This window comes from Trinickia symbiotica, assembly GCF_002934455.1.
Classification (GTDB): Bacteria; Pseudomonadota; Gammaproteobacteria; order Burkholderiales; family Burkholderiaceae; genus Trinickia; species Trinickia symbiotica.
The window spans coordinates 1-113,957 of the sequence record NZ_PTIR01000019.1 but is presented as its reverse complement, the minus strand read 5'-3'; the positions used below and the strand labels follow the sequence as shown (position 1 = coordinate 113,957).

100 protein-coding genes and 5 pseudogenes (1 of these 105 running past the window's edge) are annotated in these 113,957 nt (G+C 63.2%); 52 read left to right on the top strand and 53 right to left on the bottom strand.

Translation table 11 applies throughout. The features are described from left to right. A protein-coding gene (locus tag B0G57_RS23745) for an Lrp/AsnC family transcriptional regulator (protein ID WP_018442016.1) crosses the window boundary here: on the top strand, window positions 1–83 show its end. 439 nt of this gene lie to the left of the window's left edge; 83 of the gene's 522 nt are visible here — the last part of the coding sequence; the start codon falls outside the window, past its left edge; the stop codon is at window positions 81–83. 57 nt (window positions 84–140) lie between these two features. Next, window positions 141–350 carry a hypothetical protein gene (locus B0G57_RS23740; RefSeq protein ID WP_026229913.1) on the top strand — a complete coding sequence of 70 codons (210 nt, stop codon included), beginning with the start codon at window positions 141–143 and terminating at the stop codon, window positions 348–350. 5 nt (window positions 351–355) lie between these two features. On the opposite strand, the gene B0G57_RS23735 is transcribed toward B0G57_RS23740, so the two are convergent. Then, window positions 356–1,597 carry an NAD(P)/FAD-dependent oxidoreductase gene (locus B0G57_RS23735; protein WP_018442014.1) on the bottom strand — a complete coding sequence of 414 codons (1,242 nt, stop codon included), beginning with the start codon at window positions 1,595–1,597 and terminating at the stop codon, window positions 356–358. A gap of 30 nt (window positions 1,598–1,627) precedes the next feature. After that, complete coding sequence (locus B0G57_RS23730) at window positions 1,628–2,410, bottom strand: ABC transporter substrate-binding protein (protein WP_018442013.1); 783 nt, start codon at window positions 2,408–2,410, stop codon at window positions 1,628–1,630. Between the two features lie 372 nt (window positions 2,411–2,782). Between B0G57_RS23730 and B0G57_RS23725 the strand changes: the two genes are divergently transcribed. Both B0G57_RS23725 and B0G57_RS23720 read left to right on the top strand, forming a co-directional pair. After that, window positions 2,783–3,772 (top strand): ornithine cyclodeaminase family protein, encoded by a 990-nt coding sequence (locus B0G57_RS23725; protein ID WP_018442012.1) that lies wholly within the window; start codon window positions 2,783–2,785, stop codon window positions 3,770–3,772. Beyond that, a complete protein-coding gene (locus B0G57_RS23720) occupies window positions 3,745–4,389 on the top strand; it encodes a helix-turn-helix transcriptional regulator (protein WP_018442011.1) in 645 nt (214 codons plus the stop codon). The genes B0G57_RS23725 and B0G57_RS23720 overlap by 28 nt, the downstream gene beginning before the upstream one ends. 94 nt (window positions 4,390–4,483) lie before the next feature. On the opposite strand, the gene petA is transcribed toward B0G57_RS23720, so the two are convergent. From petA to B0G57_RS23695, 5 genes are all read right to left on the bottom strand, one after another. Continuing rightward, window positions 4,484–5,086, bottom strand: a complete 603-nt coding sequence (gene petA / locus B0G57_RS23715; RefSeq protein ID WP_018442010.1) for a ubiquinol-cytochrome c reductase iron-sulfur subunit — start codon at window positions 5,084–5,086, stop codon at window positions 4,484–4,486. Between the two features lie 119 nt (window positions 5,087–5,205). Next, a complete protein-coding gene (locus tag B0G57_RS23710) occupies window positions 5,206–5,508 on the bottom strand; it encodes a hypothetical protein (protein ID WP_018442009.1) in 303 nt (100 codons plus the stop codon). 169 nt (window positions 5,509–5,677) lie between these two features. Continuing rightward, window positions 5,678–6,106: a peptidase associated/transthyretin-like domain-containing protein gene (locus B0G57_RS23705; RefSeq protein ID WP_018442007.1), complete on the bottom strand. Its 429-nt coding sequence runs from the start codon at window positions 6,104–6,106 to the stop codon at window positions 5,678–5,680. A 179-nt stretch (window positions 6,107–6,285) separates the two neighbouring features. Continuing rightward, the gene (locus B0G57_RS23700; protein WP_018442006.1) at window positions 6,286–7,305 is read right to left on the bottom strand and encodes a DUF2891 domain-containing protein; all 1,020 of its coding nucleotides are present in this window, start codon (window positions 7,303–7,305) and stop codon (window positions 6,286–6,288) included. Between the two features lie 84 nt (window positions 7,306–7,389). Beyond that, a complete protein-coding gene (locus B0G57_RS23695) occupies window positions 7,390–8,127 on the bottom strand; it encodes a TetR/AcrR family transcriptional regulator (protein WP_018442005.1) in 738 nt (245 codons plus the stop codon). Between the two features lie 229 nt (window positions 8,128–8,356). Between B0G57_RS23695 and B0G57_RS23690 the strand changes: the two genes are divergently transcribed. The 5 genes from B0G57_RS23690 (at window position 8,357) to B0G57_RS23670 (ending at window position 14,655) form a co-directional block, all read left to right on the top strand. Beyond that, window positions 8,357–9,538, top strand: coding sequence for an isovaleryl-CoA dehydrogenase (locus tag B0G57_RS23690; protein ID WP_018442004.1), 1,182 nt, complete (start codon window positions 8,357–8,359; stop codon window positions 9,536–9,538). A 90-nt stretch (window positions 9,539–9,628) separates the two neighbouring features. Beyond that, window positions 9,629–11,236 carry a carboxyl transferase domain-containing protein gene (locus tag B0G57_RS23685; RefSeq protein ID WP_018442003.1) on the top strand — a complete coding sequence of 536 codons (1,608 nt, stop codon included), beginning with the start codon at window positions 9,629–9,631 and terminating at the stop codon, window positions 11,234–11,236. A gap of 91 nt (window positions 11,237–11,327) precedes the next feature. Continuing rightward, the gene (locus tag B0G57_RS23680; protein WP_026229911.1) at window positions 11,328–12,113 is read left to right on the top strand and encodes an enoyl-CoA hydratase/isomerase family protein; all 786 of its coding nucleotides are present in this window, start codon (window positions 11,328–11,330) and stop codon (window positions 12,111–12,113) included. Window positions 12,114–12,126: 13 nt separating this feature from the next. Beyond that, window positions 12,127–14,142 carry an acetyl/propionyl/methylcrotonyl-CoA carboxylase subunit alpha gene (locus tag B0G57_RS23675; RefSeq protein WP_018442001.1) on the top strand — a complete coding sequence of 672 codons (2,016 nt, stop codon included), beginning with the start codon at window positions 12,127–12,129 and terminating at the stop codon, window positions 14,140–14,142. 123 nt (window positions 14,143–14,265) lie between these two features. After that, on the top strand, window positions 14,266–14,655 hold the full coding sequence (locus B0G57_RS23670) for a hypothetical protein (protein WP_018442000.1): 390 nt from the start codon (window positions 14,266–14,268) through the stop codon (window positions 14,653–14,655). A gap of 74 nt (window positions 14,656–14,729) precedes the next feature. On the opposite strand, the gene hmpA is transcribed toward B0G57_RS23670, so the two are convergent. Next, on the bottom strand, window positions 14,730–15,941 hold the full coding sequence (gene hmpA, locus B0G57_RS23665; protein ID WP_018441999.1) for an NO-inducible flavohemoprotein: 1,212 nt from the start codon (window positions 15,939–15,941) through the stop codon (window positions 14,730–14,732). Between the two features lie 88 nt (window positions 15,942–16,029). Here hmpA and B0G57_RS31165 point away from each other — a divergent pair, with 88 nt between their 5' ends. The 4 genes from B0G57_RS31165 to B0G57_RS23650 all read left to right on the top strand — a co-directional run bounded on the left by B0G57_RS31165 (window position 16,030) and on the right by B0G57_RS23650 (window position 17,943). Further along, a complete protein-coding gene (locus B0G57_RS31165) occupies window positions 16,030–16,167 on the top strand; it encodes a hypothetical protein (protein WP_018441998.1) in 138 nt (45 codons plus the stop codon). Between the two features lie 58 nt (window positions 16,168–16,225). Continuing rightward, complete coding sequence (locus B0G57_RS23660) at window positions 16,226–17,200, top strand: cysteine synthase A (protein WP_018441997.1); 975 nt, start codon at window positions 16,226–16,228, stop codon at window positions 17,198–17,200. A gap of 177 nt (window positions 17,201–17,377) precedes the next feature. Further along, window positions 17,378–17,671 carry a nucleotidyltransferase family protein gene (locus tag B0G57_RS23655; protein WP_018441996.1) on the top strand — a complete coding sequence of 98 codons (294 nt, stop codon included), beginning with the start codon at window positions 17,378–17,380 and terminating at the stop codon, window positions 17,669–17,671. Continuing rightward, window positions 17,668–17,943, top strand: a complete 276-nt coding sequence (locus tag B0G57_RS23650) for a hypothetical protein (RefSeq protein WP_018441995.1) — start codon at window positions 17,668–17,670, stop codon at window positions 17,941–17,943. The genes B0G57_RS23655 and B0G57_RS23650 overlap by 4 nt, the downstream gene beginning before the upstream one ends. Window positions 17,944–17,953: 10 nt before the next feature. Here the strand turns inward: B0G57_RS23650 and B0G57_RS32185 are convergent, their stop codons facing one another. Then, the gene (locus tag B0G57_RS32185; protein WP_018441994.1) at window positions 17,954–18,088 is read right to left on the bottom strand and encodes a hypothetical protein; all 135 of its coding nucleotides are present in this window, start codon (window positions 18,086–18,088) and stop codon (window positions 17,954–17,956) included. A 529-nt stretch (window positions 18,089–18,617) separates the two neighbouring features. Between B0G57_RS32185 and B0G57_RS23645 the strand changes: the two genes are divergently transcribed. Further along, window positions 18,618–19,781, top strand: coding sequence for an AAA family ATPase (locus tag B0G57_RS23645; RefSeq protein ID WP_018441993.1), 1,164 nt, complete (start codon window positions 18,618–18,620; stop codon window positions 19,779–19,781). Between the two features lie 19 nt (window positions 19,782–19,800). On the opposite strand, the gene B0G57_RS23640 is transcribed toward B0G57_RS23645, so the two are convergent. Continuing rightward, complete coding sequence (locus B0G57_RS23640; RefSeq protein ID WP_018441992.1) at window positions 19,801–20,583, bottom strand: CDP-diacylglycerol diphosphatase; 783 nt, start codon at window positions 20,581–20,583, stop codon at window positions 19,801–19,803. 1 nt (window position 20,584) lies between these two features. Then, window positions 20,585–21,484: a hypothetical protein gene (locus B0G57_RS23635; protein ID WP_018441991.1), complete on the bottom strand. Its 900-nt coding sequence runs from the start codon at window positions 21,482–21,484 to the stop codon at window positions 20,585–20,587. A 250-nt stretch (window positions 21,485–21,734) separates the two neighbouring features. Between B0G57_RS23635 and B0G57_RS23625 the strand changes: the two are divergent. From B0G57_RS23625 to B0G57_RS23615, 3 genes and pseudogenes are all read left to right on the top strand, one after another. Continuing rightward, window positions 21,735–23,030, top strand: a pseudogene (locus tag B0G57_RS23625) (quaternary amine ABC transporter ATP-binding protein); the annotation flags it as partial. Continuing rightward, complete coding sequence (gene choW, locus B0G57_RS23620) at window positions 23,023–23,928, top strand: choline ABC transporter permease subunit (protein WP_018441988.1); 906 nt, start codon at window positions 23,023–23,025, stop codon at window positions 23,926–23,928. The pseudogene B0G57_RS23625 and the gene choW, both read left to right, overlap by 8 nt. A gap of 23 nt (window positions 23,929–23,951) precedes the next feature. Further along, entirely contained in the window at window positions 23,952–24,968 is a 1,017-nt protein-coding gene (locus B0G57_RS23615) for a GlxA family transcriptional regulator (RefSeq protein WP_020566339.1), read from the top strand. A gap of 69 nt (window positions 24,969–25,037) precedes the next feature. Here the strand turns inward: B0G57_RS23615 and B0G57_RS23610 are convergent, their stop codons facing one another. Continuing rightward, entirely contained in the window at window positions 25,038–26,126 is a 1,089-nt protein-coding gene (locus tag B0G57_RS23610; protein ID WP_018441986.1) for a GlxA family transcriptional regulator, read from the bottom strand. Window positions 26,127–26,444: 318 nt separating this feature from the next. On the opposite strand from B0G57_RS23610, the gene B0G57_RS23605 reads away from it, so the two are divergent. From B0G57_RS23605 to B0G57_RS23580, 6 genes are all read left to right on the top strand, one after another. Further along, window positions 26,445–27,830, top strand: coding sequence for an L-serine ammonia-lyase (locus B0G57_RS23605; RefSeq protein WP_018441985.1), 1,386 nt, complete (start codon window positions 26,445–26,447; stop codon window positions 27,828–27,830). An 87-nt stretch (window positions 27,831–27,917) separates the two neighbouring features. After that, window positions 27,918–29,162: a sarcosine oxidase subunit beta family protein gene (locus B0G57_RS23600; RefSeq protein ID WP_018441984.1), complete on the top strand. Its 1,245-nt coding sequence runs from the start codon at window positions 27,918–27,920 to the stop codon at window positions 29,160–29,162. Between the two features lie 17 nt (window positions 29,163–29,179). Continuing rightward, a complete protein-coding gene (locus tag B0G57_RS23595; RefSeq protein WP_018441983.1) occupies window positions 29,180–29,479 on the top strand; it encodes a sarcosine oxidase subunit delta in 300 nt (99 codons plus the stop codon). Next, window positions 29,476–32,499, top strand: a complete 3,024-nt coding sequence (locus B0G57_RS23590; RefSeq protein ID WP_018441982.1) for a sarcosine oxidase subunit alpha family protein — start codon at window positions 29,476–29,478, stop codon at window positions 32,497–32,499. Before B0G57_RS23595 ends, B0G57_RS23590 begins: the two co-directional genes overlap by 4 nt. Beyond that, window positions 32,489–33,112 (top strand): sarcosine oxidase subunit gamma, encoded by a 624-nt coding sequence (locus B0G57_RS23585; RefSeq protein ID WP_018441981.1) that lies wholly within the window; start codon window positions 32,489–32,491, stop codon window positions 33,110–33,112. Before B0G57_RS23590 ends, B0G57_RS23585 begins: the two co-directional genes overlap by 11 nt. Before the next feature lie 109 nt (window positions 33,113–33,221). Continuing rightward, window positions 33,222–34,211, top strand: coding sequence for an aldo/keto reductase (locus B0G57_RS23580; RefSeq protein ID WP_018441980.1), 990 nt, complete (start codon window positions 33,222–33,224; stop codon window positions 34,209–34,211). A 58-nt stretch (window positions 34,212–34,269) separates the two neighbouring features. On the opposite strand, the gene B0G57_RS23575 is transcribed toward B0G57_RS23580, so the two are convergent. Further along, the gene (locus tag B0G57_RS23575; RefSeq protein ID WP_018441979.1) at window positions 34,270–35,241 is read right to left on the bottom strand and encodes an AraC family transcriptional regulator; all 972 of its coding nucleotides are present in this window, start codon (window positions 35,239–35,241) and stop codon (window positions 34,270–34,272) included. 176 nt (window positions 35,242–35,417) lie between these two features. Between B0G57_RS23575 and B0G57_RS23570 the strand changes: the two genes are divergently transcribed. The 5 genes from B0G57_RS23570 to B0G57_RS23550 all read left to right on the top strand — a co-directional run bounded on the left by B0G57_RS23570 (window position 35,418) and on the right by B0G57_RS23550 (window position 40,029). Next, window positions 35,418–36,470 carry an NAD(P)-dependent alcohol dehydrogenase gene (locus tag B0G57_RS23570; protein ID WP_018441978.1) on the top strand — a complete coding sequence of 351 codons (1,053 nt, stop codon included), beginning with the start codon at window positions 35,418–35,420 and terminating at the stop codon, window positions 36,468–36,470. Window positions 36,471–36,484: 14 nt separating this feature from the next. Then, window positions 36,485–36,943, top strand: coding sequence for a (2Fe-2S)-binding protein (locus B0G57_RS23565; protein ID WP_018441977.1), 459 nt, complete (start codon window positions 36,485–36,487; stop codon window positions 36,941–36,943). Window position 36,944: 1 nt separating this feature from the next. Then, a complete protein-coding gene (locus tag B0G57_RS23560) occupies window positions 36,945–39,236 on the top strand; it encodes a xanthine dehydrogenase family protein molybdopterin-binding subunit (protein ID WP_018441976.1) in 2,292 nt (763 codons plus the stop codon). A 153-nt stretch (window positions 39,237–39,389) separates the two neighbouring features. Continuing rightward, window positions 39,390–39,623, top strand: coding sequence for a FitA-like ribbon-helix-helix domain-containing protein (locus B0G57_RS23555; protein ID WP_026229908.1), 234 nt, complete (start codon window positions 39,390–39,392; stop codon window positions 39,621–39,623). Further along, window positions 39,610–40,029, top strand: coding sequence for a type II toxin-antitoxin system VapC family toxin (locus B0G57_RS23550; protein WP_020566337.1), 420 nt, complete (start codon window positions 39,610–39,612; stop codon window positions 40,027–40,029). Before B0G57_RS23555 ends, B0G57_RS23550 begins: the two co-directional genes overlap by 14 nt. A gap of 113 nt (window positions 40,030–40,142) precedes the next feature. On the opposite strand, the gene B0G57_RS23545 is transcribed toward B0G57_RS23550, so the two are convergent. The 3 genes from B0G57_RS23545 to B0G57_RS23535 all read right to left on the bottom strand — a co-directional run bounded on the left by B0G57_RS23545 (window position 40,143) and on the right by B0G57_RS23535 (window position 43,576). Next, window positions 40,143–41,612 carry an outer membrane protein assembly factor BamB family protein gene (locus tag B0G57_RS23545; protein ID WP_159067960.1) on the bottom strand — a complete coding sequence of 490 codons (1,470 nt, stop codon included), beginning with the start codon at window positions 41,610–41,612 and terminating at the stop codon, window positions 40,143–40,145. Between the two features lie 303 nt (window positions 41,613–41,915). After that, window positions 41,916–42,557 carry a DsbA family oxidoreductase gene (locus B0G57_RS23540; protein ID WP_018441972.1) on the bottom strand — a complete coding sequence of 214 codons (642 nt, stop codon included), beginning with the start codon at window positions 42,555–42,557 and terminating at the stop codon, window positions 41,916–41,918. 17 nt (window positions 42,558–42,574) lie between these two features. Beyond that, window positions 42,575–43,576, bottom strand: coding sequence for an LLM class flavin-dependent oxidoreductase (locus tag B0G57_RS23535; RefSeq protein WP_018441971.1), 1,002 nt, complete (start codon window positions 43,574–43,576; stop codon window positions 42,575–42,577). Between the two features lie 64 nt (window positions 43,577–43,640). Here B0G57_RS23535 and B0G57_RS31160 point away from each other — a divergent pair, with 64 nt between their 5' ends. Beyond that, window positions 43,641–43,793: a hypothetical protein gene (locus tag B0G57_RS31160; protein WP_018441970.1), complete on the top strand. Its 153-nt coding sequence runs from the start codon at window positions 43,641–43,643 to the stop codon at window positions 43,791–43,793. A gap of 59 nt (window positions 43,794–43,852) precedes the next feature. Here the strand turns inward: B0G57_RS31160 and B0G57_RS23530 are convergent. Then, window positions 43,853–44,431 (bottom strand): annotated as a pseudogene (locus tag B0G57_RS23530) (GlxA family transcriptional regulator); the annotation flags it as partial. Between the two features lie 87 nt (window positions 44,432–44,518). Between B0G57_RS23530 and B0G57_RS31900 the strand changes: the two are divergent. Then, on the top strand, window positions 44,519–44,776 hold the full coding sequence (locus B0G57_RS31900) for a hypothetical protein (protein ID WP_223258718.1): 258 nt from the start codon (window positions 44,519–44,521) through the stop codon (window positions 44,774–44,776). Window positions 44,777–44,807: 31 nt separating this feature from the next. Beyond that, window positions 44,808–45,083 carry a hypothetical protein gene (locus B0G57_RS31895; protein ID WP_026229906.1) on the top strand — a complete coding sequence of 92 codons (276 nt, stop codon included), beginning with the start codon at window positions 44,808–44,810 and terminating at the stop codon, window positions 45,081–45,083. Between the two features lie 418 nt (window positions 45,084–45,501). On the opposite strand, the gene B0G57_RS23520 is transcribed toward B0G57_RS31895, so the two are convergent. Continuing rightward, window positions 45,502–46,530 carry an AraC family transcriptional regulator gene (locus B0G57_RS23520; RefSeq protein WP_018441969.1) on the bottom strand — a complete coding sequence of 343 codons (1,029 nt, stop codon included), beginning with the start codon at window positions 46,528–46,530 and terminating at the stop codon, window positions 45,502–45,504. A gap of 319 nt (window positions 46,531–46,849) precedes the next feature. On the opposite strand from B0G57_RS23520, the gene B0G57_RS23515 reads away from it, so the two are divergent. The 3 genes from B0G57_RS23515 (at window position 46,850) to B0G57_RS23505 (ending at window position 53,162) form a co-directional block, all read left to right on the top strand. Beyond that, on the top strand, window positions 46,850–48,460 hold the full coding sequence (locus B0G57_RS23515) for a ShlB/FhaC/HecB family hemolysin secretion/activation protein (RefSeq protein WP_018441968.1): 1,611 nt from the start codon (window positions 46,850–46,852) through the stop codon (window positions 48,458–48,460). An 18-nt stretch (window positions 48,461–48,478) separates the two neighbouring features. Continuing rightward, window positions 48,479–52,879: a two-partner secretion domain-containing protein gene (locus B0G57_RS23510; protein ID WP_104489600.1), complete on the top strand. Its 4,401-nt coding sequence runs from the start codon at window positions 48,479–48,481 to the stop codon at window positions 52,877–52,879. A gap of 115 nt (window positions 52,880–52,994) precedes the next feature. Then, window positions 52,995–53,162 carry a helix-turn-helix domain-containing protein gene (locus B0G57_RS23505; RefSeq protein ID WP_083925711.1) on the top strand — a complete coding sequence of 56 codons (168 nt, stop codon included), beginning with the start codon at window positions 52,995–52,997 and terminating at the stop codon, window positions 53,160–53,162. A gap of 56 nt (window positions 53,163–53,218) precedes the next feature. On the opposite strand, the gene B0G57_RS23500 is transcribed toward B0G57_RS23505, so the two are convergent. Further along, window positions 53,219–54,592, bottom strand: coding sequence for an MFS transporter (locus B0G57_RS23500; RefSeq protein ID WP_223258719.1), 1,374 nt, complete (start codon window positions 54,590–54,592; stop codon window positions 53,219–53,221). Between the two features lie 691 nt (window positions 54,593–55,283). Next, the gene (locus tag B0G57_RS23490) at window positions 55,284–56,729 is read right to left on the bottom strand and encodes an IS1182 family transposase (RefSeq protein WP_018442240.1); all 1,446 of its coding nucleotides are present in this window, start codon (window positions 56,727–56,729) and stop codon (window positions 55,284–55,286) included. A gap of 503 nt (window positions 56,730–57,232) precedes the next feature. Between B0G57_RS23490 and B0G57_RS23480 the strand changes: the two are divergent. After that, window positions 57,233–57,488, top strand: a pseudogene (locus B0G57_RS23480) (helix-turn-helix domain-containing protein); the annotation flags it as partial. 167 nt (window positions 57,489–57,655) lie between these two features. Here B0G57_RS23480 and B0G57_RS23475 read toward each other — a convergent pair. The 3 genes from B0G57_RS23475 to B0G57_RS23465 form a co-directional block, all read right to left on the bottom strand. Beyond that, complete coding sequence (locus B0G57_RS23475; RefSeq protein ID WP_018442238.1) at window positions 57,656–59,026, bottom strand: MFS transporter; 1,371 nt, start codon at window positions 59,024–59,026, stop codon at window positions 57,656–57,658. A 225-nt stretch (window positions 59,027–59,251) separates the two neighbouring features. Then, the gene (locus B0G57_RS23470) at window positions 59,252–59,560 is read right to left on the bottom strand and encodes a non-heme iron oxygenase ferredoxin subunit (RefSeq protein ID WP_018442237.1); all 309 of its coding nucleotides are present in this window, start codon (window positions 59,558–59,560) and stop codon (window positions 59,252–59,254) included. 45 nt (window positions 59,561–59,605) lie between these two features. Continuing rightward, window positions 59,606–60,700 (bottom strand): fatty acid desaturase family protein, encoded by a 1,095-nt coding sequence (locus B0G57_RS23465; RefSeq protein WP_035469095.1) that lies wholly within the window; start codon window positions 60,698–60,700, stop codon window positions 59,606–59,608. 163 nt (window positions 60,701–60,863) lie between these two features. Between B0G57_RS23465 and B0G57_RS23460 the strand changes: the two genes are divergently transcribed. After that, window positions 60,864–61,925 (top strand): LacI family DNA-binding transcriptional regulator, encoded by a 1,062-nt coding sequence (locus B0G57_RS23460; protein WP_026229962.1) that lies wholly within the window; start codon window positions 60,864–60,866, stop codon window positions 61,923–61,925. Between the two features lie 27 nt (window positions 61,926–61,952). Here the strand turns inward: B0G57_RS23460 and fghA are convergent, their stop codons facing one another. From fghA to senB, 3 genes are all read right to left on the bottom strand, one after another. Next, window positions 61,953–62,798 carry an S-formylglutathione hydrolase gene (gene fghA / locus B0G57_RS23455; protein ID WP_018442234.1) on the bottom strand — a complete coding sequence of 282 codons (846 nt, stop codon included), beginning with the start codon at window positions 62,796–62,798 and terminating at the stop codon, window positions 61,953–61,955. Window positions 62,799–62,819: 21 nt separating this feature from the next. Further along, window positions 62,820–63,926 carry an S-(hydroxymethyl)glutathione dehydrogenase/class III alcohol dehydrogenase gene (locus tag B0G57_RS23450; RefSeq protein ID WP_018442233.1) on the bottom strand — a complete coding sequence of 369 codons (1,107 nt, stop codon included), beginning with the start codon at window positions 63,924–63,926 and terminating at the stop codon, window positions 62,820–62,822. 86 nt (window positions 63,927–64,012) lie between these two features. Continuing rightward, window positions 64,013–65,029 (bottom strand): selenoneine biosynthesis selenosugar synthase SenB, encoded by a 1,017-nt coding sequence (senB, locus tag B0G57_RS23445; protein WP_018442232.1) that lies wholly within the window; start codon window positions 65,027–65,029, stop codon window positions 64,013–64,015. Between senB and senA the strand changes: the two genes are divergently transcribed. Then, on the top strand, window positions 65,028–66,239 hold the full coding sequence (gene senA / locus B0G57_RS23440) for a selenoneine synthase SenA (RefSeq protein WP_018442231.1): 1,212 nt from the start codon (window positions 65,028–65,030) through the stop codon (window positions 66,237–66,239). The two genes, senB and senA, sit on opposite strands and share 2 nt — an antisense overlap. Before the next feature lie 78 nt (window positions 66,240–66,317). Here senA and B0G57_RS23435 read toward each other — a convergent pair whose 3' ends face one another. The 5 genes from B0G57_RS23435 to B0G57_RS23415 all read right to left on the bottom strand — a co-directional run bounded on the left by B0G57_RS23435 (window position 66,318) and on the right by B0G57_RS23415 (window position 72,072). Then, the gene (locus B0G57_RS23435) at window positions 66,318–67,208 is read right to left on the bottom strand and encodes a hypothetical protein (RefSeq protein ID WP_018442230.1); all 891 of its coding nucleotides are present in this window, start codon (window positions 67,206–67,208) and stop codon (window positions 66,318–66,320) included. A 656-nt stretch (window positions 67,209–67,864) separates the two neighbouring features. Continuing rightward, complete coding sequence (locus B0G57_RS23430; protein ID WP_018442229.1) at window positions 67,865–69,217, bottom strand: F390 synthetase-related protein; 1,353 nt, start codon at window positions 69,215–69,217, stop codon at window positions 67,865–67,867. Further along, window positions 69,204–70,052, bottom strand: a complete 849-nt coding sequence (locus tag B0G57_RS23425; RefSeq protein WP_018442228.1) for an MBL fold metallo-hydrolase — start codon at window positions 70,050–70,052, stop codon at window positions 69,204–69,206. The genes B0G57_RS23430 and B0G57_RS23425 overlap by 14 nt, the downstream gene beginning before the upstream one ends. Continuing rightward, the gene (locus B0G57_RS23420) at window positions 70,049–71,065 is read right to left on the bottom strand and encodes an NAD-dependent epimerase/dehydratase family protein (RefSeq protein ID WP_018442227.1); all 1,017 of its coding nucleotides are present in this window, start codon (window positions 71,063–71,065) and stop codon (window positions 70,049–70,051) included. Before B0G57_RS23420 ends, B0G57_RS23425 begins: the two co-directional genes overlap by 4 nt. Window positions 71,066–71,067: 2 nt before the next feature. Beyond that, complete coding sequence (locus tag B0G57_RS23415) at window positions 71,068–72,072, bottom strand: 3-oxoacyl-ACP synthase (RefSeq protein WP_018442226.1); 1,005 nt, start codon at window positions 72,070–72,072, stop codon at window positions 71,068–71,070. A 189-nt stretch (window positions 72,073–72,261) separates the two neighbouring features. Here B0G57_RS23415 and B0G57_RS23410 point away from each other — a divergent pair, with 189 nt between their 5' ends. Then, window positions 72,262–72,483: a dodecin family protein gene (locus B0G57_RS23410; RefSeq protein ID WP_018442225.1), complete on the top strand. Its 222-nt coding sequence runs from the start codon at window positions 72,262–72,264 to the stop codon at window positions 72,481–72,483. Between the two features lie 100 nt (window positions 72,484–72,583). Here B0G57_RS23410 and B0G57_RS23405 read toward each other — a convergent pair whose 3' ends face one another. From B0G57_RS23405 to B0G57_RS23370, 8 genes are all read right to left on the bottom strand, one after another. Further along, window positions 72,584–72,781, bottom strand: coding sequence for a CsbD family protein (locus B0G57_RS23405; RefSeq protein WP_018442224.1), 198 nt, complete (start codon window positions 72,779–72,781; stop codon window positions 72,584–72,586). A gap of 64 nt (window positions 72,782–72,845) precedes the next feature. Beyond that, window positions 72,846–74,099 (bottom strand): MFS transporter, encoded by a 1,254-nt coding sequence (locus tag B0G57_RS23400; RefSeq protein ID WP_018442223.1) that lies wholly within the window; start codon window positions 74,097–74,099, stop codon window positions 72,846–72,848. Then, window positions 74,096–76,021, bottom strand: a complete 1,926-nt coding sequence (locus B0G57_RS23395; RefSeq protein WP_020566369.1) for an IucA/IucC family protein — start codon at window positions 76,019–76,021, stop codon at window positions 74,096–74,098. Before B0G57_RS23395 ends, B0G57_RS23400 begins: the two co-directional genes overlap by 4 nt. Window positions 76,022–76,041: 20 nt before the next feature. After that, a complete protein-coding gene (locus tag B0G57_RS23390; RefSeq protein ID WP_018442221.1) occupies window positions 76,042–77,214 on the bottom strand; it encodes an NAD/NADP-dependent octopine/nopaline dehydrogenase family protein in 1,173 nt (390 codons plus the stop codon). Beyond that, window positions 77,211–78,251: a PLP-dependent cysteine synthase family protein gene (locus B0G57_RS23385; protein ID WP_018442220.1), complete on the bottom strand. Its 1,041-nt coding sequence runs from the start codon at window positions 78,249–78,251 to the stop codon at window positions 77,211–77,213. Before B0G57_RS23385 ends, B0G57_RS23390 begins: the two co-directional genes overlap by 4 nt. Next, a complete protein-coding gene (locus B0G57_RS23380; protein WP_018442219.1) occupies window positions 78,248–79,705 on the bottom strand; it encodes a Y4yA family PLP-dependent enzyme in 1,458 nt (485 codons plus the stop codon). Before B0G57_RS23380 ends, B0G57_RS23385 begins: the two co-directional genes overlap by 4 nt. 14 nt (window positions 79,706–79,719) lie before the next feature. Continuing rightward, the gene (locus tag B0G57_RS23375) at window positions 79,720–81,978 is read right to left on the bottom strand and encodes a TonB-dependent receptor (RefSeq protein ID WP_018442218.1); all 2,259 of its coding nucleotides are present in this window, start codon (window positions 81,976–81,978) and stop codon (window positions 79,720–79,722) included. Window positions 81,979–82,341: 363 nt separating this feature from the next. Then, window positions 82,342–83,361 (bottom strand): GlxA family transcriptional regulator, encoded by a 1,020-nt coding sequence (locus B0G57_RS23370; RefSeq protein ID WP_018442217.1) that lies wholly within the window; start codon window positions 83,359–83,361, stop codon window positions 82,342–82,344. 367 nt (window positions 83,362–83,728) lie between these two features. On the opposite strand from B0G57_RS23370, the gene B0G57_RS23360 reads away from it, so the two are divergent. The 11 genes from B0G57_RS23360 to B0G57_RS23310 all read left to right on the top strand — a co-directional run bounded on the left by B0G57_RS23360 (window position 83,729) and on the right by B0G57_RS23310 (window position 97,131). Continuing rightward, window positions 83,729–85,015, top strand: a complete 1,287-nt coding sequence (locus tag B0G57_RS23360) for a serine hydroxymethyltransferase (RefSeq protein WP_018442216.1) — start codon at window positions 83,729–83,731, stop codon at window positions 85,013–85,015. A gap of 15 nt (window positions 85,016–85,030) precedes the next feature. Continuing rightward, entirely contained in the window at window positions 85,031–86,002 is a 972-nt protein-coding gene (locus tag B0G57_RS23355; protein ID WP_018442215.1) for a dipeptidase, read from the top strand. Between the two features lie 47 nt (window positions 86,003–86,049). Continuing rightward, complete coding sequence (locus tag B0G57_RS23350; protein WP_026229959.1) at window positions 86,050–86,577, top strand: DUF5943 domain-containing protein; 528 nt, start codon at window positions 86,050–86,052, stop codon at window positions 86,575–86,577. A gap of 90 nt (window positions 86,578–86,667) precedes the next feature. After that, window positions 86,668–88,731: an NADH:flavin oxidoreductase gene (locus tag B0G57_RS23345; protein WP_018442213.1), complete on the top strand. Its 2,064-nt coding sequence runs from the start codon at window positions 86,668–86,670 to the stop codon at window positions 88,729–88,731. 2 nt (window positions 88,732–88,733) lie between these two features. Beyond that, window positions 88,734–90,644, top strand: coding sequence for a (Fe-S)-binding protein (locus B0G57_RS23340; protein WP_018442212.1), 1,911 nt, complete (start codon window positions 88,734–88,736; stop codon window positions 90,642–90,644). A gap of 5 nt (window positions 90,645–90,649) precedes the next feature. Further along, the gene (locus B0G57_RS23335) at window positions 90,650–91,846 is read left to right on the top strand and encodes an electron transfer flavoprotein subunit alpha/FixB family protein (RefSeq protein ID WP_018442211.1); all 1,197 of its coding nucleotides are present in this window, start codon (window positions 90,650–90,652) and stop codon (window positions 91,844–91,846) included. Further along, a complete protein-coding gene (locus B0G57_RS23330; RefSeq protein ID WP_018442210.1) occupies window positions 91,843–92,628 on the top strand; it encodes a hypothetical protein in 786 nt (261 codons plus the stop codon). The genes B0G57_RS23335 and B0G57_RS23330 overlap by 4 nt, the downstream gene beginning before the upstream one ends. A gap of 71 nt (window positions 92,629–92,699) precedes the next feature. Next, complete coding sequence (locus tag B0G57_RS23325; RefSeq protein ID WP_026229958.1) at window positions 92,700–93,941, top strand: aromatic ring-hydroxylating oxygenase subunit alpha; 1,242 nt, start codon at window positions 92,700–92,702, stop codon at window positions 93,939–93,941. A 47-nt stretch (window positions 93,942–93,988) separates the two neighbouring features. Then, window positions 93,989–95,155, top strand: a complete 1,167-nt coding sequence (locus B0G57_RS23320; protein ID WP_026229957.1) for a hybrid-cluster NAD(P)-dependent oxidoreductase — start codon at window positions 93,989–93,991, stop codon at window positions 95,153–95,155. Between the two features lie 158 nt (window positions 95,156–95,313). Next, window positions 95,314–96,168, top strand: a complete 855-nt coding sequence (locus B0G57_RS23315) for a glycine betaine ABC transporter substrate-binding protein (RefSeq protein ID WP_399278531.1) — start codon at window positions 95,314–95,316, stop codon at window positions 96,166–96,168. Between the two features lie 159 nt (window positions 96,169–96,327). Then, window positions 96,328–97,131: a COG4705 family protein gene (locus B0G57_RS23310; protein ID WP_018442206.1), complete on the top strand. Its 804-nt coding sequence runs from the start codon at window positions 96,328–96,330 to the stop codon at window positions 97,129–97,131. 6 nt (window positions 97,132–97,137) lie between these two features. On the opposite strand, the gene B0G57_RS23305 is transcribed toward B0G57_RS23310, so the two are convergent. From B0G57_RS23305 to B0G57_RS23290, 4 genes are all read right to left on the bottom strand, one after another. Continuing rightward, on the bottom strand, window positions 97,138–97,338 hold the full coding sequence (locus B0G57_RS23305) for a hypothetical protein (protein ID WP_018442205.1): 201 nt from the start codon (window positions 97,336–97,338) through the stop codon (window positions 97,138–97,140). Window positions 97,339–97,806: 468 nt separating this feature from the next. Beyond that, complete coding sequence (locus B0G57_RS23300) at window positions 97,807–98,139, bottom strand: DUF4148 domain-containing protein (protein WP_051090081.1); 333 nt, start codon at window positions 98,137–98,139, stop codon at window positions 97,807–97,809. A 228-nt stretch (window positions 98,140–98,367) separates the two neighbouring features. After that, the gene (locus B0G57_RS23295; protein WP_035469080.1) at window positions 98,368–98,652 is read right to left on the bottom strand and encodes a DUF3331 domain-containing protein; all 285 of its coding nucleotides are present in this window, start codon (window positions 98,650–98,652) and stop codon (window positions 98,368–98,370) included. Window positions 98,653–98,958: 306 nt separating this feature from the next. Then, entirely contained in the window at window positions 98,959–99,579 is a 621-nt protein-coding gene (locus tag B0G57_RS23290; RefSeq protein WP_018442203.1) for a LysE family translocator, read from the bottom strand. A 410-nt stretch (window positions 99,580–99,989) separates the two neighbouring features. Here B0G57_RS23290 and B0G57_RS23285 point away from each other — a divergent pair, with 410 nt between their 5' ends. Next, window positions 99,990–102,200 (top strand): glycoside hydrolase family 3 C-terminal domain-containing protein, encoded by a 2,211-nt coding sequence (locus B0G57_RS23285; protein WP_018442202.1) that lies wholly within the window; start codon window positions 99,990–99,992, stop codon window positions 102,198–102,200. A 190-nt stretch (window positions 102,201–102,390) separates the two neighbouring features. On the opposite strand, the gene B0G57_RS23280 is transcribed toward B0G57_RS23285, so the two are convergent. Then, window positions 102,391–103,878: a DHA2 family efflux MFS transporter permease subunit gene (locus tag B0G57_RS23280; RefSeq protein WP_018442201.1), complete on the bottom strand. Its 1,488-nt coding sequence runs from the start codon at window positions 103,876–103,878 to the stop codon at window positions 102,391–102,393. Between the two features lie 222 nt (window positions 103,879–104,100). Here B0G57_RS23280 and B0G57_RS23275 point away from each other — a divergent pair, with 222 nt between their 5' ends. Then, window positions 104,101–104,550 carry a MarR family winged helix-turn-helix transcriptional regulator gene (locus tag B0G57_RS23275; RefSeq protein WP_018442200.1) on the top strand — a complete coding sequence of 150 codons (450 nt, stop codon included), beginning with the start codon at window positions 104,101–104,103 and terminating at the stop codon, window positions 104,548–104,550. A gap of 370 nt (window positions 104,551–104,920) precedes the next feature. Here the strand turns inward: B0G57_RS23275 and nadC are convergent, their stop codons facing one another. From nadC to B0G57_RS23255, 4 genes and pseudogenes are all read right to left on the bottom strand, one after another. Further along, on the bottom strand, window positions 104,921–105,760 hold the full coding sequence (gene nadC / locus B0G57_RS23270) for a carboxylating nicotinate-nucleotide diphosphorylase (protein ID WP_035469078.1): 840 nt from the start codon (window positions 105,758–105,760) through the stop codon (window positions 104,921–104,923). A 118-nt stretch (window positions 105,761–105,878) separates the two neighbouring features. After that, window positions 105,879–106,469, bottom strand: a complete 591-nt coding sequence (locus B0G57_RS23265; protein WP_026229954.1) for a MarR family winged helix-turn-helix transcriptional regulator — start codon at window positions 106,467–106,469, stop codon at window positions 105,879–105,881. A gap of 62 nt (window positions 106,470–106,531) precedes the next feature. Continuing rightward, window positions 106,532–106,670, bottom strand: a pseudogene (locus B0G57_RS23260) (MFS transporter); the annotation flags it as partial. Between the two features lie 210 nt (window positions 106,671–106,880). Next, window positions 106,881–107,180, bottom strand: coding sequence for a 2Fe-2S iron-sulfur cluster-binding protein (locus B0G57_RS23255; RefSeq protein WP_026229953.1), 300 nt, complete (start codon window positions 107,178–107,180; stop codon window positions 106,881–106,883). A 300-nt stretch (window positions 107,181–107,480) separates the two neighbouring features. On the opposite strand from B0G57_RS23255, the gene B0G57_RS23250 reads away from it, so the two are divergent. Further along, window positions 107,481–107,771 carry a DUF1488 family protein gene (locus tag B0G57_RS23250; RefSeq protein ID WP_026229952.1) on the top strand — a complete coding sequence of 97 codons (291 nt, stop codon included), beginning with the start codon at window positions 107,481–107,483 and terminating at the stop codon, window positions 107,769–107,771. A gap of 106 nt (window positions 107,772–107,877) precedes the next feature. On the opposite strand, the gene B0G57_RS23245 is transcribed toward B0G57_RS23250, so the two are convergent. From B0G57_RS23245 to B0G57_RS23225, 5 genes and pseudogenes are all read right to left on the bottom strand, one after another. Beyond that, window positions 107,878–109,206: an NCS2 family permease gene (locus tag B0G57_RS23245; protein WP_018442195.1), complete on the bottom strand. Its 1,329-nt coding sequence runs from the start codon at window positions 109,204–109,206 to the stop codon at window positions 107,878–107,880. Window positions 109,207–109,386: 180 nt separating this feature from the next. Then, window positions 109,387–110,142: a slipin family protein gene (locus B0G57_RS23240; RefSeq protein WP_018442194.1), complete on the bottom strand. Its 756-nt coding sequence runs from the start codon at window positions 110,140–110,142 to the stop codon at window positions 109,387–109,389. Then, window positions 110,139–111,605 carry an NfeD family protein gene (locus B0G57_RS23235; RefSeq protein WP_020566365.1) on the bottom strand — a complete coding sequence of 489 codons (1,467 nt, stop codon included), beginning with the start codon at window positions 111,603–111,605 and terminating at the stop codon, window positions 110,139–110,141. The genes B0G57_RS23240 and B0G57_RS23235 overlap by 4 nt, the downstream gene beginning before the upstream one ends. A gap of 127 nt (window positions 111,606–111,732) precedes the next feature. Further along, window positions 111,733–112,671, bottom strand: a complete 939-nt coding sequence (locus tag B0G57_RS23230; protein WP_018442192.1) for a cation diffusion facilitator family transporter — start codon at window positions 112,669–112,671, stop codon at window positions 111,733–111,735. Between the two features lie 82 nt (window positions 112,672–112,753). After that, a pseudogene (locus tag B0G57_RS23225) lies at window positions 112,754–113,636 on the bottom strand (glutaminase). Between the last annotated feature and the right edge of the window lie 321 nt (window positions 113,637–113,957).

The following is a 113,957-nucleotide window of genomic DNA, read 5'->3' as shown; positions in this document are numbered from 1 at the left end:
AGCAGGTTCGCTATCGGACTGCGCTGCCGTTGCCGGCGGGAGGCCTGACGCTCAGCGAGGAAGACGATGAGGCGCGCCAGTGAGCAAGGGGAACGCGCATTGCTACGTCTCCTGAGTCGTTGAACTTAGGAGAGGCAAACATGAAACCCATGTATCGCCCCGGTCAGCGAGTGGAGCAGTCGGGTATTTATCGCGTCGTCTACGACGACGGGTCGGGCGAATATTTCGAGGTGACGAGCGTCCAAGGAGAGCGCTTTCCGCCCACCCGCAACGGGATAGGCGCGCGCTACGAACTCGTGCGTGCCGCGGCGCATGCGACGGAGCACGAGAAGCTTCAACCGTGCCAGTGACGCGGCTACCCGAATCGCTCCGCGCGGTATGGCCGCACATCGGTAAAGGTGTGAGCGCCCGTCATCATTTCAGCGAGTAGCCGGCCCGTGACCGGGCCGAGCGTGAGCCCATGATGCGCATGCCCGAATGCGAACCACATCCCGCGATGACGCGGCGCCGGCGCGATGACGGGCCGCATGTCGGGCGTGCACGGGCGCATGCCGAGCCACGGCGCTGGATCGAGCCGCTCGCCGAGGCCAAACAACGGTTTGGCGAAACGCTCGGCGCGCTCGAGTTGCACGCCGGTGGGCGGTGTGTCGCGCGTGGCGATTTCCACGCCGGTGGTGAGCCTGAGGCCTGCCTGCATCGGGGCCACCACATAGCCCTTTTCGATATCGACGACGGGCACCGATAGCGGCGTGCGCTGCGCGCGATAGTGCATGTGATAGCCGCGCTTCGCCCGCAGCGGGATCCGATAGCCGAGCGGTGCGAAGACTGTGTCGGACCAGGGACCTAGCGCAACGACCACCTCCTTCGCGCTGATCGAACCTTGCGCCGTCTCGACGGCCCACGCGTCGTGCAGCTTGCGCACGGTGGCGGCGTCGCCTCTGAGCAGCGTGCCGCCTTCGGCTTCGAAAAGCCGCGCGTAACCCTTCGTCAATGCCCCGGGATTCACGACGCTTTTCGGATCGAGCCAGTGCAGCGCGCCGCAAAAGCCGTCGCCGATGCCCGGTTCCCGCGCGCGCAGCGCGGCCGCGTCGAGCGGTGCGAGCCGCAGCCCATGCTCGCGCGCGATAACCCGGGCCGTGGCCGCTTCGCGCTCGAACGCCTCCGGCGTGCGATAGCCTTCGATCCATCCGCCTTCCTTGACGAGATCGCCCACGCCCGCGCGCGCGATCAATGCATCGTGCTCGCTCACGCAGCGCTCGACGAGCGGCAGCATGTCGCGCGATGCCGCCGCAAGCCGCGCCGGCGCGGATTCCCACCAGAACCGCGCGAGCCAGCCGGCATAGGACGGCAATGCCTTGTATTGCCAGTACAAGTCGGTCGAGCGATTGCACGCGTAGCGCATGAGCGCACCGAGCTCGCGCGGGAACGCGTAGGGCATGACCGCCGAGCGCTCGATCAGCCCCGCGTTCCCGAAGCTGGTTTCCTCGCCGGGACCGCGACGGTCGACCAGTGCGACGCGCCGTCCGCGATCCTGCAGATGGAGCGCCGAGCAAACGCCGACGATGCCGGCTCCGAGAACGATGACGTCGAAATCCATAGGCGCGGGGCGAACAAGTTGCGAAGCAGGTTACTTCGCGATGATGTCGCGTTTGAAGTATTTGAGCGAAAGTGCGCTCAGCGTACCATCCTTCTTCAGCTCGGAGAGTGCGGCATCCACCTTCTCCGCGAGGGCCTTGTCGCCCTTGCGCATGCCGAAGCCCGTGCCTTCGCCGAGTGTGGCCGTATCCTTGAGCGGCTCGCCGACGAAGGTGAAGCCGTGCCCTGCAGGCTTGTCGAGGAAGCCGTCCTGCGCCGTCTGCGCTTCCTGGACGGCGGCATCGAGCCGCGCCGCCACCAGATCGGCCCATACCTGGTCCTGATCCTGGTACGAGACGACCTCGACGCCCGCGTTTGCCCAGTGCGCCTTCAGGAAGTCTTCCTGCGACGATCCCTGCAGCACGCCCACGCGCTTGCCGTGCAGGCTCTTGACGTCGGGCAGGAGCCCCGAGTCGCGCTTGGCCACCATCACGATCGGCACGATATAGATCGGCGGCGTGAAGTCGATGCTTTGCTTGCGCTTCGCCGTGATGTTCATGGCCGAGTTGATCACGTCGAACTTGCGGGCCTGCAGCGCTGGAATCAGTCCGTCGAAGGCGTTTTCGACCCACACGCATTTCACTTTCATCTTTGCGCAGACGGCATTGCCGACGTCGATGTCGAAGCCTTGCAATTGACCCGCGGGAGTCTTGCTTTCGAACGGAGGGTAGGACGCTTCGATGCCGAAACGAAGCGTGCCCGACGACTGGGCATGCGCCGCGCCGGCCAGGGCCGTCATGGCAGCGGCAATACAGAGGGAGAGCTTGAGATTCATGTGGCGATCCTGTGCAGGTGGAAATGGCCCGGGTGAGGCGGGTTCGTTGCGCAGGTGGAATATAGACGAGATGTCTATCTCGTAATATGGGGTTAATACTGATCCGTCGGCGGCGTATCGACCTGACGAATCAAATCGAAAACGCTCTCACCGGTTGAGCTGTATCAGGAAACGCCCCATACAGCAAGGGTTTCATGGCCTATGAGCATCGCGCTGATTGTGAGCGCGTGATGTCGTCGCGGAGATTTTCTGCAAGTTCCCGTCGCATTGGGTGAAGTTCAAAGTAGACTAGAAATCTACGTTGGACTCCATCCTCGCACCTCTTCCGCTGGCGCTTGGTTTTCCATGACAACGTCCCTGGAGATACCCCTGATGACTTCGCTCACTACGACCCCGCCGCTGATCGTCGACGAAGAAGGCGTGCGCGCCGCGCTTGCTTCGCTGGACGTGAAGGGCGCGCTTGCCCGAATGTTTGGCTTTCTCGCGGACGGTCGGGCGGTGCAACCGCCACAGACGGTCACGCTCTTCCCCGATAACGCCGGCGATTTCATCACGTACCTCGGCGCCATGGCCGATGCCGGAGTCTTCGGCGCCAAACTGTCGCCGTACATCGTCACGGATGGACGACCGATCGTGACCGCCTGGACGGCTCTAATGTCAATGGAAACCGGCAAGCCGCTCTTGTGGTGTGACGCCGGGCTGCTCACGGTGGAGCGGACCGCCGGCACGACGGCGCTGGCGGTCGAGCATCTCGCGCGCGCCGACGCGCGCCGTCTTGCGCTGATCGGCGCAGGGCCCGTGGCGCGCGCGCATTTGCGGCACGTCCTGCCGTTGCGCGACTGGGGTTCGGTGCGCGTGTTTTCGCCGGGGCTCGCCGACAGTCCGGCGAGGCAGGCCGCGATCGCCGAGATCGATGCACGCGCAACGATCTGCGAGACCGTCGACGATTGCGCGCGCGGTGCCGATGTCGTCATGTTGTGCACATCATCCGGCGCACCGGTGTTGCCCGAAGGCGTGCTCACGCAACCGGCGCTCGTTACTTCGATCAGCACGAACGCGCCCAATGCGCACGAGATCGATCCAGCATGGCTGCCGCGGATGGACGTCTATTGCGACTACCGGCGCACCACGCCGTCAAGCGCGGGCGAAATGAAGCTCGCCGCGCAGCATCACGGCTGGTCGCCTGACGCGGTGGTCGGCGATCTCGCCGAGCTCGTCGCGGGCCGGTGCCGCGAGCCTGCTTACGATCGGCACGTGTTCTTTCGTTCCATCGGACTCGGGCTCGAAGACGTGGCGATTGCCTCGGAGCTCCATTCGTATCTGCGTTCAATGCCATGCGAAAGAAAAACGTCTCGCTCGTGAAGGACTTGCTGCTCACGCGCTACGCGCCCATTGCGGACGGTATCGCGACACTGTTCTTTCCGTACGCCGAAGTCGTGATTCACGATCTGCACGATCAGAAGGTGCTGTATCTCGCGAACAATCTGTCGAAGCGCGAGATCGGCGACGACTCGGCGCTCGAGGAGATCGAGCACTCCGCGCGCGAACGCGTGATCGGCCCGTACGAGAAGCTCAACTGGGACGGGCGCAAGATGCGCTGCGTCAGCAATGTTCTGTTCGACGACCGCGGGCAGCCGGCGGGCATGATGTGCATCAATTTCAACATCGCCGCGTTCGAGGACGTGCGCTCCGCGCTGGACCTCTTCATCAAGGGCGCAGGGGTGGTGGCCCAGCCCGACGAGCTCTTTCGCGACGACTGGCAAGAGCGCATCAATACCTTTCTGCATGGCTGGTTGCGCGAGCGGCAGGTCGCGCTCAATGCGCTCACGCGCGATCACCGTCGCGAACTTGTCGAGGCGCTGTACGCGGAAGGCGCGTTTCGCGGCAAGAGCTCGGCCAACTACGTCGCCAAAGTGCTCGGCATGGGCCGTGCCACGGTCTACAAGCACCTCAAGCAGTTGAAGGAGGGGGCCAGCTGAGGTGCCGCCGCTGTAGGTCCGGCCAGGCGATGCCGAAAAAGGCGCACAGCGCTTGCCCGGATTCGCAAACGTTGCCGATCGCCCGCGCTCAGGTTCAGGTCGCTTCCCCGTTTTCGTCCGCGCCGATCACGAGTTGCGTGGGCGAGGACTCGAACATGAACGGAGGCACGTCGAGATTTTGCGGCGCGGGCTTGTCCTTGAATACGCGGCCCGCGAGATCGTAGGTCGAGCCGTGACACGGGCAAAGAAAGCCGCCGGGCCAGTCGCTCGGCAGATTCGGCTGAGGCCCCGGTTGGAAACGCTGCGTCGGCGTGCAGCCCAGATGCGTGCAGACGGCGACCACCACGAGCAGGCCCGGGTTCTCCTTTCGCGAGCGATAGGCGTTCTGGCAATACTTCGGTAGCGGCATCGAGAACGGATGTTTCGTGTCGGGGTCCGCGACCATCGGCGTCGCTTTGTCGACCTCCTTCAGCATTTGCGGCGTGCGATTGACGAGGAACACGGGCTTGCCTCGCCAGGCGACCGTCATCATCGTGCCGGGGTCGAGCTTCGACACGTCCGCGCGCACGGGCGCGCCGGCCGCTCTTGCGCTTGCGGGCGGATTGAGCGAATCGATGAAAGGCACGACCGTTGCTATGGCGCCGAGCCCGCCGATCGTCGAAGTGGCGATCAGCCACGTTCGGCGCTCCCGGTCCATCGGCTTTGGCAGCGATTCCGGAGCGGGCCCCGGTATGTTGGTTGCGTTGTCCACGCTTCCCTTCCTTTCGGAGTCAGTCCGCTCCGATATCAAGCAGTCTTCACCATCCACCGTTCGATTCAGCGGAACCGAAAGCGTTCGCCCTCGAGGCGCGGCGTCGAGAAATCGTTCAAGAGGTCTTTCGCTTTCCAATTCGGTATGGCGTTCGGCCCGAAGAGAGCGGGTGAGATCTTCGAGCCGCCGTCACGCGCGATGAGGCCCGATTTCACCCGCAACATCGAATAGCCGTCGTGCCCGGACTGCGACGAGGCGGCAAGTGGATCGGGCATCGCGAGCGATCCGTCGTCCGCCGCCTGAGCCGCGAGCGGAAGCGCGCACGCGACGCAAGCGACGGTCATGACGCCGATCAAGGTATGAGTCATAGCAGCACCTCACTGTCCTGAAGCGCCGGTGCCTTCCCGCGTTCACAACAACCGAACGAGCAGGCCGAAAATGCCGAGCGTTATCACCAGCACGGCCACCGTAACGGGCAGCACCAGCGCGATCGTGATGACGGGGCGCAACCATGTGGGCGCCCGGTTCTTTGTTCCTTTACATCGTCCAGAGGAACATTTCATGAGCGTGCGTACCGCTGCCGATATCGACGGTCCGGCGCTCGGTCTTGCCGTCGTGGCTGGCTGTTACAACATAGCGGCCCTTCGGTAGCGAAAGCAGCATGAAAGGTCCTTGCGCGTCGGTGCTCAACATCGTCTCGCCGTGCGTGCCGATTACCTTGACTGGGACGTCGGCCAGATACTCGTTGCCATTGCTCTTCGTCTTGCCGACGAATTCGAGCGCGAGCGGGTAGTCGTGCATCGCCTGCTTGATCGCTGCCGCCTGGTCGCTGCCTACACCGCCGGACAAGTAAGTGATGTCGCCCTGGTGGCGGGCCGGTGGGAGCGCGGTCGTGGCCGCCGTCGCGGATTGCCAGATGCCGGCGGCAAAGAGTGCCGCCATTGCCGATAACGCAAGTCGTTTCATTGCAGTCTCTCCGTCGAATGAAAGAAACCCAGATGGGAGACCAACGCGCCTGCCGCCGGATGTTACGTCCTCTCGGCCGGCAGCGCATTGAGTGCAAATCAACAGTACGAACGCCAGCTTAAAAATCGCTTAAAAGCGGGCATGATCGGCGTTCCGCCAGCCCGCGGGCGATACACACTCTACGCCTCGAGCGCGAGTAGAGCAAAAGTCGCGAGCCAGTGCTCGCCCATGTAGTCGCCGGCCACGTGCGCAAGCGCCGTCCGCAGGTGCAGCTCGGCTGAATCGGCGAGCGGCGCGTGGCGCGCGTCGTGCGCGGGCAGCGCTCGCGCAAGCGAACGCTGGCACCAGGCCCGGCTCAAGTTGAGGCCGTCGAGATGAGCGATTTTGCCGTCGGTGCGATCGGTGACCGTCGCGGGGACGAACAGCGTCGCGGGTTCTCGCCGCGCAATCCGCGGAAGAAATCGGTCGAGCCAGGCGGCGAACTCGGCCGCCGAAAGCACGCGCCGCATCAGCTCCGCTTCCATCAGCGACGGCGACAGGAACTCGTCGCCCGACGGTTCCCATGCTTGGCAGTCCTGATCGTCGAGATACCAGCGGCGAGCGGTGGCGGCAATCAGATCGGCGAGGCCGGTGCGCGCTGTCGCGCGCGCGAATTCGAGCGCGAGCGACAGCGCGAACGCCGTGTTGAAATGCGTGCCGACGCGCAACGGGTAGGTCGCCTTGGGCAGGAATTCCTCGAACCGCTCGACGAAGAGCTCGGTCAACGGCGCGATTGCCTGCTCCCAGCGCGCTGCATTTGCCACATCGGCGGCCGCCATCGCGTGAAGCTGATCAGCGAGCGCAAGGAACCATGCCCAACCGTACGGACGTTCGAAATTGCGGTTGTGGGGCAGGTTCAGATACGCGAGCTCGCCTTCGACGTTCGAGTCCGTGAGATGCTCGTCGACGACCGCTACGATCCGCGCCGCTTCGGGCAGCTCGGGATAACGCTCGAGAAGGCGCAGCACGAGCCAGTAGCCGTGGACACATGAATGCCAGTCGTAGCTGCCGTAGAAGATCGGGTGCAGTTCTCGCGGAGAACGCACGTCCCCGGGGCCTGCGAGCGCATGGGTCAGCTTGTTCGGATACTCGCGCGTCAGATGCGAAAGGGCGAGCGCGGCGAACTTCGACGCGAGCGCGGGTGTCAGTCGGGTCGTCATGGTCAAACTAGCCTCGGTTTTAAACCGCGCCCTTCAGGGCGGCGAGCCGGGCCCCCGGCCTGAAGGCCTGTTCTGGGCAGTTGCTCAGATTGGTATAGCACTTTTCTTCGCTTGCGCCGCGGCCTCATAGCGCCGCATCGCCTCGCTCATGTCGTCCCTCAACCGTGCCAGCGCCGCGACGTCAGGCGCCGGCGGTTGCAACGCCGCCCAAAGCAACTCGACGAGCCGCTCCGCCGTGACCTCGATATCGGTGCTGCGATGCGCGAGCGTCGCTTCCCAGAGCACGTGCTCCATCGGCCCGAATACCATCGAGCGCATCAGCCGCAGCGGCACGTCGGTACGGACTTGCCCCGTCTGCTGGCCGTGCGCGAGAACACGCATCAGCGGTGCCGTGTAGCGCCGCTGCAGGGCCGTCAGTTCGTCGCCGAGCGCGTGCTGCTTCGTGCGGCCCTCCGATAGCACGAGCGAGCAAAGCCCCGTGCCGTGGATGAGCATCAATCGCAAATGCATCCGAACGATGAAAGCGAACTGTTGGCGAACGCTGCCGTCGCGCGGCAGGCCGTCTTCGATCGCGGCGATGATTTCGTCGTACCACTCGCTGATGACGCGCGCGCATAGCTCGCGCTTGCCGCGAAAGTAGCTGAAGACGGTGGCTTCCGAGACGCCGACGCGCTGCGCGATTTCGGCCGTGGTGGCGCGTTCGTAGCCTTTTTCGGCGAACACGTCGCGGCCGGCCTGAAGGATGTCCCTCACGCGCTGCTGGGACTTCGGGCCCGCGGGATGGCGACGCGTTCCGTTCGCTTCCGCCTTGAGTTCGTCCATTTCCTGAGTGACGTTCAAGTTCTGCCTGGATGTCGGGTATCACTACCGATATTAGCACCGTGCGGCGGGAATTGTGCGCGAGACAAAAGTTGAGCGATACTCAAAAAAACCTATTGACGCATACGTAAATGTGGCGTGAAATGCGCGGTGACCGAACAATGCGGCGTCGCGCGCCTGACCGAGGCGCGGCGGCGGGCCGCCTTCCGAATTCGAGGACGTGGAGACATTCATGAGCAACGTGCCCGGACTGCAGTTTGCGCTCGGCGAAGATATCGACATGCTGCGCGATACGCTGGCCAACTTTGCGTCGAAGGAGATCGCGCCGCGTGCGGCCGAAATCGACCGCACCGATCAGTTTCCGATGGACCTCTGGCGCAAGTTCGGCGAGCTCGGCGTGCTCGGCATGACCGTCGCCGAGGAGTACGGCGGCGCGGACATGGGTTACACGGCACATATGGTCGCGATGGAGGAGATTTCGCGCGCGTCGGCTTCCGTCGGTCTCTCGTACGGCGCGCATTCGAATCTCTGCGTCAACCAGATTCATCGCAACGGCACCGAGGCGCAGAAGCGCAAATATCTTCCGAAGCTCGTCTCCGGCGAGCACGTCGGCGCCTTGGCGATGAGCGAGCCCAACGCCGGCTCGGACGTCGTCAGCATGAGGCTGCGCGCCGACAAGCGCGGCGACCGTTACGTGCTGAACGGCACGAAGATGTGGATCACGAACGGGCCCGATTGCGACACGCTCGTCGTCTATGCGAAGACCGACCCCGAGGCCGGCCCGCGCGGCATGACGGCATTCATCGTCGAAAAGGGGATGAAGGGCTTTTCCGTCGCGCAAAAGCTCGACAAGCTCGGCATGCGCGGCTCGCATACGGGCGAGCTCGTCTTCGAGGATGTCGAAGTGCCGGAAGAAAATATCCTCGGCAAGCTGAACGGCGGAGTGAACGTGTTGATGAGCGGGCTCGATTACGAGCGCGCCGTGCTCGCGGGCGGCCCGACAGGCATCATGCTCGCTTGCATGGACGCCGTCGTTCCGTATATCCACGATCGCAAGCAGTTCGGCCAGTCGATCGGCGAATTTCAGCTTATCCAGGGCAAGGTGGCGGACATGTACACGACGCTGCAGGCTTGCCGCGCCTATCTCTATGCGGTGGGCCGCCAGCTCGATACGCTCGGCAGGGAGCATGTGCGCCAGGTGCGCAAGGACTGCGCGGGCGTCATTCTCTATACCGCCGAAAAGGCGACCTGGATGGCCGGCGAGGCAATTCAGATTCTCGGCGGCAATGGCTATATCAACGAATTCCCTGTCGGCCGCCTGTGGCGCGACGCGAAGCTCTACGAAATCGGCGCCGGCACGAGCGAAATCCGCCGCATGCTGATCGGCCGGGAGCTGTTCTCGGAAACGGCGTGAGCCGGTGCGTCGTCCCGCACCGATTTACTCAGTACAACGAACGTTCGGCCGTGGCTTCTGTGACGGCCGCAAGCGGAAGCAGTCGATCTTATGCTGATCATCGAAAGCAAGCTCAATCCGCGCTCGGATGAATTCCGGGCCAATGCGGGCGCGCTCGAGGCGCTCGTCGCCGACCTGCGCACGAAAGTCGCGCATCTCGCGTTGGGCGGCGGGCAAGCGGCGCGCGACAAGCACGTCTCGCGCGGCAAGCTGCTGCCGCGCGATCGCATCGCGCAACTGCTCGACCCGGGCACGCCGTTTCTCGAGCTTTCGCAATTGGCGGCCTTCGGCATGTACCACGACGCCGCGCCCGGGGCCGGCATCATCACCGGCATCGGCCGTATCGCCGGGCAGGAGTGCGTGATCGTATGCAACGACGCGACGGTCAAGGGCGGCACCTACTATCCGGTGACGGTGAAAAAGCACGTGCGCGCGCAAGAGATCGCCGCGGAGAACCGGCTGCCGTGCGTCTATCTCGTCGATTCGGGCGGAGCCAATCTGCCCAATCAGGACGACGTGTTCCCCGATCGGGACCACTTCGGGCGGATCTTCTATAACCAGGCGAACTTGTCCGCGGCCGGCATCGCGCAGATTGCCGTCGTCATGGGCTCGTGCACGGCCGGCGGCGCCTATGTGCCCGCGATGAGCGACGAATCGATCATCGTCAAGAACCAGGGCACGATTTTTCTTGGCGGTCCGCCGCTCGTCAAGGCGGCGACAGGCGAAGAGGTCAGTGCCGAGGATCTCGGCGGAGGGGATGTGCATACGCGGCTCTCCGGCGTCGCCGACCATCTCGCGCAGAACGACGCGCATGCGCTCGCGATCGCGCGCAGCATCGTCTCGAAGCTCAACCGCGTCAAGCAACTGCCCATGGCGGTCCGGGAGCCGAAACCGCCGCGTTACGACGCGCAAAGCCTTTACGGCGTGATTCCCGTCGATACACGCAAGCCGTTCGACGTCCGCGAAGTCATTGCTCGTCTCGTCGACGACTCGGAATTCGACGAATTCAAGGCGCGCTACGGCACCACGCTCGTGACGGGCTTCGCGCACATCTGGGGCTATCCCGTCGGCATTGTCGCGAACAACGGCATTCTGTTCTCGGAATCGGCCGTCAAGGGCGCGCATTTCATCGAGCTCTGCTGTCAGCGCAAGATTCCGCTCGTCTTTTTGCAGAACATCACCGGCTTCATGGTGGGCCGCAAGTACGAGAACGAAGGCATCGCGCGCCACGGCGCGAAGATGGTCACGGCGGTCGCGACGGCGAAGGTGCCGAAGTTCACGGTCATCATCGGCGGCTCGTTCGGCGCCGGCAATTACGGCATGTGCGGCCGTGCATACTCGCCGCGGTTTCTCTGGATGTGGCCGAACGCGCGCATTTCGGTGATGGGCGGAGAGCAGGCCGCATCGGTGCTCGCGACCGTCAAGCGCGACGGCATCGAGGCGAAAGGCGGCACGTGGAGCGCCGAGGAGGAGGAAGCGTTCAAGAAGCCGATCCGCGACCAATACGAGCACCAGGGACACCCTTATTACGCGAGTGCGCGGCTCTGGGACGATGGGGTCATCGATCCGGCGCACACGCGCGATGTGCTCGGACTCGGTTTATCGGCCGCGATGAATGCGCCGATCGAGGAGACGCGCTTCGGCGTATTCAGAATGTGATGCCGACGGCGCCTGGACAGTGCAGATGCAGTGAAGACGGCATTTGAACCACAGGACGTCAACGGCTGACGAATTCGGCAGGAGACAATCGATGCAGTACGCCATGCTGGAAGTCGCGCTTTCCGAGCGCGTAGCGACGGTAACGCTCAACCGCCCCGACGTGCGCAACGCTTTCAACGAGGCGATGATTGCGGAACTGACGGACGCATTCAGGCAACTCGACGCGCGCGACGACGTGCGAGCCATCGTGCTGGCGGCAAACGGCGCGGCCTTTTGCGCGGGCGCCGATCTCAACTGGATGAAGAAGATGGCGACATTCTCCGATGAGGAGAATCGCGCGGACGCGAGGCGGCTCGCCGACATGCTCGCTGTCATCTATCGCTCGTCGAAGCCGGTGATTGCGCGGGTATCGGGGGACGCGTATGCAGGCGGCGTTGGCCTCATTGCCGCGAGCGACATCGTCGTTGCCGTCGATAGCGCACGGTTTTGCCTTTCCGAGGCAAGGCTCGGTCTCATTGCTGCGACGATTGCGCCCTACGTCGTTCGCGCGCTCGGTGAGCGCGCATCGCGGCGCTATTTCACGACGGCGGAGCAATTCGATTGCGCGACGGCGCTTCGCTTGGGCCTCGTTCACGAAGCAGCCACGACGGAGACGCTCGATGCAACGGTGCGGAAAATTGCCGCGACGCTTTGCGCGAACGGCCCACAGGCGGTGCGCGAATCGAAGCGGCTCGTGCAGGACATCGCGGGTCATGCGCTCGACGAAGCGCTGATCGACGATACGGCCGGACGCATCGCTCGCATCCGTGCGAGCGCCGAGGGGCGGGAAGGCGTGGCCTCGTTTTTGGAAAAACGCGCGCCTTCTTGGCGCGATTGATCCGAGACATTTCATGTTCAACAAAATCCTGATCGCGAACCGCGGGGAAATCGCGTGCCGCGTTGCCGCAACCTGCAAGCGGCTCGGTATCGCGAGCGTCGCCGTCTATTCCGACGCCGATGCGAATGCCAAGCATGTCGCCGCCTGCGATGAAGCGGTCCACATCGGCGGCTCGGCGGCCGCGGACAGCTATTTGCGCATCGAACGCATCATCGAGGCCGCGTTGCGGACCGGCGCGCAAGCCGTCCATCCCGGCTACGGCTTTCTTTCGGAGAACGAAGATTTCGCGCATGCGTGTGAAAAGGCGGGACTCGTCTTCATCGGGCCGCCCGTTTCGGCGATTGCCGCGATGGGGTCGAAGGCCGCGGCGAAGGCCTTGATGCATGCGGCGGCGGTACCGCTCGTGCCGGGCTACCACGGCGACGATCAGGACGCCGAACTATTGCGGGGCGAGGCCGACGAGATCGGCTATCCGGTGCTGCTGAAAGCGAGCGCGGGCGGCGGGGGAAAGGGGATGCGCGTCGTCGAGCGCGGTGAGGATTTCGCGGCGGCACTGGCTTCATGCAAGCGCGAAGCGGCGAGCAGTTTCGGCAACGACCGTGTGCTCATCGAAAAGTATCTGACGCGACCGCGCCATATCGAGGTGCAGGTATTCGCCGACACGCAGGGCGGCGCCGTGTACTTGTTCGACCGCGACTGTTCGGTGCAGCGTCGCCATCAGAAAGTGCTCGAGGAGGCGCCGGCGCCGGGCTTGTCGGACGAGCTGCGCCGCGCGATGGGCGAGGCCGCGGTCGCGGCGGCGCGCGCCGTCGAGTACGTGGGAGCGGGCACCGTCGAATTCATCATGGCGGACGGCCAGTTCTACTTCATGGAGATGAATACTCGCCTGCAGGTCGAGCATCCGGTCACCGAGATGATCACCGGGCAGGACCTCGTCGAGTGGCAGTTGCGCGTTGCGGCAGGCGAGCCGCTGCCGTTGAGCCAGGACGAGCTCCGGGTCCGAGGCCATGCGATCGAGGCGCGCATCTACGCGGAGAATCCATCGCGCGGCTTTTTGCCGTCCACGGGCACGCTCAAGTATCTGCGCATGCCGGAAGCCGTCGAGTTCACGATCGGCACGCCGACGCGAGCACCGGTGCGGGTCGACAGCGGCGTACGCGAAGGCGACGCGATCACGCCGTTCTACGATCCGATGATCGCCAAGCTCATCGTGCATGGCGCGGACCGGGACGAAGCGCTGGCGCGTCTTGCGCATGCGCTCAAGGATTGCGAGGCGGTCGGTCCGCAGACGAACGTCGAGTTCTTGCGGCGCGTCGTGGCAAGCGAACCGTTCGCCTGCGCGGACCTCGACACGGGCCTCATCGAGCGGCATCGCGACGCGCTTTTCGCCCCCGCGTCGAGGCCGTTCAAGGAGGCGCTCGCGCTGGCGTGCGCCGCGTTGTTGACGCGCGAGGGCGGTCTGGCTCATGGCGCATCGCCGTGGGATGCGTTGTCGCATTGGCGGCTCAATGGTCCGTACCGACAATCGATCGACTGGCGCGATGTTGAGCGAGACGAGGCGTTTCGCGTGGTCTACTTGCGCGACGGCGATGCTCGGTCGCTCGAGCATGCGCAATGGACCGAGCCGTTCGATTGGTGGCGCGGCAGCGAGCCGCATGCGCTCGGCGCGCATATTGGCGATAGCCGCGTGACGGGGCGCGTATTCGTCGACGATGACGTGTTTCATGTGTTTTGCCAGGGCACGTCGCTCGCGTTCGAATGGACGAACCTGCTCGCGCATGCGGCCGATGCGGAGCACGGCGAGGGGCGCCTGACCGCTCCGATGCCGGGCAAGGTGATCGCGGTGCTCGTCGAACCCGGCGCTGTGGTGGAGAAGGGCGCGCCGCTCATCGTCATGGAAGCGATGAAGATGGAGCATACGATCGGCGCGCCGACCGCCGGCAAGATCGCGGAAGTGCTCTTCGCGGTGGGCGATCAGGTTGCCGACGGCGCGCAGTTGCTGGTCATGGAGATGGGCGAGCAATCGTGAATTTTTGTCAGGCGAGAGCCTGATGGCTGTGCTTACGCATGCGCGGCTGGTAGCATACTTGCGCTTGTCCGCTGCCCCAACACGGACACTGCCCTGAAGCCGAACTCAAAAGGAGAGCGATCCATGGACGCACAGCAACTGATTTCCGAGTTTCTTTCTTCCGAGCACGGAAGCCAGGCGACCCAGGCGCTGACGGCGCAGGGTATCAACGCCGACGATGCGCAGCAAATGCTCAGTCAAGCGGCGGAAACGGCGCACGCTCACGTCGAAGAGCAAAGCGGCGGATTGATGGGCGAGCATGCGGGCAAGAGCTTTTTCGCGGCCTTTGCGGCGGGCCTCGTCCGCGGCGACGGCGTCTTCAAATCGCTGATGGAAGGCGGAGAAGGTGTCCTCACCGGGCGTGTCGCCGAGTCCCTGGCCGAGAGAATGGGGATAGACCCGTCCACCGCTTCGACGGTAGCGGCAGCCGCGACGCCGTACCTGGTCGCGTTCCTGAAGGAAAGGCTCGGCTGAGCGTCGCAGGACCGGCCGGCGAGCTCGAGTGTCGGCATGAACTGCTGGTCCGCCCAATCGCTGAAAGTTTCGTTCTACTCGGCGAAGAGATCCGGCCCGAAGACTTCGTAGTGGATGCGAGCCTCCGGGACGTTCAATCCCTTCAGCGCATCGTGCTGCATCCGCATGAACGGGATCGGGCCGCAAATGTAGTAGTCCGCATCGGGCAGCAGGATCGCGTTCTTGATCGAATCGACGTTCACGAGCCCCGGCCAGTCGTAATCTTTTCCCTGGACGTCCTGCGGCAATGGATCGTCATAGAACACGATCAAGCTGAAGTTGCTGTAGGTCCTCGCTGTCTCCCGCAGCCGGTCGCGCATCGCGTGGACACCGCTGTTCCGCGCGCCGTGCACGAAGACGACCTGGCGATGAGGATCCTGTATTGCCCTCTTTAGCATGCTGATCATCGGGGTCAATCCGACGCCGCCGCTGATCAGCACGATGGGCGTTTTCGCGTCGACATCGATATGGAAATTGCCATACGGCGCTGCCAGCTTGATTTTGTGGCCGACGCTGACATGATCGTGCAACAAATTTGACACGTAGCCCGGCGGCTTCGAGCCGCCGCTTTCCCGCTTCACGGAAATGCGATAGGTGTGGCCGTTGGGCATATCCGAAAGGCTGTACTGACGTATCTGCTGGAGCCCCAAGGAAGGAACGTCGACGGCCACGCTGATGTACTGCCCAGGCTCAAAATTGGTCACCGGGCCGCCATCGGAAGGCTCGAGCACGAACGATGTAATCACAGTGCTTTCCGGGCGCTTCTCGCGCACGACGAATGTGCGCCAGCCGGTCCAGCCGCCAACTTGCGTTCCGGAGCGCTCGTAGAGCTCCGCTTCCATGCCCATCAGGATGTCGGCGAGATTGCCGTACGCCTGCGCCCACGCCGAAATGATTTCGTCCGTTGCGGCATTCGCCAAGACGTCCTTGATCGCCCCGAGCAGATGCTCGCCGACGATCGGGTAGTGCTCGGGCCGCACCCCGAGGCTTGCGTGCTTGTTTGCAATGTTTTTCAGCACGGCGGTAAGACTGCTCGCGTCCTCGATATTTTCGGCGTAGGCATACACGGCGCGAGCGAGCGCCTGCTGTTGCTGCCCTTGTTCCTGATGCGCCATGTTGAAGACGTTCTTCAGTTCGGGATGGGCCTCGAACAGACGCTCGTAGAATCGCTGGATGATCGGATAGCCATGCTCGGCAAGCACCGGTGCAGTGGCCTTGACGATATCTTTCGTCTTCTGTGTCAGCATAGTGGGGGCTCCTCTAATGGGGCGATGGGACATATGAGGTTTTTGCCTAGCAGGTAGCGCACCCACCCGTCCGTAATCGGAGGCTATCGTGAGGATTCCCGTCACTGTAAAAGCGATTCGCAGGCACGCCGCGCCGTTCATCGCGGGCCGGCTGAACACGCCGGTCATCATCGTGATTCTCGCTGTGCTGGCGGCGTTGGGCGTGCTTTTGCAGCATTACAAATGACGCCGGTGCCGGCCTATTCTGGAAGGGTCCTCATTGGTTTCAAGGAAGGAGAGCGCACATGCCAGTACTCGATGGGTTTGTTGGCGCTGTCGGCAATACGCCGCTGATCCGCCTCGCGAAATTGAGCGCCGAAACAGGCTGCGAGATCCTCGGCAAGGCCGAATTCATCAACCCGGGCGGCTCGGTCAAGGATCGCGCGGCGCGCTACATCATCGAAGATGCCGAGCGTCGCGGCGCGCTGAAGCCGGGCGGCACCGTGATCGAGGGGACTGCCGGCAACACCGGTATCGGCCTCGCTCACATCTGCGCGGCACGTGGCTATCGGTGCATCATCGTCATTCCCGAAACGCAATCGCAAGAGAAGATGGACCTGCTGCGCGTGCTTGGTGCTGAAGTGCGTCCCGTGCCCGCGGTGCCCTATAAAGATCCGAACAACTACCAGAAGATTGCGGGCCGCTTGGCGGAGGAAACGGAAAACGCGATTTGGGCCAATCAATTCGATAACGTGGTCAACCGTCAGGCGCACTACGAAACGACGGGGCCGGAGATATGGCGCGACACGGGCGGAAACATAGACGCCTTCGTTTGCGCAACGGGGACCGGCGGCACGCTCGCGGGCGTCGCGCGTTTCCTCAAGGAGCAAAACACGGCAATCAGGACGGTGCTCGCCGATCCGCACGGCAGCGGGCTCTATAGCTTCGTCAAGACCGGCGAGATCAAAGTGGAGGGCAACTCGATCACGGAGGGCATCGGCTCCAGTCGAATCACGGCGAACCTCGAGGGCACGCCGATCGACGATGCAATTCGCGTGGACGATCAAACCTGCGTGACGATGGTCTATCGCCTCCTGCGCGAAGAAGGGTTGTACATGGGGGGATCCACGGGCATCAACATCGCCGCGGCGGTCGAGCTTGCCCGCGAAATGGGCCCCGGGCATACGATCGTCACTTTGCTGTGCGACCGAGGGAGCCTTTACTTTGCGCGGTTGTTCAATCGCGAATGGCTGGAAAAGCGCGGGCTGGTGGCGGGGTGAGCGATTGCGGCGCCGCGGCCCGTAGCTTATGTCGGCACTGGCGCGGCTTATGCCAGTTGATATGGCGCGTGTTGCGACACTGAATTATCATCGTACGCGGTGAGTATTGTGAGTCCACCGGAGACTGCCGTGAACCCTGCTGTCGATCCCGAAACCGCGCGCGCGGCAAAGGCATTTATGGAGCGCATCGCCGGCCGCTATCAAGTCAGCCGCGCGCTCCTTTTTGGCAGTCGGGCCCGCGAAACCCACAGCCAAGAAAGCGATGCGGATATCGCGGTGATTTTGCCGGGGCAGCATGGCAGGCGTACGCCGATTGCGTTGGAGATGGCTGGGATCGCTTTCGACGTATTGCTGGAGACCGGCGTGCTCGTCGAAGCGCTGCCGCTTTGGGAGGACGAGATGGATCACCCCGAACTGTTCAGCAACCCGGCTCTCATCAAGAACATCCTTCGGGAAGGTATTCCCGTATGAGCATGACCGCAGCGTTGTTGTTCGAAGGGATCACGCTCCCTGACGCTTCGCCGAAAACACATCGTAGTCTGATATCGTCGTTTGGTCTTCACCTCGTGAAGTCGGGCACGATTGAACCGGAGCTTGGGAGCGCACTCAACAAGGTTGAGCGCTTACGTCGCCTCGCGGATTACACCGGCGAGACGGTAGCCGACGACGAAGCCCGCTGGGCTGTTGAGCAAGCGGATGTGTTCGTCGAGGCGATTCGTCGGCGGATGCTGGCCAGCGATTAATTCCGGTCGCTCAAGAAGCGGCGTCCAACAGCGCTCGCACGACGCGAACCACTCCGTCCACGACCTGCTGGGCGTCGAGCCCCAGTTGATGGCCGACCACGACTACTGGAGTGATCAATATCAAAGCGACGAGGAACTCTTTCATCGCTGCGCTCCGGTTTAGCGCGTACGCCCGCCTGAAAAACGGGTGGTGCGCTAATGAGAAAAAACAGCTTTACCCATCGTGAGATCGAGTGAATCCCGCGAATCCGAAATTCAAGTGACGTGTGAGAATGGCGTTTCAGCCGATGTCGCTACGCACGACCGCGATCGATTCTTTCGATCAGGACTCCTTAAAGCCTGGCCGTAAAGACCGCATGAACCGTGCCATCGGCCCGGGATCGAGGCGCGGTCGACATTGGTCGCGGTCTTGCCGCACGGCTGCAAGCGCTGCGCATCGAAGACGCTTCTGTTTTGAAACGTACAGAGCGGTGCTTTGAGTCAAGAGCCTTAATTGGCTTGCCGCAGCGTGCTCCGGCAGGAGCATCAGAGCGGCGATGCGAGCAAAACGTATCGAACCTGTAACGACCATGCTTGGCCGTTTTTTAAATAGATGCGCGCCATATTCAGCCTACGGTATAAATTATCGGTTTTACGACCAGCGCCACTCACGAAGGTTTTGATCAGAAAATGTCATGCTGACCACGCTCGCTATTTCCAACTACCGTTCGCTGCGCGAATTGATCGTGCCGCTCGGCGCACTCAATGTCATCACTGGGCCGAACGGCAGCGGAAAATCGAACGTCTACCGGGCACTGCGTCTTCTGGCGCTGACGGCCAAAGGCGGACTCATCCCGTCACTCGCGCGCGAGGGCGGACTGCCGTCGACACTGTGGGCCGGCCCCGAGCGCTTTTCACGCGCCATGCTCGCCGGCGAACAGCCGGTGCACGGGACGCGCCGCAAGGACGCCGTCAGTTTGCGCCTGGGATTCGCGGGGGCTTCGTTCGGCTACGCAGTCGATCTCGGCTTGCCGATCCCCAGCGGTTCTCAGTTCTCGCTGGACCCCGTCATCAAACGGGAGTGCATCTGGAGCGGACCGATCTTACGCCCGTCGGCTTTGCTCGTGGACAGGCAAGGCGCGACGATCCGTACACGCGATCAAAGCGGAGAATGGTTCACGGTTCCTCAGCCAGTCGCCAGCTTCGACAGCATGATGACCGAGTTCATGGACCCGAAAACCGCGCCGGAGATGATTGCCGTGCGTGAGCAGATCCGGTCGTGGCGCTTTTACGATCACTTCCGTACCGACGAGCAAGCGCCTACGCGGTTGCCTCAGATTGGCACCCATACCCCCGTACTTGGCGACGACGGCTCCGACCTCGCGGCCGCACTGCAGACGATTCGCGAAATCGGCGATGGCGCCGCGCTCGATGCATCCATCGACGATGCGTTCCCGGGCGCGCGCGTCGGGGTGGCCAACCACGACGGCCGCTTCGAAATAACGATGCATCAGCATGGGCTTTTGCGCGAGCTGAGAGGCGCTGAGCTTTCGGACGGCACGCTGCGCTATTTGCTGCTCGTCGCCGCGTTGCTGACGCCCCGGCCGCCGACGCTGCTCGTGTTGAACGAACCGGAAACGAGCCTCCACCCCGATCTCCTTCCGGCGTTGGCGCGCCTTATCGCTCAGGCGTCGGTACGGTCTCAGGTGCTGGTCGTTTCGCACGCCACGCGGCTTGTAGCCGCGCTCGAGCGCGAGAGCGGGTGCAGCTCGATCGTGCTCGAGAAAGAGCTCGGCGCTACGCGCATCGTCGATGTCGACGCGTTCGACTTGCCGCCATGGAAGTGGCCGTCGCGATAAACGGCGCGAACTGCGCGCGTTATGGCCTGTTCTCGGCCACCTTGCACTGATGATCGAGCAGCACTTCGGCGGAGCCCGTGCCACCGTCGACATCGGTGCCGCTATTCACGATCAGCCATCCGTCGTGCTGCGCCGACGGCCCGGCGCCCGTGACGAGAATGGTCTGCGCGGCCATCGCATCGGGCGCTTGCTTGTCGCGCGCGACGATGTCGAACGGGTTGACGTCGAACGTCGGGCCGCTGACTCGCATGATGCGATAGCGCGCACCGTCGATCGTGTCCCAGTCCCATCGATTCGGCGCATCGTTGCGATGACGCTGCAACGCCTCGACCGCGCTCGCACGCATGCAATCGATGTGAATGTGTAACTGTTCCTGCGTGCGCCGATAAGCGGAATTGATTTCGAGGCCGAGTCGATCGTCCGCGAGCGTTTCGCGATGAGCCGCTGTCAGCGAGGCTTCGACGAAGCCGCGGGAGTTCCATGCGTCGGCCCAGTAGTTCGGCGCGTCCGGCGCGAGCACGAGCGGACTTTCCACGCCGGATATGCGATCGGTCGGTATCAGCAAATGCTGCGCGAGGCCGTTCCGGTCCTTGAGGATCGCATAGCGATGGCTGATATCGACGCTCGAGCAGACGCCGGTCTTGTCCGTGGTTCGCGCGGCCGGCGCGCAATCGAAATGAACGATCTGCCAAAGCGCGTTGGGGTCCGCCGCGGCAAGCGTCTCGCAGCCCGCAATCAGCAACGTAGCGCATATCGCCAAGCGGCCGGCGCATGCGCGCACCCGTTCGTGCAAGCCGCGCATGCTATTTCCTCAGGAACCGCAGCGCGAACTTCGCGAGCCGTGGCACGAAGGTCGGGCGAAGCAGGCGCGCGTCATAGCCGCTCATGCGTCGTTCGTTTTCTTCGAGGCAGAGCTCGACGAGCTTGCGGGGAGTGATTGCTTCGCCCACCGCGGCGGCGCCCCTTGCCGCAAAATTGGCGTCGTGCGCCACACCTTCGGCGTCGATGCCTTTCGCGATGGCCACGCGCTCCCAGACGAGCAGAAACCAGACGCCGACGACGCAGGCAAAGAACCAGGGCCGCTTCCACCACGGTAGGTTGCGTCGATGCCAGGCAACCCAGTTCACGAAGAAGAGGATATGCCGCGCCTCTTCCTGAATGACGGGCTCGAACGTCTCGACGAGCGCATCGGGGAAAAAACCGGAAAGCTGGGCGGACCGGAACAGTCCGAATGCGAAAAAGCTGTCGATGCATTCGCTGAATCCTGTGACCATCCAGGCCCACTCCGCATCGCGCGGTGCGGGGTATTCGGGTTCCGGGGCGAGCTCGATGCCGTAAGCGCCGACGAGCTTCGACAACACGACTTTGTGACGCGCCTCTTCGGCGCCGCCGAGTTGAAGCGCCTCGCGCAAAAGCGGATCGCGCACGCTTGCCGCGTAGGTGGCAACCCGGACAGAGGCGCGGCCCTCGGTTTGGACCGCGATGTCCCAGATCGGCAGCGACGTGACGCGCGCCAGCGCGTCGGGCGGGAGTTCAGGCCAGGCGATGACGGCGGGCTTGTAAGGATTGTGCGTCTCGAGCAGCATGCGGCAAAACATCCGCTTGTGGGCCTGTGAGCCCAGCTTAATCGGTACCTTGTCGCCGACGCTCCAATGGCGCATCGCATAGTCGGCTGCTTCTTGTTCTTCGAGCGTGTCAGACATGGTTTTCGCGGAATGACAAGTGGCAAAAACGCGGCCATTTTGTCATAGAACGACTGTCGACGCCGATCAGGCGGGCACCAGCACTGGCACCGGTGGGAGCCGCCGGAAGGCACGCGGCGCCTGCCGCCGCGCGGAACGGACGCGAATCTGTCGAATCGCGACATAGACGAGCCAGGCGCCAAATGTCGCAATTCGCGAGTAAAGCCGCAAAGCCTTGCCAGGCGGCGCTCCCAGCCATTCGACGACGACCACGCTTGTCCGGACGTGTCGCATTTTCGCAAGCGTGCGTCGGAATTCGTCGGCTAAGTGGGGATTTTTCTAGCAACTATGTATGCACACTTTGCAGGTTCGCGCCTGCCGCAAGGAGACGGTAAAGATGAGTTCACCCAAGGTGCTGGTCGAAGGCCTCTTCAAGGTGTTCGGCAACAACCCGGGAGCCGCCCTGGACATGCTCAGCCAAGGTGCGACGAAGGATGAAATCTTCGCGCGCACGGGTCAGGTCGTCGGCGTTCACAACGTGTCGTTCGAGGTTCAGGAGGGCGAGATCTTCGTCCTGATGGGCTTGTCCGGTTCCGGCAAATCGACGCTGATTCGCCTGATCAATCGGCTCGTCGATACCACGGCCGGAAAGATCGTCATCGACGGGCGCAATATCGCGACCGTGCGACGTTCCGAACTCACTGCGCTGCGCCGCAGGGATATGAGCATGGTGTTCCAGTCCTTCGCGCTGATGCCGCAGCGCACCGTGCTCTCCAACGCCGCGTTCGGGCTCGAGGTGGCCGGCGTCGGGCGCAAGGAGCGCGAGGCGAAGGCAATGGTGGTGCTCGAGCAAGTTGGTCTTGCCCCGTTCGCGCACAAGCTGCCGGCCGAGCTGTCGGGCGGCATGCAGCAGCGTGTCGGCCTTGCTCGCGCGCTCGCCGTCAACCCATCGCTGATGATCATGGACGAAGCATTCTCGGCGCTCGATCCGTTGAAGCGCAAGGAGATGCAGAACGTCCTGCTGCAACTGCAGAAGGACCAGCGCCGCACCATCATGTTCGTCTCGCACGATCTCGAAGAGGCGTTCAGGATCGGCAACCGCATCGCGATCATGGAGGGCGGCAGGCTCGTGCAGCTCGGAACGCCCCAGGAAATCGTCAGCAGTCCTGCCGATGACTACGTCCGCGCGTTCTTCGAGGGCGTCGATACGAGCCGCTACCTGACGGCGGGCGACCTGATGCAGACCGACGCCGTGCCGCTCGTGCGGCAGCTCGATACGGCCAGCGTTGCTGCATCGATGAACGGCAGCGCCGACTATGCGTTCGTGCTCGATGGCGAACGCAAGATTCGCGGCTTCGTGACGCGCGACGCGCTCGCCACGGCCGCGCCGAGCCTCGCGCAGATCGAAAGCATACCGCGCGCCGCATCGCTCGAGCAGGTCGTCTCGCGCGTCATGGCGTATCCGCGCGCGCTGCCCGTCGTCGACGACGACGGTTGTTATTGCGGCTCGGTCGATCGTGCCGTCGTTCTTCAAGCGCTGACGCGCATGCGAGGTTCCCATGTCTGAACTGATTCCGCTCGGCAGCTGGGTCGATCAGTCTGTCCACTATCTGCTCGATCATGACAGCCGCGTCTTCGACGCGGTCGGCCGCGGCATCGACGGCCTCGCGGCGCTCGTCGAGCATGGCTTGCAGGCGATTCCGATGCCGGCGCTGATGGCCATTTTCATCGCTGTGGCGCTATGGCGCGTGGGCTGGCGCTTCGCGATCTTCACGACGCTTTCGCTGTTGCTGATATTTGCGACGGGCTTTTGGGATCAAACTGTCGTGACGCTCGGGCTGACGCTTTCGTCGACCATCATCAGTCTCGTGCTCGGTATTCCACTCGGAATCTGGACGGCGAAGAGCAAGCATGTCGCGCTCATCGTGCGGCCGATCCTCGACCTCATGCAGACGATGCCGGCTTTCGTCTACCTGATTCCGGCCGCGATGCTGTTCGGGCTCGGCCGCGTGCCCGGCATCATTTCGACGGTGGTGTTCGCGATGCCGCCGGCCGTGCGCCTCACGAGCCTCGGCATCAGGCATGTGAACCGCGAGATCGTCGAGGCGGGGCAGGCCTTCGGCTGCACGCCGTGGCAGCTGCTCTACAAGGTCCAGGTTCCCAATGCGTTGCCGTCGATCATGCAGGGCGTCAACCAGACGATCATGATGGCGCTCTCGATGGTCATCATCGCATCGATGGTCGGCGCGGGCGGGCTCGGCAACGACGTGCTCGCGAGCATTCAGCGGCTTGACATCGGTCTCGGCTTCGAAAGCGGCTTGTCGGTGGTGCTGCTCGCGATCATTCTCGACCGTATTACCGAGAGCTTCGGCCGCACGCCCGGCACGGCGCCCGCGCCTCGCTTCAAGGGATTGCGCAGCGTGATGCGCCTGCGCCCCGCGCAATCGCAACAGCCCGCGGCTTGAGCCCGAGCACGGACGGAGCCAGCATGACGCCGGAGAACCTCATCGCGGACGAAGCCGAAGCGCGAGCCGAAGCCCAAGCCCAGGCGGCGAAGCCGGCCACCGTGCATTTCGGTTTTCTGACGCTGCCGAGCTTCTCGATGATCGCTTTTACGAGCGCCGTCGAAGTGCTTAGGATGACTAACTATGTCAGCCGGCGGACGCACTACCGCTGGTCCGTCATCTCGCCCGACGGCGTGCCCGTCTCCGCGAGCAACGGGGTGACGGTGACGCCGACGCAGACGCTCGAGCAAGCGGGCGTTCCCGACGTGCTGATCGTATGCGGCGGCACGCAGATCCGGCAGTCGGTGGATCAGCGCGTGCGCAGCCTGCTCGCGTATCTTGCGGCGCGCGAGGTTCCGCTCGGCGCGATCTGTACCGGTGCCTACGCGCTGCTGAGCGCCGGATTGCTCGACGGCTATCGCTGCACCGTTCATTGGGAGGACATGTCGGCGCTGCACGCCGAGTTTCCGAACGTGAAGTTCAGCGACGAGCTGTTCGTGATCGACCGCGATCGCTTGACCTGCACGGGCGGCACGGCGCCGCTCGACCTCATGCTCCATCTGGTCGGACAGCGGCTCGGCCAGAATCTCGCCGCGCAAGTCTCGGCCCAATTCATCCTCGAGCGAATTCGCAGCGCGTCCGATCATCAGCCGATTCCGGTCGATGCGCGCATCGGCTTCTCTCGCGCGGAGCTGATCGAAGTCGTGCGGCTGATGGAGGCGAACATCGAAGAGCCTCTGTCGCTCGAGGAACTCGCGCGCCTCGTACAGCTTTCGCAGCGTCATCTGCAGCGGATGTTCAAGCTCTATCTCGACGTCTCACCGACGCATTACTACCTGTCGCTGCGGCTGCGTCGCGCGCGCGATCTGTTGCGTACGACGGATGCGTCGATCGCCGAGGTCACGAGCGTCTGTGGTTTTCAATCGGCGTGCCATTTCAGCAAGGCCTACCGCGCCCAGTTCGGCCATGCGCCGAGCCGCGAGCGTCGGCAGGAGCATTGAGTTTGGATGGCCGCTGCGACGCGTCGGATAGGATGACGAGGGAGAGGACGAAGACGAGGACGAGGACGGCTATTGCGGGATCGCGTCGGCTGCGGCGTCGTCCAATCCCGCTTCGGTGAAGCCTTCAGCATCGCCAACCGCGACGCCCGCCCGCTGCTCGCGATACATCACGGGCGGCAGCCCGAACTGCTTGCGGAATTCGCGTCCGAGGTGAGAGGCGTCGGAGAAACCGCAACTCGACGCGATGTCGGCCACCGTCCTGTCCGAGCTCGTCAATAGCCAGGCTGCCGTCCGCAGCCGGACGTGCTTGGCAAACGTCTGAGGACTCTTTCCCGTTTCCGCCTTGAAAAGACGCTCGAGCTGTCGCGGCGAAAGGTCGAGCTTGGATGCCAGCTCGTCTAGCGGCAGCGCGCGCCCGACATACTGTTCCATGAGCAGGATCGCGCGCTTGACCTTGGGGTGCGTGGCAGGCGCGATGCCGGGCGGGTGAGGCTGCGGCGCATTGCCCTTTTGCATCTCGCCGACGAGCAGAATGCGCAGCGCCTTTTGCACAGTGGCGTGATCCATGTGCCGCAGCAGGATCGCGGCCGCGACGTCGATCGACGCGCGCCCGCCCGAGCAGGTGATCCGCCGCCGATCGATCACGAAGAGCCGATCGGCGACGAGCGCATCGGCATCGGCGTTCGGGAAGCGCTCGATGAAATCCCAGTAGTGGAACCAGCTCACGCAGACTCGGTGACCGTCGAGCACGCCGGCCCGCATGAGCGCAAAGACGCCGGTGCAGATGCCGACGATCGTCGTATTGCCGCGCGCGGCGCGACGGATGAATTCGAGCGTTTCGTCGTCGGCTTGCGGAACCGAATGCAGGAGGCCACCCACGACGACGACGTAATCGAACGGCTCCGCTTCGTCGTACGTTTCCCACGGCGTCACCTGGATCCCGCAGCTCGCGCGCACGGGCGCAAGCGTCTTGCCGACCACGCTCCAGGCGCAGCGAACGGGCTTGCTGAAGTCGCTGTCGTCGGCGGACAGCCGCAGCATGTCGACGAAACCCGAAAACGCCGTCAATGTGAAATTCGGCATCAAGACGATGCCGAAGCGAATGCGCGCCTTCGGGACAGCGGAGGAAATCGTCGGTGACGGATCGACAGCGTTCATGTGATGCAAAAAATTCGGGCGGTAAGTGTGCCGTGGAGATCAGCGTCGCCGATCGCGCTGCCCCGGATTTGCGGTTTTCCGTCGCGGATCATAGCGAAAGCGGCCGCGATCCGCCATTGGCGGCGCTCTTGGCGACGGCATCCCACGGCGATGCCGTTTTTGTTCTATCTGCCCATTCTACGCTTTGGTGTACTTGAGTCCATCGGTGATGGCGATGGCGGACGAGGCGGAAGAAGACTCTTCGATCGTCCGAGCCGGCAGCCGCAGTCACCCCCTTCAAGGACCGTGCGTCAAGTACGTCAAGAGAGGCAGTCCCCCATGAACGTCAGCGTTTTCGACCTCTTCAAGATCGGCATCGGGCCGTCGAGCTCGCATACGGTCGGGCCGATGATCGCCGCCTGCCGCTTCGTCTCGCACGTCGAGGATGCGAATCTGCTCGGATATGTGCGCCGCGTCAAGGCGGAGCTCTATGGATCGCTGGGCGCCACCGGCAAAGGCCACGGTACGGACAAGGCCGTCCTGCTCGGGCTCGAAGGCCATTTGCCCGATGCGATCGATCCGGACCTGATCGAGCCGCGCCTCGCCGAAATTCGTCGGACGAAGTCGCTTCGCCTGCTGAACCGCGCGGATATCCGTTTCGACGAGAAGGAGGACGTCGCGTTTTACCGGCGCCTGCTGGGCGGCACGAACGTCGTTCACTCGAATGGCATGCGGTTTCAGGCATTCGATGAGCACGGTCAACTGCTTGTCGAGAAAGAGTATTACTCGATCGGCGGCGGCTTCGTCGTCAATCGGGACGGCGATCGCGTCAATGGGGTGCGCGCCGCGGCGGAGTCGCCCTACCCGTTCCGGACCGGCGACGATCTGATGCGCGCCTGCCGCGAAAGCGGATTGTCGATCGCGCAGGTCACGCTGCGCAACGAGTGCGCGACGCGCACGCCGGCTGAAGTCCGCGAAGGCTTGCTGACGATCTGGCGCACGATGGCGCGCTGCGTCGAGCGCGGTTGCCAGATCGAGGGCGAGTTGCCGGGGCCTATGCGCGTCAAGCGCCGCGCGGCCGAGCTCTCGAAGCATCTGCGCGCGCGCACCGAGGAATCGCTGCGCGATCCGCTGTCGATGCTCGACTGGGTCAACCTCTACGCAATGGCCGTCAACGAGGAAAACGCCGCGGGCGGGCGCGTCGTCACGGCGCCGACCAACGGGGCGGCAGGTGTCATTCCGGCGGTCTTGCACTACTACGTGAAGTTCGTGCCGGGCGCCAACGAGGACGGTATCGTCGAGTTCCTGCTGACGGCCGCGGCGATCGGGATCATCTACAAGGAGACGGCCTCGATATCGGGTGCCGAAGTCGGCTGCCAGGGCGAAGTCGGCGTGGCCTGTTCGATGGCCGCGGCGGCGCTCGCGGCCGTCATGGGCGGCACGCCGCAGCAGGTCGAGAATGCCGCTGAAATCGGCATGGAGCACAACCTCGGCATGACCTGCGATCCCGTCGGCGGCCTCGTGCAGATTCCCTGCATCGAGCGCAATGCGATGGGGGCGATCAAGGCGCTCAACGCATCGCGGATGGCGTTGAAGGGCGACGGCCATCACTATGTCTCGCTCGATTCCGTCATCAAGACGATGCGCGAGACGGGAGCCGATATGAAAACCAAATACAAAGAGACGTCGCGCGGCGGGCTCGCCGTCAACGTCATCGAATGCTGAGCAGTGCGTAGGACCTGAGAGAGACGAATCACACACGCAACGACGAAACGTCGCTGTATCGACACAAGGACGAACGGAACCATCGCCATGAGCCGCTTTTCGATTTTCAGCCTGGTGCGCAACGGCTTGTCATACCACGAGAACTGGGATCGCCAATGGCGCAGCCCGGAGCCGAAGCGCGAATACGACGTGGTGATCGTCGGCGGCGGCGGGCATGGGCTCGCGACCGCCTACTACCTCGCCAAGGAGCATGGTCTGCGCAACGTCGCCGTCCTCGAGAAAGGGTGGCTCGGCGGCGGCAATACGGCTCGCAATACCACGATCATCCGCTCGAACTACCTGTGGGACGAATCGGCCGCGCTCTACGAAAAGGCGATGAAGCTCTGGGAAGGCCTCTCCCAGGATCTCAACTACAACGTGATGTTCAGCCAGCGCGGCGTGATGAACCTCGCGCATACGCTGCAGGACGTGCGCGATACGCAACGGCGCATCAACGCGAACCGGCTCAACGGCGTCGACGCGGAGTGGCTCACGCCCGCGCAGATCAAGGAAATCGAGCCGACGATCAACCTGAATAGCCGCTATCCGGTGCTCGGCGCATCGTTCCAGCGGCGCGGCGGCGTCGCGCGTCACGATGCGGTGGCATGGGGCTTCGCGCGCGGCGCCGATGCGCGCGGCGTCGACATCATTCAGAACTGCCAGGTCACGGGCATTCGACGCGAAGGCGGCGCGGTCGTCGGCGTCGATACGGTCAAGGGCTTCATCAAGGCGAAGAAGGTCGCCGTGGTGGCGGCCGGCAACACGACGACGCTCGCCGACATGGCCGGCATTCGCCTGCCGATCGAAAGTCATCCGCTGCAGGCGCTCGTGTCGGAGCCGATCAAGCCCGTCGTCAATACCGTCGTGATGTCGAACGCGGTGCATGCGTACATCAGCCAATCCGACAAGGGCGATCTCGTCATCGGTGCCGGCATCGACCAATACACGGGCTTCGGCCAGCGCGGCAGCTTCCACATCATCGAAGGCACGTTGCAGGCCATCGTCGAGATGTTCCCCGTCTTCTCTCGCGTGCGGATGAACCGGCAGTGGGGCGGCATCGTCGATGTCTCGCCCGATGCCTGCCCGATCATCAGCAAGACGGACGTGAAGGGGCTCTATTTCAACTGCGGATGGGGAACGGGCGGCTTCAAGGCGACGCCGGGCTCGGGCTGGGCCTTCGCCCACACGATCGCGAACGATGCGCCGCATCCGCTCAATGCACCGTTCGCGCTGGACCGGTTCTACACGGGCCACCTTATCGACGAGCACGGCGCAGCCGCCGTCGCTCACTGATGCACTAGGAGACCGCAATGTTGCTGATCGAATGTCCGTGGTGCGGTCCTCGTGCCGAATCCGAGTTCTCGTGCGGCGGTGAAGCCGATATTGTGCGTCCGGCCGAGCCCGACAAGCTCTCCGATCGCGAGTGGGGCGATTACCTGTTCATGCGCAAGAATCCGCGCGGCGTGCACCGCGAGCAATGGATGCACGCGCAAGGATGTCGCCGCTGGTTCATGGCCACGCGCGATACGGTCACCTACGCGTTCCAGGGATATGAGACGTTCGGCGGCGCGAGCGCCGGGCACGCCGCAAAAGAGGGCAAGCAATCATGAGCAGTCAGAAAGACCGCCTCGGCGCCGGCGGCCGGATCAATCGCGCCATCCCGCTGACCTTCACGTTCAACGGCCGCACTTACCAGGGTTATCAGGGCGACACGCTCGCGTCGGCGTTGCTCGCGAACGGCGTTCACTTCGTCGCGCGGAGCTGGAAGTATCACCGGCCGCGCGGCATCGTGACGGCCGGGGTCGAAGAGCCGAATGCCATCGTGCAGCTCGAGCGCGGTGCCTATACGGTACCGAACGCACGCGCGACGGAGGTCGAGCTCTATCAAGGGCTCGTGGCCACGACGGTCAATGCGGAGCCCTCGCTCGAGAACGACCGCATGGCGGTCAATCAGAAGTTCGCGCGATTCATTCCCGCGGGCTTCTACTACAAGACCTTCATGTGGCCGCGCAAATGGTGGCCGAAGTACGAGGAAAAGATCCGCGCCGCGGCAGGTCTCGGCAAAGCGCCTGACACGCTCGACGCCGATCGCTACGACAAGTGCTTCGCGCATTGCGACGTGCTCGTCGTGGGCGGCGGGCCGACGGGCCTCGCGGCGGCGCACGCGGCGGGTCTTTCCGGCGCGCGCGTCATTCTCGTCGACGACCAGCGCGAGCTCGGCGCAAGCCTGCTGTCGTGCCGCGCGCAGATCGACGGCAAGCCGGCGACGCAATGGGTCGAGAAAATCGAGGCCGCGCTCGCGCAGATGCCCGACGTGAAGGTGCTTTCGCGCGCCACGGCGTTCGGCTACCAGGACCACAACCTCGTGACGGTCGTGCAGCGCTTGACCGACCATCTGCCCGTATCGATGCGCAAGGGCACGCGCGAGTTGGTCTGGAAGATTCGGGCCAAGCGCGTGATTCTCGCCACGGGCGCCCATGAGCGTCCGCTCGTTTTCGGCAACAACGACTTGCCCGGCATCATGCTGGCCTCGGCCGTGTCGACCTATATCCATCGATATGGCGTGTTGCCGGGGCGCGAAGCCGTCGTCTTCACGAACAACGACGACGGCTATCAAAGCGCGCTCGACCTGGCGGCCGGCGGGGCGAAGGTGACGGTCGTCGATCCTCGCGCGAAAACCGACGGCTCGCTGCCGGCGACGGCACGGCGTCACGGCCTGAAGGTCATGAGCGGAGCCGTCGTCGTTGCGGCGCATGGGAATCGGCGCGTGGCATCGGTCGATGTCGCTTCGTTTGCCAACGGCACCGTCGGCGCCCAGGTGGCCACGCTCGCATGCGATCTCGTCGCGGTGTCGGGCGGATGGAGCCCGGTGCTTCACCTTTTCGCGCAATCGGGCGGCAAGGCTCACTGGAACGACGACAAGGCGTGCTTCGTGCCGGGACGCGGCGTTCAAGCCCAGGTCAGCGTCGGCGCCGCGGCCGGCGAGTTCAGTCTCGCACGCGGTCTGCGCTTCGCGATCGATGCGGGCATCGAAGCGGTGCAATCGCTCGGATTCAAGAGCGCGCGCCCCACGGCGCCGCAGATCGCGGAGATCAAGGAGACGCCGATATTGCCGCTCTGGCTCGTCGGCAATCGCGAGCAAGCGACGCGCGGCCCGAAGCAGTTCGTCGATTTCCAGAACGACGTATCGGCGGCCGACATTCTGCTCGCCGTGCGTGAGGGCTTCGAATCGGTCGAGCACGTGAAGCGCTATACGGCGATGGGCTTCGGCACCGACCAGGGCAAGCTCGGCAACATCAACGGCATGGCGATCCTCGCGAGCGCGCTCGGAAAGACGATTCCGGAGACGGGCACGACGACGTTCCGCCCGAACTACACGCCCGTCACTTTCGGCGCGATCGCGGGCCGCGAGATCGGCGACTTCATCGATCCGATCCGCAAGACCTGCATTCACGAATGGCACGTCGAGCATGGCGCGGCATTCGAGGACGTCGGCAACTGGAAGCGGCCCTGGTATTACCCGCAGGCCGGCGAAGACCTGCACGCGGCCGTGGCGCGCGAATGCCTTGCTGTGCGTAACGGCGTCGGCATCCTCGACGCGTCGACGCTCGGCAAGATCGACATCCAGGGGCCGGACGCGGCGAAGCTGCTGAACTGGGTCTATACGAATCCGTGGTCGAAGCTGGAAGTCGGCAAGTGCCGCTATGGCCTCATGCTCGACGAAAACGGCATGGTGTTCGACGACGGCGTGACGGTGCGCCTCGGCGAGCAGCATTACATGATGACGACGACAACGGGCGGCGCCGCGCGCGTGCTGACGTGGCTCGAGCGCTGGCTCCAGACGGAATGGCCCGACATGAAGGTGCGGCTGGCATCGGTGACCGATCATTGGGCGACCTTCGCCGTCGTCGGGCCCAAGAGCCGCAAGGTGCTGAAGAAGGTCTGTCAGGACATCGACTTCGCGAACGAGGCGTTTCCGTTCATGAGCTACCGCGACGGCACGGTTGCGGGCGTCAAGGCGCGCGTGATGCGCATCAGCTTCTCGGGCGAGCTCGCCTACGAAGTGAACGTGCCGGCCAACGCGGGCCGTGGCGTGTGGGAAGCGTTGATGAGCGCGGGTGAGGAGTTCGGCATCACGCCTTACGGCACTGAGACGATGCACGTGTTGCGCGCCGAGAAGGGGTACATCATCGTCGGCCAGGATACGGACGGCTCGATCACGCCATTCGATCTCGGCATGGGCGGGCTCGTCGCGAAGTCGAAGGACTGTCTCGGCAAGCGCTCGCTCACGCGTTCCGATACCGTCCGCGAAGATCGGAAGCAACTCGTAGGACTCCTGACCGATGACGCTTCGTGCGTGCTGCCCGAAGGCGGCCAGATCGTGGCGGCGGGTGTGAGGACGCCGCCGGCGGGACAGGTGGCGCATGAGCCGGTGCCGATGCTCGGTCACGTCACGTCGAGTTACCACAGCCCGATCCTCAAGCGTTCGATTGCGCTCGCGGTCGTGAAGGGAGGGCTGGGCAAAATAGGGCAGAAGGTGTCGATCGATCTGAACGGCAAGACCGTCGAGGCGACGATTTCGAGCCCCGTGTTTTACGACACCGAAGGAGTGCGTCAGCATGTGGAATGAGAACAGGAACGATGCGGTCGCGCTCGAAGGGCGCACGCGGCTCGAGTCGCCGCTCGTGAGCGCACAGGATCTGCTCGCCGCGCATCAGGCGTTGACATCGAAAGCGTTTCGTCTGCGCGAGCGGCCGTTTCTCGAGCTCGTGAACGTGCGCGGCGACGCGGGCGACCCCGCGTTCGTGAGCGCCTTCGAGAAGGTGATCGGCACGCGCTTGCCGGTGAAGTCTAATACGGTGGCGCAGGCGAGCGACTACGACGTCCTCTGGCTCGGCCCAGACGAATGGCTCGTGCGCTCGAGCGAGCCGCGCGCGTCCGATCTCGAGGCCAGGCTCGAGGCCGCGTTCGTCGGTACATTCGCGACGGCCGTCGACGTCGGCAGCGGCTATACGGTCCTCGAAGCGAGCGGCGAGCGCGTGCGCGACGTCATTTCGCGCGGATGCCCGCTCGATCTGCACCCGCGTGTGCTCGCGCGCGGCCAGTGCGCGCAGAGTCACTACTTCAAGGCGTCGATCGTGCTCGTGCCGACGGCTGATAACACGTTCGAGATCGTCGTGCGCCGCAGCTTCGCCGATTACTTCTGCCGCATCGTGCTCGACGCCGCGCAGCCGCTGCTTTGATCGAGACGGTGCAACCCGTGCATCGTTGCGTACTCCGAAGCACGCTCGCGAGATGACGATTATCCTTTGAGATTCAGCCCGACGAGGGCTGCATCTCGGAGGAGTCGTCATGGAATATTGCAAGCTCGGCCGCACTGGCCTGACTGTTTCGCGCCTGTGTCTCGGCACGATGACGTTCGGCTTTCAGGTCGAAGAAGAGATGGCCGGCCGAATCATGCAGACGGCCGCCGACGCGGGCGTGACATTCTTCGACACGGCCGATGTCTATCCGCTCGGCGGCGGCGAGTCGCGCGTCGGCGCGACCGAACAGGTCGTCGGGCGCTGGCTGAAAGGAAAGCGTCATCGCTTCATCCTGGCCACGAAAGCGGTCGGCGCAATGGGGCCATCCCCTTGGAACAAAGGTGCGTCGCGCAAGCATCTGCTCGATGCGATCGATGCATCCTTGCAGCGGCTCGGCACCGATTACGTCGATCTCTACCAACTCCATTCCGACGATCGCGAAACGCCGCTCGACGAGACGCTCGAAGCGCTCGATACGATCGTGCGCTCGGGCCGCGCCCGCTATATCGGCGTATCGAACTTTCTGGCGTACCGGCTCGCATTGGCGCTCGGACGCGCGGACACGCTGCGGCTCGCTCGCTTCGTCTCGGTGCAGCCGCGCTATAACCTGCTCTTTCGCCAGATCGAGCGCGAACTGCTGCCGCTCGCCGAGGAGGAAGGGCTCGGCGTCATTCCTTACAACCCGCTTGCGGGTGGCTTGCTGACGGGCAAGCACAAGCGCGAGGGGGCACCGCCCGAAGGAAGGTTTACGCTCGGCAGCGCTGGAAAGATGTATCAAGAGCGTTACTGGCACGAGCGCGAGTTCGCGACGGTCGAGGCTTTTCAGCAGGCGGCGCGGGAGGCGAACGTTTCTCCGGTAACAGCCGCCGTGTCCTGGGTTCTCTCGAACCCCGCGATCACTTCGGCCATCATCGGAGCGAGCCGGCCCGAACAATTGGGCGATTCGCTCGCGGCGGCCGATCATAAACTCGATCCGGCGTTCAAGGAGAAGCTCGACGAGCTTTCGCACGAGTATCGGTTTGGCGACGCATCGCGTTGAACGCGTCGCGTGCCGATGGGTGAGCGGCGCGGCGTAGGCGCCGCGCTCGTTCGCTCACTCACTCAGCGGTTACATACTGCTGTCTGCGTTCGGTCGAATCGGGCCGCGGTGTTTCAGCCGCCACCGACCGCATGCGCCGCGCCTCATCGATCGGGCTCAAGCCGAAGAAGCGCTTGAACTCGCGGCTGAACTGCGAGGCGCTTTCATATCCCACGTGCGCCGCCGCGGTACTGACATTGAGACCATCTTGCGCCATCAGAAGGCGCGCGTGGTGGAGCCGGGTCGTCTTCAGATACTGCATCGGCGAGGTCGCCGTCACGGCCTTGAACTGCGCATGAAAGACGGCAAGACTCATCCCGGCTTCGCGCGCCAGCGTCTCGACGTCGAGATCGTTGCGGTAATCCGAATGAATGCGCCGCAACGCTTTCGCGATGCGACCAAAATGGTTCTGCTGCGTAAGCGCGATCCGAATCACGTCGCCTTGCGGGCCCGTCAACACGCGATAACAAATCTCGCGCAGGATCGAGGGGCCGAGAATACGCCCATCCGACGGTGAAGCGAGCGCTTCGAGCAATCGGAGGACGGCATCGCCGAGCGGCGGGTCGATCGGCGTGGCGTAGAAGGCGCGCGGCTCGCCGTGCAGCGGACCGCGCATATCGTTGAGCGCGATCAGCAATTCCGCGACGACGGTCAGATCGATCTTGATCGAGATTCCGAGCAGCGGCTCCGCTTCGCTTGCCTCCGTTTCGCATTCGAATGGCAGCGGCACCGCCATGACGAGGTAATGCCGCGCGTCGTACACGAACGTCTGCTCGCCAACGAATCCGCGTTTTCGGCCCTGGCAGATGATGACGATGCACGGGTCGTACATCACGGGGTTGCGCGCAAGCGGATGATTCACGCGCATGAACCTGACGCCGTCGAGGTCCGATTGCGTGAAGCCCTCGGCCGGCGCGAGCTTGCCGAGCAGTTCGATTACGCGGGGTTGAGCCATATCGACGAGAGCCGTGGCAGAAGAGGAACGGTCCATGTCCGGCAGCCTGCCTTACAAGAGGATCAGGCTCGAAATCTAGCACCAAACGCGCGGCTCTGCAGAGCTGGCAGAGAAACAGGCAAGCCTTCGATAGGTTCGGGTATTCCCGAGCCGGGGTCGACTTGCCTAGCATGGGAGTCCATTTGCTGAACCCTTCATTCCGAGGACTGATCATGTACAAGACCTATGGATACGCCGCCAGCGACGCCCGCTCGCCGCTCGCTCCGTTCGAATTCGAGCGCCGCGCGCTGCGCGAATACGATGTGCAGATCGACGTGATGTATTGCGGCGTTTGCCACTCCGATCTCCATCAGGCGCGCAACGAATGGAGCAATTCCATTTATCCGGTCGTGCCAGGCCATGAGATCGTCGGCCGCGTGAAGGAGGTCGGCCCCGGCGTCACGCGCTACAAGGTCGGCGACCTCGTCGGCGTAGGTTGTCTCGTCGACTCGTGCCGCACCTGCGCGAGCTGTGCCGAAGGATTGGAGCAGTATTGCGAGAACGGTTGGGTGGGCACTTACAACGGGGCCGACCGCGTCACGGGCGAAATCACGTACGGCGGCTACTCCACGAAGATCGTCGTCGATGAAGCTTTCGTGCTGCGCATCCCCGACAATCTCGACCCGGCCGCTGCCGCACCACTCCTGTGCGCGGGCATCACCACGTACTCACCGCTGCGCACCTGGGGCGCCGGGCCAGGCAAGAAGGTAGGCGTGATCGGCCTCGGCGGGCTTGGTCATATGGGCGTGAAGCTTGCCAGCGCGATGGGCGCGCACGTGGTACTGTTCACGACGTCGCCGTCGAAGATCGAGGATGCGAAGCGTCTCGGCGCGCATGAAGTGGTGATCTCGAAGGATCCCGAGCAAATGCGCGCGCATCTGAACAGCTTCGATTTCCTGCTGAATACGGTCGCCGCGCAGCACGATCTGAATCCGTTCATCGAGCTGCTCAAACGCGACGGCACCATGACGCTCGTCGGCGCGCCGGAGCACGATCATCCGTCGCCGCAGGTGTTCGGCCTCATCATGAAGCGCCGGCGGATCGCGGGCTCGTTGATCGGCGGCATCGCCGAGACGCAGGAAATGCTCGATTTTTGTGGCAAGCACGGAATCACTTCGGACATCGAAACGATTCCTATGCAGAAGATCAACGAGGCGTACAGCCGCATGTTGAAGAGTGACGTCAAGTATCGCTTCGTGATCGACCTTGATTCGTTACGACAATAAGGCGGGAAAAGCGCATGGCGACATTGAACATCAACGGCCAGGTTCACAAGCTCGAGGTGCCGGACGACATGCCGCTGCTGTGGGTGCTCCGGGACGTCGTCGGGCTCACCGGCACGAAGTTCGGCTGCGGCATCGCCCAGTGCGGCGCGTGCACCGTTCATCTCGACGGCACCGCGGTGCGCTCTTGTGTGTTGCCCGTATCGGCCGTCGCGGGCAAGAAGGTCACGACGATCGAAGCCGTCGGCGCGACGCCCGCGGGCCGGAAGATCCAGGCGGCCTGGCGTGAACTCGATGTCGTTCAATGCGGTTATTGTCAGTCGGGGCAAGTGATGTCGGCTGCATCGCTGCTGGCGCAAAATCCGAAGCCGAGCGATGCGGATATCGACACGGCCATGTCAGGCAACATCTGCCGCTGCGGTACGTACCCTCGGATTCGTGCCGCCATCAAGCATGCGGCGCAGGAGGAGGTCTGACATGTCTCGAGGATTGCTCGAAGCGTTCAATTCGAACATTGCTAGTCCGGAGGCAGGTCAGGAAGGCGAGGGGGCAGTGTCGCATCGACAGACGGGCATCTCGCGCCGTTCGTTTCTGAAGTTCGGCATGACGATAAGCGCAGCCGCAGGCGGCGGGATGTTGCTGGGTTTCAGCATTCCTGCGGTCGCGGCCGAAGCGAACGCGGGCTGGGCAAGGAAGTCGGTGATCGGCGGCGACGCGTCCGACGAGCCGAAGGGCGGCGTGTTCGCGCCCAATGCGTTCATTCGCATCGACCGCAACGGGATGGTGACGCTCGTCATGCCGAAGGTCGATATGGGGCAGGGCGTCTATACCTCCATACCGATGCTGCTCGCCGAAGAGCTCGAGGTACCGCTTTCGAGCGTGACGCTCGACCATGCGCCGCCCGACGACAAGCTCTACGGCGACCCGCTGCTCGGCGGCGGGCAGATCACGGGCGGCTCGACGTCGATACGCTATGCATGGCAGCCGATGAGGCAGGCCGGGGCGACAGCGCGCGTCCTGCTGGTCGCGGCCGCGGCCGAACGTTGGCGTCTCGATCCCGCGTCGTGCCACGCGCAGGCCGGCGAGGTCGTGCATACGGCGACGGGCCGCCGCATCGGCTACGGCAAGCTCGTGGATGCGGCGGCGAAGCTGCCGCCGCCGCACGACGTGCCGCTCAAGAAGCCCGAAGCGTTCACGCTGGTCGGTAAGCCGACCGACCGGCTCGATTCGGCCGAGAAGGCAGACGGTATCGCGCGATTCGGTTTCGACACGCGCTTGCCCGGCATGCGATACGCGGTGATCGTCAACAGCCCCGTGCTTGGCGGTACGCTCGAAAGCGTCGACGACGCACGCGCGAGGAAGGTCCCGGGCGTGCAAGACGTCGTGAAGATCGAAAACGCTGTCGCCGTCGTCGGCGCGCATACGTGGGCCGGCAAACAAGGCGCGGCGGCGCTCGACATCAAGTGGAACGACGGGCCGGCCGCCAAGCTCTCGACGCAGCAGATCGCGAGCGATCTTGCCGAAGCGGCGAAGCGCGATGGCGCCGTGGCCCGCAAGGAAGGCGACGTCGGCAAGACGTTCGGGGCGGCGGCGACGCGCGTCGATGCCGTCTACGAGCAACCCCTTCTCGCGCATGCGACGATGGAGCCGATCAACTGCACGGTTCATGTGCGGCCCGACGGCTGCGACGTCTGGGTCGGCACGCAGGTGCCGACGATCGCGCGTGCCGCGGCGGCCAAGGTCACGGGACTGCCGCCGGAGAAAATCGCGATTCACAATCACTTCCTCGGCGGCGGATTCGGCCGCCGGCTCGAAGTCGATGCGATCGTTCAAGCGCTCAAGATCGGCAAGCAGGTGGACGCGCCGGTGAAAGTCATCTGGACGCGCGAGGAAGACATTCAGCACGACATGTATCGGCCGTGCTACTACGACAAGATTTCAGCCGCGCTCGACGCGAACGGCAAGCCGATTGCATGGCAGCATCGAATCGTCGGCTCGTCGATCCTCTCGCGCTTCGCGCCTGCCGTGATGAAGAACGGCGTCGACCCGGACGCGGTCGAAGTGGCGGCTGACTTGCCGTATGACCTGCCGAACCAACTCGTCGATTATGTGCGGCAGGAGCCGGGCACCGTGCCGACGGCATTCTGGCGTGGTGTTGGCGCGACGCGCGGGACCTTCGTGGTCGAGAGTTTCATCGACGAGTTGGCGGCGCATGCGAAGACTGATCCCGTCGAATATCGGCGCGCGTTGCTGACCCATTCCCCGCGCGCGGCAAATGTGCTCGACGTCGCAACGCGTGCGGCGGGATGGGGGAACCCACTGCCGCCGGGGCAGGGCCGCGGAGTATCGGTGATGCATGCCTTCGGCAGTTACTTGAGCATGGTGGCGGAGGTCACCGTCAACAAGGACGGTGAGGTCACGGTCAATCGCGTCGTTTGCGCCGTCGATTGCGGGATGGCCGTGAACCCGAAAACGATCGAAGCGCAAATGGAGGGCGGCGTGGTATTCGGCATCACGGGCGTGCTCTGGGGTGAGATCACGATCAAGGATGGCCGCGTCCAGCAGAACAATTTCACGGACTACCGGATGCTGCGCATCAACGAGACGCCGAAGATCGAAGTGCATCTCGTGCAAAGCACGGAGGCGCCTGGCGGTATCGGCGAAACGGGCACCGCCGTGTTGTTCCCGGCAATTACGAATGCGATTTTTGCCGCGACCGGCAAGCGTGTACGTAAGCTCCCGGTCGGCACGCAATTGAAGACTGCGTGAGCGCGGATCGAGGGAAGTGCATGGCTGGACTCCGTGACGCGACTTTCCGGCGCGCGCCAGCACTTGACGGCGTGCCGTCCTGGTTTGCTATCAATGCTTGCATTCTACGCACCGTGTGCTATCATTGATAGCATCTAGAGCGTGGAGTAGATGATGGCAAATCTTCTAGTGAGAAACGTGGACGACGGACTTGTCCAAAGCTTGCGCGAGCGCGCAGCAGCACACGGTCGCAGCGCGGAAGCGGAACATCGCGAAATTCTGGCAAAGGCATTGCGTGCGCCGCGGCGCAAGACCTTCGCCGAGGTGTTGATGAGCATCCCGAATGTCGGCGCCGATGCCGATTTTGCACGTGTGGATGATGGAGACGCGGCGAATGTATTTGGTTGACACCAACGTCATCAGCGAAGTTCGGAAGCGAGAGCGAGCGGACAAGGGCGTAATGGCCTTCTTCCGCGAGGCGGCAAAGGATGACGTCGATCTCTATCTCTCTGTGGTGACGATTGGTGAACTGCGCAGAGGAGTGGAGATCATTCGGCACCGCGGCGACAAGGCGCAGGCAACGCGGCTCGAAAATTGGCTCGATGGCGTGCTTCGTGAGTTTGACCAGAACATTCTGACTGTGGACGAGGAAATCGGGCAGCTGTGGGGTCGCTTGCGTGTCCCTCACCCGCAGCACGCGCTGGACAAGTTGATCGCCGCAACTTCCTTGATTCACGACTTGACCGTGGTGACGCGGAACGTCGATGATTTCGCTGGCACGGGTGCCCGAGTCCTGAATCCGTTCACAGCGTAGAACTGATTCGGAGCGGGCGCGAGCATCTCGGACATGAATGAACCGTTTGCACGGCCGTTCACGCAGCTGTACGCAGGCCAGCGCGGACGCGCTTTCTTCGCTCTTCGAGTCGTCTACCGTCCGGCGACGAATGCGTAGACCCTGCCGTCTCCGGCAATGTAGAGCCGCCCATCTCCGGCGATAGGCGTCGCGAAGTGCCGTACGTTCGGGATGCGGTCCTGCGGACCGCCGCCCGTAAAGACCGGCTGCCCGTTGTCCCCGCGGAAACCGTGTAGCTGGTCATCGCCATCCGCGCCCGCGATCCATACGATTCGATCGGCTTTGCCATCGCTCGTCGTGCTGATCGGGCTGCCGGCGCCGTTCAGTAATGCGCACCAGGCGATACTCATCCCGCCGCGAGAGGCATTGGCGACTCGTAGCGCGATTAGGCCGGTTCCCCGCCGGTCGCGGGGGCAAACCGCGCCATTGCCGTGAAACGCAAGATAGACGCCATCCGGCTCGGTATACGAGGTAGGCGCGTTGAGAATCAACTCTTTCGATACTTTCAGCACCTCGAGCGCACCACCAACGCCGCCGAGATTCTCGCGATCGAGCAGATAGGCTTTGCCGTCCTTGCCGAGCGCGACGATCAAATGCTTTCCGCCAACCTCGATCGGCATGGGATTGACGCCGCCGAGGTCGAGATCTTCGTCATCAAGTTGCTGCCAGTCCGCAGGCGCGAACGAATCGCGCGGACTCGTCGAGCGCTTCAGATCGGGCGCGAGACGGATGATCGCCTCGCCGTCGGCCCAACTCCGACTGCCCTCCGTATTGCCGGTCGCGACGAAGAGCGCCCCGTCCGCGGTTGCAATGCCGCCCGGCGTCCAGATACCGCCTTTGCTTCCGCGCGTTTCCCAGGCAGCGAATACGCCGGGCTTGTCCAACTGCAGCCCGACGACCATGCCGTGGTAGTCGCCGCAGTCGCCAAAATAACCGCCGTACGGCACGAACAGGTGGCCATCGAGAAGGACCAGTGCGCCTCGCTCGCCCTGAAAGCGCGAGTTGAATGCCATGCCTCGATCGCGCAAGCTCGCGGCGATATCGACGGGCCAGCCCGGCAGCACCGCGCCATCGCGCAGCGAAAGCCCATACACGAGATGCCGCGGCTCGCCATTGCGCGTCACCATGGCGTCGAGGTAGAGCGCGCCTGCCGCCGGATCGATCACCGGCGTGCCCGTGATGCCGACCGGATCGATATTGCCGCATTGCAGCGCTGAGCGTGAGACCGGTGCGCCGAGCGCGGCGCGCCAGACTGGGTGACCGGTCGTTGCGTCGAGCGCATAGACGGAGTTGGATTCGGTCGCCACGATGACCAGACCGTGTGCGGCGCCGGGCGGATGCCAGAAGAGCGGCTGCGCATAGACGTGTCCGTCGACACGGCCGTCGAAGCCGGCGTCGCGATGCAAGTGCTGGGCCCTTTGCCAGGTTAGTCCCGGAACGACGTACTGCCCGCTTCGGTTGTCGGCGTGGTGGTAGCCGAGAACATTGTCCGCCTGCTGCGACCATGCCGCGCCGCAGTAGGCGTACCCTGTGAACAGCATCATCAGAAGGCGCAAGGCCAGCGTAACGTGCCTTACTTGGCGGTATGCTTTCGATCGACAGAGCGTCATCAAGGACTCCTCCGTATCAATGCTTACCTCACCGCGACGCCTCTGATAATACTGCGCTATGTCTGCATCCCCTCAAGGGCGCAAATTGTGCCAGCAGGATGAGATGCACCAAGGCATCGACTTTTTGAAGATTCGCTTGCCCCTGAAGCGATCGATGCTCGAAGACGGGACTGTCCGCCTATCGATGGCTGGGGCGAACGACTTCAGAAAATGATCGAAATGTCGATCCATCCCGCGCTAGCCCTCGGCCAGTATCTGTCGAATAGCTTGCTCGAACGCGTCCGCCGGTTGCCCGCCCGTCAAGAGATAGCGACGATTGAAGATGATCGACGGCACCGACTGAATACCCATTGCTCGAAACTCTTCCTCTTCGGCGCGGACTTCATCGGCATAGTCCCCGCCTTCGAGTACGTCGCGCGCCTTCGTCGCGTCGAGCCCCACGGCTTGCGCCGCTTCGACGAGGACATTGTGGTCGCTCGGGTCCTTGCCGTCGCCGTGATAGGCCTGCAATAGGGCTTGTTTCAACGGCAATTGCTTGCCTTCGATGCCAGCCCAATAGAGGAGACGATGCCCGTCGAACGTGTTGTAGACGCGATTGCGCTCGCCGAACTTGAAGCCGACGCTCGCGCCGCGCTCGCGGATCATCGCTTGCGTCTCCGCTATCTGTTGGGGCGTGCGTCCGTATTTCTTGCCGAGATAATCGACGATGGCTTCGCCGCCCGGTCCCATATCAGGATTCAACTCGAACGGATGCATGACGATCTCGGCATCGACGGCGTCGCCGAGACGCGAGAGCGCGAGCCGAAGCGATGACAGGCCGATCGCGCACCACGGGCACGCGATGTCGGAGACGAAGTCGATTCTGAGCGGTTCGTTCATTCGATTCCCCTAGCGATTCAATCAGCGGCAGCCGCGGCCATCGCGTCGCGGACCGCTGCGCCGATTTCGAAAGAGTGTAACCGCGCGGCGTGATCGTAGATTTGTGCGGTGAGGATCAGCTCGTCGGCCTGCGTTTGCGCGATGATCGATTCGAGTCTGGCGCGGACGGTATCGGGGCTCCCGATCGCCGCACAGGACAGCGAGTGCTTGACGCCGGCAAGTTCGAGCTCCGAGGCTTCGAGCCGATCGACGGGCGGCGGCAACTGCCCGGGCGTACCCCTTCGCAGCGCGACGAATTGCTGCTGCAACGAGGTGAAGAGCCGTGCCGCCTCGGCGTCGGTATCGGCGGCGAACAGGTTCACGCCGACTATTGCGTAGGGCTTGGCGAGCGCCGCCGAAGGACGAAACTGAGAGCGGTAGACCTCGAGTGCGGTAAGCAGATAGTCGGGCGCGAAATGCGACGCAAACGCGAACGGCACGCCGAGTGCCGCGGCGAGCTGAGCGGAAAAGAGCGACGACCCCAGCAACCAAATCGGCACGTTGAGCCCGGCGCCGGGTACCGCGCGCACGCGCTGCCCCGCGACGGGCTCGGCAAAATACCGCTGCAGTTCGACGACGTCGTCGGGGAACCGCTCGGCGCTGCCGTGCAGATCGCGACGCAGCGCGTGAGCGGTCGTCTGGTCCGTGCCCGGGGCGCGGCCGAGGCCCAGATCGATACGATCCGGATAGAGCGAGGCGAGTGTGCCGAACTGCTCCGCGACGACGAGCGGCGCGTGGTTCGGCAGCATGATGCCGCCCGAGCCGACGCGGATCGTCTTCGTGCCGCCCGCGACGTGGCCGATCACGACCGCGGTCGCCGCGCTCGCAATGCCAGGCATGTTGTGATGCTCGGCCAGCCAAAAGCGACGATAGCCCCAGCGCTCGACATGCTGGGCGAGATCGAGCGTCTGGCGAAAGGCGTCGGCCGGGGTTTTGCCGACGGGCACGGGGGAAAGGTCGAGTACCGAGAACGGGATCATCGTTGTTGGGCGCGTCACGGACGGTCCATGCAAAGTGAGCAGCGATGGAAAATCGTGGCGGGCGATGGAAAGACGAAAGAAGGTATTGTGCCAAGGCACCCGCGCGGCCGCTGGCGGCGAAAAAGAAGCCCTGAAAATCGCAGGGGCTTTCAGAACAGCTCTGCTTAAACGCTACCCCGAGCTCGACAAGCCGGAACTGTGGGCGCTCGCCGCGTGACAAGCACCTGCAATGAGCGAATTTGCGTTTGCCTTGGCTGTTCTTCCTCAGCACAGACTTCAACCTATGACGGTCGCATCAGACGCAGGCGCACGGGCACTTCGCCGGAAAGACTGGGGAGGCCGCCCAAACACGCGAACAAACGCCTCGCGCATTCTCCGAAGATCGGAGAAGCCGCTTGCAACGGCAATTTGATCGATTGTGTGCCGGCTCTCTTCCAGCATGAGCCGTGCTGCCTCAAGACGCAGTCGCTCCACTGCCTTTGCTGGCGTTTGGCCCGTCTCCTGGCGAAACGCGCGGGTAAACTGCCTTGGGCTCAGCCGCGCGACCTCTGCCAAACGCTCGATTGAAAGCGGCTCCGAGAGATTTTGCCTGGCGTAGGTCAGCACGGCCTGAATGCGATCGGATTTTGGTTCGAGTTCGAGCAACGCCGAGTGCTGCGACTGTCCGCCTGTGCGTCGATGATAAACAACAAGGTTGCGCGCAACCGCTCGCGCGACGTCGGCGCCGAGATCATTTTCCACCAGTGCCAGTGCGAGATCGATCCCCGCGGTCATTCCGGCCGAGGTCCAGATCGGTCCATCAGCGATAAAAATCCGGTCGTCATCTACCGTGATGGAAGGAAAACGCGTCCGCAGATCGTGATGGGATTCGAGCGCGCCGAGAATGAGAAGCAGCAGAAGCTCTCGTGGCGCTGGCAAACTCGCACCGAGCACGGAGCGCTGATGGTGCTGGAACTGCTGGCTGATGCGCCGGAGATCGCCGGCGGCAAGGTACAGCCCCTGCCGACCGAAGGGACCATCTCGGCCATCAACATTCCGCACTCGTCCATGGTGTTTGACCTGCATGAGGTCGCCGAAATCGAGGCGGAGCTGTTGGGCGGGGAGGGGATCGCGATCGAAAAGATCAAGCACGCCAATCTGGTACGCCAATCTGGTCAGCTTCACTTGCCTGAATGCATTCGCGTTCGACCAACGTTTTGAGCGCAAGGATGCGCATGACCTGGTCTATTGTTTGGAGCACGTTGCTGACGGTGCGAACGCCGCAGCCGAGGCATTTCGCGAGGCGCTTGAAGGCAAGCACTGTGATGTGGTGAAAAATGCGCTGGACATACTATGGGCCCGCTTGACGAAAACTGGTGAAACCGAGGGTTATCGGAAGGACGGCCCGGTGGCCGTGGCGAAGTTTGAATTGGGCGAAGGCGACGCGCCGGAGCAACGAGAGGCGAGGACACTACGTCAGCGCGAAACCAGCTACATAATCGAAAGTCTCCTGGCACGGATTCGATAGGAGCTGCGCCGCATGCCGACTTGAGCCGACGTGTTGCATGGGGCAGAAATCGGCCAGTTTGAGCCGCTCACCCGGAACCCATGAATGTCCGGTCCCGAGCAGGCAGAAGACGGCGGGTGATGACAATCTGCTCTCACTGGCGAAAAGCCGGCCCTGCGCACTCAGTCGGAGCACTGTGCCGGCACGTCGCTCAATTCAAGCCAGTCCAGCGTGGGGTAATCGTGCGAAGCGTGCAAAATCTGGCAATGGCTGTTCGCGGAGCCCCATCAGTAAGGCTCTGCGACTTCGAGGCTTTCGCGAATCAGGCGGTTTCGCAAGTCTTTGAATCGAAATCGATTTCCCCTCAAAGCCGCCATTTTTTGCACAAAAGTTACGACAACCCAGCAAGCGCGCGCGGGCATCCAGACACCGCTCGGGCCTATACGCCCGAGTCCCAATCAGGCGTGGCGCGAATATCCATCGCCCGAACATCTTGCGGCGCCATGCCATACGCGCGGCGAAATGCCCGGGTGAAATCCGGCCCGCTCTTGAAACCGAGCCCGTAGGCGATGTCCTTCACGCGAAGATCTGGATAGCGAACCAGTTCGTCCGCCGCCTGCCGCAGGCGCAGATGGCGGATATAGGCGCCGAGCCCACCCTCGTGCTGAAACAGCCGATACAGGGTCGCGCGAGCCAGTCCGAGCGCATCCAGCACGTGCTCCGGTGACAGTTCCGGGTTCACGAGATTGGCCCGCACGTAGCGGCGCACCCGGTCGAACATCGCGGCGCGCGCCGCCGCACGCGCATCGCCGGCGAGACCCGCCTCCCGCCCGAAGGCCGAGGCAAGCAGCAGCACAACATCAACGAGGCTGCGCCGCGCTTGGTCCACCGTCATATGGCGCATCTTCTCGGCAAGTGCCGAGATGTGATCGATGATGAACTGCACCATCGGCTGTTCTCGCCCGAGCACGCGCCCGTGGATCGCGGCCGGATCGGCAAAGACCTCCTGTAACAGCGCGACGGGCGCGAAGAGTGCCACGACACAGCCCGCATGCCGCAGCATCCGAATCGGCTGATCCATATCGAGCGCCAGAATTCCCCCGCAGAACGCGCCGCGTCGCGTAGCCGAATGGACAGCAAGCGGCTCGACACCGCCCGAGAGGAACACCTGGAAAACGAAGCTGCGAACGCTATCTCGCGAAATACGGGCGATCGTGCGCTCGAGCAGCAGTTCGTCCGTGTAGCAATCCGTGAAGACGATGTCACCGACATCGTACCGATCGATCGCCCCGCGAAACGGCCGCCCGATCTGCTCGCGCGAGGGCACGATGTCGACGACGTGGCCGACGCGCTCGCGCCAGGCCAGCAGTTGTCGAAGGACCGGCTCACGTTGGACATCGAAATGACTATGAACGATTCCGTTAGTGAGCATCGAGGCGCTGCCGCGCCATATCGGACGATGAGACATGGGCAAGCGCTGACCCGCAGTTCCTGATGATGAACCCGGCACGCTAGACCATTCAGAAACATTGCGCAACACCATGCAATAACATTGTCCCGGATTTCGGCACGAAGGCAGAGAACAAACGTTTGCGTCAGTAAAGGCCTACCACACTTGAGACGCATGGGTAACGCCGCTGGCCAAAGCCCCTTACGCTACGCCCCAATTTACTTACAAATCGCAACAATTAAACGCCACCAGCGAAGGATCAAGCGTGTCAGCACCTTTTGCGAAACATCTCCGCAGGGCTCGTCTGCGAGCAGCCCTGTCACTGCCCACATTTGCCTTGGTCGCCGGCTCCGCTTGGGCCGCCTCGCCCCCCAACGCCGGGACGCTGCTCAACAACGTCGGGCCCGCGCCCGAGCAGCCGCTCCGGTCCACCGAGGCGCTGCCTGAGGCGCCGCCGCGCCCGGCCCTCAAGCTGGACACGCTGACGAAGATCACCGTCAAGCACATCCACATCACCGGCATTAAGGCGTATCCAGAAAGCACACTGCTGCCGCTCGTCAGCGACGCGATCGGCGAGGACCTGACGCTCGCGCAGCTCGACGAGCTGGCCCAGCGCATCACGCGCTACTACCGCGATCACGGCCATCTGCTCGCACGCGCCTATCTGCCGGCCCAGGAAATCAAGGACGGCGAGGTCGAAATCGCCGTGCTCGAAGGCCGCGTCGGCAAGCTCACCATCGAGGATACGTCGCGGCTCTCCCAGGCGCGCGTCGCCGCGCGTCTTTCGGCGATCAAGGAAGGCGAGGCGCTGAGCGGCCCCGATCTCGAACGCAGCCTGCTGCTGCTCAGCGACGTGCCAGGCGTGCGCGTCACCTCGACGCTGAGCCCCGGCGCCTCGGTCGGCACGACCGACCTAGACGTGCGCGTGGCCGCCACGTCGCCCCTGAGCGGCAGCATCGGCGTCGACAACTACGGCAACCGTTTCACGGGCCAGCCGCGCCTAAACGGCAGCGCCGTGCTCGCGGACCCGCTGCACATCGGCGATTTCCTCGGCGTCGACGCTGTCATCTCGAGCGGCCTCGACTACGGCCGCGCCGCCTATCAGTTGCCGATCAACTCGGTCGGCACGCAACTGGGTGCCGCCTTCTCCGCCATGCATTACCGGCTCGGCCGCGACTTCAGCTCGCTCGATGCCCACGGCACGGCTTACGTCAGCAGCCTCTACCTGCTTCATCCGCTCATCAGAAGCCGCCTCTTCAACCTCAACGCCCAGCTCGACTTCGACCACAAGGCGCTGACCGACGACATCGGCGCCACCGCCACGTCATCGCACAAGGTCGCCAATGTGCTGACGTTGGGCCTCTCGGGCGATCGTCTCGATCACGTCCTAGGCGGCGGCTTCACCAGCTGGAGCGCAGCGTTCTCGGCCGGCGACCTGGCGCCCGACGCGCTAACGCGCGCGCTCGACGCCGCCGGCCACGACACCTCGGGCAGCTACCACAAGTTCAACTTCGCGCTAGCCCGCGTGCAAAGCCTGCCCGGCAAGTTCTCGCTCTATGCCGCACTGCGGGCTCAACACGCGCTGGGCAATCTCGATAGCTCCGAGAAGATGGTGCTCGGCGGCGCGGCGGCCGTGCGCGCCTATCCGGATGGGGAGGCGCCGAGCGACGACGCTTGGCTAGGCACCGTCGAGCTGCGGTACGCGTTCAGCGCGAGATGGCAGGCGAGCGCCTTCTTCGACGCCGCGCAAGGGTATCTGAACCACCAGCCGATCGCCTTGGACACCAACAACAAGCGCCGGCTCTCCGGCGCCGGCATCGGGCTTGTTTACAGCCTGCCCCACAACCTGCTGATCCGCGCCAGTGTTGCCTGGCGCACGGGCCCGCAGCCGACGTCGGACAGCGACCGCAGCCCGCGTGCCTGGTTGCAGGCCGTCAAATATTTCTAAGAATCCTGGGGGAACTCAATGAATCACGCCTACAGCCTCATCTGGAATCAGGCCGCCAACGCCTGGGTCGTGGCGCCCGAAACGGCCAGGGCTCACCGTAAAGGCGGCAAGCTCAAGGCTGCCGCCGTCGTGGTGGCGTCCGCCGTCATCGCCCTGAATGCACTCAACGCGCATGCGCTGCCCACGGGCGGGCAAGTGAGCTCGGGCTCCGGCACGATCAGCCAGTCCGGCAGCACGATGACCGTGAACCAGGGCACTCAGAACCTTTCCGTTAACTGGAATTCGTTCAACATCGGCGCCACGGAGACGGTCAACTACGTTCAGCCGAACCGTTCCGCCATTGCGCTGAACCGCGTGCTCGGCTCCGATCCATCGGCCATTTACGGCAAGCTCAACGCGAACGGCCAGGTGTTCCTCGTCAATCCGAACGGGATTCTGTTCGGCAAGGGCGCGCAGGTCAACGTCGGCGGGCTCGTGGCCTCGACGCAGAACATCAGCGACACCGACTTCCTCAATCGCAACTTCCACTTCGCGGGCACGGCCGGCAGCGTCGTCAACCAAGGCGCGATCAACGCCAACTACGTGGCGCTGCTCGGCGGGCAGGTCAGCAACCAGGGGACGATTACCGCCAAGCTCGGCACGGTGGCGCTCGCCGCCGGCAGCGACATCACGCTCGACTTTGCCGGCGACGGCCTGATCGGCGTGCAGGTCAACCAGGGCACGCTCAACGCCCTCGCCGAGAACAAGCAGCTCATCCAGGCCGATGGCGGCACGGTGGTGCTCACGGCCAAAGCCGCCAACAGCCTCATATCAGCCGTCGTCAACAATAGCGGCGTGATCGAGGCAGCGAGTGTCGCCAACCAGGGCGGCACGATCAAGCTGCTCGGCGACACGAGCGCGGGCATCGCGCAGAACAGCGGCTCGCTGAACGGCAGCGAGGTCAACGTGAGCGCCCGCAGCGTGCTGCAAACGGGCACCGTCAGCGCCGATACCGCGAATCTCGCGGCGAGCTTCGCGCTGATCCAGACCGACGGTGCCAGCGTGAGCGCGAACAGCGTGCGCATGGACGGCGGCGAGCACAGCTTCATCTCGGGCACCCTCAAGGGCGCGAACGACCTGACGGTGGCCGGCCAGACGATCACGCTCGCAGGCGCCGCCCTGGCCACCGGCGAGAACGGCAGTATCCGCGTCGGCGGCGGTGCGCACGGTCAGGATACCGACATCGCCAACGCGCAGACCGTCGCCGTGAACGGCGCGACCACGATCACGGGCGGCGACGGCGCGCACGTCACGGTGTGGTCGGATGGGACCACGAACTACTTCGGGAACACGAGCGCGGGCAAGAACAGCTTCGTCGAGGTATCGTCGAAGGGCACGCTGAATCTGGGCGGCACGGTGAGCGTCGGCGACGGCAGCCAGATCCTCTACGACCCGGCCAACCTCGTGATCGACGCGTCCCCGACCTCGTCGATGTTCTACCTCGATCTCGCCGACCCGTCGGCGGCAGCGGGCAACCAGCACGGCAGCGGCGGCGTGACCGAACTCTCGAACGGCAACATCGTCGTCAGCTCGCCGCAGGACAACTTCGGCGCTTCGGGCGCAGGTGCCGTCTATCTCTACAACGGCCGCACCGGTGCGCTGATTTCGACGCTTACGGGCAGCAATGCCAACGACGCCGTCGGCAGCAACGGCATCACGACGCTGGCCAACGGCAACTATGTAGTCGGCAGCGCCAGCTGGAACGGCAACATGGGGGCCGTGACCTGGGGCAGCGGCACGAGCGGCGTCAGCGGCACCGTCTCCAGCGCCAACTCCCTCGTGGGCAGCACCGCCGGCGACTACATCGGCGCCTACGGTATCACGGCGCTGGCCCACGGCAACTATGTGGTCGACAGCGCCCGCTGGAACGGCAACATGGGGGCCGTGACCTGGGGCAGCGGCACGAGCGGCGTCAGCGGCGTGGTTTCCAGCACCAACTCCCTCGTGGGCATCACCGCCGGCGACTCCGTCGGCAGCAACGGCATCACGACGCTGGCCAACGGCAACTATGTGGTCGACAGCGCCCTCTGGAACGGCTACACGGGGGCCGTGACCTGGGGCAGCGGCACGAGCGGCGTCAGCGGCACCGTCTCCAGCGCCAACTCCCTCGTCGGCAGCAATGCCAACGACTTCGTCGGCAACCGCGGCATCACGACGCTGGCCAACGGCAACTATCTGGTCGACAGCAGCAACTGGAACAGCAACAGGGGCGCCGTGACCTGGGGCAGCGGCACGAGCGGCGTCAGCGGCACCGTCTCCAGCGCCAACTCCCTCGTCGGCAGCAATGCCTACGACCAGGTCGGCAGCAACGGCGTCACGACGCTGGCCAACGGCAACTATGTGGTCGACAGCGCCCGCTGGAACGGCAACAGGGGCGCCGTGACCTGGGGCAGCGGCACGAGCGGCGTCAGCGGCACCGTCTCCAGCGCCAACTCCCTCGTCGGCAGCACCGCCAACGACTCCGTCGGCAACCGCGGTATCACGACGCTGGCCAACGGCAACTATGTGGTCGACAGCAGCAACTGGAACGGCAACAGGGGCGCCGTGACCTGGGGCAGCGGCACGAGCGGCGTCAGCGGCACCGTCTCCAGCGCCAACTCCCTCGTCGGCAGCACCGCCGGCGACTCCGTCGGCAACTACGGCATCACGACGCTGGCCAACGGCAACTATGTGGTCGACAGCGCCCGCTGGAACGGCAACAGGGGGGCCGTGACCTGGGGCAGCGGCACGAGCGGCGTCAGCGGCACCGTCTCCAGCGCCAACTCCCTCGTCGGCAGCACCGCCAACGACTCCGTCGGCAACCGCGGTATCACGTCGCTGGCCAACGGCAACTATGTGGTCGACAGCGCCAACTGGAACGGCAACATCGGAGCCGTGACCTGGGGCAGCGGCACGAGCAGCGTCAGCGGCGTGGTCTCCAGCGCCAACTCCCTCGTCGGCAGCAATGCCAACGACGACGTCGGCAACCGCGGCGTCACGACGCTGGCCAACGGCAACTATGTGGTCGACAGCGCCAGCTGGAACGGCAACATGGGGGCCGTGACCTGGGGCAGCGGCACGAGCGGCGTCAGCGGCGTGGTCTCCAGCAGCAACTCCCTCGTGGGCAGCACCGCCGGCGACTACATCGGCGCCTACGGTATCACGGCGCTGGCCCACGGCAACTATGTGGTCGACAGCGCCCGCTGGAACGGCAACAGGGGGGCCGTGACCTGGGGCAGCGGCACGAGCGGCGTCAGCGGCACCGTCTCCGGCGCCAACTCCCTCGTCGGCAGCAATGCCAACGACTTCGTCGGCAACTACGGCGTCACGACGCTGGCCAACGGCAACTATGTGGTCGACAGCGCCCGCTGGAACGGCAACATGGGGGCCGTGACCTGGGGCAGCGGCACGAGCGGCGTCAGCGGCACCGTCTCCAGCGCCAACTCCCTCGTCGGCAGCAATACCAACGACTCCGTCGGCAGCAACGGCATCACGACGCTGGCCAACGGCAACTACGTCGTCGCCTCGCCCAGCTACAACAACAGCCAAGGTGCGGTCTGGCTCGTAGCGGACCCGTCGAATCTCGGCACGCTCGCGAGTAACAGCGCGGCTGACGTAACCGTCAGCCCGGCGCAGCTCGCCGTCGCCGACGGCAACGGTTCCTCCGTCACGCTGCAGGCGACCAACGACATCACCGTCAACAGCGCGGTGACGGTGGCCGGCAATCTGAACCTCGTGGCGGGCAACACGGTGACGCTCAACGCCGGCCTGACCTCGACGGCGAGCGGCGACGCGCTCGTGCTGGCCGGCACGAACTTCGTCAACAACGCCGGTGCCGCTGCGCTGTCGACGCCGAACGGCCGCTGGCTCGTCTATACGGCGAGCCCCGGGAGCAACGCCGCCGGCGGCTTGACCTCCGGCGACGCGGACGTATTCGGTGCGACGTTCACCACCAACGCGCCCTCGACGATCTCCTCGGGCAACCACTTCATCTACGCGAGCGCGGCGCCCGTCACCAGCACGCCCACGCCGGTGAGCACGCCCACGCCGACGAGCACGCCCACTTCGTCGAATGCCCCCCGTCAAGACAGCAATTCGGGATACGCGGGCGCGCTCGCCTGGGTGCAGACGCTCGTGCCGAGCGCCTCGCCAGTGTCCGGAACGGCGCCGGGCCTGGCGTCGGCTGGGGCGGGTAGCGTCGTTACTGCCGGCATCTTCCCTGGAGGCGACGATTCCGCCAAGAGCGATGCGGGGAACGGCAAGAGCGGCGCCGACGGCAAATCCCTCACCGCGGCCGGCCTTGTCAATACGGCCAGCAATCTCGTGCCCGGCTCCGTGCCGGGGTTAACGGTCATCGAGACCGGCATCCGCCTGCCCGAAGGCTTGCGCAACAGCAACTGAGCCCGATGGCTCCCCGGCCGGCCCATGGCGTGCCCTCTATCGCCATGGGCCGGGCGCAACATGGCGGCCGTAGACTGGTCGGGTAGCAGCGACGCATCACTGCGCCGCCGCCCCCGTGAGAACGGAGCGTGCGGCTGAACTTGCCCGCTACCCTCATCTGACAGTGACGGAGATTGCCTACGGACTCGGGTTCAAAAGCTCGTCCGATTTCACGCGAGCGTTCCGGCGGTCTTACGACATGGCGCTGCAGGACTTCCGCGCGTTTTCCGGGAAGAGCGCTTAGGCACTGGCAGCCTCCCGCGCCACCTCGGGCCTGGAATCAGCGGGTGACGCGCTGGTTCAGGTTTGGGCACGCTGTTCCCTAAACAGGATGAGCGCACAGAAACTCACGAGGCAGGCCAGCGCCACATACCAGGCCGCTGAGATCGGATCTCCGGTCCATTCGATCAATGCCGTAACAATGAACTGGGCGGTGCCGCCGAACAGCGCCACGCCCAGTGCATACGAAGTCGCGACGCCACTGGCGCGCACCCGCGCCGGAAGCGCCTCGAGCACGAGCAAAGTGTTGAACCCGTTACCGAGTGCCAGCAGCGCGCTGATGAGCCCAACGCTACACAGAACAGGAAGCGCACCATGGGCATGGGTAATGATCAGAAAGAGCGGATAGACGAGCAGCGCCGTTGCGCCCGATGTCAGCAGCACCAGGGGTTTGCGGCGAGGCAGCCGGTCTGCAAGGAGGCCCGACAACGGCGACACGACGACCAACAGCAGCGCAGACAATGCGGATGACCGAAACCCGATAATGGCGGGCATATGCATCACGCGCGTCACGTAACTCGGCATATAAGAGACGATGATGTAGAACGACACCGTTCGCCATGACATCATCAGCGTCGCCGCGATGAGCGTTGCGCCGTGCTCGCGGCACAACTCGGCCAGTGGCGTCCTGACACTCGTGCGGGTTGCCGTGGGGATCGACGTCTCCCGAAGCTGGCGGCGGACATAGACACCGGCCGGCGCGATCAAAAGACCAATCAGGAAGGGAATACGCCAGCCCCACGAGGCAAGATATGCCGGGGACATCACGCTAGTGAGAAGCAGGCCCAGGCAAGCTCCCAGTAACGCAGCCGCTCCCTGGCTAGCCAGTTGCCAGCTGACCAGCCAGCCGCGATGCGATATCGGCGCCGCTTCCATTGCGAGGCTCGCGGCAGCGCCTATCTCGCCACCCACGGCGAAGCCTTGCAGCAATCGGGCCACGATGACAATGAGCGGCGCAGCCAGGCCTATCGTCGCAAACGGGGGGCAAAGGCCGATGGCTGCCGTACCGAGAGCCATCAGCCAGCAGGTTGCTGTCATCGCCGCGCGGCGTCCGACACGGTCCGCATATGCACCAATCATCGCCGCGCCAAGCGGGCGCACGAAAAAGCCGACGCCGAATGTACCGACTGCCAGCAGCAACGAGGTCATCGGATTCGCCGCTGGAAAGAACTGGTCTCCAATCATCGCCGCGAAAAAACCGTACACGGTGAAATCGAATATTTCGAGACCGGTGACGAGCGACGTCGCGACGATGACCGCTGAAAGACGGCGAAGAGTCTGCGGGTTCGCGGCAGCCGGGGCGTATTTCACGTCTGGGATTGAACTCACTGCATATCCTTTCTGGCGGGTTTCGGATGTTGCCGGATTTCCACAGACCGTTGTGAAGCCGTACACCCGCAGTCACGTTCAGCGCAAGGGTGGGGTACGCATACCACGGTGCGATGCGCCGATCTCTGATTCGACGAAAATCGAATGACGTTGATGAGGGGCTCCAACCTCCGCTGCTCCACACGATCTGCGGCCAGCAACACGGTACTTTCCGCGCCATGCGCCGCTGACAATCGTAGTGGCCAAAGCGCAGTCTTGCTGGCGAGCGGTACGGCAAATTGCCGCGGACCACACCCTCTTGCTGTCGCCGGCTTGGCGCAACAGCCGTCGTGGGCCGGATCCAATTGCTAACCTGCAGCAGCGGTCCGTCGGTCTGTCAGCCGGAGGCGATTTTAATCCAGGTCCACGAATGGAAAAAATTGACGTGTACAGAAAGGCAGCTATATCAGCCCCCGCGCACAGACATGTCGGGAGTGGATCGCAAATAAAGGGGACAAAGGAAAAGCGAGGTTGCCGGAGAACGCCAGTCGAATATGTCGCTCGCAATTGACTGGTATCGACGCGAAAGCGGCCACTCGCCGCACAAACGCGAACAGCCGCTTCGGGTCGAGGCTGTGTGGAAACGCGAAACGCAGAGTTGCCGGGGCATAGATTCCGTGCTGCATCGTCGCAGCAATTCGATAGGCCACAAATGCTGGCGTAATTTCAATGCCTAGTTGCGGACCGCGTACAGCTTATACGGCGAATTTTGGGTGCTTCACGCACCCACCAGCCTCATGGCCTTCATGGTTTTCGTGAACCCAAGTATCGCTATTACGCGCTTGAGGTTGTACGCCAGCACATGCAGGCTCATTTCGGTGCTCACATTGGCAAACCAGCGAGTCAGGAAGTGCGTGTAGCCCATCCAGTGTTTGAACGTCCCGAACACGTGCTCGACAGTCCGCCTTCGCACCGTCATCGCATCCGGCATTCGGTCCAGCCTTCGCTGCGCAGCTTCCAGTACTGACTCGTGTTCCCAGCGCGTAATCCGCCGGTAGTCGCTTGGCGTACATTGCGGCTTCATTGCGCAACCAATGCATGCACTACTCCAATAGCGGCGCAGATACATGCCATGTTCCAGACCGGTAAATCGGTAGATCGCACGTTGCCCGGCCGGGCACAGGTATTCGTCATCTCGGGCGATGTAGATAAAGTCTGCACGATCAAAGCGACCGTGAGCCTTTGCGCTTGACGTCGTGGTCCTGGGCAGAATGGCTGCGATACCAGCATCCTCGCAGGCCTTTATCTGTGGACCATTGTAATACCCTCGATCAGCGACAGCCTTCAATCTGGTTTTGCCCATGGCGTCACGAGCAGCTTGTGCCATCGGGCTGAGCTGTGCCCGATCACTGCCGGCATTTGTGACCTCGTGAGCAACGATGAGATGGTGTTTGGAATCTACGGCTACCTGCACGTTGTAGCCCACCATCCCGGAGCCACGACCGCTTGTCGCCATGGAGCGAGCATCGGGATCAGTCAGCGAGATCTGCCCATCAGGCAGCGTCTTCAACTCTTCTTTGACCTGCTCGAGGTGGCGCATTTGCCCTTGTAATTGAGCAATTTTCTCTCGCAGCCGAGTTGTCTTTGCTTCCACCTCGGGAGGTTGGGTCCGATCAGCCGTTTCCAGTGCACTCAGATAGCGTTGGATACTTTCCTCAATTTGCTGCTGCCGCTTCTCGATCTTGCCAGTCGTAAAGTTGCGGTCACGCGTATTGGATGCCTTGAACTTGCTTCCATCGATGGCGACCAGCGCTTGAGAGAACAACTTGAGATCGCGGCACAAAACGACAAACCTGCTACAAACATTGCGAATGCCTGTGCCGTTGTTTCGCCGAAAGTCCGCTATGGTCTTGAAGTCTGGCGCCAAGCGGCCCGTAAGCCACATGAGCTCAATATTGCGTTGGCATTCGCGTTCCAGGCGGCGGCTCGATTGAATCCGGTTCAAGTAGCCGTAGATGTATATCTTTAGCAGCACTGCCGGATGGTAGGAGGGGCGGCCCGTTGATGATGGCGTAACGCCAACGAAACCGAGCGCTTCTAGCGCCAGTTCTTCGACAAAGGCCTCGACGATCCTGACCGGGTTGTCCTCGGCAACGAAATCGTCCAGGCATTCGGGCAACAACGTCACCTGCTTCCGGTCGTCACCTCCAACGAATCGCTTCAATTGTTCCTCCGACCTTGAAGTGCTGACCGAAGTTTAGGAGATCACGTGAGAGAATGAAGGCTCATTTTCATCGACGAGAACGCACGTGGACCTCCATGTAATCTATACACGAAGTGATCGAATTCTTCTGTCGCGCCGCCGATATGAATCGTGGCGACAGATCCAAGACGAGATCGCTGATTACGTGACCTCGCTGGGCCCTTGGTCGCCCGAGGATACGGTTGCATACCTCGGCTACGAGCATCTTGGGCTCGACCCGAGTGCGGCCGAACAGGTCGCCACACTATTGGCCTCTACCGATCCCATCATCGAACTCAAATTCGGGCTGAGCGCCTAGCTCGTGTTTTCACACAGCCTCGGTCGCGTGCAGTCATTAGCGCATCCGCCAGTCCGTGAGACGCGACGGATCTCGGGACGCCAGGTGTCGTCCATATCGAGTTCGTCGGCAGGCATGCGGATTACGGCAAAATCGACGCAGAGACCGTGGAGCTAGGGTGAAGACGATGGATGTGCGACCGCTGCATACCGAGCAGGACTACAACGAGGCGCTCAAGGTGCTATCGGCCCTTGTGGATGCCGACCCGGCACCGGGAACGCCCGAGGGCGATCATCTCGAGATTTTGGCGACTCTTGTGGAGAATTACGAGGCACACCATTTCCCGCTGGTGCTTCCAGATCCGATTGAAACCATCAAATTCCGCATGGACCAGGGGGGCAGCCAGCGATATTCAGTCGTACTTTGGCAATCTAAACCGCGTGAATGACGGTGCTGATTTCCGAGGCGTAGAGGATTTTCGGCATGACCGAGGGTAGACGAGGCGCGATGGCGCTCGCTCCCCCCGGCTGGCCGAAGGTCACCGTCAAGGTGGAGGGCCGGCATACCAGCCCTCGATCGACCACGGGGATAGCGGGCTGACTTCCAAAGATCACCCGGCATGCCGGATGTGACCTCTCCGGTGCATCCGATGCAACTGATCGTAATCGCCGGAGATATCCTTGTTCGTGTAGTCCCCCATCAGCCAAGCTGCGACCAGACTGAATATCGCGCAGATGAGGATATAACCCGCGATCGCGTAACCCGAATGCGAGTAAGCGAAAATCGCGGTGGCGATGAGCGGCGCCGGGCCGCCCGCGATGACCGAGGCGAGTTGATAACCCATCGACGCCCCGCTGTACCTCAGGCGCCCCGTGAACGACTCAGCGATCAGCGCCGCTTGCGGACCGTACATCATCGAGTGCGGTACGAGCGACAACACGATGGCGAGGAAGATCCAGCCGGGGCTTTTCGTTCCCATCAGCGCGAAGTAGATGAAGCCGAATATGCCGACAGCGGCCGCGCCGATCATGTACATGCGGCGCCGCCCGATCACATCGGACGCATGACCGAAAAACGGTATCGTGAAAAACTCCACGACCGAGGCGGTCAATACCGCGGTCAGCAGCAGATTGCGCGATGCACCAAGCGTCGAGATGCCGTACGTGAAGACAAAGGCCGTATAGATATAGAAGGGCGCCTGCTCGGCCATGCGAGCGAAGGCCGAGAGGAGCACATCCCTTGGTTGGCGCCGCAAGACCTCGAGCATCGGTGTCTTCTCGATGCGCTGCTCAGCCAGCAGCCGCCTGAAGACCGGCGTTTCGAGAATATTCAGCCGTATGTAAAGGCCTATGGCGACGAGCACGATGCTGAGAATGAACGGCACTCTCCAGCCCCAGGTGACGAAGCTTTTTCCCGAAATCGTACTGACAACGAGGACGGCGAGATTGGCCAGAAACAGTCCCGCCGGCACGCCGAACTGAGGCCAGGAGGCGGCGAAGCCGCGATGCGCGCTGGTCCGCGTCCATTCCATCGACATCAATACCGAGCCGCCCCATTCGCCGCCGACGCCGACACCCTGAATAAAGCGCAAAGCCGTGAGGATGACGGCGCCCCAGATGCCGATGGAGGCGTAAGTCGGGACGAACGCCACGGCGAAGGTGGCGAGGCCCATCAACAGCAGCGTGACGATCAGCGTGGCCTTGCGGCCGATGCGATCGCCGTAGTGTCCGAAGATCGCCGCTCCGACCGGCCGTGCCACGAAGCCGACGGCATAGATCAGAAATGCCTCCAATGTCCCGACGAGCGGGTCCGATTTCGGAAAATAGAGCTTCGCGAAAATGAGGCCGGTGACCGTGCTGTAGAGGAAAAAGTCATACCACTCAATGGTGGTGCCGACGGTGCTGGCGATGACGGCGCGGCGCAATTGACGCCGGGCGTCGTCATCGGAAAGGGGCGCACCCCCGGGTTGCGAGGTAGCCATATTGGATCTCCGACGACGATAGTCGTAAATCCAATATAGGCGATTTGCATAGTGACGACTGGCGCCGGCGCCGCCGAGGGATTGCGCGTTTGCCCTTATACGAGAAGACCTTTGAGCTTTACCTCGCTATTTGCGACGTACTTCCGGCGCCCACAGCTATGCCCTGCGCATACGTGCAAACCCCATTTATCTGACGAAGCTCCGGGCCGGCCCGAATCCATGACGTCAGACCTCGATGAGAATTCGTCCGCCCTCGACCTTCGCCGGGTAGGTCTTGAGCTTCTCGCACACCGGCGCGCAGAGCGGGCGGCCGTCGCGCAGGTCGAAACGGCCGTTGTGCTTCGGGCATTCGATCACGTGCCCCATCACGAATCCGTCGCTCAGGTGCGCGTGCTCATGTGTGCAAAGTCCGTCGCTGGCGTAGACGTCGCCGTCGACTCGATAAATGGCATACGTGCGGCCCGCATGATCAAAGCGCATGACATCCTCGTCTTCGATGTCGCCCAACGCCGCCGCGTCGATCCACTGCGTCATGTTTCATCTCCTCCCCGAGCTTTCGGCCCAGGTGATGTCGTCGCTTCAGGCCTGCCCGGCAGTGCGCGGGGCGCCTGGCACCGGTCGTGTTACGTGGTATGAAGGATCCCGCGTCTGCCGGATCAGCGCCGGAATGATTTCGGCGTAGGCCGCGATCGTGCTGCCATAGCGCGGGGGCATGTCTGCTTTCACCACCTCGTGCAACCGCGGCAGTGCGTGGAAAGGAACCATCGGAAACATATGATGTTCGACGTGATAGTTCATGTTCCAGTAGAGAAACCGGAACAGCGGATTCATCATCACCGTCCTGCAGTTGAGGCGATGATCGAGCACGTTTTCGGGCATGCCGGCATGCTGGGTCAGGCCGAAGTACAGATAGAGCCAGGCGCCGTAGAGGCTCGGCAACCCGATATAAAGGAGCGGAAGAAAGGTACGGAAGTAGACGCACGCGGCGATGACTGCGGCATGGATCGCAACGGTGATTCGCGCTTCCCGGATGACTTTCGGCCATTCCGACTCAGGCACGTAGGTCCGGGCCTCGTCGTCTATTCGACCGAATGCGGCGGCCAGCATCTTCGGCAACTCGTTCGAAACGTGCTTCAGCGCCACGGCGTTGAGCGCAATCCCGAGCCAGTCGGTTGGCCGAGGCGATGCGATCTCCGGATCGCGGCCCACGACGAGCGTGTCCGTATGATGGCGCGCATGACTCCAGCGCCAGACCGTTGCGCGACGAAAAATCTGAAACGAGGCGACTTGATAGAGCGCGTCGTTCATCCACCTCGTCTTGAACGCGGTACCGTGCCCGCACTCGTGCCAGCGTGAATCGGCGGGACTGCAATACAGCGTGCCGTAGAGGAAGAATGCCGGAATCGCCCAAAGCGAATGGGCATGCCACGCGAACCACGCCAGCACGCCACTGAAGACGATGGCCGCATACCAGATCACCGTGTCGCGTATCGCGGCCGCATCGCTGCGTTGCATCAACTGCTTCATGAGAGGACGCGGAACGGCGCACTTGTACCACTCGGCGTTGACGAGGCCGGCGGCTCGCGCGCGTTCGCCGGCCCCGCCGATGAGCCGGTAGGCCGCGTATCGCGACGCGGAGGAAGCCGTGCGCGAGCGAGTCTCCGTATCAGGCACCCGTGTCTCCTTGATTTGTTTGAAGTGCGTGTTCTTGCTGTCCGAACGTGTGATCAAGTTAGGCGAGAAGCGCTTGTCGCTCAACCCGAAGATTGACGAGATTTCGCCAAAGCTCTACGGTACGACTTCGGCCCCAGATCACAGCATCAGCGGAGGAGAAGCGGTGTCGGAAGCAGGTCAGGCCAAATGGAGAAAGCGGACCGCACGTTTCGTCGAGATTGCCGAGCTTGCCGGGGTCAGCACGACCACGGTCGATCGCGTGTTGAACGAGCGCGGCAGCGTGTCGCCCAAGACGCGCGAACGCGTCGTCGCGGCCGCGCGAAAGCTCGCGTTGCCGCGCCTTTTGCCCGACACGCATCACGGCCTGATCCATATCGACGTGCTCGTGCCCGATAGCAATGCGCCGTTTTTTGCCCGCCTGCGTCAGGCGCTACAGCGCTCTGTCCAGATGCTCGACAAGCGAGTCGTCGTGCACGTCGTGCCGATGTCGGGCGAGGATGAAGAGCGAATTCCGGAGATCGTCGGCCGCTCGCGCTACCGGCGCGCGGCACTCGTCGTGACCGCGCGCGATACGCCGCGTGTGCGCGACGCGCTGGCGGCGGCAATCGGGCAAGGCGAAGCGGTCGTCACGATGGTGACCGATATCGCGGGTATCGACCGGGCCCACTATGCGGGTATCGACAACCTGCGCGCCGGCCGCACCGCCGGGTACTTCGTGGGGCGTCTCGCCAAGCAGCCGGGCAGGGTCTTGTTGCTGCCGGCGCGTATGGACTATCGGGCCCATATCGATCGCATCGAAGGGTGCCGCATGGAGCTCGCCGAGCGCTTCGCGCACCTCACTTGCGAGGTCGAGCCCTCCGAGACGCGCGATGAGGATGACCAATGCTATCGAGCGGTGAGCGCCGCGCTCAAGCGCGGAGGGCTCGTCGCGATCTACAACACAGGCTACGGCTCAGCGGGGATCGAAGCGGCGCTGCGCGGATTCGGCGGCGCGGGAAAGGTGGTGTGGGTCGGGCATGAAATGCTCGACCGGCATCGCGACTACATCGAGGCCGGCCTCATGGATATCGCGATCGATCAGGACCCGGACGGGCAGGTGATATCGGCCCTGCAGCACGTTCTGCACGCGTGCCGCGTGGTCGACGAAGCCCCGCCCTCCCAGCCCGTCGAATTCCGCCTGTTCTGCTCGGCTAACGTCAGGGCCAGTCCTTATCTGCAGTCCTGAGCGACTGCCGCTGAACGTTCGAGCGAATTACCCTCGCAGCACGCGCGCATGATGCACGATGTGATCCGCGATGAACGTCTGGATGAAGAAATACCCGTGATCGTAGCCCTCGTGACGACGCAGCGTGAGCGGCTGTCCCGCTGCCCGGCAGGCTGCTTCGAACACGTCCGGATAGAGCTCGCGTTCGAGAAACGGATCCGCCAGCCCCTGATCGACGAGAATCCCTTCATCGAAGCGCCGCGACGCGTGCGCGACGAGCTCGCTCGCGTCGTACGCTTTCCATGCTTCGCGGTCGGCGCCGAGATAGCCGCTGAACGCCTTTTCGCCCCAGGGGCAGCGCATCGGCGCGGCGATCGGCGCGAACGCCGATACCGATCGATAGAGGTCAGGATTGCGCAGCGCGAGCATCAGCGCCCCGTGTCCACCCATCGAGTGGCCGAAGATGCCGAGCCGTGCTCCGTCGATGGGCAGGTTCGACCTGACCGCGTCGCGCAGTTCGTCGCGCACGTACGTGTACATCCGATAGTGCTTCGACCACGGCGCCTGGGTCGCATCGACATAGAAGCCGGCGCCCACCCCGAAATCCCACGAATCCGTTTCGCCCGGCACGCCGGCGCCGCGCGGGCTCGTGTCCGGCGAAATGAGCGCGAGCCCGAGCTCGGCGGCGAAGCGTTGCGCGCCGGCCTTGATCGGAAACGTCTCATCGGTGCACGTGAGACCCGCCAGGTAGAACAATCCGGGCACGCGTCCTGCGCTAGCCTGCGGCGGCAGGAATACCGAAAAGCGCATCGGCAGGCCGATCGCCGCCGAATTGTGCCGGTACATCCGCTGCACGCCGCCATGGCAGGCATGTTCCTCAACCAGATCCAACATCGCTCGCCTCCTTCGCCAGATTCAATAGAGCACCACGGAACGGATCGATTCCCCTTGCTTCATGAGGTCGAACCCTTCGTTGATCTTCTCGAGCGGCAGCGTGTGCGTGATGAGGTCGTCGATGTTGATTTTGCCTTCCATGTACCAGTCGACGATCTTCGGCACATCGGTGCGGCCGCGCGCGCCGCCGAATGCCGAGCCTTTCCATTGCCGGCCCGTCACGAGCTGGAACGGCCGCGTGCTGATCTCTTCGCCGGCCGCCGCCACGCCGATGATGAACGACTGGCCCCAGCCCTTGTGCGTGCACTCGAGCGCCTGGCGCATCACCTTTGTGTTGCCGATGCATTCGAACGAGTAGTCCGCGCCGCCATCGGTCAGCTGAACGATATGGTCGACGATGTTGTCGACCTCGTTCGGATTGATGAAATGCGTCATGCCGAACTTCTTCGCAAGCTCGACGCGCTTAGGGTTGATGTCGACGCCGATGATCTTGTCCGCGCCGACCATCTTCGCGCCTTGGATCACGTTGAGCCCGATGCCGCCGAGGCCGAAGACGACGACGTTCGAGCCGGCCTCGACCTTCGCCGAGTAGACGACGGCGCCCACGCCCGTGGTGACGCCGCAGCCGATATAGCAGACCTTGTCGAACGGGGCATCCTCGCGGATCTTCGCGACCGCGATCTCGGGCACGACGATGTAGTTCGAGAACGTCGACGTGCCCATGTAATGGAAGAGCGGTTTGCCGTCGAGCGAGAAGCGCGAAGTCGCATCGGGCATCAGGCCTTTACCCTGAGTCGCGCGGATCGCCTGACAGAGGTTCGTCTTGCGCGAGAGGCAGAACTTGCACTGGCGGCACTCGGGCGTGTAGAGCGGAATGACGTGGTCGCCTTTTTTCAGCGTGCCGACGCCCGGCCCGATATCGACGACGATGCCCGCGCCTTCGTGGCCGAGAATCGCTGGGAAGAGGCCTTCCGGATCAGCGCCCGATAGCGTGTAGTAGTCGGTGTGGCAAATGCCCGTTGCCTTGACCTCGATCAGCACTTCCCCGGCGCGCGGGCCTTCGAGCTCCACTTCCTCGATCGTCAGCGGAGCGCCCGCCTTCCATGCGACGGCTGCTTTCGTCTTCATCCTTTATATCCTCGATTGATCGGTTGCCCGCCCCCCCTCGGGGGGCCGATTACGATAACTGATTTAGTGTCCGTTGCCAAAGTTCTTCAATGGGGCGTCACGGCGGACAGCGCATCATCGACGAGCTTGACGACTGCCGCTTGCTCCCTCTCCGGCGCGAATAAGGGCGCTCGCTCGGCACATTGTCGCTCCAGCTCCGTCAGAAACGCTCGATCGCGGCTCGCTCGATCGAGCAGGCGCGCCAGTTCTTCGTGATCGCCCAACGTGAAGTACCCGCTGTAATCGCGGCCAAGCATGCCGACGTTGCCTGGAATGCGGCTCGCGAGGACGGGCACGCCTGCATTCACGGCCTCGATGATCACGTTGGCGCCGCCTTCCATGACGCTCGCGACGACCAGCGCCCGCGCGGCGGCGATATGCCGTAGCGTCGCGCCGTGGAGCTGCTCGGCGAGCCAGACGTATCGCGGCGTCCCGGGCCAGGCCCGCGCTTGCAATGCCTCGGCCGCGAGCCGATACTCGTCGGCGAGCGCGCGGCCGATGTGAATCAGCCGCACGGACGAATCGTCGGGCAGGCAGTCAAGCGCACGCATGGGCGTCAGCGGGTCTTTTTCGGCGCGCATATGCCCCACCATGACGACGTCGAAAGTCCGGCCTTTGCGCGCGGCTGCTGGGTGCGTCTTCGGCGCGGGCGCGGACTGATAGATGACGCGGCACTTGACTCGATGAGGCGCGGCAAGCTCGGCCAAGCCTTCTTCCTGCAGCACGACGAGGTGCGTGGCAAGATCGAGCGAGCGGCGGGCCGATTCGTCGGAGCGAATGTCGCGGTAAAGATCGGTGCCTGTCAGCACGACGACGAGCGGACGATCCGGGCAGGCCTCGGCGAACGCGGCGATGGAGGGGGCCGAGCGCCGCGCATGCAAGGCGATCAGACAGTCGGGTGGCTGCTTGTGAGCGTGCTCGGTCGGCGGCCATTCCGCCGTGAGTGAAATTCGATAAGCAGTGCTGAGAAACTTCGACCATCGGTGCGCCGTCTGCCAGTTGCCGTTGTTGGCACCGCGCAACGCCGGGCTGACGATAGCGACTTCGGCGACTGGAGAACTCATGACCTTACGAGTCGATGGCATCGCGGCAAGGAACTTGAACAAATCGCAACTGGACGCGGCGTTCGTCGACGCTCACCGGTCGACCTGGGCCGTCTTGCAGGATCTTACGCCTGCGCAGCTGCAGGTTCCCTACGACCGCGGCATCAACCCGCCACTATGGGAGTATGCGCATATTGCCTGGTTCACGGAACATTGGGTACTGCGCGATCCCCGGCGCGACCCGGATGGCCGGTTTGCGGCCACCCGTCCGTCCATACTCGACCATGCCGACCGTTGGTACGACTCGATGCGCGTGGCGCACCGCGACCGCTGGCACCTGGACCTTCCGTCGCGGGCGGAGGTTCTCGAGTATGCGGATACGGTGCTCGAGCGTGTGCGAGCCGCGCTCGCCGCGGCCGCGGAGACGGACGAGGCGCTCTATTATTTTCGGCTTGCTCTCTACCACGAGGACATGCACGCGGAAGCCCTGACCTATATGCGGCAGACGCTCGATTATTCACCGCATAAATCTCTCGCATTGGCGACGCTCGACGATGACGGCGGCGCGGGCACGCGCGAGGTCGCCATCGGCGGCGGGGTGTTCGAGATGGGCGGCGCGAGCGAGGAAGGGTTCGTTTTCGATAACGAGAAATGGCGGCATCCCGTCGAAATTGCGCCGGCGCATATCGATCGTCAATGCGTGAGCAACGCCGAATTCGCCGAGTTCGTCGAGGCGAACGGCTATCGCGACGAGCGCTGGTGGTCCGAAGACGGCAAGGCGTGGCTGAAAGACACTGGGCTCAAGAGGCCGCTGCGATGGCGCGAATCGGAAGGCGACGGTACCGGGCATTGGGAGCATCGTTGGTTCGGGCAATGGGAGCCGCTTCCGCTTTCGCTTCCGGTCTGCCACGTCAACGCGTACGAAGCGGAAGCCTTTTGCCGCTGGCGCGGCCGACGTCTGCCCACCGAAGCGGAATGGGAGTATGCCGCCTGCAGTGGAGCCATCGATTGGGGCGAGTCCGTCTGGGAATGGATGGCCGATAGCTTCGAGCCGTATGCGGGCTTTTCGGCGGATCCGTACGACGCATATTCGGAACCTTGGTTTCATACGCATCGCAGCGCACGCGGCGCGTCGTTCGCCACGCGCGATCGGATGCGCCATCCTCGCTATCGAAATTTCTATCTGCCGCACCGCAATGACATTTTCGTGGGATTCCGGTCTTGTCGCTAATCGATGACTGGCGGCTCCGGTCGCGAGATCTGGGTCTGACTTAGCGCTGGCGCGCAATGGACGAAGCTCGTCGCTTCCTCACAGCAGCATTCGCACTTTTCGTACGCACTCGTGCTCGTCGATGAGGTGGGAGGTGCGGGAGGTCCACACCGCGTCGAGCGCAGGCCTGACGAGGTCGAGTTCGGTCGATATCACTTCCTCGCGTCGAAAGCGTTGACGGTTCGTTGCCTGCGCTTCGACGATCGCTTGGTCTTGTCGCAGAACGCGACGCAAAAACGGCCACGCGAAAAGGCTGATACCCCAGCGCGGCGCCCATCTGTTCTCGACATGCAGCGTTCCGTGAACGCGCGTCAGCGATTCGCCGATCGGGGAGAAGTGAAGGGTGAAATACAACGCGCTGCCGTTGCGGTATCGATATTCCAGTTGCGCGGTGCCCGCGGCGGCCGCATCGAAATAGGCGCGCTCGACTTCGCGAGGCGATTCGAATAGCCGATAGAGCAGACCGCTCTGATCGGCATGGCCGTGATAGTCGACTTTCAGCGAGCCCGCCGAACGGGAGACTGTCGCCTCGGCCGTGCGGCGGTGACGGGGGCTGCGCACCAGACCCCGGTGCACGAAATGGGTATGTTGCGCATCGAGAAAATTTTCGAGCGCATCGATTGCGCGACCCTTCCACGTCGATTGCCAGACGAAACGCTGTGCCTGTGCCGCGGAACGATGCATGAACGCGGGCAGCGAATTCGATTGCATTTCCTTCGGGCCTTCGCCATCGAGCCGCACCCAGACCAGACCATCGAACTCCGAGGCACGCGGGTTGCATTCGAGCACGCTTAATTTGCCGTCGACATGCTGGATCCAGTCGAACGACAATTGACCCGTGAAATCGAGTTTTCTCGCGAACGATGCGACGAAGCCACGGATCGCTTCGATGCTGGCCGGTTCGAAATAAAAGCTCGAACTCGTTTGCATCCGCCAAGTGGGGCGATAAAGACTGTGAGCGACGAGCCCGCCCTTTGTCCGCGACGCTGTACGAGCAGTACTCGGTGCCGGTCTGATACCTCTGAGCGACCCATCGGCCCAGTGGCGCGAGCTCGGGCGCATCGTCCGGAATTCCATTCCGATAGAGCCGCACGTGAACGCCGAATCGCGAGAACTCCGGCTTCAATACGACGGGTCTCGTCCCGGCCCAGGCACGCGCCTCGCCGATCGATGTCACCGTCGATGACCACGGGACTTCGACGCCGCACCCTTGCGCGAGCGAAAGGAAGCGCCACTTGCTATGGATATCGCGCAACTTGTCGAAATCGTCCGCGAGTACGCGCACCTCTTGCGGCAAGCTTTGTCGATAGCGCGAGACGAAAAAGACTTCCTCGCAGGTGGGCACGACCAGCTCGATGGCATGGCTGCTGCAGGCGCGCGCAAGATCTGCGGCGAATCGCGCCGGCTCGTGACGGGGCGACGCGATGCGCAGCGTCGTCTTCACGGCCCGGGAAGCACCGCTGGTCGAGCAGGAAATGCTGTCCGCGACCGTGACGGTCCAGCCTTGATGTGCGAAGCGACGCGCGTGATCCAGCGCGACCGGTGCTCGCCCTCCGAGTATCAGAACGTTGCGCGTCATGGCGTTTCTATGTCGAATGCATGCTGTCGAATTGACTCGCCGATGGTCGCGTGACGCAAACGATCCGTCTGCGCTTGGCGGCGTTCGCGCGTGCTTCGAGGGTCGCGCGCCGCCAGGCGGGCGGCGTCATGCCCTGCATGACGATCAATTCGTCGATCGCCCGGCGCACCGATGCGAACGCGGCTTCTTCACCTTCTACCGCCAGATGCAGGGTTACATTGTGCTGCGCGAGAGTGTAATCGACGACGCAATCGGCGTGTCGTGCGATCGCATGCCGAACGGCATCGGGAAAGAGGGGCATCAGGCGCCCCGTGGACGACGAGGGGAGCCAGAGCACATCATCGACGCGGCCATCGATGGCCGCCAGCGCGCGCGTGACACGCCCGCATCGGCATGGCTCGCTCCGCAATCGCAAGATGTCGTCGAGACGATAGCGGACGATCATCTGCGTTCGCCGCGTGAAGTCCGTGATGATCGGGACGAACCGCGTCCGAGTCTCGTCAAGCCATTCGGCCTCGATATGGACGAACTCTTCGTTGAGATGCAACGATCCGTGCTCGCATGTGTAAGCGAGGAAACCTTCCGTGCACTGGTATAACTGGTGCACCGGCTTGCCATAAGCTGCGCGGATTCGCCGCTCGTCGTCGGGCTCGAGAACCTCCGCGACGGAGATGAGTTTGCGCGGCTGCAGCGGCAAGCGGCCGTCGAGCGACTCGCTTGCGAGCCAGGCCAGAACGCTGGCCGGCGCGACGAGGACGTCCGGATCGAATTTCGCCAATGCCCCCGCATGGGTATGCGCACCCGATTGCAAATCGAAAAATCGGAAGTCGATGAACCGACTTTTCAGCGTCGTGTAAAGCGCGCTGTTCGCACGCAGGAAAAGCGCGACACGCAAAGGTGTCATTCTTCGCACGAGGCATCCGAGCAGATCGCGGTCCAGCGTCCGCGCGAGCAGGATGCCTGCCCATGTCGCGCGCTCGTCGGCGCTCGCGAGGAAGACGCCGGGGCGTCCTTGGGTGCCGCTCGACAATCCTGCCGTGAGCGACGGATCGAAGCCGGTCGGCGGTGGTTGCCCGGTTTCGGCGGCGCGCGCCGCCGCTAGGGCGTTTTCGAGTTCGATGCCGCGCGTGTTGAACCCGGAGAAGTGTTCGAGCATCGTTTGCTTCTGGACGATGGGCAGCGATGTCAACTCGCTGACGCACGCCTCTCGATAGAAGGGCGCCTTTTCCAAGGTCGTCGAGAGGAACGCATCGAGCCGACGGCGTTGCCATCGGTCTAGCGAAGCGCGATTGGGGAATCGCAAGCCATACCGCGTGCGGATGAACGCCCGTACCGTGCACAGGAACTCAGCGGGTTTCATCGCTCAGTTGTTTCCATGTCGATTCGCAGTGGGATGGCACCATCATGAGGCTCTCTTGTCGGGCGAGGACCTGCCGAAGGCCGGCGAATGTCGAGAGATATTCCCGCTTGTCGGCAAAAAGCTGCGACGCGATCCACGTCGGCGCGCGGTCGCGCCTGAGCGCATCGAGCGACCAGCACGCGTCCGCGACGAGAAAAACGGTGCGTGCTTCGGTGGTTTTAAAAAGCAGCCCGAGTTGGCCCGCCGTATGACCGGGCAATGGCACGCCGGTCAGACTCCCGTCACCGAGCAGATCGAAGCCGTATCTGAATGGCCGCATCGAATCGGGCAATACGACTCGCGGGCAATCGTCCACATAGGTCAACGTCATGTCGAACCGATCGGGAAGCAGCATACGAAGATAGCCGCGCCGCAACCCGCCGATGCGCGACGCCCGGCGCATGGCTTCGACTTCGGCTCTCATGACGAAGATCTTTGCCCGCGGATAGTCGCCGATTCCCGCAATATGGTCCGCATGCAGATGTGAGACGAACAAATGCTTGATATCGTCCGGCGTAAAGCCGTGAAGCCCGAGCTGCGTTGCCAGCGATTCGCCAGGGTTGAGCGACACTGGCGTGACGAGACGGTAGAGATGCTCCGGAAAGCGTTTCGTCGCGGTAAAAAAGGCATCGCTGTACCCCGTATCGAACAGCATCGGGCCGTGACGCGGATGAATCAGCAGGCACGCTAACGCGGGAAACGGAACGGCGGCGAATCGTCCGCCTCGTTGAGCGATGCACTCGGGATGCGAGCAATGTCCGACCTTGAGGAGGCGAAAACCGATCTCCGCGCTCATCGATCGTTCTTTCGGTGCGCGGCAGCGGCGAACCACGCGGCCGTGCGCGCAATGCCGACGTCGAGCGGGACGCGTGGCACGTAGCCGAGCAATATGCGCGCACGCGTCAGATCGAGCGTTTGCGAAAACGCCAGCAGTCCCGCCGAATAACGCGTGATCGGGGGCTCCCAGTCCGGCCGGAGCCGCGCGGCCCGTTCGAGAAGCGCGGCTATCGCATCGACGAGCGGATAGGGAACGGGGCGCACGCGGAGCTCCAGTCCGAAGGCTCGCCCGAGCTTCGCGAACATGTCGCGCACTGTCATCGGTTCGCCGTTGCTGATATTCACGACGGCGCGTTCGATATCGGCTCCGAGCGCCAGCATGACGGCATCGACGACGTTGTCGACATAGGTCAGATCGATCAATGCGTTGCCGCCTCTCATCAGCGGCAATCGCGATACCTTGGCGACACGGAAGATGCGCGGCAGCAGCGTGGCATCCCATGGACCGAAGATCGCTCGCGGGCGCAGCACGATAACGGAATCGCTCTGCGCGCGCGCGACGAGGTCTTCCGCGATTCCCTTGGTTCTCGCATACTCGTTGACAGGCGGCGGCAGCGGCTCCTCCTCCCGAATGCCCAGGCGATCACGAAAATCGAAGTAGAGGCTCGGCGTGGAGATATGAACGAGACGGGGGATGCGCCGGGCTTCGCATGCGCCGACAACCTCGCTCGTAGACGCAACATTGGCGCGCTCGAACGCTTCGCGCCGGCCCCAAGGCGACGACAGCGCGGCACAGTGGATGACCGCATCCGCATCGGCTGCCGATTCGGCCAGCAATGTCGCGCTCTTCGGGTCGCCGTGCTCGAGCATGACGAAACGAGTTTCGAGGTCGTGCCGCTCCATGCCGGCCAGCACATCGGCCGCGTGCTTCGGATTTCGCCCGGTGAAGACGACGCTATGGCCCGAAGCGTTCAGTCGCCACACGATATGACGTCCGAGAAAGCCCGTTCCTCCCGTTACGAGCACTCGCATCTTCAATACACCATGACCATGCCACCTAGCGTCACGCCGGCGCCTGAGCCCAGCAGCATGAACGTCGCTCCGCGCTGCAGCCGGTTGTCGGCGATTGCATGATGTAAGGCGGAGGGCAGCGAGGCCCCGACTTGATTGCCGAAATCGGCGAGGATATCGACGATTCGGGCTGCATCGATGCGCAACCGCTTGGCGAGATGATCGAGTGCGAGGCGGCTCGCCTGATGCGGCACGACGAGACGAACCTGATCCAGCTTGACCATTGCGCCCTCGAGCAGGTCCGCCATCAACCGCGGGAGTTCGCGAGAGACTATCCGAAACAGGCGCGGCCCGTCCATATGGAACAGCGTGAGAGGCATGAAGTCGACGTCCGAGCGTGCGGGATGGTAGCGCGAGCCGCCTGCTTTGATATGGCAATGGCTCGCGCTTTCGGCGTGCGTTTCGACGCGCGACGCGAGGATGCATGATGCCTCGTCGGGCCTGCTTTTGCGGACGATGGCGGCTGCGGCGCCGTCGCCGAAGATGGCGGATTCGCCGAGCGTCGACCAATCGAGCGAGAATGTCGCGATATCCGCCGATACGATCATCACGTTCCGATAGCGGCCGCAGTCGACGAGATAGCTGATCGTATCGAGCGCAACGAGAAATGAGAGGCAGCTGGCGCCGATATCGAATGCGGCGATATGCCGTGCGCGATTGCCGAGTTCGTTGACAATCATCGCGGCGTTATAAGGCAACGCTTGGTCCATTGTCGCCGATGCCGCAACGAGGCAATCGATGTCGCGCCATTCCAGACCGGCGCGAGCCAGTGCGTCATCGCAGGCTTTCGCCGCGAGCGAGGCGGCGCTTTCGTGTTTGGCGTACCGGCGCGCGCGCACGCCGTAGCGCTCAAAGACCGTGCCGATCGGCAACCCGAAACGCCGATCGATCGCTTCGCTCGTCAGCACATTCTCGGGAACAGCGACGCCCGTGCCGCAAATGCGAATGTGACGTCGTGAGTTTTTCAAATGGTCTCCTCTCCATCGATGCCATTTCCGATGCCGCGATCGCGTTGACTCCCATCGGAGATACGCCTGTCAGGCCGCCGGTCGCCTTGCGTCATTGCCGGTCATGAGCGGACATTCTAGCGTGTCCGCCGAATCTGGCACGCGGCCTGCTGATCTCAAAGATTGCACCTGTCATCCCGGAGAAAGATCATGTCCACCAGCACGGAACCGAGCGTCTATAAGGTCACCGAAATCATCGGCACGAGCCCGACGTCCTGGGAGGATGCGGCGAAAAACGCCGTCGAAACCGCGGCCAACTCGCTGCGCGACCTGAGAGTCGCCGAAGTTTGTAAGCTCGATATGAAGGTCGATAACGGCAAGGTGGTCGAATATCGCGCCAGAGTATCCCTGTCGTTCAAGTACGAGACCTGAGAGGTTCGTTCAAGCGGCGGCGTTCAGCTCGGCGACATTGCGTCGCCGAGCCCATGGCTCGATGCGCGCGCGCCGTCGCCAGCGGCGCGCGTGCCCCGGGTCATAAGGTGCTGTCGAAGTCGCGCAACTGTCGCTCGGCCTCGTCCCGGGCAATCCCGTAGCGCTCCTGGATTCTACCGACGAGATACTCGCGGTCGCCGTCGGCCACTGCGAGGTCGTCATCGGTCAGCTTCCCCCACTGCGCCTTCAGCTTGCCGGAAAGCTGTTTCCACTGGCCCTTGATCTTGTCTTCGTTCATCGTTTGCTCCCTGAGTCGAGATGAGGAAATCATCACACAGCAACTCCCGTGCCGCCGATTATCGCTAATCACCTCCGGAGGCGATGACCGACTGTGCCGCGATATGGTGTTCGCGCGTGACGAGGACCGCCACGGCGAGCGCTGCCGCATAGGCGACTGACACCAGAAAGTACGTGTATTGCAGGCCGACGGCTTGGCTCAGCCAACCGCCGAGCGCAATGCCCGTGATCGATGAAAACTGTGTGGTGCTCTGCGCGACGCCGATCAGATGCCCCTGGCCGCGGCTTCCGGCAGCATGCGAAATCAGCGACATCAAGACAGGTGTCGTTGCCGCGAGAAGCACTCCCCATAGGAAATAAATGGTGGCGAAGACGCGAACGTCCCGCGTTGTTCCGGCCGCGATCGTTACGATGGCGCATGCAGCGGCGATATAGACGATTTTCCGCAACGCATCGGGAAGCGTCTTCTTCTCGAAGTATCGCGCCCAAAGCGATGCCGATACGGCAAAACCGAGCGACATCAGCGCGTAGCAGAGCCCCGTGACCCAATTGCCGGCATGGAATACCGAATGAACATAGAGTGAAAACGGGGACTGCGTCATCGTGCGGCTGGCCAGCAACATGCCCATGATGGCGAGCAATCCGCCGATCGGTCCCGCTTGCCAGAGCCGCGGCGGGCGATGCGTGCGCGGCGGCGCGCTTTTCGTCTCGCTCGAGGACGAGGTCTGCGGCGCGCGTACGTCGGGAACGGCGAGCACGACAGCGAGCGCGCAGGCGGCGCACAGCAGAGCCGCGACGATATTGATCCAAAAGAAAGTTGCATGATCCAGGATCACACCACCGCAGATCGCGCCGACGATCGAACCGACGTTCGTCGACACTTGCAGATAGGCGAAGAGCCGCGCGCGGCGCGAGGGATCGACTACCGTAACGCCATAGGCTTGCGCGGGTGCCGTGTAGCCGGCGCATGCGCCCTGAATTACACGCAAGGCGAGAATGGCCCACACGTTGTCCGCATAGGCGAGCGCCGCCTGCGTCAGCGCAAGCGCAAGCAGCGCGCGGCACATCATGAGCTTATGGCCGGTTCGATCGCCGATGCGGCCCCAGCGCGCGCCCATCAGCATCATCCCGAGCATCGGGCCGACGTACACCGCGACCGCTGCGAACCCGAACTCGAAGCTCGAGGTGGCGAGAGCTTTCAAGCGGACCGGCCAGAAAGGGCCGCTCATCTCCATGGCGCTGATGGAAACGAGCTGCACGGCGAACAGCAGGTGGACGAGCCTTGATGCCTGCGCCTGCAAGACGGTATCGCGTGTCATCGATCGGCTCTCGCGTTTTCGCGGTTTGCCGACACAAGAGGATTCGATAACTTGTGCTCGATCCGATAGTCCGAATACTTGAGCAGATGCATTCTGAGCACGGATCGGCTCGGCCACGGCTGATCAAGGAAAGCGGTACGTTCGGTTTGCCAAAGCGTGCTGTCGACATCCGAGGCGAAGAGATCGAACGTGCGCGCCGTCTCCTCTCGGAGAATATCCCATAGTCGGGGCGATGCAAGACCGTACTCCTGCGTCAGCAGCAGTGCGAGCTCGTGAAGATGGCAGACAAAGCACGCATGGAGCACACATGAGCGCACGGGTTCGATGTCGTCGTCGAAGACGGTCGGCAAAATGCCCGGATGAACGTACGGCTTCAATTCGTACCCGCGTGCATTGAGCAGCGGCGCGAAGGTCCGCCCGTCGCCGAAATCGCGCATTGCAAGCCGCCGGGGCGCGCCATCGCGGGCAAACAAGACGGACGCGTTTTGCTGATGCGCTTCGAGCGCGATGCCGTAGCGGAGGTAGATGCCGATGACGGGATAGGTGACGGTTCTCACGTATGCACGGAAGTATTCCTCGACCTGGTTCGCCGTGGCGCACTGGCCGTCGCGCTCGATCAGTTCGGACACGAGTGGACGGCGGCTTGCCGGCGAGCGCGTCGACAGTGCGGCGACGGTAACCGGTAGGAGATCGTCGGACCGCTCGAACGCTCCCCCGCTTGCGCGATAGGCGACCGAAAGGTAGCGTCCCGGTCCGTCCTCCTGCTTGACCGCATGTTTATAGTGGAATGCCACCTCCTCGGGAAAGATTTCCAGCGCTCCGGCAAGGCGATCGTCGGCGGCGAGGATGCGCTCGATCACGCTGCTGATGCGCGGGCCCATATGAATCGACTTGGCCTGCAGGCTGCGTTGCTCGCTCGTGAGCCACAGTGCGATGGGCAGCTTGATGAACGGCACCGGGCCCGGCAGCCGCGGCATCATCGTGCGAAAAGACATCGTTGGCAGCGTATCGATGTCCGGCCCATCGACGATGAGAAGGCCTCCCTCTATCTCGGCCGCATATTGTTTGCAAACGAAATGCTCGAGATGCCAACTGTGGATCGGCAACGGAAGCCACTCGCGCTCGTGCAGCTCACGTTCGTTCAGCCTCGCTTTCCATTGCGCCCAGACTTGCGGGAACTGACTTGCGAACCAGTCGTGATAACTGCCGACGTGCGGCATGCGTTCGATATAGGCCATGTCCGCGCGCAATGCCGCGATACGCACGCGCACGCAGGCGTTGAATTCGGGTGAGAGGGCCGCTACCTGGTGCGCGTCGAGATCCGGTTTGCTTTTCCACGTCGGATAGTAGGGGTGCCCTTCGAGCGAGCCCCATCGATCGAGCAGCACCGCGGCATCGCGCACGGAATAGTGGCTGCGCAAATAGTCGATCAGTCCGGTCGCGCCCGCTGCCTCCATCTTCGCGCGGAGATCGGCCTCCCACGTCACGCGATGTATTCGCGCGAGCACATCGTTTTCGATGCTGTTCTCGACGTCGTGCGCGAGTCTTTCGACGCCGTCGTCAGAAGCGGGAAAATCGAACGCCGGCCGCAGTAAGTCGATCAACTGGTCGGGGCTTTCGACGGCAGTGCGTGCGCCGTTCGCACCGATGAGCACGATGTCGCCTCGGTTGACGAACGTATCGCCCGGCGCCGCCCATACGTCCGAGAAGTCGAGGACGGCGTGGCGATGCCAGAGCGGCAGATAGGCACTCGTTCCCTCGGGAGCAAAGACAAGCGCAGCGCTATCGACGATTCGCTCGGCGAAGATGCATCGCACGATGCGCCGCAGCGCGTTGCGGCGCGACGCGAAGCGAACGGCCTGGTGCCTTTCTAGCGCGGGCGACGCACTGTCATTGCGCTCGTTCGAGGGTAGGTATTCCATGTGTTCCATAGGAGTCCTGATCAAGATGGCCAGGTTCGAGGGAAATATTCGAGCGCGGAGCCGCGCGATTCCCCCATGTAGGAGATGTTCCAGCGATAAACCTCGTCGATGTGCGGCAACCGGACGTTCAGGCGCCTTCCCATTTCAACGAGCAGCGCGAGGCCGTATGCCACGTCTTCCTGAAAAGCGCGGCTTTCACGGTCGATGAGATAACCGGTGCCGCCGGGTGAGGGGACGAGCGGGGCCAAGATTCCGTCGTAGGCGCGATTCGTTCTCAGGACCGACAGCATGGTTCCCCTATCGCGGATCTGATCGCCGTAAGCCTCGACGATTTCCTGCCTGAGCGGCTTCACCGAGTACAGATCAATGCCGAACTCGCGCTCGAGCGCCGTTCGCAATCGCTGATTGTCTTCGTCGCAGCGCTCGATGAAGTAGGCGCCGAGCTCCGGACAATCATTCCACCAGCGGATCGGTTGCAAGAACGGCCGCCCGTGCCATTGGCCGTAAGGCCCGATGAGCCCGTAGATGACGGAGCCGTGCATGATCGGGTTGCCCGGCGTCAGCGTGATCTCCAGATAGTCGTTGAGCAATTCGACGCGTGCGTCGTAAAGCCGCTCTAAATGCGCGAGCAGATTTCGTCTCGTTGCCGCGCTTTCCCGCACATGCGTCGCGACATGCAGGGTCGCCTTCGCGCCGCCCATCCGAACGGATACGCCGGGGTCGAGATCGGACGCGATATGCGCGACGTCCTTCATGCCCCAGATGACGACATTCGGCAGCGTGCCGAGCAATCGTTCCGCGAGCCAGTCGTAACCGCAAAATCCTGGGATCGCGCCCACGAAAACTGGCTTCCCGGTGGGCAGCCATTGAGCAATTCGGTGGAGCAGCGGGGCGCGCACCTGCGCCGGCACCGTGACGATGACGACGTCGGCGTTGTGAAGCGCTTTGGCCGCATCGCAGGTGACCCGGTCGAGTCGCACGGTTTGCTTCGTGCCGTCGGGCATGATCGCGCTCATGTTCTGCCCAGCGCCGAGGTAGCGATCGACGACCTCCTGGCGGCCGGTCAGCAATGAGACGCGGACGCCGGGGCGCGCTTTGAAGAGCACCGCGGCGAGATGACCCGTACGCCCCCCGCCGCACACGGTGACGTTGAGCGGCGCGGAGCCGCCGCTTTCAGCATCGAGCTCGTTCATGCGAGATGCAGCCGTGGCGTCTCGCGCGGCTTGTCGATCGAGCGGTCGTCGCCGAGCCATTCGTCGAGCTGTTGCCAGACGAGCGGGTCGAGCAGGTTGCGCTCGCGCAACCAGTCTTCGCTGAAGACGGTGTGCAGGTACTTTTCGCCGCCGTCCGCTACGGCGACGAGCACGTTCCCGCCGATGGTGCCGCTATCGATGAACTCGAGCGCCTTGTAAATGACGCCACCGGTCGAGCCGCCCACCAGCAGCCCTGTCTTGCGCGCGACGTAGCGGGCCGTTTCGAAGGCCTGTGCGTCCGAAACCTGCACGCCCAGGTCGATGCAGCTGTAGTCGAGCACGAGACCTACCGTATCGCCAGCCGGCGTTCCGGTGCCTGACTGATAGTAGGCGTGCCCGGGCTGGCCGAACACGATCGAGCCGTCCGGCTCGACGGCGATCGTTTTCGTCTCCGCGTTGTGAACTTTCAATCCGTGCGCGATGCCGGTCATCGAGCCGCCCGTGCCGACGCAGCCCACATAGGCGTCGATGTGCCCCGCTTGCCCGATGGCTTCGCGCACGAAATCCGCATAACCGCCCGCATTGGCGGCGTTGTCCGACTGGTTCATGAAGACCGCGCCGGGGATTTCGCTGGCCAGCTCGGCTGCCATTCTCTGACGCTCGACGACGGCGACTTCGTCCTCGCGATACTCGCCTTCGACATAACGGATTTCGGCGCCGAGCGCGAGCATGACGGCGATCTTGTCGGGGGCCGCATGATGATCGACGACAGCGATGAAGCGCATCCCGAACTCGACGGCGGCAATCGCAAGCCCGATGCCGGTATTGCCCGACGAGGACTCGACGATGACGCCGCCGGGCTTGAGCCTGCCCGATTTCAGCGCGGCGAGAACCATGTTGCGCGCCATGCGGTCCTTGATGCTTCCGCCCGGATTGTTCTTTTCGACCTTCAGCAGCAGCCTGGCCTGCCTTCCCGGAACGGAGAGACTGAGAATCGGCGTATTGCCGATCAGATCGGTGACTTTGTTCAAGATCATGCCGATACCTCCAGCGAAACGTCAGGTGAGATTGCCATGCGGCCAGCGGCGTCGAAGCTTGCGACGACGCGGCACGGCATGGGGTGGCGATGAAACTCGTTTTCGAGCAGGTCCATCTGGTAGCCAGCCGTGTTGGCATAAACGAGCAGGTCTCCGGCTTTGGGCCGCTTCGGAAAATGGACGTAGCGATTCGTGATCACGTCTTCGTCGAGGCAACTGTGCCCGGCGATGTAGGCGGGCACGGTTGCGCGCGACGTGCCGCGGTGCCGCGCGCTATCGTCGGCTTCGTAGGCTTCATCTGTGGCGATGAGGATCGGGTCGACGAGAAACTCCGAGCCAAACCAGGTTTCACAGGCGCTGAAGCTGCTGCCTTCCGCGAAGACGACCAGCGTGCCGTTCGCAAGCGACTTGACGCGCGTGATGCGGAACACGGAAAGCGCGGCCTGATCGACCAGGCTGCGTCCGGGCTCGAGCGCGAGGGTCAGATTTTCGCGGTTCAGATATCGAGCCACGGACAAGCCCGGGGCACACGACGATGTGAGCAGGCGGTCGAGCCATTCGGTCGCGCCCAAGTTGCCGCCGTAGGGATAGAACGAGGACGGAACGCGCGAATGTCGATAGTCGGCTTCACGCTGATTCAACAAAAACGCGTTGTAGAGCGCGCTATCGACATATCGAACCGGCATCCCGCCGCCGATGTCGATCAATCGCGGCGAGAGGCCAAGCGCACGCGCCGCGTCGATAAGCGGCGCCAATTCGGTGATTGCCTCGACGCGCGATTCGTATCGATAGCCGGATAGATGAAAATGGAACCCCTCGAACTGAAGCATCTCGGGTACAGCGGCAACGCGGCACAGGCAGACGAGCAGGTCGGCCGCCGTCATCCCGAAGCGGCTCGCACGATAAGCATGAGGCTGATAGCGCAGCAGGATTCGCGTGGGACGTTCCGCGGCGATTTCACATGCGAGCGAGAGCAGATCGTCGAACTCCTCGCGTGAATCGATCGCGATGAGCGCACCCGCGCCGATCAGTGCCGCATGAAACACGCGTGTCTTCGCGGGGCCGGTCGCGCAGAGCCGGCTACCGTCAGCGCCACAGCGGAGCGCATCTCTGAGCTCGTAGAGGCTCGACACATCCACGCCGATCCCCGATTCCACGGCGGCGCGCACCAACGCATTCGATTTGTTGACCTTGGCGCCATAGAACATCTCGAACGGCAGCGCGTGCTCACGGAGCACGGCGCGCAACGCATCGACGTTCTCGACGAGCACGTTCGGCAAGACGATGTTGAGCGGCGAGCCGAACTGTGCGACGAGCGATCGGATCCGCTCGGGCCATTCGTCGACGAGTCGCGCCACGTAGCGATGAACGAGCGGCGCAAGCGTCTTGCCTTCGATGACGAGACTGCGCGACGAGATGCCCGGAAGCGGCGGTGAAAAGCGGGCGGGATGCATGATCGCCGATGTCGTCAAAAGTCCACGGAAGCGGACATGAAGACCGTTCTCGGCGCGCCGAGCGAAACCGTGCCGAACGATGCAACGCCCGCCCAGTATCGGCGATCGAACGCGTTGAGGACGCCGGCGCGCCATGTGGTCGATTTGCCATAAATCTTCGTCTTGTAGCGCGCGCCGAAGTCGAACGTCGTCCAAGCGGGGACGGACTGCGTATTCGCTTGATCGACGTACTCGCGGCCCGTGAGGTTGACGGCGCTCGTCAGCGTCAGGCCGCTGATCCAGGGGGTGTCCCATTCGGCGCTCGCGTTGGCCATCCAACCCGGAACGCCGACGGGGCGGTTTCCTAGCGTCGCCTGACTGTTCGTTTTGGTGAGCGTTGCATCGATCCAGGTCACGCCGCCGAGAAGCCGCACGCCGTTGACTGGCTCGCCGGAGACGTTCAGCTCGATGCCCTGATTGCGCTGTTCGCTATCCACGGCGAACGTCGTGCCGAACAGCTGCCCGCTCGGCTTCGTGATCCTGAACGCCGCGAGCGTTGCTAGAACGCCGCCGAACTCCGCCTTGACACCGACTTCCTGCTGTTGCGTCTTGTACGGTGCGAAGACCTGTCCGGCATTCGACGCTGTGACCGGTGCGATGTCGCCCTTGCTCAGGCCTTCGATGTAATTCGCGTAGAGCGAGACGTTCCGCCAAGGTTTTACGACGATGCCGGCGAGCGGCGTGACGGCACTGTCGTTATACGATGAAGAGCGGGCGCCCGTCGTCGCGTTGAAGTTGTCCGATTGCACATGCTGCTGCCTGACGCCGAGCGTCAATTGGACGCGTTCGTCGAATGCGCTCAATGTGTCCGCGAGCGCAAGGCCCGTCAAGGTGGACGCCGATATTTTCGGCACGCGCGTTGGCGCGGCCACGTTCGGCTCCGCGCTCGCAACCGGCGAATAGATGTTCGAAAGAATGGCGCGGCCCGTGTTGTTCGCGCTCGCGACGCGGTCCTGATAGGCGCTGGCTTGGAACACGACGGCATGCTTGACGGGCCCCGTATCGAAGCGGGCGCGCAAACCCGTATCGGCGGTCGAGCGGTTGACCTGGAACTTGGCGTTGAACGGAGTCGACGACGTGTTGCCGAGTGCATCGAGGATCGTCGGCGTCTGATCCGAGAAACGCGCGACATCGGTTTTCGCGCCGCCTGCGTCGGCGAACACCGTCAAGGCATCGTTGACGTCGTATTCGGCATGCAGCAGCGTCGACATTTCGTTGGCTTTCCACCAACCCCACGGCTGACTGACGTTGCGACGGCCATCGGGCGCGTCCGGCACGGGGAGGCCCGGCGCGACGAGGAACGGCCGCGTGGGCGCATCGACCCACTGGTATTGCTCGATCAGATCGAGCGATGCACGCAAGCGTTCGCCTTGATAATCGAGCGACAAGTGGCCGACTTCCGCTCGCGACTTTTGATTGTCGAGGGCCGTCTCGCCTTGTCGATGCAAGCCGTTGAAACGAATGCCGAACTGTCGCTCGCTGCCGAACCGGCGGCTCAGGTCGACTGATTCACCTACTTGGGAGTCCGAAGCATAGTCGAGCGTGACGCGAGTCAAGTCCTTGTTGAGCGGCCGCTTGGGCACGACGTTGACCACGCCCCCGACGCCGCTATTCGGCGACATCCCGTATAAGAGCGCCCCCGGGCCTTTGAGTATTTCGACGCGCTCGAGGTATTCGGTGAAGAGGTGGTAGTTGGGGGAAACGCCATAGACGCCGTCGAAGGCGATCTCGCTGATGTTGCCTTCGTTGATTGGGAAACCGCGGATGTAGAACGAATCGGTCACGCCGCCGATCTGCCCGGTGAAGCGGCTCGATGGATCTTTGCCGACGACTTCCGCAAGCGTGGTGGCGTTCTCGTCTTGCATCGTTTGCGACGTATAGTTCGTCACGCTGAACGGCGTATCGGTGATGCTCTTATTGCCCAGGAGTCCTAAGCGTCCGCCTTGCGCGAGCTGGCCGCCGGGCAAGGCGGGCGGCAATTCCGTCGATGCCTGGGCTCGAACGACAACCGCCGGCAATGCATGCTCGGTCTGCGTCTTCTTCGTTGCGCTCGCCTCCTCGGTGGCTTCAGCAGCGGTTTGCGCATAGCTTTGCGCGAAGCCGGCGGCGAGAGCCCCGGCGAACAGAAGGCGAACGGCCGTCGAGAGCCGCGATGGAGCCGGCGAAGGCGAGGCCGCCGACGAAGATGCTGGCCGACCTATGGCGCCGGCCCTGGCGCTGCGATGCCACTGCATGACGATGGATTTCCTCTTCTTGATGATCGGTGCGGGTGTTTTCGGGTCTGCACGTTTTTCGGTGAAGACGGGTGAACAGTAATCGAAATGGGAATCATTCGCAATAGCGTTCGTAAGAAGTTTAGCGGGCGTTGGCTTGATTCGGAGGAGCGGACGGGTTCGCGGAGGCGGCGCGCTTGGGCGCACGCGGCGGTGCGAAATGCGCTATGCCGATCGCCGATTCGCGACCGGGAAGCGGAAGCTACGGCCAGGAAGGATGGATGGGCGGGTGAGCGTGCCGTTCAACGGGCCGCCCTTGTGGTAAGGCTTACGATCCGGCCAAGACGGCCAGGCCGTATGTGTTGCGAGAGACGCGCGATGGCCTCAGGCGTGGAATGCGAGGCCCTTGTCGATCGTCACGCCGCCGGTCGCGAGCGGCGCGACTTGCTTGCGGCGCTCGCGCGTCGGCGCGGTTCCAAACGCGTCGCGATAGCTCTTGCTGAAATGACAGGCCGACTGAAACCCGCAAGCCATCGTGATATGCATGATCGACATGTCGGTTTGCAGCAGCAGCTCGCGTGCGCGCCGCAACCGTAGCGTCAGGTAGTAGTGGGTCGGCGTCATTCCGAGATGCTCGCGGAAAAGCCGTTGCAGTTGCCGCTGCGACATATTCGCCAGTCTGGCGAGCTCCTCGCGCGAGAGCGGCTCTTCGATGTTGCTCTCCATCAGCGAGATCACTTCGAAGAGCGACTTGTTCGCCGAGCCGAGCCGAGCCACGAGCGGCATGCGCTGCTGCGCCTTCGGATCGCGCACGTGCTCGACGATGAACTGCTCCGCGATTTGCGTCACGCGCGCCGTCCCCACACGCGGCGCGATCAGATGCAGCATCATGTCGAGCGGCGCGACGCCTCCCGTGCAAGTCACGCGATCGCGATCGATGACGAAAAGCTCCTTCAAGAACCGCGTTCCAGGGAACTCTTCTTTCAGCGCGGACATGTTCTCCCAGTGGATCGCGCAAGCGTAGCCGTCGAGCAGCCCGGCCCGCGCAAGCGCATACGTGCCGGTGCAGAGGCTGCCCAGCACGACGCCCGAGCGCGCGAAGCGGCGCAGTTCGGAAAGATGCGCCGGCGTCGTCGAATGCTGCACGTCGATGCCGCCGCAGACGAACACGACGTCGGGAACTTGCTCGAGCGAGCTGACCGGGACCGTCTCGACCGAAAGCCCGTTGCTGGCGGTGACCGGCCCACCGTCGGGGCTGACGACCGACCAGCGATAAAGCGTCTCTCCGCTCAGATAGTTGGCCATCCTGAGCACTTCGATCGCGTTCGAGAACGCGATCATCGTGAAGTTCGGCAGAGCCATAAACGCGAACTTCGCGAGCGACGCGGTACGGTCGGTTGACATGGGGCGTTCCTTCGATCCTCGGTGTTGCCGCCGATGTGGGGATTCGGCTCTTGCATTGTCCGATTCGTGGCAACAAGCATGCCATACGGCTTAACCCTAACCGGCATAAGGGCCGGAGCGGCATGCCGCACCGCCATCGTGCGTGAGGCGCTTCCGCTGGGCGCATAAGCGGCGCCGCCGTGGTGCGTGGCGGCGACTTGTCCAAAACGGACGTATGTGTCGTAAAAGGCAAAGAACGCGTCTGAATTCATCAATCCCCGCCAAAGGCGAACGACAAGAATAGAGCCGTCGTCAACGAAAGCCGGCGGCGCCACAAGTCAAGCCAAGCCTGGCGCGGCGCTGCGCAGGACCCCACTACGGAAACGTCATGTCGAATACACAGTCGTTTTTCACGCAGACTCTCGCCGAGCGCGACGCGCGCGTCCGCGGCGCCATCCTGAAGGAACTGGAGCGCCAGCAATCGCAGGTCGAGCTGATTGCCTCGGAGAATATCGTTTCTCACGCGGTGCTCGAAGCGCAAGGCTCCGTACTGACCAACAAATACGCCGAAGGCTATCCGGGCAAACGCTACTACGGCGGCTGCGAGTTCGTCGACGAAGTCGAAGCGCTCGCGATCGAGCGCGTCAAGAAGCTCTTCAACGCCGGCTATGCGAATGTGCAGCCTCATTCCGGCGCGCAGGCGAACGGCTCCGTCATGCTCGCGCTCGCGAAGCCCGGCGATACGATTCTCGGCATGTCGCTCGACGCGGGCGGCCACCTCACGCACGGCGCGAAGCCCGCGTTGTCGGGCAAATGGTTCAACGCTGTCCAGTACGGCGTCGATCGCGAGACGATGCGCATCGACTACGACAGAATCGAGGAGCTCGCCCGCGAGCACAAGCCGAGCCTCATCATCGCCGGCTTCTCGGCCTACCCGCGCGTACTCGACTTCGCGCGCTTTCGCGCCATCGCGGATAGCGTCGGTGCGAAGCTGATGGTCGACATGGCTCACATCGCGGGCGTGATCGCCGCCGGCCGTCATCCGAATCCGATCGAGCATGCCCACGTCGTGACATCGACCACGCACAAGACGCTGCGCGGCCCTCGCGGCGGGTTCGTGCTGACGAACGACGAAGACGTCGCCAAGAAGATCAACTCGGCTGTGTTCCCCGGCCTGCAAGGCGGCCCGCTGATGCACGTGATCGCCGGCAAGGCCGTCGCGTTCGGCGAGGCGCTCGAACCCAGCTTCAAGCAGTACATCGACAGCGTGCTCGCAAACGCACAGGCGCTCGGTGCCGTCTTGCGTGAGGGCGGCGTCGATCTCGTCACGGGCGGCACCGACAATCACCTCTTGCTCGTCGATCTGCGTCCCAAGGGACTGAAAGGCACGCAAGTCGAAGTCGCGCTCGAGCGGGCGGGCATCACTTGCAACAAAAACGGCATTCCGTTCGACACGGAAAAGCCGACCGTGACATCGGGCGTTCGCCTCGGCACGCCGGCCGGTACTTCGCGCGGATTCGGCGTGGCGGAATTCAGCCAGATCGGCCGCCTGATTCTCGAGGTACTCGATGCGCTCACGCATCACCCGGACGGCCATGCCGAAACGGAGCAGCGCGTGCGCCGCGAGATATTCGCGCTTTGCGAACGCTTCCCGATCTATCCCTCACGCGTCTAAGCACCGGAGCAAGCGATGTCCACTCTGCACGAGAACAGCATCATCATCGACGGCCTCAACATCTCGAAGTTCGATCAATCCGTCTTCGAGGACATGCGCAAAGGCGGCATCACGGCCGCGAACTGCACCGTGTCCGTCTGGGAGAGCTTCGCGAAGACGGTCGACAACATTGCGCAGATGAAGCAACAGATCCGCGCGCACAGCGAAATCCTGACGCTCGTGCGCACGACGGACGATATCGCGGGAGCCAAGCGAGAGAACAAGACGGGCATCATCCTCGGTTTTCAGAATGCCCATGCATTTGAGGACAACCTCGGTTACATCGAGGCGTTCGCGGATATGGGCGTTCGCGTCGTACAGCTTTGCTACAACACGCAGAACCTCGTCGGCACCGGCTGCTACGAGCGTGACGGCGGGCTTTCGGATTTCGGGCGTGAAGTCATCACCGAGATGAACCGCGTCGGGATCATGGTCGATCTGTCGCACGTCGGTGGCAATACGTCGTCCGAGGCCATCGCATTCTCGAAGAAGCCCGTCTGCTATTCGCACTGCCTGCCATCCGGGCTCAAGGAGCATCCGCGCAACAAGAGCGACGCTCAGCTGAAGGAGATCGCGGATGCGGGCGGTTTCGTCGGCGTGACGATGTTCGCCCCGTTCTTGAAGCGCGGCATCGACGCGACGATCGACGATTACATCGAGGCGATCGATTACGTCGTCAACGTCGTCGGCGAGGACGCAGTCGGTATCGGCACCGACTTCACGCAGGGCTATAGCGTCGATTTCTTCGACTGGCTCACGCACGACAAGGGCCGCTATCGGCGTCTCACGAACTTCGGCAAGGTCGTCAACCCGGAAGGCATTCGCACGATCGGGGAGTTCCCGAACCTGACCGCCGCGATGGAGCGCGCGGGCTGGAGCGAGGGGCGCATCCGCAAGATCATGGGCGAGAACTGGGTACGCGTCTTCCGCGAAGTGTGGGGCGCCTGACGCCGCATCGCACGTTTCCCGATTCGTTTCTTCAACAGGGCCATTTCATGCAACCGCAACTGCCGATCGACGTCGATCCCGAGACGGGCGTCTGGACTACCGACGCGCTGCCGATGCTTTACGTGCCGCGCCATTTCTTCACGAACAACCACGTTGCCGTCGAGGAGGCGCTGGGCCGCGAAACCTATGCGGAGATCCTCTATCGCGCGGGCTACAAATCGGCCTATCACTGGTGCGACAAGGAAGCGAAGCAGCATGGCCTCTCGGGCATGGCAGTCTTCGAGCATTACCTGAAGCGCCTGTCGCAACGCGGATGGGGGCTCTTCAAGATCATCGAAGCCGATCCGTCGCGCGCCCATGCGCGTATCGAGTTGCGGCACTCTTCGTTCGTGCTCGCGCAACCCGACAAGCGCGGCAAGCTTTGCTACATGTTCGCCGGTTGGTTCGCGGGCGCCATGGACTGGGTCAACGATACGAGCGCCGGCGCGCGCGGACCGCGTTCACAATCGAAGGAAACGCAATGCGCGGCCGAGGGCCACGATCATTGCGTGTTCGAGGTCTCGCCGCTCGCCTGAGCCGAGCGTGGGAATAGCTGTAAAGCCAGCTGCAAAGCGCGTAGAGCGCCACGACACGGCGCCTGGAAATTGCATTAGAGGTCGATCGAGATGCGCTACCCCAATCTGTTCAAGCCGCTGACGTTAAACACGCTCACGCTGCGCAACCGTATCGTCAGCACGGCGCACGCGGAGGTCTATGCGGAGCCGGGCGGGCTGCCCGGCGATCGCTATATCCGCTACTACGAGGAAAAGGCGAAGGGCGGCGTAGGCCTCGCGGTATGCGGCGGCTCGAGCCCCGTCTCGATCGATAGCCCGCAGGGCTGGTGGAAATCGGTCAATCTCTCGACCGACAAGATCATCGATCCGCTATCGCGCCTCGCCGAAGCCATGCATCGTCACGGCGCGAAGATCATGATCCAGGCGACGCACATGGGCCGCCGCTCCGCATTTCATGGCGAGCATTGGCCCCATCTGATGTCGCCGTCGGGCGTGCGGGAGCCCGTGCACCGCGGCAACGCGAAGATCATCGAGGTCGAGGAGATCCGCCGCATCATCGGCGACTTCGCCGCGGCGGCCAAGCGCGTGCAGCAAGCCGGCATGGACGGTATCGAGATCTCGGCCGCGCACCAGCACCTGATCGACCAGTTCTGGAGCCCGCGCACGAATTTCCGCACGGACGAGTGGGGCGGCAGTTTGCAAAACCGGCTGCGGTTCGGCGTCGAGGTGCTGCAGGCGGTGCGCGAGGCCGTCGGCAAGGACTTCGTCGTGGGCTTGCGCATGTGCGGCGACGAGTTCCATGAAGATGGTCTCGATCACGATCAGTTGAAGGAAATCGCGCAAGCGATGTCCGAAACGGGACTCATCGATTACCTCGGCGTCATCGGTTCCGGAGCCGACACGCACAACACGCTCGCGAACTGCATGCCCCCGATGGCACTGCCGCCCGAGCCATTCGTGCATCTGGCGGCGGGCATCAAGTCCGTCGTCAAGCTTCCGGTGATGCATGCGCAGAGCATTCGCGATGCAGGGCAGGCCGAGCGGCTGCTCGCAAGCGGCATGATCGACCTCGTCGGCATGACGCGCGCGCAGATCGCCGATCCGCACATGGTCATCAAGATCCGGGACGGTCGCGAAGACGAGATCAAGCAGTGCGTCGGGGCCAACTACTGCATCGATCGCCAGTACAACGGGCTCGACGTGCTCTGCGTGCAAAACGCCGCGACTTCGCGCGAGGCGACGATGCCTCACGTGATCGAGAAATCGCGCGGGCCGAAACGTAAAGTCGTCGTCGTCGGCGCGGGCCCCGCGGGCCTCGAAGCGGCGCGCGTCGCGCGTTCGCGTGGGCACGACGTCGTCCTCTTCGAAAAGAGCACGGAAGTCGGGGGGCAGATCATGCTCGCCTCGAAGGCACCGCAGCGCGAGCAAATGGCGGGCATCGTGCGCTGGTTCGATATGGAAACGAAACGCCTTGGCGTCGATCGGCGTCTCGGCGTGGAAGCCGACGACAAGACGATCATGGCCGAGAAGCCGGACATCATCGTGCTCGCCACCGGCGGCCGTGCATTCTCCGATCAGGTGCCCGCATGGGGTGTCGCCGACGGGCTCGCGGTCAGCTCATGGGACGTGCTGTCGGGCCGCGTCGAACTCAAGCAGAACGTGCTCGTCTACGACGGCGTCAGTACCCACGCGGGCGCGGGCGTAGCCGACTTTATCGCGAGCCGCGGCTCCAAGGTCGAGATCGTGACGCCCGACGTGAAGGTGGCGGACGACTGCGGCGGTACGACCTTCCCGATCTTCTACCGGCGCCTCTATGCGCAAGGCGTGATCCATACACCGAACTACTGGCTCGACCGCGTGTACGAGGAAGACGGCAAGAAGATCGCGGTGCTGCGCAACGAGTATACGGAAGAACTGGAGGAGCGCGCCGTCGATCAGGTCGTGATCGAGAACGGCTCGACGCCGAACGACGCGCTCTACTGGAAGCTCAAGGTGGAATCGTTGAATCGCGGCCAGGTCGATGTTCACAAGCTGTTCGCGGCCGAACCGCAGCCGTGCCTTGCCGAAACGCTTGGCAACGGCCGCTTCCTGCTCTTCCGCGTCGGCGATTGCATCTCGATGCACAACATCCACGGCGCGATCTACGACTCGCTTCGTCTTTGTAAGGACTTCTAATCATGAGCCCGGCGTTCATGATCACGGGGCTGCTCTGGCTGTCGATGGCAGGCCTCGCTTACGCACTCGCGCGCCGCGCGTCGTACTGGCGTCTCGGACGCGCCACGCCGGCCGGCATGTACGGCTGGACCGACTTGTTGAGGATCCCGAAGCGATATTTCGTCGACCTTCACCATGTCGTCGCGCGTGATCCGTATATCGCCCGCACGCACGTGGCGACGGCCGGTGGCGCAATCGCCGCGCTGGCGCTCGTCTTCGTCAACTATGGGCTGGCGATCTATTCGCCGTGGCTCGATCGGCTGATCGCCGTCGCCGCGCTGGCGATGCTCGTCGGCGTCGTGTTCGTCTGGCGCCGCCGGCGCGATGCGAGCGCGATTCCCGCGAGGCTCTCGCGTGGCCCGTGGAATACGCTTCCCTGGTTGCTCGGCTCGTTCGCCATCGGCCTGGCGCTGCTGACGTTGTTGCCGGCAGCGGCGACGTCGGGCGCGCTCGCCGTCGTCATCGCTCTGCTGATCGCGACGGGCGCATTTGCCATGACGTTCGGTGCGGCGCGGGGCGGCCCGATGAAGCACGCGTTGGCGGGCCTGATGCATCTCGCCTTCCATCCGCGGCGTGAGCGTTTCGGCGCGGGCGATGCCGAGGCGTTCCCGCCGACGGCACTGAAGACGCCCGATCTGCAGGCGCACGAATACGGTGTCGCGACGCCGGCTACCTTCCGCTGGAATCAGTTGCTGAGCTTCGACGCCTGCGTGCAATGCGGCAAGTGCGAGGCGGCTTGCCCCGCGTTCGCCGCGGGCCAACCGCTGAACCCCAAGAAGTTGATCCAGGACCTCGTGACCGGGATGGTCGGCGGTACCGATGCCCAGTACGCCGGCAGCCCGAGCCCCGGCATTCCGCTCGGCAAGCACGGCGGCAAGCCGGACTTGCCGATCGTCTCGGCGTTGATCGAAGCCGATACGCTCTGGTCGTGCACGACTTGCCGCGCTTGCGTGCAGGAGTGCCCGATGCTGATCGAGCACGTGGATGCGATCGTCGATATGCGCCGCAACCGCACGCTGACGGAGGGCGACTTGCCTGGCAAAGCGCCCGAAGTGCTCGCGAACCTGCGCGAGACGGGCAGCGCGGGTGGCTACGACATTGCGGCGCGCTATGACTGGGCGGTCGACCTGAACGCGCGTGTCGCCGCGCCTGGGCAGACGGTAGACATCCTGCTGGTTGCCGGCGAAGGCGCGTTCGATATGCGCTATCAGCGCACGCTCCGAGCACTCGTCAAGATTCTCAACGAGGCCGGCGTCGACTATGCGGTGCTCGGCGGGCGCGAGACCGATACAGGCGACGTGGCGCGGCGTCTCGGCGACGAAGCGACGTTCCAGCGCATGGCGAAGCGTCTGATCTCGACGCTCGACACGCTGAGCTTCAAGCGGATCGTGACGGCCGATCCCCACGTGATGCACAGCTTGCGCAACGAATATCGCGCGCTCGGCAGGCAATACACCGTGCAGCACCATACTTCACTCATCGCTGAACTCGTCGAGAAAGGCAAGCTTTCGGCGAAGGCATCCGCCGCGCTGTCGGATAAGCGCATCACCTATCACGATCCTTGCTACCTGGGCCGCTACAACGGCGAAACGGAAGCGCCGCGGCGCGCGTTGAAGTCGATCGGCATCAAGGTCGTCGAAATGGAGCGCCACGGCATGCGCGGGCGCTGCTGCGGCGGCGGTGGCGGTGCGCCGTTGACCGACATCCCGGGCAAAGCGCGGATTCCCGATATCCGCATGGCCGATGCGCGGGCGATCGGTGCCGAAGTCGTCGCGGTCGGCTGCCCGAACTGTACCGCGATGCTCGAAGGCGTCGTCGGGCCGAGGCCCGAAGTACTCGATGTCGCCGAGCTCGTGGCGGCCGCACTGGAGTAAGCGCGATGAATACGATCAAGCGAATCGACCCGCGCAGGCCCTTCACGGTCACCCGCTCGGGACTCAAGCGGATCACGCTCGGCGAGCAATTCGTCGCGGGGGCACCGGTCGACGGCGTGCTGCCGCTGCCAATCCATGGGCAGGCGAACGCGAAGCCGCGCCGTGCCATCGTCAATCCGGAGCGCGTCTTGCTGGTCGCGGCCCATAGCGATCGCGGCGCGCTCGATGAACCGGCACGGCAGGCCATCGCCGCGGCGGCGATCGTCGCCGACGCGCGCACCGAAGTCGTCCTCGTGGTTTTCGGCGAGCTGAGCGACGACGCCGCGGAGCTCGGCGCGGACAAGCTCATCGAGTTCCGCGCGCTCGGACGCCCGGCGTTCGCGCCCGATCGTGAGCTCGAGGCACTTGATCGTTGCGTTGACCAATGGAAGCCGGCGCATATCCTCATGCCCGACAACGCGACCGGCGATGGCGATCTCGGCCGGCGGTACGCGGCGCTCAAGCGCGCGAGCATCGCAACCCACGTTGTCGAGATCGACGCCGAGCATGTCGGCACCTACGTCGACGCGGGCAGGAAATACGCGACGCGGGCATGGCCCGATGTCATCCTTCTCGCGCCTGATGCTGTATCGGCCAAGCTGCCGTTCACGGGCGCGGGCGAATCGATCGATGTGTCGGACGCGAAGGAAGCCGGTGCTGCCGACGGGCGGATCGATTCGAGGCCGTATAGAGATCTCGGCACGAGTCAGCTCGATGCCGCCGACGTCGCGCTCGAGGAAGCGGATTTCATCGTCTCGGCCGGCAACGGCGTCACCGATATCGCCGCGTTCGAGGGCTTGGCGCGCACGCTCGGCGCGGCGATCGGCGCGAGCCGCGTCGCCGTCGACAACGGGCATTTCACGCGCGACAAGCAAGTTGGCGCGACCGGCAAGACCGTCAATGCGAGTGTCTATATCGCCTTGGGCATTTCGGGCGCGGTTCAGCACCTGCAAGGGATCAAGGATTGCCGCCATGTCATAGCGGTCAACCTCGACGCGAGCGCGCCGATCGCGAAGCGCGCGAACTTGACGATCGTCGGCGATGCGCGAGAGACGATCGCGGCGCTGACCGAAGCGGTGTCCTCCGCCCGTGCGGCGGGCGTGTCCGGGGGCGAACCGCCCGCACACGGTAGCAAGAAACTGACGGAAGGAGTCGCGGCATGAGCGCAACCGAAAGGCTCCGACGAATCGCGGTACTGGTTTCGGTCGGGAAACACCGCGTCAGCGCAGCGTCGTGCTACAGCCGAAACGACGCGCTCGCGCTCGAAATCGGACGGCGGCTCGCGCGCGCGCACGACGCCGCACTCGACGTGTTGCACGCGGGCGACGCGGCGGACCCGGCGCTTCAGGACTATCTGGCGCTCGGCGCCGAGCGCATCGAAGTGCTCGAGTGCCGCGAGGGCGACGATGCGTCGGAAGCGCTGGCAAGACGCCTGCGTGGAACATCGCTCGTTCTCACCGGCACGCGCGCGGAGGGCGCCTACGATTCGGGGATGCTCCCCTATCGCCTCGCGGCGGAACTCGGCTACGCGTTGATCGATTCGGCTCTCGACATCACGGTCGAAAGCCAGCGCGCCACCATCACGCAGTTCATGCCGAAGGGAGTGCGCCGCCGTGTCCAGGCCGCGTTGCCCGCGGTCGTCGCCGTCCACCCGCAGGCGAGCGCACAGCCTCGCTACGCCTATGCGCGAATACCCGACGGCGCCATCGTCCCCGAGGCCAAGCCGGCGCGCCGCGATATCGAGGCCGCCGAATGGCGCGTCGCGCCCGCGCAACGCAAGCCGATCAAACTCGTGGCGGCGGAGAAGCGCTCGGGTCACGCCCGGATGCTGATGGCCACGACAACCGAGAGCCGCGGCGGAAACGTCGTAATTGAAGGAACTTCGGTCGAAAAAGCGCAAGTCATCCTCGACTATTTGCGCGAGCATCGACTCGTGGACTACTGATGCCGCGGCCCCAGGGCCGGCACGTCGAGCACTCGAATTTGAACCAGGGACGTTACGAGGTCGGAGCAGAAATGAACGTATCCGCAGACATTCGCCAACTTGTCGAGCGGCGCAAAGAGGGCTACAGCCTCGAGGCGCCCTTCTATTCGAGCGAGGAGATCTTCGCGCTCGACATCGATGCGATCTTCCGCAAGCACTGGATCCAGGTGGCCGTCGAGCCGGACATTCCCGAGCCCGGCGACTACGTGACGATCGAAGTGGCGGGCGAATCCGTGCTCATCGTGCGTGATGACGACATGGCGATTCGCGCGTTCCACAACGTCTGCCGCCATCGCGGGGCGCGCCTTTGCAACGAGGAGAAGGGCACCGTCGGCAACATCGTGTGCCCTTACCACAGCTGGACCTACAACCTGACCGGCGCGTTGATGTTCGCCGAGCACATGGGCGAGAAGTTCGATCGCTGCAAGCACAGCCTCAAGCCCGTGCACCTGCAGAACCTCGCCGGACTCATCTTCATCTGCCTCGCGGACGAGCCGCCGGCCGACTTCGACGTGATGCGTGCCGCGATGGAGCCGTATCTGCTTCCGCACGATTTGCCCAATTGCAAAGTGGCGGCGCAGGTCGACATCGTCGAGGAGGGCAACTGGAAGCTCACGATGGAGAACAATCGCGAGTGCTACCACTGCGTCGCGAACCACCCCGAGCTGACGATCTCGCTGTACGAGTATGGCTTCGGCTACCAGCCGTCCCCGTCGAACGCGGAGGGGATGGCCGCCTTCGAGCGCGCCTGCGTCGAACGCGCCGCGGAATGGGAAGCGATGAGCCTTCCGTCCGTCGAGGTCGAACGCCTTTCGGATGTGACCGGTTTTCGGACGCAGCGCCTGCCGCTCGATCGCGGCGGCGAATCGCAGACGCTCGATGCAAAGGTTGCCTCGAAAAAGCTGCTCGGCGAGTTCAAGCGGGCGGACCTCGGCGGACTCTCGTTCTGGACGCAGCCGAACTCGTGGAATCACTTCATGAGCGATCACATCGTGGCGTTCTCGGTGATTCCGTTGTCGGCCGGCAAAACGCTCGTCCGCACGAAGTGGCTCGTGCACAAGGATGCCGTGGAGGGCGTCGACTACGACGTGGAGAACCTGACCGCCGTCTGGAACGCGACGAACGATCAGGACCGTACGCTCGTCGAATTCTCGCAGCGCGGCATCGGCAGCAGCGCTTATGAGCCGGGGCCCTATTCGCCCTTTACCGAAGGGCTCGTCGAAAAGTTCTGCGATTGGTACATCAGGCGGCTCGGCGCTCATATCGGCGTATGACGGCCATCGGTAACGGCAACGGTAACGTCAATCAAGAGGTAACTTCGATGATGCGAGACGCGCAAACCCTGGAGCCCGGAGAGAGCCGGCTCACGCGGCCCGCGTTCTGGAGCCGGCTTGGCGAGCGCTGGACGAGCGACGCCGAGGAGACGCTCGTCTGCTGCCAGGTCCGGCAGGAGACGCACGATGTGAAGAGCTTTTTCTTCATGTCGCGGGAAGGGCGCTCGTTCGCGTTCGAGCCAGGACAGTTCGTTACGCTCGAGCTCGACATCGAGGGCGAGACGATCAACCGGTGCTATACGATCTCGTCGGCGCCGACGCGCCCGCACACGATTTCGATCACGGTCAAGCGCGTGCCAGGCGGCAAGGTATCGAACTGGCTGCACGACAATCTGCGCCCGGGCGATACTGTCCGGATGCTCGGGCCCGCGGGCGAGTTCACCTGCGCGCGGCGCCCCGCCGGCAAGTATCTGTTCCTCTCCGCGGGCTCCGGGATTACACCGCTGATGTCGATGAGCCGAGCGTTTCACGAGCTCGGCGAGGACCGCGATATCGTGTTCGTCCACAGCGCGAGAACGCCGGACGACATCATCTTCGCGCGCGAGCTCGACCTGATCGCTGCCAACCAACAACGGTTTCGCACGTCGTTCGTCTGTGAACGGATAGGACAACGAACGAACTGGCATGGCGTGACCGGGTTCCTGAACCTGGCGCTGCTGAAGCTCGTTGCGCCCGACTTCATGGAGCGCGAGGTGTTCACGTGCGGACCCGCGCCTTACATGAAGGCCGTGCGCGAGATGCTGGCCGAAGCGGGTTTCGACAACGCGCATTATCACGAAGAGAGTTTCACGTTCGGCGCACCGCCGGAGCCCGTTGCGGACGATGCCATGTCGCCACCGCAGTCGTCGCCGGCGCAACCGGAGGAGACGAACACGGGGGCGACGTCAGCCGAGCGCTATGCCGTCTCGTTCGCGAAGAGCCGGCGCGACATCGAGTGCGCGGCCGACCAGCACGTGCTCGACGCGGCGCGCCAAGCCGGTCTACGCCTGCCGGCCTCGTGCACGCAGGGCATGTGCGGCACGTGCAAGGTGAAGCTCGTGTCGGGGCAGGTCGACATGAAGCACAACGGCGGCATCCGTCAACGTGAGATCGACCAAGGCATGGTCCTGCTGTGCTGCAGCAAGCCGCTCAGCGACCTTGTAATCGAGAAATAGCAACGCAAAGCCCGCCCGGTCAGACAGCTTTCCTTTGCGCGCATCGATCGCACAAGTCGTTTACAGGCAAGCGCGTGTCGCAAAGCGAACTCTTTCAAAATTATTGGCCGCTCAATGTAGACACTCCAGTATCGTTAGGAGACCTGATCATGAAACTGATGCAGAAATTGATGCTCACCCTTGCCGCCGGCGCGGCGCTCGTGAGCGCACTACCCGTTGCGGCCGATACGAAACCGACGATCAAGATCGGCTACGTCGAAGGCTGGGACGACAGCGTGGCGACGTCGAACGTGGCCGGCCAGATCATCGAGAAGCGCCTGGGCTATCCGGTCAAGCTCGTGCCCGTGGCGGCGGGCGTGATGTGGGGCGGCGTCGCGCGCGGCGACCTCGATGCGACGCTTTCGGCGTGGTTGCCTGCCACGCATGGCGCGTACATGGCCCAATACAAGGACAAAGTCGTCGATCTTGGCGCGAACTTCACGAATGCCAAGATCGGTCTCGTCGTGCCCGCCAACGTCAAGGCGACGACGATTGCGGACCTCGAGTCGGAAAAGGATGAGTTCGGTGGCCGTATCGTCGGCATCGATGCGGGCGCGGGCGTCATGATGAAGACTGCCGATGCGATCAAGGCCTACAAGCTCGACTACCAGCTCATGCCGAGTTCGGGTAGCGCGATGACGGCCGAGCTCGCGCGCGACATGCACGCGAACAAGCCCATCGTCGTCACCGGCTGGGCGCCGCACTGGATGCTCGCGAAGTGGAAACTCAAATTCCTCGACGATCCCAAGAAGATCTTCGGCGAATCGGAGCACGTCGACAACGTGATCAATCCCGAGCTCGAGAAGAAGGCCCCCGCGGTCGTGGCATTCCTCAAGAAGTTCCAATGGCAGCCTGGGCAGATCGAGAGCGTGATGCTGGAGACGGAAAACGGCGCGAAGCCGGACGCGGCCGCGAGCAAGTGGATCGCGGCGCATGGCGACGAGGTGAATGGCTGGCTTGCCGACGCGAAGTAACGCTGCGGTGGATCGCGGCCGGTCGGACGGCCCATGGGAGGTGCGCGCCGAATTGGGGCGCACCTCCCTTTTTGCATCTGAGGAGATAAGGAAGCCTTAATGTCGTTTCGGCAAAATAGCCGGTGTCAACGTCTACCTGCATTTCAAAGGAGAACACCAATGGCCGAACAGACATCGATAGTTGCTCAAGAGGCAGAGGAGTGGGCTAGTAAGGTCCCCCAGGCGACGGCCGTATTCTGGCTCGTCAAGATCCTGGCCACGACGGTCGGCGAGACCGGCGGCGATGCGTTGTCGATGACGCTGAAGCTTGGCTATGCCACCGCGACGCTCGTTTTTCTTGCGTTTTTCGTCGTCACGCTTGGCTTGCAGATTCGCGCCAAGCAATACCATCCGGCTATCTACTGGGCGGTCGTCATCGCCACGACGACGGTCGGTACCACGACGTCGGATTTCTTCGATCGGACAGCGGGTTTTGGCTATGTCCTGTCTTCGGCGATCCTGCTCGTGGCGGTGCTCGTGATCCTCGCGGTCTGGCGCCTGACGGCTGGGCGCATCGAATATCAGCATATTCTGCGCCCTCGCGATGAAGTGTTCTATTGGGTCACGATTCTCGTATCGAACACGCTGGGTACCGCGCTGGGCGACTTCACCGCGACGAGCCTCGGGCTTGGTTTCGAGCGTGGCGCGCTCGTGTTCGGGGGACTGCTCCTGATCGTCGCGCTGACATGGAGGCTGTCGAAGCGTATCCCGACCGCCGTGCTGTTTTGGGCGGCGTACGTGCTGACGCGGCCACTCGGCGCAACGTTGGGCGATACGCTCACGAAGCCGCATGCCGAAGGCGGGCTCTCGCTCGATCGCATTTCCGCATCGCTGGCCATTCTGGCCGCGATGGCCGTTGTCGTCGCGATCCAGCATTTCACGCGCGACGACACGAAGCGCGTCGCTTCGGCATCGTCCGAGTGATCGTCGCTAAGGCGATTCGAGCTGCGCTCGCTCGATCTCTTGCGGATGCAGACAGCGATAAGCGTCGAAGAGTTGGGCGCAAAGCGTTGCGAGCGCCTCCAGATTCACGGCCTGCTCGGCGTGCTCGATCTCCTTCGCGTTGAGCACGTCGTCGAGGATTGGAGCAAGGCGGCGCAGTTGCCGGAAGGTGGCGGAATCAAGTTTCATAATCGGGGTTCCGTCGCCGGACTGCGGAGCAGTCCTGGTTCTAGTCGGTCGCAAGGCATAACAGGCGCTCGAGCACATAACACTGCGCACCCGATGCAAGCGTTGCGACAAGTCGCTTCATCTGTCGGTGCATGCGGAGCCAGCATAGCGTGGTCCGGTCGAGAAACGCCCTACGTATTGTTATAGGTTGTTAGCGCAAAGGGCTGGCGTTACGAGCCGTTACATCATCCACATTACCGTTTCACCTGCCGGACGTATCGCGGCCTAGCATTGACTCCGTCACTCGAAGACAGCTGCAATCGAAAAGACGACGGGCAACAGGGAGAGATACGAACGAGATGCAGCGAAACGCAGTCGGGTGTCGCGATTACGCGCACGGGCGGTTCGCCATCGCGGTGCGGAGCGGCGAGCACGCCACCGTGCTTTGATCGTAAGGCTCGCCGCTCGAGGGAAGTGTTCGGCTACGTGCTACTGACCGCCCAACGGTTGCGGCCACTCTGCCGCGGGCCTGGCCGGTCTTTCTGTCGGCAGCGGCATAGCTTGATTGCCCGACTGCGTTGCACTGGGCGCCGCGCCGCCGATTCCGGTATTGGTCTGCGCCGCGCGACTCTCGGCGGCCTGAATGTCGTTCGGATATCGCGGGTCTTCACCCACCGCGGGGTTGTAACCCGCTTGCTCCAGACGTTGCAGGTCGTCGCGTACTTGTGCACGCGTGACGGGTTGGTTCGACTGCTGCGCAAATGTGACGACAGGTGCGAGAAGCGCTGCGCAAATGATGCCGGTTCGAATAGCGAAATTCATGATCATGCCTCCAGGTCGCTGATGCGACTGCTCACGGCGATGAGCAGCGGTTGCGGTGACAAAAGGATAGTGCAGCAACCTTAAGGCCCAATTACGATCCGGCGGATTCGATTTGGATCGTTTTACCGGACGTTACGACGGTAGAAAGACGTCGGTTTCCGTCAACCGATCGAAAGCACGAACGACGAACGAAGGAGGTCGGGTGACCCAATCGATGGAACGGTGCGCTTACTTCTTCTGCAATCCCTCGAAGGCCTCGACGGAAATCATGGCTGCCGCGTTGGCCGGCGCCGGACGCTCAGCGGGCCGGAACACCGCATCTCCACGTCGAATCGCTCGACGTGAAACGATGCAGGTTCCCGAAGCATTGGCCGAGCGACGGCGCCAGCGCTGCTCACCGTAATGGCAGCGGCCCGGTTCTACCCAGCGAATGACGAGCGTGTTTTCAGACTGTTCGAGAATCTGGATCTGGACGCGACTAAGATCGGGAGCGGGGGATTTTTTGGTCCTCATTTCTGTTCCTTGAAACGAGCCCCCTTAATGTATTCGCCCGAAGCGGTAAGAACCATCGCCATATCACGAGAAACACAATTTTGGATTTCGCAACAATGGCGTCTGGAGCAGGCCGATTTGTCGGATTGTTCGCAATCGTTGCCCAATTCCGACGCATTTCGCCGTAATTGTCTGGTCCAACATTGCCAGCGGCGTTGTCATGTAGGGCTTATTCGGCTTGACGGCGTTGTCGGTATCGGTCAGCGACAAGTAGTCCCCATTCGTTAAAACAGTTTTGCGGACACGCCCGACCGCTGGCCGCGGCCGTTACAGCGATTGCAAGCCATGCTTGAGCGTGGGCAGGATCGACGCCACCAACAACGCCGCCATTGTCCAGTTGAAAGCGCGCAAAACCGCTGAACTCGACAACAGTCGCCGGACTGCGACGCCAAACGCGGCCCAGACGGAGACGCTCGGCAAATTCACGATCGCAAAGGCAACCGCCAGCGAGACTGCATTGATGAGCAGATCGTCGTTGAGCCGAAACGCCGTCACGCCCGTCAGCGCCATCATCCAGGCCTTGGGGTTCACCCATTGAAACGCTGCCGCCTGAAGGAACGTCATCGGCCGCTGGTTGGCGTTCGAGACCGACAATGAGCGCGACGTCGCAATCTTCCACGCGAGATAAAGCAGGTAGGCGACGCTTGCCGCCTCGAGCGCGGCGTAAAGACCAGGCACGCGCTCAAACAGCTGGCCCAGCCCGAGCCCGATCGCCACCATCATCACCGTGCAGCCGAAAGTGATTCCGGCCATATGCGGCAATGTCCTGCGAAAGCCGAAGTTGACGCCGGACGCCAACAGCATCGTGTTGTTCGGGCCGGGGGTGATCGACATCACGAGCGCGAATGTCATTGCTGCGGGCAGTGCGGCATAAACAGTGGGAGACATTGGCGGCTCGTCTTTGTCGATGATCGGATGACCGCAGTCTATCCGTTGGACCGGTACGGTACCGATACGGTGGTTCGCATAAATATCGGTACGGTCGGGCCGCTTGGATGGCAAACCGTCTGGGACCCGCGCCAGGCATGGCGCTTGCGGCCGGGCGCCGCATTTTGCGTGTCTTTCGGTTCGGTGCGGGTAAACACTGATCATGTAGCTGGATTACTTGCATAAGATAGGACGATATGAAATTTGGCTACATCGCTCGAGTCGTCGGCTGATCGTCGAGGCCTCGCCAGCGAAGTTGCAATTCCCTGCATCAAGGTTGCCGGTGCCTGCCTGGCGTCCGAGGCGGTCAATCCGTTGCCAGCGAAATCCGGTGCTGTCCGTAAATCAGATCAACGCACATGGAGAGACACATGCAGGTCAATCGTTGGCCAATAGCGTTGCTGTTGGCGGCTGTCTGCGCTAGCGCCCATGCGGGCGACAGCGACAATTCAGGACTTCCCTTTCCGCATTCGCCGGCATCGCCCGGTGCAGATTTCGCCGCCCACCGGCGCGCGGAGAAACTGCTCGAGCAGATGACGCTCGACGAAAAGCTGCAGATGATTCATTCGGAGTACGAAATGAGTCAGGTGCCGGGCGGCGGGGCGGGTTACATCCAGGGCGTCCCGCGCCTTGGCATTCCGAGCCTCGACATGGTGGATTCGGCAACGGGCTCTGGCAGCACCACGCAGCCGAGCACGACCTTCCCGGCCACGATCGCGTTGGCGGCAAGCTGGGACCGTCCGCTCGCTTATCAGTTCGGTGCCGTGATCGCAGAGGAGTTGCGCGCACAAGGATTCGCGATGGGGCTCGGCGGCGGCACCAATCTCGCGCGCGAGCCGCGCGGCGGCCGACTCTTCGAATACCTCGGCGAGGACCCGGTGCTGGCCGGCGAGATCTTGACGGCGCGGACGTTCGGCACGCAAGACCACAAAGTCATTGCGACGATCAAGCACTACGTCGGCAACGAGCAGGAAACAGGGCGCATGGGCGGAAATAGCCAAATCGACGAGCGCACGCTGCGAGAGCTCTATCTGCTGCCGTTCGAGATGGCGGCGAGAGTGGCGCGCCCCGGCAGCGTCATGTGCAGCTACAACCGTGTCAACGGAACGTACTCATGCGAGAACTCGCACGTGCTCAGCGACATCCTCAAGCGCGACTGGGGCTTTCAGGGGCAGGTGCAGTCCGATTGGGGCGCGACGCATAGCACGGCAAACGCCATCAACGCGGGCCTTGACGAGGAAGAGGATGTCGGTCCAACCGTCTATCTGACACCAGCCCTCGTCAAAGACGCGCTTGCGAGCCACGCCGTTTCGCAGGAACGGCTCGACGATATGGTGCGGCGCAAGCTGTACGTGATGATCCGCACGGGCGTGCTCGACGATCCGCCTGCCGGCGGTACGCCGATCGACTTTTCGAAGGCCAATGCATTTGCGCAGGCTGCCGAGGAGCAATCGATCGTTCTGCTGAAGAACGACAACGGGCAATTGCCGCTCGCCGCGTCGGGGCTCACGCGCATTGCGGTTATTGGCGGCCATGCCGATGCCGCGGTGCTCACGGGCGGAGGCTCGGGTAACACGCGCGACCCGGTGACAGGCTCCTTCGCCGGATGCGGCGGCTTGACGTTCGGTTCGTCGACAGGCTGCAATTGGTGGACGAACCCGTGGCTCAAGCTCGACGTGCCGATCGTGAACGCCATCCAAGCCTTGGCACCGGCGACCCAGGTAAGCTTTGCGGGCAACAGCGATCAACAGTCGCCGTTCAGGGCGTACACGCCGCAGGAGATCGCTCAGGCGGCGGCGCTGGCGGGCCAGTCCGACGTCGCGATCGTCGTCGTGGCGCAGCCGGCGGGCGAGGATTTCGGAGACTTGTCGAGCCTCGGTCTTGCCAATCCGACGAATCAGGATCAGTTGGTCGAAGCCGTCGCGAGCGCCAATCCGCATACGATCGTGATCGTCGAAAGCGGAAATCCCGTGTTGATGCCGTGGAAGGATCAGGTCTCCGCGATCGTCGAGGCATGGTATCCGGGCGAGGGCGGCGGGCGTGCGATCGCGAACGTGCTGTTCGGGAAGGTCAATCCCTCGGGCAAGTTGCCGGTCACGTTCCCAGCGCATGACCAAGATACGCCGACCTGGGGCGTCGACGGTACGTTCGCGACCGATCCCGTCTACTACGAAAAGCTCGACATGGGGTACCGCTGGTATGACGCGAAGAACATCGCGCCGCTATTCGAGTTCGGTCATGGCCTTTCGTACACGCACTTCAGCTACTCGAATCTTTCGGTCAGATCCGGGCTGGGGCACACCTTGACGGCAAGTTTCACCGTCAAGAACGATGGCCGTGTCGCCGGCGCGGAAGTGCCGCAGGTCTATCTCGGTGTCGATTACAGCGGTGAACCGCCGAAGCGGCTAGTCGGTTGGCAGAAGGTTTATCTACGACCGGGTGAAGCAAGAGAGGTTCGAGTCACGATTCCGGAGCGGATGCAGAGTGTTTGGGATACGGCGAGCAACGGATGGAAGTACGTGCCCGGCAGCGCGGTTTATGTGGGCGCCTCGTCGCGAGATATCCGCCTGCAGAGCCGATAAACGATCGATAAGCGGCAGCGACTGACATCGCGCGATTGGCAAGCGCCGTCTACTGCGCCGGCGCTCGCCATTGGAGCGCAGCCATTTCGCCTTCGGCAAAGACCAGCGCGAGTGGTAGCTCAAACGGTGGGCGTGGCGGTCACGGCGACGGTGGAGGCCGAGGCGGTGGTCACCACGAAACGCAGCCCGATCAATCGATCGCCGCATGCGCGCCGACATCCGTCGAATACGCACCGGGCTTGCGAATCAGAATCAGCAGCGGGATGACGAGGAGCGTGGCGACGAACATCAGCTTGAAGTCGTCGAGGTACGCGATCATTGCAGCCTGCTGAGTGATTCCGCGGTCGAGCATGGCAATGTCCATTCTCGAGCCGGATGCGAGCAGCGGCTGTACGGCGGGGTTGAAGGCGGTGATGTTCGCCGCGAGATCGGCATGCGACACCTGCGTATAACGCGTCATCAGTGTCTGCACAATGGAAATGCCGATACTGCTGCCGATGTTGCGCATCAGGCTATAGGTGGCTGTGCCGTCTGCGCGAAGCTCGGCCGTCAGCGTCGAGAAGGTCAGCGTGCTGAGCGGCACGAACACAAGGCCGAGCCCGAATCCTTGCACGACGCCGGGCCAAACGATGTCCGACTCCGAGAGCACAATGGTGTAGTGCATCATTTGCCACAACGCGAACGCCGAGATCAGCATGCCCGCGAGCAACATCAGCCTCGAATCGATTCGCTTGAGCAACTTCCCGGCAATCAGCATGGCGATCATCGTGCCCGCGCCGCTAGGGGCGGTAACGAGCCCGGCTGCGGCGACCGGATAGCTCATCAGGTTCTGCAGCATCGGCGGAACCAGAGCACGGGTCGCATACAAGACAGCGCCGACGATAAAAATGAAGAACGTGCCGACCGCGAAGTTCGGATCGCGCAGCAGTTCGCGCTTGAAGAATGAGACCTTGCCCGCCGTTGCGGTATGCGCGATAAAAAACGCAAAGCTGATGGAGGCGATCAATGCCTCCGCGACGATTTCCTTCGATCCAAACCAGTCAAGTTGTTCACCGCGATCGAGCATCGCCTGTAGGGCGCCGATGGCGAGGGCAAGGGTGGCGAAGCCGAAAGCGTCGAACCTGACTCCGCGCCGCGGCGCTCTCGCGGGCAAGAACGCCGCGACGCCGGCGAGCGCCATGATACCGATCGGCAAGTTGATGAAGAAGACCCAGCGCCACGAATAGCTGTCGGTCAGCCAACCGCCGAGCGTTGGGCCGAGAATGGGGCCCACCATCACGCCCATTCCCCAGATCGCCATAGCCTGCCCTTGTTTTTCGCGCGGATTGATGTCGAGCAGGATCGATTGCGAAAGCGGCACTAGCGCCGCCCCGAAGACGCCCTGCAGCAGTCGCGAACAGACGATTTGCGCGAGCGTCTCGGACAAGCCGCAACACGCCGAGGCGATCGTGAAGCCGGCGACCGAAATCGTCAGGAGTCGTTTCACGCTCAGGCGGTCTGATAGCCAGCCGGTGAGCGGCGTGGCGATCGCAGCGGCGACTATGTACGAAGTCAAGACCCACGTGATCTCGTCCTGCGAGGCCGAGAGGCTCCCCTGCATATGAGGCAGCGCGACGTTGGCGATCGTGCTGTCGAGCGTCTGCATGAGCGTCGCCAGCATGATCGAGACCGTCAGCATGGGCCGATTCAGCGGGCGGGCCGCTTCAGTTGCGGAGGACGTCTGTATCAATGAACTCTCCTGTTGGACTCGCTGCGCCTGTAGGGGCTCCGCGGGCGCCTCCGTGTCCGCCACTGGCGGCGACGATCCAATTCATAAGCATGCTTATTATATCCGGGCTCATCGACGGGCGGAACAGCACCGTGGGCGAGCCAGTTCGACCCGCTCCCCTATAATCCGCGCATGGACAAAAGCTACGAAAGCCGGCTGGGCTTCCTGGTGACCGACGCCGGGCGTCTATGCGGGCGCCTTTATGACAAACGCGCGAAGCGGCTTGGGCTTACGCGCGCGCAGAGCCGCGTGTTGGCCTATCTGTCTTGGAAGGGCGAAATGAATCAGGCGCGCCTCGCCGAACTACTCGAGATCACGCCGATTTCATTGACTCGATTGCTCGACCGAATGGAAAGTTACGGGTGGATCGAGCGCGCGGCGAGCGATGGCGATCGGCGTGCGTTCACGATTCGACTCACGCGTAAAGCGCGGAGCATCTTTCCGCGCGTCCTCGAGGTCGGCGACGAAGTTGCCGAGGAAGGATTCAAAGGCATGTCGCCCGCTGAGAGAGACACCTTGATCCGGCTGTTGCAGCAGGTGCGGAGGAATTTCGTCGAAAGCATCGGCGAAGGTGTGGAATAGGCAGCTCGCGGCTCGACATGGGCGCATGCACAAGTCATTCTTGTCGACGGCGGATTGCCGATTCGGAAGTTCCGAAGCGTCGTGCATGATTTAACCGCTCGATTCGCGGCGCTTGCTCATCTCGCACCACTAAAATCAAATCTGTCTCGCCCCGACCAGGAGCCGCTCGCCTGGACTCTGCACGACGTCAGATGCGGGCAAAGATCGCAATCGCCGCGATGCCTTGACCACCGCCGATGCACATCGTCACCAGCGCATACCGCCCGAGTCCCGCGCGGATGTGCTGCTCTGACCGGCATCGGTCTGCGTGTGCAAAAGCCCTCGGTTAATCGAGGGCTCCTCTGTACATATACGGTCCCGAACGTACCGCTTATCGAGCCTCGAATCGAAGCGAAAAATCGACTGCCTTCACGTGCTTCGTTAGGCCCCCAACGGAAATGCGATCGACGCCGGTCTTGGCGATCTCGAGCAGCGTCTCGAGGGTCACGCCGCCGGAAACTTCCAGCTCGGCGCGGCTCTGGTTGATGCTAACTGCATCGCGCATCTGCTCAAGAGAAAAGTTGTCGAGCAGAATCGCAGTGGCACCTGCGGCCAGTGCTTCTCGCAATTCATCCAGAGTTTCGACCTCGACCTGTATCGGCACATTGGCGCCAAGTGCCCGTGCAGCGTCGATCGTCAATGCAATGCCGCCGCCTGATGCGATATGGTTTTCCTTGACCAGGATGCCATCGTAGAGTCCACGGCGGTGGTTCTCGCCGCCACCGATACGAACCGCGTACTTCTGCGCGAGCCGAAGCCCAGGCAGCGTCTTGCGAGTGTCGAGAATCCGCGCGCCGGTGCCTTCAACAATGCGCACCATCGCTTGCGTCGCGGTGGCCACACCTGAGAGCAACTGAAGAAAATTGAGCGCGGTGCGCTCCGCAGTGAGCATGCCGCGCGCGGCGCCAGCTATCCGACATACGCGTTGTCCCGCATTCATCCGGCCGCCTTCGTCCACTAGCCATTCGATCCGGATCTCAGGATCCAACTGGCGGAACGTTTCGTCGAACCAGGGCCGGCCGCATAGCAGGGCCGGCTCACGCACGATGAGCGTGGCTTCAGCTTGCATCGCAGGATCAATCAGTTGGGCAGTCCAGTCGGCGTGGCCGACGTCTTCGCCGAGTGCGTCGCAAACGTTGCGCATCATTGCCGCGCGGGTCGTTGAATCCATGTTTGGAAATGGCAATGGGGGGAGGGGCGCACGTCTGCCTGACGCGCGAGGAGCCGCCATTTTATTAGAGATTTAGTGAAATGGCGACTGTCACCCGACCGAATGATCATCCCGGCCATCAACCGTGCTCGTAGTGCTCCCCACGCGCTGCAATCAAATTGCCCATCTCTCGAGTCGACGGAATCCGGCGTGCAGGGTCGTTCGAATCGGCTTCATCGCGCGCCATATTTTCGATGATCGCGAGCAAGACCTTGCGCGCGATAGCGATCTCAGTGCTCTTTACACCTTTGACACTGACCTCATTGACCTCCTCGGCAAGCGGGACAAGTTTCTTCTTAAGCGCTCGGCCGCGGGGCGTTAGATACACATGCGTGTTCTTGCGATTGTCAGGGGCATATCGGCGCTCTACATAGCCGAGCTTTTCCATGGCTGTAACGGCAGCGAATGTCGTCGGCGTGGTAGTGCCGGCTTCGTCGCTGAGTTCCTTTTGCGTCAGCCCATCCGTTTCCCAAAGAATGCGCAGGAACGCCCAGTGGCCGAACGAGACCTTGTGCTGGGCTAAGCGCATCTGTAGACCACGAACCATCGCGCGGGCAGCATCCTTGATCAGGTGGGCGAGCCGGTCGTCAGGCACTGCATCCCTCCAGTGCCGTAGGATCGGGTCGACGCGGGGAGATTCCGATTTGCTCGAGGAGCGTGCTGCTGCCATATCATCTCCACTGTTTTTGGAAGAACAGTGGTAATCATAACCGTTCACTGAGCGATCACTGCGATGACGGGCGTGAAGAACGCGCCTACCTGTCCGAGGCTGCGGATTACGCCAATGCCGCCCGCTGCTGCGCTGCCCTTCAGGTAGGTCAGGAAGGATGGTCCAGATGATGGCCGCTGCCGTGAAATAGCTGATCGATACTCGAGCCGCAGCTCGGAACTGCGTGCGATCAACAGTCTCAATTTGTGTTCGTATGGGCTTATTCTGCCAAACGCATGCGTACGCCAACGGCCATAGCCGGTCTGTGCACATTCGCGGACTACTCAGCTGCTCCGATTGGACTGGCCCTCTGTTTCCTGCGGTTCACGTCATGCGCAGCAATTCCGGACAAGTTTTGGAACACCGATTTGGTCAAGCGATCTCGGCATCTCGAACCACTAACAGGAGATCAGTCTCGGCGACCGCCACGCAAGGGAGGACAAGGCCCTCAGCCTTTTCTTCTTTCGTCAGCCCCGGCCATTCGATGCGGTACAAAACCCGGCCGCTGACCAAACGGCACAGACAGGTGCGACAGGTGCCATTACGGCATGACCTCGGCAAGCGAATCCCCGCAAACCCGGCAGCCTCGAGCAGCGACAAGTCGGCCGGCGCTTCGAACGTGCGGCCGTGTGGTTCGACGCGGACCAGCGGTGTGCGAGGCGGCGTTGGCATGAGGCGGATGCGGCATCGCCGCGGCTAATGAATGTTGTGGCACTGCAGCATACCCGAAACGCAATGGCAATCGATGATTTGCTCGCGTCACCGGATTTTCCGCCCTGCATTCCCTGATTTGGCCAGCCAAATCGGACGTTGGCAGCCAGGCTTGCGTAAAACTTGCGTGTTGGCGCAAACGTCCTAAAGTGAATGCAACCGGCGGTGGGGCTAACGCGCTTTTCCGCCGTTCAGGCCGCGCTTTTTCAAGAGGGCGGCAATTTACCGGGCGCGGCACTCGTCAAGGCAAGGGCGAATCCGATGCAGATCACATTCCCGAAAGAGATCCCCGAGTATTCGGGGCGAGAGTTGACTCTGGCGTTTCCGGCGCTCGTCGATGGCGAGCGCGTGGAGTGCACGATCACCGCGGAAGCGCTCGAAGATCATTTCGGCGCCGCTTCGCCGCGTTTCGAGGACATGCTCGGCGCTTTCGACGCGCATCGTCCGCGTATCGAGGCAGCGGCGCGGCGGTTGTTGTCCGAGACGAACGCGCAGTGCGCGGTGCTTCGGAGCGGCTACGTCAGGTTCTATGTGGCGAACGCGCGCGTTTAGAAAGACACGCTGCGTTGCCAGAACTCATCGCTCCGTCCCACGGACGCACCGTTGCAGTCCCGCGGGGAGCGCAACGGGCTGTGCAGCGGCGCTCGCACCCGGCCGTTCACTCCGACCCAAGGTAGAAGAAGCGGAAAAGGAAGATCGCCGCGATGATCCAGACGATCGTCTTCACCTCGCGCGCCCGGCCGGTCAGCAGTTTCAACCCTGCATAAGTGATGAATCCGAAGGCGACGCCGTTTGCGATCGAGTAGGTGAACGGCATCAGGAGCGCGGTCAGCGCGGCGGGGACGGCTTCGGTCGCATCGTCCCACGGCAGCGCGGCGAGCTCGCGCAGCATCAGGCAGGAAACATAGAGCAGCGCGGGCGCCGTGGCATAGCTCGGTACGACGCCAGCCAACGGCGCGATAAAAAGACAAGCGAGAAAGAGGATGGCGACAGTGATCGCCGTCACGCCGGTGCGGCCGCCGGCCTGCACCCCGGAGGCGCTTTCGATATAGGCCGTCGTCGATGACGTGCCGAGCATCGAGCCTGCTACGATCGCAGTACTATCGGCAAGCAGCGCCTTGTTGAGGCGATCCATCTTCCCTTCGACGAGCAGCCCCGCGCGATTGGCCACGCCCATCAGCGTACCGGTCGCATCGAACAATTCCACGAGGAAGAAGACGAGAACGACGTTCAGAATGCCGGTGGACAGCGCGCCCCGAATGTCCAGATGAAAGAGCGTCGCGTCAATCGACGGCGGCGGCGACACTACCCCGTGAAACTGATTGCCGCCGAAGAAGAACGAGAGCACCGTCACGCCGAGAATCCCAATCAGGATGGCGCCGCGCACTTTGAGGAAATCGAGCGTCACGATCGCGAAGAAGCCGATCGTCGCGAGGATGACCTCCGGCTTGTGCAAGTCGCCGAGCGTGACGAGCGTGGCCGGGTTGCCGACGACGATGCCTGCCGACTTCAGCGAAATGATCGCAAGGAAAAGGCCGATGCCGGCAGTAATCGAAATCCGTATCGAGTGCGGGATGCCGTTGACGATCATCTCTCGCACGCGAAAAAGCGTGACGCAGAGAAAGAGACACCCGGAGATGAAAACCGCGCCGAGCGCGGCTTGCCAAGTGAATCCCATGCCCTTCACGACGGTATAGGCGAAATAGGCGTTGAGGCCCATTCCCGGCGCGCACGCGATCGGATAGTTCGCGTAGAGGCCCATGATCAGTGTCGCAAGCGCGGAGACGAGACAGGTCGCGACGAACACGGAATCTTTGGGCATGCCGGCGTCGCCGAGAATCGCCGGGTTCACGAAGATGATGTAAGCCATCGTCAGAAACGTGGTTACACCGGCAAGCACCTCGGTGCGCAGATTGGTGCCCGCTTCGTCGAGGCCGAAGTAACGCTTCGCTGCTTCGAGCGGGGAAAAGGCTTTCACTTGTTCCATGAGCGGTATGTCTCCTGATCCTGATGGCCGTTCGATCTTGCGCAAGAAACGTCGAGTCCGGTTGTGCCGTACTGTACACAGCCGTCGCGCGGAAACCAGCCGCCGACTGTAATAGCGACTATTTGGACGGCACTACGCTGCGCGCATCGCCCGTGCCGTGAAACCACCGCGGCACGGGCGTCAGCCGCGGTTCAGCACGGCGGTGAGGATATCGACAGGGAGCGGGAAAACGATAGTGGAGTTCTTATCGGCGGCGATTGTAGTGAGCGTTTGCAGATAACGCAATTGCATTGCCTGCGGCTCGCGTGCGAGCGTCTGGGCCGCTTCGAGCAACTTCTGCGAAGCTTGCAGTTCGCCGTCGGCGTGGATGATCTTGGCCCGCCGCTCGCGCTCTGCCTCGGCTTGGCGCGCGATCGCGCGGATCATCGACTCGTTGATGTCGACGTGCTTGATTTCGACGTTCGAGACCTTGATGCCCCAGGCATCCGTTTGCATGTCGAGCGCCTTCTGGATGTCCGCATTGAGCATTTCGCGCTCGGCGAGCAACGTATCGAGCTCGTGTTTGCCGAGCACGGCGCGCAGCGTGGTCTGCGAAAGCTGGCTCGTCGCCTCGAAGAACCGTGCGACCTGGATCACGGCTTTCTCCGGATCGACGACGCGGAAGTAGACCACCGCATTGACCTTGACCGATACGTTGTCGCGCGTGATGACGTCCTGTGGCGGCACGTCGAAGACGACCGTGCGCAGATCGATGCGGACCACCTGCTGAATGATGGGCGCGATCAGGACGAGCCCTGGCCCCTTGACCTTCCAAAAGCGTCCGAGTGTGAACACGACGCCGCGCTCGTATTCGCGAAAGATGCGAATGGCCGAGGCGATGACGATGATCGCCAGCAGGATCAAAAGACTGCTGAAGCCGAACGTGAAGCCGATCATGACGTTTCTCCTTCTTTTGGATCGACGATGGGGGCCACGGTCAGCGTCAGGCCGGAGCGGCCGATCACGCGTACGCGGCTTCCGGCGGGAAGCGCGGCCGAGGCGCGGACGCGCCAGCGCTCGCCGCGCACGTGCGCCCAACCCGTCGCCTCGGCGCCGAGCCCGCCATCCGCGCTCGCAAGACCATCGTCGATGATCTCGCCGAGGCAGCCGACCATGGCTTCCGAGCCCGTGACGACCGGGCGTCGCCGTGCCCTGAGCGCAAAGCTCGAGACAATGAAGACGAAAAGGCCAGTCGCCACGGTTAGCGCGGCGATGACGGGGAGCGGGACGCCATAGCCTGGGACATCGGTGTTCACGAGCATCATCGCACCTGCCGCAAACGCGACGATACCGCCGAACCCCAGCGTGCCGAACGTTGGCAGGAAAGCTTCAGCGATCAGGAACGCAATGCCGAGGAAGATCAACGCGAGGCCGGTGTAGCTGATCGGCAGCAACTGCAGGGCGAAGAGGCCGATCAGCAGCGCAATGGCGCCTGCGACGCCGGGCAGGACGAAGCCCGGATTCATGAACTCGAAAAAGAGACCGTACATACCGATCGTGAGGAGGATCAGCGCGACGTTCGGGTCCGTAATGACGGAGAGCAGATGACTGCGCCAGTCGGGTACGAGGGTGACGGTGCGCGCATTGGCCGTCGCGAGCCGGTGGCTGCCCGTCGAGGTTTCGATCGTGCGGCCGTCGAGCTGCCGGAGCAGGTCGGGTACGTCGCGCGCGCTCATGTCCACGACATGCTGCTCGACGGCTTCGCGCGCCGGCAGGCTCACCGCTTCGCGAACGGCGTGCTCGGCCCATTCGACATTGCGTCCGCGCATCTGCGCGAGACCTCGTATGTAGGCGACGGCGTCGCTGATGCGCTTGCGCGCTTCCGTCGATTGCGTATCGACGGCGGCTGGGGCGGAGGCGGATTTGTCGCTGCTGGCGTTCTTCCCCGTATCGGCGGGCGGCGTGCCGGGACTGCCGCCGACGCCGAGCTCGATCGGTGTCGCCGCGCCGAGATTCGTGCCTGGCGCCATTGCGGCGATGTGGCTGGCGTAGATGATGTAGGTTCCGGCGCTCGCCGCGCGTGCGCCGCTCGGCGCGATGAAGGTGGCCACGGGCACCGGAGAGGCAAGAATCGCCTTGATGATCTGACGCATCGACGTGTCGAGACCGCCGGGCGTGTCGAGTTCGATGACGGCGAGCTGCGCGTCGTCGTGCGCGGCGCGCTCCAGGCCACGCGAAATGAAATCGGCGCTGGCCGGGCCGATTGCACCGGCGACGGGGATGACGACGACTTCGAGGGAGGCGGCCGATGCGCCCATGCCCGCGAGGAGCAAAGCTAACGCAGCCGCCGCGCGGACGAGCCACGCCAGCACCCCTGGCGCGTGGCGCCGATTGTGCACTGCAACCTCGGTTGACATCATGCACGGCAATAGGCGGGTTTCCATCGTTCTGAGCAGACGCTGCGAGCGCGTCGCCGCCGGCGGCAACGGGCCGCTTTGTCGCTTAAAGCTTAGGACGATTCGGGCGTGAGAGGAAATCGGCGGGGAGTCACGACGGCCCGAGTCGCCCTTCGCCGGATGCTGCCGCGGCGACCTGCCGAGCTTCGATATAGATTCGCTTGATGTTCGGAAAGCGCGATTGAATGCTGCTTTCGATGCGCTCGATTGCTACCGCAATCTCTTTCCCTGACGTGCCCGGCTTGAAGCTGACGTCGAGTGTCAGCAAGATGTCGTCTGGCCCAAAGTACATCGTCAGTGGTTGTGCGGCCGACGCTACCGCATGGTCTTCCTGGACCAGCTTCCGGATGGCACGCGCAATTTCGAGCTCGACGCCTTCGCCTAGCAGCAGGCTTCGGGTTTCGTACATGAGCAGGCCGGCCACGGCGGCCAGAACAAGGCCGATCGCGATCGACGCTGCGCCGTCGAGCGCCGGCATATCGAATCGATGGCTGGCGTAGACGCCGATCGCTGCCAGCAGCAATCCGAGAAGGTCGGCGCTGTCTTCGGCGAGGACCGTTATGGTGCTCGGGTCCTTGCTCGAGTGCAATGCCTGCCAGAACGGCTTGCTGCCTTTTTCCTCGAGCGTGGCACGCAAGGCAATCGTGAAGCTCGCGCCTTCGAATATTGCGGCGCAGCCAAGCACGATGTAGTTCCACATCGCATCTTCCAACGGGGCGGGGTGCAACATGTGCAGCAGTCCCTGATACGCCGATATGCCGCCCCCGACGCCGAAGATCATAACGGCGACGATCAAACTCCAGAAGTAGACCTCCTTGCCGTACCCGAACGGGTGCTCGGCGTCCGGCGGTCGCCGGCTGCGTTTCATTCCCAGGAGGAGCAAAAGGCCGTCGCCTGCGTCGACCACCGAATGGATTGCCTCTGACAGCATGGCTGAACTGCCGGTAATGCCGGCTACGACGAACTTCGTCGTCGCGACGGCAACATTGCCGGCCATTCCGCCGTAGACCACGATGATCGATTCGGCCATCTTTGGCTATCTGCGTCGAATGATTCGACAGGCTTGCTTTCGCTTTCACATGGGTCGCATCGTGCGTGCCATGCGGCGACGATTAGAAAATCGACTGCCTGGTGAGTGTGGTCAACCATTCAAGGGACAAGGTGCCGGCGAGCGAGTTGCCGTTCGCATCGAGCCCCGGCGACCAGACGCAAACGGCCATTTCGCGCGGCAGCACGGCGACGATGCCGCCGCCTACGCCGCTTTTCGCCGGCAGGCCGACGCGATAGACAAAATCGCCCGCCGCGTCGTAGGTGCCGCAGGTCAGCAACAGCGCGGAGAGCCGTTTCGCCGAACTGGGATCGACGATACGCTCGCCGGTGGCCGGCGCGAGCGAGCTCGATGCAATTCATCTCGATCGCGCATTCACGGCAATACGCATCGACGACAGCGTCGGGCGGCATGTTCAGATTGCCGAAGCTGGCGATGAAGTGAGCCATCGCCCGGTTGCGCTCCGCGTGGCGAAGTTCCGATTCCGCGACGCGCGCGTCGTAGTCGATATCGGATACGCCGGATAGCCGGCGCACGAACTGGACGAGCGCGGTTTCCGCGCGCACGAAACGGCGACAAAGGACGTCCGTAACGACTAGCGCTCCAGCGTTGATGAAAGGATTGCGCGGTACCCCCCGCTCGGTCTCGAGCTGAACGAGCGAATTGAATGCTGTACCGGATGGCTCGCGTCCGACGCGTTGCCAAAGCGCGTCGCCGAGTAGTTGGAACGCCAGCGTGCAAGCGAACAGCTTCGAGATGCTCTGGATCGAGAATCTTTGCTGGGCGTCGCCGACACTGAACACTTCGCCATCGAGCGTGACGACGGCCATGCCGAAGCGCTCGCCCGGAATTTTCGCGAGCTCGGGAATGTAGTTGGCAACGCGGCCCGCGTTGCGCCACGGTTCGATGTCGCGGTAGATCTGCTCGAGGATCGGTTGATAGTTCACGGCGAGTCTGTCTGGTTGATTGCGTTTCGCTGACCGCGATTTTCCGGCGGGTGCGACGGACCCGTATGGAACCGGCAAGCGGCACCGACGTCAAGCGCCGTGGCATTCGGATTGCGGCCTGGGACGCGGTGGGGCGCGGCGGGGTGCGGAGACCGGTTCGTTGCGATTGTTCGTGCACGGTTGTTGGCGCGGTCGTTCGCGATGCATTTTCCCCTTGCGGCGCTTCGCGAAGCGGCCTAGAATCACGCCCTTTCGCGCGGTCGGCGACGGCGGCGCGAGAGCGGGAAGTGGGAGGGCGAGCGGCGCGCATCGTGCAGTCAA

Excerpts from the sequence above, each read along its gene's own strand:
- B0G57_RS23235 (WP_020566365.1), bottom strand. The coding sequence starts at position 111,605 with ATGATGTCAACCGAGGTTGCAGTGCACAATCGGCGCCACGCGCCAGGG.
- B0G57_RS23350 (WP_026229959.1), top strand. The coding sequence starts at position 86,050 with ATGCAACCGCAACTGCCGATCGACGTCGATCCCGAGACGGGCGTCTGG.
- B0G57_RS23475 (WP_018442238.1), bottom strand. The coding sequence starts at position 59,026 with ATGGCTACCTCGCAACCCGGGGGTGCGCCCCTTTCCGATGACGACGCC.
- B0G57_RS23520 (WP_018441969.1), bottom strand. The coding sequence starts at position 46,530 with ATGTCTCATCGTCCGATATGGCGCGGCAGCGCCTCGATGCTCACTAAC.
- B0G57_RS23250 (WP_026229952.1), top strand. The coding sequence starts at position 107,481 with ATGCAGATCACATTCCCGAAAGAGATCCCCGAGTATTCGGGGCGAGAG.
- B0G57_RS23680 (WP_026229911.1), top strand. The coding sequence starts at position 11,328 with ATGCAGTACGCCATGCTGGAAGTCGCGCTTTCCGAGCGCGTAGCGACG.
- B0G57_RS23380 (WP_018442219.1), bottom strand. The coding sequence starts at position 79,705 with ATGCATCCCGCCCGCTTTTCACCGCCGCTTCCGGGCATCTCGTCGCGC.
- B0G57_RS23390 (WP_018442221.1), bottom strand. The coding sequence starts at position 77,214 with ATGAACGAGCTCGATGCTGAAAGCGGCGGCTCCGCGCCGCTCAACGTC.
- nadC (WP_035469078.1), bottom strand. The coding sequence starts at position 105,760 with ATGGATTCAACGACCCGCGCGGCAATGATGCGCAACGTTTGCGACGCA.
- B0G57_RS23315 (WP_399278531.1), top strand. The coding sequence starts at position 95,314 with ATGCAGAAATTGATGCTCACCCTTGCCGCCGGCGCGGCGCTCGTGAGC.
- B0G57_RS23635 (WP_018441991.1), bottom strand. The coding sequence starts at position 21,484 with ATGTCTGACACGCTCGAAGAACAAGAAGCAGCCGACTATGCGATGCGC.
- B0G57_RS23585 (WP_018441981.1), top strand. The coding sequence starts at position 32,489 with ATGTGGAATGAGAACAGGAACGATGCGGTCGCGCTCGAAGGGCGCACG.
- B0G57_RS23255 (WP_026229953.1), bottom strand. The coding sequence starts at position 107,180 with ATGCCAACGCCGCCTCGCACACCGCTGGTCCGCGTCGAACCACACGGC.
- B0G57_RS23245 (WP_018442195.1), bottom strand. The coding sequence starts at position 109,206 with ATGGAACAAGTGAAAGCCTTTTCCCCGCTCGAAGCAGCGAAGCGTTAC.
- B0G57_RS23550 (WP_020566337.1), top strand. The coding sequence starts at position 39,610 with ATGTATTTGGTTGACACCAACGTCATCAGCGAAGTTCGGAAGCGAGAG.
- B0G57_RS23600 (WP_018441984.1), top strand. The coding sequence starts at position 27,918 with ATGAGCCGCTTTTCGATTTTCAGCCTGGTGCGCAACGGCTTGTCATAC.
- B0G57_RS23305 (WP_018442205.1), bottom strand. The coding sequence starts at position 97,338 with ATGAAACTTGATTCCGCCACCTTCCGGCAACTGCGCCGCCTTGCTCCA.
- B0G57_RS23400 (WP_018442223.1), bottom strand. The coding sequence starts at position 74,099 with ATGACACGCGATACCGTCTTGCAGGCGCAGGCATCAAGGCTCGTCCAC.
- B0G57_RS23570 (WP_018441978.1), top strand. The coding sequence starts at position 35,418 with ATGTACAAGACCTATGGATACGCCGCCAGCGACGCCCGCTCGCCGCTC.
- B0G57_RS23275 (WP_018442200.1), top strand. The coding sequence starts at position 104,101 with ATGGACAAAAGCTACGAAAGCCGGCTGGGCTTCCTGGTGACCGACGCC.
- B0G57_RS23700 (WP_018442006.1), bottom strand. The coding sequence starts at position 7,305 with ATGACGACCCGACTGACACCCGCGCTCGCGTCGAAGTTCGCCGCGCTC.
- B0G57_RS31900 (WP_223258718.1), top strand. The coding sequence starts at position 44,519 with ATGGTGCTGGAACTGCTGGCTGATGCGCCGGAGATCGCCGGCGGCAAG.
- B0G57_RS23555 (WP_026229908.1), top strand. The coding sequence starts at position 39,390 with ATGGCAAATCTTCTAGTGAGAAACGTGGACGACGGACTTGTCCAAAGC.
- B0G57_RS23470 (WP_018442237.1), bottom strand. The coding sequence starts at position 59,560 with ATGACGCAGTGGATCGACGCGGCGGCGTTGGGCGACATCGAAGACGAG.
- B0G57_RS23355 (WP_018442215.1), top strand. The coding sequence starts at position 85,031 with ATGTCCACTCTGCACGAGAACAGCATCATCATCGACGGCCTCAACATC.
- B0G57_RS23340 (WP_018442212.1), top strand. The coding sequence starts at position 88,734 with ATGAGCCCGGCGTTCATGATCACGGGGCTGCTCTGGCTGTCGATGGCA.
- B0G57_RS23290 (WP_018442203.1), bottom strand. The coding sequence starts at position 99,579 with ATGTCTCCCACTGTTTATGCCGCACTGCCCGCAGCAATGACATTCGCG.
- B0G57_RS23450 (WP_018442233.1), bottom strand. The coding sequence starts at position 63,926 with ATGAAGACGAAAGCAGCCGTCGCATGGAAGGCGGGCGCTCCGCTGACG.
- B0G57_RS23605 (WP_018441985.1), top strand. The coding sequence starts at position 26,445 with ATGAACGTCAGCGTTTTCGACCTCTTCAAGATCGGCATCGGGCCGTCG.
- B0G57_RS23650 (WP_018441995.1), top strand. The coding sequence starts at position 17,668 with ATGAGCATGACCGCAGCGTTGTTGTTCGAAGGGATCACGCTCCCTGAC.
- B0G57_RS23735 (WP_018442014.1), bottom strand. The coding sequence starts at position 1,597 with ATGGATTTCGACGTCATCGTTCTCGGAGCCGGCATCGTCGGCGTTTGC.
- B0G57_RS23435 (WP_018442230.1), bottom strand. The coding sequence starts at position 67,208 with ATGCAAACGAGTTCGAGCTTTTATTTCGAACCGGCCAGCATCGAAGCG.
- B0G57_RS23295 (WP_035469080.1), bottom strand. The coding sequence starts at position 98,652 with ATGAGGACCAAAAAATCCCCCGCTCCCGATCTTAGTCGCGTCCAGATC.
- B0G57_RS23405 (WP_018442224.1), bottom strand. The coding sequence starts at position 72,781 with ATGAACGAAGACAAGATCAAGGGCCAGTGGAAACAGCTTTCCGGCAAG.
- B0G57_RS23705 (WP_018442007.1), bottom strand. The coding sequence starts at position 6,106 with ATGAAACGACTTGCGTTATCGGCAATGGCGGCACTCTTTGCCGCCGGC.
- B0G57_RS23730 (WP_018442013.1), bottom strand. The coding sequence starts at position 2,410 with ATGAATCTCAAGCTCTCCCTCTGTATTGCCGCTGCCATGACGGCCCTG.
- B0G57_RS23725 (WP_018442012.1), top strand. The coding sequence starts at position 2,783 with ATGACTTCGCTCACTACGACCCCGCCGCTGATCGTCGACGAAGAAGGC.
- B0G57_RS23720 (WP_018442011.1), top strand. The coding sequence starts at position 3,745 with ATGCGAAAGAAAAACGTCTCGCTCGTGAAGGACTTGCTGCTCACGCGC.
- B0G57_RS23710 (WP_018442009.1), bottom strand. The coding sequence starts at position 5,508 with ATGACTCATACCTTGATCGGCGTCATGACCGTCGCTTGCGTCGCGTGC.
- B0G57_RS23265 (WP_026229954.1), bottom strand. The coding sequence starts at position 106,469 with ATGGCAGCAGCACGCTCCTCGAGCAAATCGGAATCTCCCCGCGTCGAC.
- B0G57_RS23240 (WP_018442194.1), bottom strand. The coding sequence starts at position 110,142 with ATGATCGGCTTCACGTTCGGCTTCAGCAGTCTTTTGATCCTGCTGGCG.
- B0G57_RS23660 (WP_018441997.1), top strand. The coding sequence starts at position 16,226 with ATGCCAGTACTCGATGGGTTTGTTGGCGCTGTCGGCAATACGCCGCTG.
- B0G57_RS23670 (WP_018442000.1), top strand. The coding sequence starts at position 14,266 with ATGGACGCACAGCAACTGATTTCCGAGTTTCTTTCTTCCGAGCACGGA.
- B0G57_RS23685 (WP_018442003.1), top strand. The coding sequence starts at position 9,629 with ATGCTGATCATCGAAAGCAAGCTCAATCCGCGCTCGGATGAATTCCGG.
- B0G57_RS23560 (WP_018441976.1), top strand. The coding sequence starts at position 36,945 with ATGTCTCGAGGATTGCTCGAAGCGTTCAATTCGAACATTGCTAGTCCG.
- B0G57_RS23360 (WP_018442216.1), top strand. The coding sequence starts at position 83,729 with ATGTCGAATACACAGTCGTTTTTCACGCAGACTCTCGCCGAGCGCGAC.
- B0G57_RS23740 (WP_026229913.1), top strand. The coding sequence starts at position 141 with ATGAAACCCATGTATCGCCCCGGTCAGCGAGTGGAGCAGTCGGGTATT.
- senB (WP_018442232.1), bottom strand. The coding sequence starts at position 65,029 with ATGAGTTCTCCAGTCGCCGAAGTCGCTATCGTCAGCCCGGCGTTGCGC.
- B0G57_RS23330 (WP_018442210.1), top strand. The coding sequence starts at position 91,843 with ATGAGCGCAACCGAAAGGCTCCGACGAATCGCGGTACTGGTTTCGGTC.
- B0G57_RS23375 (WP_018442218.1), bottom strand. The coding sequence starts at position 81,978 with ATGCAGTGGCATCGCAGCGCCAGGGCCGGCGCCATAGGTCGGCCAGCA.
- B0G57_RS23280 (WP_018442201.1), bottom strand. The coding sequence starts at position 103,878 with ATGCTGACGGTCTCGATCATGCTGGCGACGCTCATGCAGACGCTCGAC.
- B0G57_RS23335 (WP_018442211.1), top strand. The coding sequence starts at position 90,650 with ATGAATACGATCAAGCGAATCGACCCGCGCAGGCCCTTCACGGTCACC.
- B0G57_RS23690 (WP_018442004.1), top strand. The coding sequence starts at position 8,357 with ATGAGCAACGTGCCCGGACTGCAGTTTGCGCTCGGCGAAGATATCGAC.
- B0G57_RS23395 (WP_020566369.1), bottom strand. The coding sequence starts at position 76,021 with ATGGAATACCTACCCTCGAACGAGCGCAATGACAGTGCGTCGCCCGCG.
- B0G57_RS23615 (WP_020566339.1), top strand. The coding sequence starts at position 23,952 with ATGACGCCGGAGAACCTCATCGCGGACGAAGCCGAAGCGCGAGCCGAA.
- B0G57_RS23425 (WP_018442228.1), bottom strand. The coding sequence starts at position 70,052 with ATGAGCGCGGAGATCGGTTTTCGCCTCCTCAAGGTCGGACATTGCTCG.
- B0G57_RS23565 (WP_018441977.1), top strand. The coding sequence starts at position 36,485 with ATGGCGACATTGAACATCAACGGCCAGGTTCACAAGCTCGAGGTGCCG.
- B0G57_RS23545 (WP_159067960.1), bottom strand. The coding sequence starts at position 41,612 with ATGATGCTGTTCACAGGGTACGCCTACTGCGGCGCGGCATGGTCGCAG.
- petA (WP_018442010.1), bottom strand. The coding sequence starts at position 5,086 with ATGGACCGGGAGCGCCGAACGTGGCTGATCGCCACTTCGACGATCGGC.
- B0G57_RS23430 (WP_018442229.1), bottom strand. The coding sequence starts at position 69,217 with ATGAAACCCGCTGAGTTCCTGTGCACGGTACGGGCGTTCATCCGCACG.
- B0G57_RS23540 (WP_018441972.1), bottom strand. The coding sequence starts at position 42,557 with ATGAACGAACCGCTCAGAATCGACTTCGTCTCCGACATCGCGTGCCCG.
- B0G57_RS23590 (WP_018441982.1), top strand. The coding sequence starts at position 29,476 with ATGAGCAGTCAGAAAGACCGCCTCGGCGCCGGCGGCCGGATCAATCGC.
- senA (WP_018442231.1), top strand. The coding sequence starts at position 65,028 with ATGACCTTACGAGTCGATGGCATCGCGGCAAGGAACTTGAACAAATCG.
- B0G57_RS23385 (WP_018442220.1), bottom strand. The coding sequence starts at position 78,251 with ATGATCTTGAACAAAGTCACCGATCTGATCGGCAATACGCCGATTCTC.
- B0G57_RS23300 (WP_051090081.1), bottom strand. The coding sequence starts at position 98,139 with ATGAATTTCGCTATTCGAACCGGCATCATTTGCGCAGCGCTTCTCGCA.
- fghA (WP_018442234.1), bottom strand. The coding sequence starts at position 62,798 with ATGTTGGATCTGGTTGAGGAACATGCCTGCCATGGCGGCGTGCAGCGG.
- B0G57_RS23325 (WP_026229958.1), top strand. The coding sequence starts at position 92,700 with ATGAACGTATCCGCAGACATTCGCCAACTTGTCGAGCGGCGCAAAGAG.
- B0G57_RS32185 (WP_018441994.1), bottom strand. The coding sequence starts at position 18,088 with ATGAAAGAGTTCCTCGTCGCTTTGATATTGATCACTCCAGTAGTCGTG.
- B0G57_RS23310 (WP_018442206.1), top strand. The coding sequence starts at position 96,328 with ATGGCCGAACAGACATCGATAGTTGCTCAAGAGGCAGAGGAGTGGGCT.
- B0G57_RS23320 (WP_026229957.1), top strand. The coding sequence starts at position 93,989 with ATGATGCGAGACGCGCAAACCCTGGAGCCCGGAGAGAGCCGGCTCACG.
- B0G57_RS23575 (WP_018441979.1), bottom strand. The coding sequence starts at position 35,241 with ATGGACCGTTCCTCTTCTGCCACGGCTCTCGTCGATATGGCTCAACCC.
- B0G57_RS23645 (WP_018441993.1), top strand. The coding sequence starts at position 18,618 with ATGCTGACCACGCTCGCTATTTCCAACTACCGTTCGCTGCGCGAATTG.
- B0G57_RS31160 (WP_018441970.1), top strand. The coding sequence starts at position 43,641 with ATGGAAAGACGAAAGAAGGTATTGTGCCAAGGCACCCGCGCGGCCGCT.
- B0G57_RS23420 (WP_018442227.1), bottom strand. The coding sequence starts at position 71,065 with ATGCGAGTGCTCGTAACGGGAGGAACGGGCTTTCTCGGACGTCATATC.
- B0G57_RS23230 (WP_018442192.1), bottom strand. The coding sequence starts at position 112,671 with ATGGCCGAATCGATCATCGTGGTCTACGGCGGAATGGCCGGCAATGTT.
- B0G57_RS23510 (WP_104489600.1), top strand. The coding sequence starts at position 48,479 with ATGAATCACGCCTACAGCCTCATCTGGAATCAGGCCGCCAACGCCTGG.
- B0G57_RS23640 (WP_018441992.1), bottom strand. The coding sequence starts at position 20,583 with ATGCGCGGCTTGCACGAACGGGTGCGCGCATGCGCCGGCCGCTTGGCG.
- B0G57_RS23535 (WP_018441971.1), bottom strand. The coding sequence starts at position 43,576 with ATGATCCCGTTCTCGGTACTCGACCTTTCCCCCGTGCCCGTCGGCAAA.
- B0G57_RS23695 (WP_018442005.1), bottom strand. The coding sequence starts at position 8,127 with ATGGACGAACTCAAGGCGGAAGCGAACGGAACGCGTCGCCATCCCGCG.
- hmpA (WP_018441999.1), bottom strand. The coding sequence starts at position 15,941 with ATGCTGACACAGAAGACGAAAGATATCGTCAAGGCCACTGCACCGGTG.
- B0G57_RS23580 (WP_018441980.1), top strand. The coding sequence starts at position 33,222 with ATGGAATATTGCAAGCTCGGCCGCACTGGCCTGACTGTTTCGCGCCTG.
- B0G57_RS23370 (WP_018442217.1), bottom strand. The coding sequence starts at position 83,361 with ATGTCAACCGACCGTACCGCGTCGCTCGCGAAGTTCGCGTTTATGGCT.
- B0G57_RS23285 (WP_018442202.1), top strand. The coding sequence starts at position 99,990 with ATGCAGGTCAATCGTTGGCCAATAGCGTTGCTGTTGGCGGCTGTCTGC.
- B0G57_RS23410 (WP_018442225.1), top strand. The coding sequence starts at position 72,262 with ATGTCCACCAGCACGGAACCGAGCGTCTATAAGGTCACCGAAATCATC.
- B0G57_RS23675 (WP_018442001.1), top strand. The coding sequence starts at position 12,127 with ATGTTCAACAAAATCCTGATCGCGAACCGCGGGGAAATCGCGTGCCGC.
- choW (WP_018441988.1), top strand. The coding sequence starts at position 23,023 with ATGTCTGAACTGATTCCGCTCGGCAGCTGGGTCGATCAGTCTGTCCAC.
- B0G57_RS23610 (WP_018441986.1), bottom strand. The coding sequence starts at position 26,126 with ATGAACGCTGTCGATCCGTCACCGACGATTTCCTCCGCTGTCCCGAAG.
- B0G57_RS23345 (WP_018442213.1), top strand. The coding sequence starts at position 86,668 with ATGCGCTACCCCAATCTGTTCAAGCCGCTGACGTTAAACACGCTCACG.
- B0G57_RS23595 (WP_018441983.1), top strand. The coding sequence starts at position 29,180 with ATGTTGCTGATCGAATGTCCGTGGTGCGGTCCTCGTGCCGAATCCGAG.
- B0G57_RS23655 (WP_018441996.1), top strand. The coding sequence starts at position 17,378 with ATGGAGCGCATCGCCGGCCGCTATCAAGTCAGCCGCGCGCTCCTTTTT.